Consider the following 115,343-nt stretch of genomic DNA (forward strand, 5'->3'; position numbering starts at 1 on the left):
TGACGATAATATTAAAAACAGGCAGAGTCCGAAGGTGAAAAAAGCTTTTTGCCTTCGGCTTTTTGCTTTAAGCTAACAGAAATGAAAATATTAATGGTCTGCCTGGGCAATATCTGCCGTTCGCCGCTGGCGGAGGGGATCATGCAGCACCTGGCAGATGAAAACGGATTGGGCTGGGATGTTGATTCGGCAGGTACCGGGAGCTGGCACGTAGGTGAAGCTCCTGACAGACGCTCGATTCGCGCTGCACGTAATCATGGTGTTGATATCAGCAAGCAGGTATGCCGCCAGTTTAAGCGTGCTGACTTTGATGAGTTCGACCATATTTTTGTGATGGACCGTAATAACCTGAGCGACGTACTTAACATGGCCCGCAACGAAGAACAGGCTGCAAAAGTAAAACTCCTTTTAGGCGATAAGGTAGTGCCAGATCCATACTATGACGACAACCAGTTTGAACCGGTTTTTGAATTGATTGAAAACGGGTGTAAGGATATTATAAGGGATTTGAGATAACCCGCTAAATATCACGTGTCATTGCTGTAAAGGTTAGATAATTAGGAGACATGTTAAGGGTCATGCTGAGTATTTAAATCCGTTGGACTCTGAAGGAGCAATGACATCTCCACCACGTCATTGCGAGGCACGAAGCAATCCCCGACAGGCAGGTAACGAGCTTTTTTCTATGAACTTACATCGTCGCGCTCTTGGCCGCGCGGGGCCAGATACGTTTTTCGCTATTATTCATTTTTTTAGGTGCTCAAGAAGGCTCCGCCGTTTGTCTTGACACAAAAGTATCCAAAAAGTCAAGTCAGCAGATAGGCTTCTTTGCCGCACGGGCCTTTGCCCTGCAAAACGAACAGAACCACGGGCTGCAATTATTTTGCCCTGCTGCGCTCGCGCTTTCCTAATGCTTCTGCAAAAACTTGCTATGCCCCTTCCTGCGCTCAAGACCACCATTGTTCTGCCCGTTTTCACCCGAAGCTTAGCTGCTGACGGGAACATTCTTTATTTATCATGTCATGCTGAGCTTGTCGAAGCATGGTGGGCAGGCCTTTACGCGCGAGTCTTCGACAGGCTCAGACTGACCAGCCCTCTCTTGTCATTTCACTATCAGCGTTGGCCGAATTTAAACGCAATGACATATTTTATTTTTCTATTTTAAAAAAAGGCACATCTTCCCCATACCAAAACACAATCCCCTCCCGCACAAAACCTGCTTTGATCAGCACCCTCTGTGATGCCGCGTTTTGGGGATGGGTAACGGCGCAAACCTCTTTTAAGCCAACTTTATTCAAGCCGTGGTTAACTAAAGCTTCCGCCAATTCAGTGGCAATGCCTTGTCCCCAGTATTTGAGGTGCAGGCGATAGCCCAGTTCAATTCGGCTTCGGTCGTAATCACTGGGTTTGAGGGCGCAAACACCTATAAAATCGTTATCGACAATATTAAAAATCCCCCATCTGCCCAGCCCGGTTCCGTTCTTGTATTCCTTTAGCGTATCTTTAAAAACCTGTTTACTCTCCTGCGGAGTGCGCTTTTTTACGTATTGTGTAAGGCGGTCATCAGCATCTATCAGGATAGAAAGCTCTTCGTCTTCGGCAGTAAATTCGCGGATCAGCAGGCGTGGTGTTTGAGTGATAATATTCATAGGTGTTCAAAAATAAATTTTTGAATTGATTGTGAAGGTAAGATGAGTGTCATTAAAGAGCGCTGCAAGTAAATTTTGCAGGACAAGGTGCCTCCTGTATTGAACAGGTGGTGAACCGATTAATTATTCTGGTCCTTTAACGGTAGCTGATTATGCTAAAACCCTCATTTACCGTTAAATTTTTTATACCTTGCATAATTTACTTATAAGATATAGTGACTTTCCAGGATTTTAATTTTAACGAGCAATTATTTGAAGGTGTAGAGAGTATGGGTTTCCTAAACCCTACACCCATACAGGCCATGGCCATCCCAACCATTATGGAGGGGCGCGACCTGATTGCATGCGCTCAAACCGGTACCGGTAAAACTGGTGCCTACTTGCTGCCTGTTTTAAACAGCATCAGCAAAACAAATAAACACCATACCAGTGCCCTTATACTTGCCCCAACCCGCGAGCTTGCCCAGCAAATAGATCAGCAGGTTGAAGGCCTTGCCTATTTTACAGGCATCAGCTCCATCGCTGTTTTTGGCGGCGGCGATGGCATTGTTTATGAACAGCAACGTCGTGGTATCCAGAATAATGTAAATATCATTGTGGCTACTCCCGGCAGACTTATTGCCCACCTTACATCTGGCATATTAAAACTTAATCACCTCACTCATTTGGTACTTGACGAGGCCGACAGGATGCTGGACATGGGTTTTTCGGACGATATCATGAAGATCATCAGCTATCTGCCTAAAGAAAGGCAAACGCTGTTGTTTTCGGCCACTATGCCCGGCCGTATCCGTTCATTAGCCAAGGCTATTTTGAAAGACCCTGAGCAGATCAATATCGCTATTTCGCAGCCGGCCGTTGGGATCGATCAGCAGGTTTACCGGGTGCACGATCAGCAAAAAACGCCGCTGGTGCAGCATATCCTGAGAGATTCGGCATTTACAAGTATCATCATCTTTGCCTCGCGTAAAGAGATCGTTAAAGCATTATACAAAGAACTTAAAGCCATCAAGATCGACGCGATGTCCTTCCACTCCGACCTGGAGCAGAAAGAGCGTGAGGAGATCCTGCTTAAATTCAAAAACAAGCAATTACCCGTTATCATAGGTACCGACGCCCTTTCGCGGGGTATTGATGTGGAAGGTATCGACCTGGTAATCAACTATGATGTTCCCGGCGATCCGGAGGATTATATTCACCGCATTGGTCGTACGGCCCGCGCTGCCACCACAGGTACTGCTATTACTTTTGTTAACCACCGCGACGAGCGCAAGCTTAAAAGCATTGAAAAGCTGATAGAAAAACCTATCAAGCTGATGGAGCTTCCGGATGAATTGGCTAACATACAAGCTGCTAAACCAGAATCAGCACAAGGAGGAGATGCTAAACGCAAACCCAACCGCCGCTGGGGCAAAAAGAAACCGAAACAACAGAACACCGGTAATTAAAAGATTTTCACGAATACCTTTAAGTTGAACACAATTTAATCTAATTACACAAATTTTTAATTAATTTAAGATTCGTGTAATTAGATTAATACGTAAAAATTAGTGTGAAAATTTTTCATTTATAGTTTTTATATCTGCCGTGGTTAAAAGCGATTTCTCTGTAGCTCACTATTTTAATCCTGGTAATCTTAAATTCGCGTAATTCGCTTCAATTCGAATAAATTAGTGTACCATTACTAAAACGTTTTATCAATTTTAATATCTTAGACCAAAAATCTATTTCCAATGATCATCCCTAAAAAACTGGTTTTACTGGCAGCATTAGGTGTGGCACTTACCACATCTGCGAACAAAGCATTAGCACAAGAGAAAAAGACATCCGGTAACCCGATTGTTGAAGGCTGGTATGCCGATCCTGAGGCTAAGATCTTTAACAAGCAATACTGGGTATATCCTACCTACTCGGCTAAATATAACGACCAGGTATTTATGGATGCTTTTTCATCGCCGGATCTGATCAACTGGACAAAGCACCCGCGTATCATTGATACTGCTGCTGTAAAATGGGCAAAGCGCGCGATGTGGGCTCCTGCGGTGACTGAAAAAGATGGCAAATATTATATCTTTTTCGGCGCTAACGATATCCAGAACAACAATGAAATTGGTGGAATAGGTGTTGCCGTTGGCGATAAACCCGAAGGTCCGTTTAAGGATCTGTTAGGTAAACCATTAATAGGACAGATCATTAATAAAGCTCAGCCTATCGATCAGTTTGTTTTTAAAGACGATAATGGCCAGTACTACATGATTTACGGTGGCTGGGGCCAGTGTAATATTGTAAAACTGAAAAACGATTTTACCGGCGTTGAACCATTTGATAATGGAGAAACCTATAAGCTGATCACTCCTAAAGATTATGTTGAAGGCCCGGTGATGTTTAAGCGCAAAGGCAAATACTACTTTATGTGGAGCGAAGGCGGCTGGACTGGTCCGGATTACCGCGTAGCTTATGCCATTGGCGATTCGCCTTTTGGCCCGTTTAACCGTATTGGCACCATATTAAAGCAGGATGCAAGCATAGCCACTGGGGCAGGTCACCACTCGGTGATCCAGGTACCGGGAAAGGATGAATGGTATATTGTTTACCACCGCCGCCCATTAACTGAAACAGACGGCAACCACCGCGTTACCTGCATTGATAAAATGTATTTTGACAAGGATGGTAAGATCCTGCCGGTGAAGATCACCAATGAAGGTGTAACGGCGAGGAAGATTAAGTAGCCCGACTAATTTTCTACACCCGTCATTGAGCACGAAGCAATTCCCGATTAGCAGAGCAGCTAAGCAGGTCCCTCTGTGCAGTTTGGGATTGCTTCGTTCCTCGCAATGGCGTTTTTATTACCATATATATCGTTCAATTCCCCCTAAAAGGGTGAATGTGATATTTCCTGAATTTAGTATCTTAAACCGTTTTTTGACTGACATTATTCCTTTATTATTATGACGCGATCATTTTTTCGGGCATTAGTAGTTTTAATTGCCCTCATTGGCAGCAGCCGCTGTTTCGGACAAGCCGCCGAAAACTTACCCACTGATTATTTAAGCAAAGAATTTCACGCCGGAAGACGTCAGGCCCTGCGCGACCTGATGCCGGCCAATTCGGTAACGGTGATCTTCTCCTACCCCGAGCAGGTGTTTTCGAACGATGTTAATTATGTATATCATCCTAACCCTGACCTGTATTACTTTTCGGGATATAAGGAGCCAAATTCGGTATTGTTAGTGTTTAAAGACACGCAGGCCGATGGCGACAGCAGCTATAACGAAGTTTTGTTTGTACGTCACCGCGATGCCGGTCGCGAGCAGTGGACAGGCAGGCGTTTGGGTGTTGAAGGCGCTAAATCGCAGCTTGGCTTTAAGCGGGCTTACAACAGTGAGGATTTTGCAAAATTCCCCGTTGATTTTAAAAAGTTTGCCAATGTGTATTATGATGCGCTGCCCGAAGATGTTACCGGCGATGGATCGACAGGTGAACTTAAAAAACTAATAGCTGCTTTTAAAACTAAAGCCGGTATTGCCGATGTTGACAGGCAGGCTGTAAGCGATTTGAACCTGATCGCCAATCGGGTCACAGCTCAAAACCTATCGCGTATGGTTACTTATTTTAAAGGCAAATACAATAATGACCTAAGCAAGACAAGTCCTTTGGTGCAGGAGTTATTAGCTAAGCCCGATTCGGCTACACTTGTGGCTGTTAAAGCCAAAATAGGTAATACGCTGGGCGGGAATATCGGCTTTAGCACATTTACAAATAAACTGCGCGGTGTAAAAACACCGGAGGAAATAGCTGTGTTAAGAAAAGCTGTTGAAATATCAAGCCTCGCCCATCTGGAAGTAATGAAGTCGGTAAAGCCAACTATGAGCGAGCGCGAGGTGGAAGGGATCATGACCTATGTACACAAAAGATATGGTGCAGAAGATGAAGGCTATCCGCCAATTGTAGGCGCTGGTGCAAATGGCTGTATCCTACATTATGAAGAAAACTCGGCTACAAAACTTAACAACCAGTTGCTGTTGATGGATGTTGGCGCTGAATATCATGGCTACTCTGCCGATGTTACCCGTACTGTACCTTCCAACGGTAAATTTACCGAAGAGCAAAAAGCTATTTACCAGTTGGTATACGACGCCCAGGAAGAGATCTTTAAATTATGTAAAGCAGGTGTTCCGTACGCAAGCCTTGAGCAAAAATCGGTAGAGGTATTATCAGCAGGGCTGATCAAGCTTGGTATCATCAAGGATGCAACTGAAGTACGTAAATATTATCCTCACGGCTGTTCGCACCATTTAGGGCTTGATGTGCATGACAAGGGTGGTCGCGGTAATTTGGAAGAGAACTGGGTGATCACCGTTGAGCCTGGTATTTATATTCCAGCCGGCAGTCCATGCGATAAAAAATGGTGGAACATTGGTGTACGTATTGAGGATGATGTACAGATAGGTAAAGACAAAGGTACTATCCTGTCAATAGATGCGCCACGCAAATGGCAGGATGTTGAAAAAGCTGCAACTGAGAAAAGCATTTTTGAAGCCGCTAAATTTCCGGAGCTGAAGTAAAATAAAAATTAAGCAAGATAGTGAATATATAAAAGACGTCATTGCGAGGCACGAAGCAATCCCCTATTAGCAGATCCGCCCTGTAAAGTTCGCGATTGCTTCGTACCTCGCAATGACGGTCTAATTAGAAGCCAATAAAAAAGCCCTTCGGAACTTAATCCGAAGGGCTTTTTGTATAAGAAAACTATTGTTATTTCTTAATCCTGCTTTTTAAATCAGCCAGTGGCATAGTAACCATACGGCCAATCGGTTTTTTACCGCGGTAGGTGATCACCCTCAGCATAGTAGCATCTTTAGGGGCATCTATCGGTGATGTATATTTAGGATAAAACCTGTCGGGGAACGAATTATCAAAGCTGTAATAAGTATCCAACCCGTTAACCTCGTTGGTTAATGTAATCTTCAGCGTGCTATCCGGATTTAATACAGCATCAAATGATGGGTCATAGGCGCTTGGGGCTATTTTGGTTTCGGCTTCATCAAAGCGCGGGAAATGTTTTTCAACCCTGCTGAAAAATCCGTCCCAGTTTTTAGCTCCCTTTGGCGACCATACATCCTCGGCAATAGCCATGCCGCGCGGCCAGGTCATATATTCGGCCTGGCGGATGTTGTACACCTGCTCTGTCCATAAGTTAGCCTGTCCGCCTTTAATGAGGCGTGCATCAACACTGTCAGGCACCGGCTCCCATGAATAAGTTTTATTTAGACGAAGCGTGGCGTAGATCTTGGTTTCGTTTACACGGTCGCTTTGCATGTAATCTAAATAAGCAAACGTTGTTGGGCTCATTACCACCTCATGGCCTGCTTTGGCAGCGGTGATCCCACCTTGGATTCCCCTCCAGCTCATTACGGCTGCATTAGGGCCAAGGCCGCCTTCAATGATCTCATCCCAGCCCATGAACTTTTTACCTTTTGATTCTACAATTTTTTCAAGTCGTTTTTCAAAATAAGCCTGTACCTCGTTCATATCCTTCAGGTTTTCTTTGGCCATCAGCGCTTTGATGGCATCACTTTGTTCCCAGAAATTTTTGGCGCACTCATCGCCGCCTAAATGGATATAACCGAATGGGAACAGCTGGGCAACCTCGGTTACTACCTTATCTAAAAAAGTATAAACGCTTTCGTTTGCCGGGCAAAGGGTATTATCAACGATAGCCCTGTTATGCGGACCGCTCCAGTCCATAAAGGGCTCGCCCGAGTTTACTACATACTTATCAGCACCCGGGGTACATGAAAGTTCAGGGTAAGCAACTACAGCAGCAAGGCTATGGCCCGGTACATCAATCTCAGGCAAGATATCAACGAACCTGTCTTTAGCGTATTGTACCAGCTCTCTGATATCATCCTGGGTATAAAAACCGCCATATGTGCGTGGTTCGTTAGCGGCGGGGGCTGTAAAAGTTCCAAACTGGCCAACTTTTTTCACATTGTGCGCTCCTACTTCGGTTAACCTTGGCAGGCTTTTGATCTCCACGCGCCAGCCTTCATCATCTGTAAGGTGTAAATGCAGCAGGTTGAATTTGTATTTAACCATAGCGTCGATGTATTGCTTAACCTCGGCTTTGGTGAAAAAGTGGCGTGCTACATCAAACATTAATCCTCGCCATGCAAACCTTGGGTAGTCGGTAATTTCAACGGAGGGAGCAACCCATTTTATGCCTTTGGCTACTTCCAGACCTTCAATTTCTTTAGGTAACAACTGGAAAAATGTTTGTATGCCGTAAAATAGCCCGGCAGCATCGTTGGCGCGGATCACTACTTTTTTAGGTGTTACTGATAATTTATAGCCTTCGGTTTTGAGCGTTGTATCGACTGTTTTATTTAAGATCAGCCTGATAGCTGCTGTTGGTGCAGCGGCTTTTACAGTTACAAAAGTTCCGGTAGCAGTTGAGAGTTTGCGTTTAAGATAGGCCGTAACGTTTGCCACGTCTGCCGATGATCCAGCCTCTACAACTACCGTTTTGGGTAGCACAAATTCGCCGGTGGTTTGGGTAACTTTTACCGGCTGCGGGATAAGCGCGAGGGCCGGTTTTGCTGTTTGGGCTACGGAAAGCAGGTGTGCCATACAGCCGCAAAGCAATAAGGATAATTTCTTCATAAAGAATTGTTATTTAATTGGATGTACGCAAATTAGACTTTTCAAATAATATTAAGAAGTGTTTTCTGAACCTTGTTTTTTTTGTCTGAACTCGAATTTTAAGGAATTATTGGATTTTTTGAATTTGCTGAGCATTCTGGTAATTACTTAATTCTATAAATTCGGGTTCAGACAAAAACGCCAGTATGCGGCCGTGAGGACACAGCCGCCGGGCGATAAAATCCACCTAAATCCGAAATCGAACATTCGAAATCCGACATTCCAAATCACACCCTGATATAAATTTTCCGCTTATCAAGTATATAGGCAACCAGCCAGCAGACCAGCATAAAGCTGATGGCAAACAATAATGAACCTATGGGGCCGGGAGCTATGGTTTGATAAAAAGCAGTATTGATCCAGTCGACAGCATTGGTGCCGCTTATGATGATCATGCTTACCGGAATCAGTAATATTTCAGACAGTACATAAATGGGCAGCGGATTTTTACCCATGGTGGTAAAAAAGAGTGCCCAGTTACCTTTGTTCCAGCTATTGATCTCGAGCGCGTAGATCAATGCCGACAGGATCACCAGATCAAGTCCTGTAGTAACCAGCACAAATGAGCTTGTCCAAAGTTTTTTATTGATCGGGAAAACCATGTTCCAGCACAGGGCCAAAAAGATGAACAAACAGCCGGTTAATAACAGCTTGGTGGTAGTATCATAGCCCTTTCCTTTTTGCTGGATGAATTTACCAGCATAATAGCCTACCACTACATTAACGATGGCTGGTAAGGTACTTAGCACACCTTCCGGTTCAAACGGAATCCCCTCGCCGTGATACAGGTGATCAACACCAAACAAAAATTTATCAAGATAGATGCCTGCATTGCCGGTCATGCTCAGCGGATCGGCCGGGTTGCCATAAACAAGCAGGATGATCCAGTAGATAACCAGAAATAGCCCTGATAAAATAAACACCGACCGTTTCGACAGGAAATGGATCATGAGCGATGCAAAACAGTAGCACAAAGCTATACGCTGCAGAACGCCCATAATACGGGTGTGAGCAATGGGTTTTAAATGAAAATGACCGCCACCGGTTGAAAAGAACGGAAACCAGTACATCAGATATCCTATCAAAAATATGAGCAGGGTACGCCTGAAAATCTTACTTAGCACAGCTGCATTACCCATTTCCTGGTAACGCTTCATAGAAAAGCTCATGGCGTTGCCTACTGCAAACAAAAAGGAAGGGAACACAAGATCGGTTGGGGTGAAGCCGTGCCATGCGGCGTGTTCAAGGGGCGAAAAAGCGGCTGCTCCGCTTCCCGGCGTATTTACAATGATCATGAAGCATAAAGTCATGCCACGAAATACATCCAGCGATAAAAACCGCGATGATGATTTGTCCATAAATGGGTTAAAAAAGTTTATAATCAGCTTGTTTAAAAAGCAGGGATGTTAAGGCAAGATAATAAACTTACCGGGAAACGTATTCCCCGGTAAGTTGTAAGTCGTTACAAAACGGAACGCCTCCAGTTTAATAGCTTTCGGCTTTGCGTGTTTTGCTTTTAGCTTTAATTAATGGTAGCCCGGGTTTTGTTTCAGCACCGGTGATCCGCCTTTTACACTAAGGTCAATTTCTCTTTGTGGTATAGGATAATATTCGTTTTTGCCTTTAAGGAATTTGCCATTCTTAACATCATTGGTAATAGTGCTTTGAAAGGCAACGTAAGCGTTAAGCTCGGTATCGGCAATGCCCCAGCGTACCAGGTCAAAAAAGCGGTGGCCTTCCATTGCCAGCTCTATTTTGCGCTCAAAGTATATGGCCTTCAATGCAAAATCCTTGCTTGCAAAAGCGCCGCCCGGATAAGGGCTCACTTTATAATTAGCCGCAGGCTCGTCGGTAAAGCCGCCTGTTGGATCTTCATCATCTGTGTATTTGTGTACAAAGCCGGCGGGATTAGCGGCGCGGTTACGTACCTGGTTTACATAGCTTTCGGCTTTATCCAAAGTACCAACCTGAACTTCAACTTCGGCGGCCATCAGCAGTACATCGGCATAACGGATCAGGTTGTAATTAATGCCTGAACCTGGTGCCCATGAGGTGTTATCACCATTGGTTTCCTGTTCGGCCTGTCCGTATACGTTTTTAAGCGGCGAATAAGGGCCGGCATAATCCTGGTCGCGGATCCAGTCGGCACCTGGGTGTAAGCCCCAGTCAAGATAAGGGATACCACGGCGGCCGGCAGTCCAGTCTAAACGAGGGTCGATAGTGCCTGCATCCGGTGTAAAGGCTTTTGCTGAGGCAACGTTCATGTCAGTTTTAATGGCGTGGCTGTTATAATCATCAAGATAAGGCAAGCCTGTTGTTGGGTTAGTGCGGAAGTGATTTGCCAGATCAACCGATGGCTGGTAAAAGCCACAGCAGCTGAACGGACTACTGTTACCGTAAGGAAAGTTCAGCATATCGCCGTTGTTGGCCTGCGAAGGGCCGTTAGGATCGGCATTGGCAGCAGCCTGAACTGCAAATACAGATTCGGCGCTGTTGTTGGTAGCCGTGCGGAAGTTGTCGTTAAACTTTGCATTAAGGGCATATTTTTTGCCGTTGGCAGTTACGCCCTGTGCTATCACCGCATCAAAAATTGGCTTGGCATCGGTGTATTTATGCTCAAAAAGGTATGTTTTGGCTAAGTATGCGCCTGCTGCCCATTTGTTTGCCCTGCCTGCGTCTGGTTGCGTAGTTGGCAGATTGGCGTAAGCGTATTTAAAATCATCCTCAATCTTGGCCCATATATCAACACCCGAGTTTGGCTGGTTGATATCGGTAGTAGTTTCGTCAAGGTAAGGAACGTTGTTGAACATCTTTTTCAGATCGAAATAGTAATGCGCCCTTAAAAACCTGGTTTGTGCCAACAGGTTAGTTTTATTTGCATCAGCTATTTTAGGAATGCTCATGATTGATTTTATGGTGTTATTGCAACGTGAAACACCTTCATAATCGGCTCGCCATTTACTGTCGAAAAAGCCGTTACTGCCATCCGAGTTATATTTCATGATGGGTTCTATAGGGGTTTGGTCACCCGCCACACTACCTTTTGAAGCATCGCCGCCGGCAACACCACCGTAGATCCAGTTATCTGGTGCTGCTTCCCATGCGCCGCCGCCGCCAACTGCAGCATCGCCGCCCTGCTGACCATCAAGAACTGCGTAGGCCCCTATCAGCAGCTCATTTGCGCCTGCTTCAGTTTGCAGAAACTGTGGTTCAAGAGCTCCGGTAAGTGGCTTTTCTAAATATGATTTTTTACATGCGCTAAGTGCCAAGGCTCCCAGCAGTATCGTTGTAATATGTTTTATTGCTTTCATCGTAATCCTTCTTGAATAATCTGTTATAATGAAAAGTTAACACCGAATAAAAATGTGCGCGGACTGCCATAGCTGCCCTCGTCAATACCGAACGTGCTCGTAGAGCCACTCAACTCCGGATCGACACCTTTATACCCGGTAATGGTAAACAAGTTGGTTGCCGAAGCATAGATCCTTAGTTTTTGTACACCTATTTTTTTAAGGCTGTTCAGGTTAAATGAATAGCCGATCTGCGCGTTACGCAGCCGCACATAAGTGCCATTTTCGACAAAGTAAGAGTTTGGTGTTGAGCCGCTGCTGGTTGAGGCATCAAGCTCCTGGATTGGTGCTTTTGCATTATGGTTGGTTGGTGTCCACGAGTCATACAAAGCGGTATGGCTTTTAGCGGTTTCAAACGATGAATAAAAATCTGTCCAGTATTTTACGTTGTTCCAGATCTTGCCGCCAAATGAACCATACAGGAATACACTTGCGTCGAAGTTTTTGTAGCTAACACTAAGGTTAAGCCCTGCAGTAACTTTGGGGTTCGGGTTACCGATAAAGGTGCGGTCGGCATCGGTAATTATCCCATCGCCGTTAACGTCTTTATATTTAAAACGGCCTACTTTAACGTCCGTTTGGTAAACCTCATTAGGGTCGCCGGTAATTTTTTGTGCCGATGCGTTGGCCGCATCTATTTCAGCCTGTGTATTCCAGAAACCATCTGTTTGGTAACCGTAAAATTCACCTAATGAATGGCCAACCTGGTTACGGCTTATGAAGTTGTCAAACCTGCCCGAATGATCTCCATAGAAATAATCCGCACCGGTTGATACGGTTTTAATTTTGTTATTGTAGGTAGTAAATGTTCCTGTGGTGGTAAAGCTCAGGTCGCTGTTGGCTTTGAAATTGCCGGTTACCGATATATCAAGACCATCAGTTTTCATTTTACCAACATTTATGAACGGTACCGCTCCGTTACCTGCTGTTCCTAATTGCGGTGCATTAAATAACAGGTCGCGGATGTCTTTACGATAGTAGTCAGCAGTAACAGAAAGTTCTCCGTTAAACAATGTGGCATCAAAGCCAAAGTTGGTGTTGATATCTTTTTCCCATTTAGCATTAGGATTAGCTATCTGGGCCTGGAAGAAACCGGGAACAATATTCGGACCGCCATTTATAGGATAATAAGACTGGCCTATGGCAGTATTAAACGTTGTGAAAGCGTTTTCAGGGTTGATATTGATCTGGTTACCCATGATACCCCAACCACCCCTGAATTTCAGGTCGGTGATCCACTTGGTGTCTTTCAGGAAGCTTTCCTGCGAGATACGCCAGCCTGCACTAAATGACGGGAAATAACCGTATTTGTTGTTTTCTGAAAACTCAGATGCTCCATCCCGGCGAATTGTTGAGTTGAACAAGTACTTGTCATCATAGGCATAATCAAAGCGTGCAAACTCTGAAAAAAGTGAGTGCGAGCTTTTATTACTATAGTTACTACCAGGAGTGCCGGTTGAAAGGTTTACATAGTTAGGATCAAACGAGTAATAGTTTTTACTGTTTGCGCCAAGGCTGGAGTTATAATATGAAACAGCCTCAGTACCTACCAGGGCTTTTATACTATGCTTCCCGAATTCGCGCTGATAGGTCAGCGTATTTGTCCACAGGTAATTGTAATTGCTGTATGAATCTTCGCTGTAGCTGTTTGTTAACGAGTTTTCAACGTTTTCATAAGTGGGATAAGAAAAAGCATGATCATGCCCGTTGGCAATATCGCCGCCAAAGCTTGTACGTAAAGTAAGGCCTTTGATGATATCCGCCTCAGCAAAAATATTACCCAATATGCGGTAATCAATAGCACCGTTAACAGCACTGCGGTTTTGGATAGCAACAGGGTTGTTGGCGTCGCCTAAGCCTGCACCATAACTACCGGCGTAATTGCCTTTAATGTCATAAACAGGAATAATGGGCTGCTCACGGATGGCCATCGTGATCACACCATCCGGGTCGTTGGTACTTACCTTAGGGTTTTTGGTGATGGTATAAGCCAGGTTTTCACCTACGCGAATGTGTTTGGTTAAGTTGAAGGTTGTATTTGAACGCAGGCTGTACCGTTTTTGATAAGTATCAATCAAAGTACCCTGCTGGTTAAAATAATTTAAGGAGAATAAGTAGCTGGCCTGATCAGTACTGCCGCTAACCGAAAGGTTATGGCTTGTTATCGGGGCGTTCTTAAAAAGAGCATGATACCAGTCGGTACCCGCTTTGTTTGCCTTAGTTATGCGATAGAAGCTGTTATAATCGTCGGGCGATGTGAAGTTGGGGTTCACATAATATAGGGATGGATTAACAGACGGATCGCCTTCTTTTGCACCGGCCGGTGTAATATAATCAGGCAGGGTGTAGGTTGAACTGGTGCCCTCCGGGTTGTATTGTGCATCTGTGAAATCGGTAATGCCCGAGTTTTTCTGCGCGGTCATTTTCAGGGTGGCCATATCTTTCGGACTTAAAATATTCCAAACATTGCCGCCTTTAGGTTTTTGCGTACCATAGTAAGCATCGTACTGGATGTTTACTTTGCCTTTACCTTTTTTGGTGGTAATGATAATAACACCGTTGGCAGCCCTCGAACCATAAATAGATGCGGAGCTGGCATCTTTCAATACCTGGAACGATTCAACATCATTAGGGTTGATAGTGCTTACGTCGGTTGTTTCCACACCATCAACTACATATAAAGGTGTGTTGATGCCAAAGGTATTAAAGCCGCGGATGTGGATCTGCGGATCTTCGCCCGGTTGGCCTGAACCGGTAACCGTAACGCCTGATGCCTGGCCCTGTAGCTGGTTGATAACTGATGATGAAGCCTGTTTGTTAAGATCTTTAACATTAACTACGGAAACAGCGCCGGTGAGGTCTTTCTTTTTCTGTGTAGTGTAACCAACCACAACCACCTCGTTCAGTGCTTTTGACTCTTCAAGCAGGGTTACATTAATGGTTGTTTGCCCGTTTACCGGTACGGCTTGCGCGGTAAAACCTAAAAAGCCGAATTCGAGCGTACCTTTGCCATCGGGCATGGTAAGGGTATATTTACCATTGATGTCGGTAACTGTTCCCAAATTACTGCCCCGAAGTTTTACACTTACCCCCGGTAAGGGCTGACCGCCGATGTCTTTAACCACACCTGTTACGGTTAAAGTGACAATAGGTTTTTCATCGGCCGGTTTTATGATGATGATATCATCAACCACCTGGAAAGTTAAGGGCTGTTTTTGCAGCACCTTCTGCATCACGGTTTCAATAGGCGCATCCTGCACGTCCACGTTTATTTTCTTGTCAACATCAACCTGGTCAAGCCTGTAAAAAACAGTGTATTTACTGCTTTTTTCAATCTGCTTAAACATTTGCTTAACAGAAATATTGTTTACACTAAAGTTGTAAACGTTTTGTGAATAAGCGGCAGCGTGTATTTGCATAATGCCCGTTAAGAGCAGAACGGTTACCAGCTTCATAATTTTGATCGTTTTTTGCCACGGGCCGGCGGCCAGAATGGACTTTCTGTAAAAATTAATCATAAATTTGTTTGTTAATCAGTTAATACGATGCTTCCCCAAGCGTAGGGTATTAGCTTTGATTGCTTTAGCCCGGGCGTGTTGGTAGCACATCCGGGTTTTTTATGTAAAAGAGAATGTTAGTGTTTCATCATAGTTTCCTTTTTTGGTTTTAGTTAGTTGTTAATCATTATTGTTGTTTCGTGTAATGTTTACTGTATTGCCGTTTACCGAATAATCGATAGCGGTATTGGCCTTTATGATAGCCAGCACCTTTTCAATACTCGGGATGTTTTTGAAGCTGCCCGAATAGCGGATGCCGCTCAATTCGGCATCGGTCATGTTTATGGTTACATTATATCTTCGTTCCAGTACTTTGGCTATTTCGCTAAGCGTGGTGCCGTCAAACACCAGCAGGTTTTCCTTCCAGCCGTCATAACGGTCAAGCTTGGCCGAGTCGATCTCTGATACCTGGATCTCGTTCAGGTTTTTGGTATCAGGAGCGGTATAGCTATAGTTTTCCTTTTTAGGGCGATAGTAGATCCTGAGCATCTGCCGCGGCTTTACATAAATGCGGCTCATTTCATGGGCGTTGTTATCCACATTTCCTTCAACCGATACCTCCCCTTTTACCACTGTAGTTTCAAAGAACGGGTCAGAAGCATATGCTTTCAGGTTAAACTTAGTGCCGATATCCCTTATCGTGTAGTTTTTTGTGTTAACAATAAAGGGGATCTCCTTTTTGCCGGGGGCGATATCAAAAAAAGCTTCGCCTTCCAGGTAAACTGTACGGGTTGTTTTGCCAAAATCGGCGGTATAATTAAGCTTGCTGCCCGCGTTAAGCCAAACCTGTGTGCCGTCGCTCAAAACAATTTTTTTAATGGCGCCGGGGTTAGCGGCTATTTGCCTTACACTTTCTACGTTTTTTGAATATCTGTTATATAAGGTGGCGGTAACCGCCGCAAGTAAAGCAATAGCGGCTGCGGCTTTACCCCAGGTGATCAGCCTTGCATAGCGCGATGGCTGCCTGGGCTCTATATCGGCCGAAAGCTTATTGTAGGCATGATCTTTATTTACAACCGCCGGCTGCAGGTAAAGCATATTATGCCAGGTTTCGTACAGTTGTGCAAAATACTGCTCGTTCTCGGGGTGCGCACTTATCCACTGTTTAACCTGCTCAAGCTCCTGTGCGGTTGCTTCGCCGGTTATATATTTTACCAACAGTAGTTTTACTTCTTCGTTATCCATTTGTAATATTATCGTTAAGACAATCGAAAAAACGGATACCCTCAAAGCAGGATGAAATATTTTTCAATTTTATTCGGCAGCGGGGAGAAATGCACTCCTCATATTGCGCGTAACTGTTTTTTTACAGAATGTTTAGGGTTAGCTTTTCATTATTTCCATATTAAATTTGATACAGAACGAAAAATTTTATAACTTGTTAAAGTTTTTTAAAAAGTATTCGGATTAATTAAATGCAGGATTAATGATCCAGGAAAACAAACCTCCTATAACCTCATTTACACAGGGTGACGCGAAAGCGTTTGAAGCCCTGTTTAGGCTATACTATACCCGGCTAACTTTGTTTTCCAACCGTTTTGTGAACGATTTAACTATTGCCGAAGAAATTACTGCTGACGTGTTTACCCACCTGTGGGAGCGTGGGCATGAGGTTAACTTTTGTGCATCAGTAAGTTCCTATCTTTTTAAAATGGTGCAAAACCGGAGCCTCAATTACCTTAAGCGCCAGAAAATAGAAAACCTTTACGTTAATTACCTCGAAAAAAATAACCTGTTTGATGAGCTGCGCAACACGCTCGAAAATGGATTGGAAGAAAAGGAGCTTGCCCTGCAGATAGAAGCCGCTATTGCCACCCTCCCCGAAAAATGCCGCGAGATTTTTGTGCTGAGCCGTTTCAGCGATATGAAGTACCGCGAAATTGCCGTACAACTCAATATCTCCCCCAAAACGGTTGAGCGCCAAATGAGCATCGCCCTTGAAAAATTACGCCAGGTGTTAAAGCATGTGACGTATATGCTTTTTTAAGGGAGGTTAGCGTAACTCCCCTAGGCGTCATTGCGAGGTACGAAGCAATCGCGAACTATACAGAGAGAATTGCATAGCCGCTCTGCCAATTGGGGACTGCTTCGTGCCTCGCAATGACATAAAGAAGAAAACTGAACGGTATATCTAATTCAAAAACACCTCATCCAAAAACACCCAGCCCGGTTTGCCTTTAGCCGGATGCCATGCCGGAACACTTTTTATAGGCTGGGCAACCAGTTTTATGCATGACACCTTTTGGGCCGATCTTAACTTACAATCCATCGGGATCAACGCAAACTGATCGGCTTGGTTAGGTATTGCTGTTTTAACCGTGCTTAATAGTTTCATATGATCCTGGTCAGCCCCGCCCCAAATTTCAACCCCGGCGGGTAAAAAGATCTGCGAGCCTATATTGCGCATTACATTAAGGCTCACCGAATGCAGGTCAATTGGGTTGTTGAACCACATAATAACTGCCAGGTCTTTTTGTGATGCCAGCCATTTACCGTTGCCAAAATTGCCCCCGCCTAATTCTTTATCAATGATGGTTTTTGCGCCATCACCCTTGTATTTATCATCAGGATATTTGATAAAGCTGATACTATCGGGTGTATAGGCACATTTGTAAACATTAAACTGTACTGTATCGCTGCCCTTCCAACCAGCTTTAAATGCTCTTGCTTTTATCACTGTACTTTGGGTAAATACAACGCCCGGTTTATAGGATGCAGTATTGATACTATCAGGTACAGAACCATCTGTGGTGTACCTGATATCGGCTCCTTTTATTGGGTTGCTAAGCTGTAAGGCATAGCTCTGCTTAAATATAACCGAAGTGTTCTTTAACTGCGGACTGGTAAGCTTCATTACCTTACCGTCATCTTTGAAGCCGGTTAACAGGTTAAGCTTAGGGTTTTGTTTTTGAAGCGATTGCAGATCGGCAGGGTTCAGGCCGCTATCCCATACCGCCAGTTCATTAAGGCTTTTTATCCCGATGAGTTGCTTTACATCGGCTACATTGAGCTTAACCCCGGCAAGCGAAACGCTTTTGAGATATTTTAAACCGGTTAATTCTTTTAGCCCCTTGCCGGTAACATCGCTGAAATTGAGGTTTAGCCTGCGCAGGTTTTCAAATTTGGCAACGGTTTTCAGGTCGGCATCCTTTACGGGCATCTTGTTCAGATCGAGCGATACTACCTGCTTTTTTATCGGATTTAATTCGTCAAGCACCTTAACATTATAAGTGCTTTTATTGTAGATATTAACCGCCAGCGCCGGCGATTCATTGGCCAGCGGATATACAGCACGGTAGTTATTATTCAGCTTTTGGATATCCTTTTCATTAGCAGCCGAAAAACCATAAACCTCTTCTTCGCTTTCTGCGGGTTTTAAACGGGTGGCGGCGATCATCCGCAATGAATCGGAAGTAGGCAGGTCGACCACTTTTTTGCTGAAACCGGCTTTGCTTTTTATCCACAGGTAAAGGAGCATTTTTTCATCATCGGTAAGCTGGGTTTTACCTGTTGGCGGCATGTGCTTCTTTTCGGTTTCAGGCAGGTGTACGCGTTGCAATAGTAAGCTCATGGCTGGGTCGCCAGCTACAAATAGTTTGCCGTTTTTACCGCCTTTCATTATTGCTGCCGAATCGGTAAGCATGAGGCCACCCTTCATTTTATCGGGATTATGGCAGCTTTGGCATTTTACCTCGAATATGGGGCGGATAACGTCGTTATAAACCAGCGCCTGGTCTATGGGTACGGCATTTTTACTTCTGTCCATCACCGGGCCCAAAACAAAATCATTGCCGTGGGTAAGGTTGCCGCCCAGATGCCCGGCAAGAATCAAACAGAAAACGGTTATCACTGCTCCTGCCTTAGCCAGCCTTACAGTATATTTTGAAGTGTGGCGGATGAGATATACACCATAGCCTGTAAATGCCACGCTTACGCCAAACCATTTATGCCATTGTAAAGTGTCGCTCTCGTATCCCGGTTCCCTCGAGAGGAACAAGCCCATGATCACCGTTATGGAGGATAGCAGTGCGCCTAAAAGCAGCAGGTAGCTTGTAAAAGTTTGATACAGTTTTTCATTAACAAACTCTTCCCGGTAACGGAAAAACTCCATCACCATGGCCAGCATCAGTATCACAATTGGAAAATGCAGGATGAGCGGGTGCATGCGGCCAACCGGTTGCAGCCAGCGCGGCACAACCAGGCTATCGCCTGCTATGAGTAGTACAATAATGAAAATATTGAGCGCAAATAGCGCCGCCTCTGCAAAACCTTTATGGCTGCTTTTCATAAACGCCGGACTGTGTTTAGTTAAACCCTGGTAAATTTATAAGGGTACACCTTGCCCGATGCCCATTGTGCCACATACAAATTCTCGTCGTTATCCACACAAACATCATGCGGGTTCAGGAAGATCTTTTCGGCCTGTGCCATAGGTTGCAGCACGCCGTCGGTATACACAGGTTCGGTGCCGCCGAGGTTTGATACTACCTTATTATTCTTATCCAATATGGTGGTGAAGCCCGTGTTTTCCTTGCCCAAATCAGGTGAGCGAAGCACAGCAGCATACAAGTGATCTCCTTTTATTACCGGGCGGCAAACGCATGCGCCTGGTAGCTTGATCACTTCCTGCAATTTGCCATCCATACTGAAACGTTTGAAGCAGTTGCGCGTACGGTCGGTAACTAATAATGTCGGTGTACTGTACCGCCTGTCTATCACGATACCATGGGCGTTATCCAAATGTTCATCCCCTTCACCTTTGCCGCCAAAGAAGCCTTTTAACTTGCCATCTTTATCATAATGGGTAACATACTGTGCACCGTAGCCGTCTGCTATAAAAATATCGCCGTTGGTGTCGATAGTGGTTTCGGTGGGAACAAATTCTTCAGCTTTTTTATATACGCCGGTTTCCAGTGGTACGTCAATGGTCATTAAGATACGGCCGTCCAGCGTAGTTTTATAAACCTGGTGTTTTACGGTATCGGTAATGAACAATACTTCGGTGCCGTTTTCATTAAACAGGGTTAGGCCATGTGCGCCAGGGAAGTCATGCCCCCAGGTGCTTAGCAGCTTGCCCGATTTATTATAGATGAGCACATTGTTCTTAGTTTCGTTGGTAAGCAGCAAAATGCGGCCTTTGGAATCCTGCACCATCTCATGGCAATCATTCACCGGGTTTATCTGTGAGTCGGCCTTGCTCCAGTTTTTATCCATGCGGTAGCGCATATTGCCATGGCCGTAAATTGGCCCGTCATCTTTGGCTAACATGTCCTTAGCTATAAAAAAGCCTGCTGATAAAACTGAAGTGTACTTAATAAATTCTCTTCTTTCCATACCGTTGATTTTTATGATTGCGTTGATCTCGCTGATATTATTTATTTTGATTCCTTGTCCATCCCGTCATTGCGAGGTACGAAGCAATCGCGAACTGTACAGGGCGGATCTGCTTAGCCGCTCTGCCTCTTGGGGATTGCTTCGTGCCTCGCAATGACGGGTTAAAATTTATGGTTTACCACGGGATACGCTGCGCTAATCCCGCGGCAGTTGTTTACGCTATTATCCCCTTCACCACATTACCGGCCACATCGGTTAACCTGTACCTCCTGCCCTGGCTTTTAAAAGTTAGTTTTTTATGGTCGATGCCCAATTGATTTAAAATGGTGGCATGAAAGTCATGTACATGCACCGGGTCTTTTACAATGTTATAGCCAAACTCATCGGTTTCGCCGTAAACTATGCCAGGTTTGATGCCACCGCCGGCCATCCAGATGCTGAAACAGCGTGGATGATGATCACGACCGTAATTGGCTTTTTCCAGTTTGCCCTGGCTGTAATTGGTGCGACCGAACTCGCCGCCCCAGATCACTAGCGTTTCGTCAAGCAGGCCGCGTTGTTTCAGGTCGGTAACTAACGCTGCCGATGCCTGGTCGACATCTTTGGCCTGACCGGCCATTTCCTGCGGCAGGTTGCTGTGCTGGTCCCAGCCCTGATGATACAGTTGTACAAAGCGAACCCCGTTTTCTGAAAGCTTACGGGCCAGTAAACAGTTTGCTGCGTAAGTGCCGGGAATAAGGCATTCCGGCCCATACATTTTTACAATATCGTCCGACTCCTTGCTTACATCCATAATTTCGGGTACGGCGGTTTGCATGCGGTAGGCCATTTCATATTGTTGTACCTTGGTATTTATCTCCGGGTCGCCAAACTCTTTATAGTTCATGTCGTTAAGCGCGGCCAGGTTGTCCAGCATTTTACGGCGCTCGTGGCGGTTCAGTCCTTCGGGATCATTTAAGTACAGGATAGGGTCTTCGCCGCTGCTAAATTGTACGCCCTGGTGAATGGAATCTAAAAAACCATTACTCCACAGTTTGGAATAAACCCCCTGTCCGTTTCCTTTTCCTTTAGAGAGCAGAACGGTAAATGCAGGCAGATTTTTGTTCTCGCTGCCGAGGCCGTAGCTTACCCACGATCCCATGCTTGGACGGTTGCCCTGCTGTGCGCCGGTCTGGAAAAAAGTAAGTGCCGGATCATGGTTAATGGCATCAGTGTTCAGGGAGCGGATGATGCAGATATCATCGGCAATTTTGCCTATGTGCGGGAACATGTCGCTGATCCAGGCGCGCGACTCGCCGTATTGTTTAAAATCATAAAATGAACCCACCAGCGGAAACGAAGCCTGTTTGGCCGTCATGCCGGTAAGGATCTGGTTGCCTCGCACAGATGCCGGCAGCTCCTGCCCCATCATTTCGCGCAGCTTGGGTTTATAATCAAATGATTCCAGTTGCGAAGGCGCACCATCCTGGAACAGGTAGATCACTCGCTTGGCTTTTGGCGCAAAGTTGGGAATGCCGGGAATAAAATCAGCTTCGGCCTCATCTCCTTTTCCGCTAAACAGATCGGGTATGAGTAATGAACCCAGGGCCACGCTGCCAATGCCCAAACTGAGCCTTGAAAGGAACCTTCGCCGGTTAATATTAAGCCTGCTCTCTAAAAAATCTTTTTCCATGTGCTCAGGTTTTTGTTATTGCTTCTTCCAAATTATACATGGTGTCAACCACTTTCATCATGGCTGCCAGGGTTACTTTATCCAGCTGATCCGGTACCGGCGACTCGCCTACGGCAAGCAGCTTTTCGGCATCGGCTTTTTTCATGGTTTTTAACTCATCGGCATAGTATGAGGTTAAAATGTCCAGCTCTTTTTGCTGCGGATGCCGGGACAGGATCAGCCGGAACGCTTTGGTGATTTTTTCTGTCGATGTGCTTTTATCCTGTAAAAGTTTTGCGGCTAAAACCCTTGCGCTTTCCAGTACAGTTGGGTCGTTAAGCATCACCAAAGCCTGTAATGGGGTATTGGTGCGCAGGCGTTTCACCTCGCACTGGTCGCGGTTGCTGGCATCAAAAATACCCAGTGACGCAGGCGGAACCGTGCGCTTAATCAGCGTGTACATACCTCTTCTATAAAGGTTAGGCCCATGTACCTGTTTATAATTTGCCAAAATCCCCCTGCCCGATGTGGCGTTTTCCCAAAGCCCCGGCGGCTGGTAAGGGTTAACACTCGGGCCTCCGATAGTTGGGTTAAGCAATCCGCTGCTGGCCAAAACCAAGTCGCGTACAAACTCTGCCGGTAAACGACCTCTTGAGCCCCGGGCCAATAAGGTATTATCAGGATCGGTTTTTAGCTTTTCGGGCGTTACTGCTGCCGATTGCCGGTAGGTGGCCGACATGACTATTTGCTTCACCAGCCGTTTGATATCCCAGCCATGATCACGGAAATCAACAGCGAGCCAATCCAGCAGTTGGGGGTGCGATGGCAGGTCGCCCTGCATCCCAAAATCGCCCGAGCTTTTTACAATGCCCTTGCCAAAAAATTCCTGCCACATCTGGTTTACAAACACACGGGCAGTAAGCGGGTTGTTTTTGTTGAACAGCCATTCGGCCAAACCTAAGCGGTTTTTAGGGTAGTTATTGGTGAATGGTAATATCGATTTGGGCGTACCGGCTTGCACTTCATCGCCATGGGCATCATAATTACCGCGTTTAAGGATATAGGTTGACCGCACCTTGTCACTATCGGTCATGATGGATACGATAAGCTTATCGGTATCGCGCTTGTTCACAAAGGTCAGAATCTTTTTAACATCCTCATTGCTGATCTGCATCATGGGGTTCTTGGCGTAGGTTTCGGGGCCGCCTACGGTTGATTGCAGCCCAACTTCCTTCACATTGTTAAAAAAGGCATAAACCTGGTAGTACTCTTTTTGCGAAAAAGGATCGTATTTGTGATCGTGACAATGGGCGCATTCAAGCGTAACGCCCAGCATGGCTTTACCAAAGGTGTTGGTACGGTCGGTTACATAACTTACACGGTATTCCTCGTCAATTACGCCGCCTTCTTCAGTTATTTTATGGTTGCGGTTAAAACCGGTAGCCAGTAATTGTTCTTTAGTGGCATTGGGAAGCTTATCGCCGGCCAGCTGCCAGGTGATAAATTTATCATAAGGCAGGTTTTCGTTATAAGCATGGATCACCCAATCGCGCCATGGCCATTGTGTACGGTAGTTGTCATCCTGGTACCCGTGCGAGTCGGCGTAGCGTGAAACGTCTAACCAGTGCAGCGCCATTTTTTCGCCGTATTGCGGGGTAGCCATGAGCTTGTCAACCATTTTTTCGTAGGCATTGGGACTTTTGTCGGTTAAAAATTCGTCCATTAATGCAAGGGATGGCGGCAGACCGGTAAGATCTAAGGATATGCGCTTCAGCAAACGTTCTTTATCGGCTTCGGGATTGGGCTCCAGGTTTGCCTGTTCCATTTTTTGCAATACGAAGTTATCGATAGCGTTTTTAGGCCATGTGGTATTTTTCACTGCCGGGACAGGATAATTTCGCGGGGTAACGAAAGCCCAGTGCTTCTCATATTTAGCACCCTGCTTTATCCATTTATGAATGAGCTCAACTTCATAGGGCGAAAGCCTTTTCAGGTTGGAGGATGCCGGGGGCATCTGCTCGGTAGTGTCTTTGGTAGAGATACGGCGATAAACCTCGGATTGCATTGGCTCACCAGGAACCAGCGCGTGCGACGACGGATTATCTTTTAACGCGTGATAAGCACTTTCAGCGATATCCAGTCTTAAATCTGCTTCGCGATGACTTGCATCTGGACCATGGCATTTGAAGCATTTATCTGAAAGGATAGGCCGGATATTAAAGTTGTAGCTGATGGTATCGGGCACCTGTTCTTCGGCCACTCCGCTGGATGAATGGCAGGAATAAAACGTGTACAGCATGCAGATGGCTATTGTAAGCCACACATAATACAACTTCCGGTACATGGGTTTATAATTGGTTAAACAGAAACTAAAGTTATGCAATTTATAGTACAATTTGCAAATACATATTTGTGTACCGCAATCGATTTATGGGCTCAATATAGTATGAAAAACTTTATGTTCATACATTTTGTACAAATGTTTTTACATATGGGTTATTGAGAGCTTTGGTAGAGAGGTATTGGGAAAATAGCGTAAGTGCAATAAATTGGGCTTAGGGGCTAACATTTAGCTTTTTTTATCGTAAAAAGGGGGTGTTAAAGCCGTAGATTTACATTTGTGCGGCTATGGAAAGATGTTTTCATTATTTCCCCCGTATTTGAAATTTATATCTGAATGAAATTTAAATTAAGGCTATTGCTGCTATTGTTATTAATAGTAACAACCGGTTTTGGTTTTTATATATACCAACGCTATTCGTTTGAGAAAAGGCACCCCTTTGTGCCCGAAAAGAAGCATAAAAATGATGCTTTAAGAGTGGGGATCATTGGCGATAGCTGGGCCACCGGGATAACCATAGATACCATTATAAGGGATGAGTTTTCAAAACGGGGCATCAGTACAGAAGTGATCTCGTTTGGGCAACCCGAAGCTAAAACCAAACAGATCTACGATAACTTATATGCTAACCCGGAACAGCCTTATTCCAGCAACGAAATTCTGCACCATAACCTTGATTACTGCATTATTTTGGCCGGTACCAGTGATGCTGAGGGTGAAATGGGCGCCAAGTTTTATGCATACTATTGCTCGCTGATCATTAGCGATCTGGCCCGTAACAACATTGAACCTGTGTTTGTAACCATGCCGGAGTTTGGCTTTAAAGAAGAAACAGACAGCCTTGATATCCTGAAGAAGGTACGCAATGAGGTTTCGTCCCTGCTGATTGATAATGGTAACACCCGGAGCTTGGATGGATATCGGAAACAGGCAAACGAAATGCTGAAAGATACCCATCTGAATGATTCGACCATTGTTGTGCCATTTAATTTAGTGTGCGACGATTACGAAAAACATAAGATATTGTACCGGAACAGCGGGCACCTTTCAACCGCTGGCAAACAAAAAATGGGCCGCCTGATCGTTGAGTATATTTTGGAAAAGGAAAAAGCCGCGAAAAGGAACCCGCTCAATACCAATATTGTCGAATCAGGGCAGGCGAAGAAAAACAAACGGGCCTGATTACTTACCTGAGGGCATTGCTTCCAGTTTTTTAATATCCCTGTAAACAATATAAAGCGGCATGATCCCGAAAATGCCAAAGCAGCAGTCGATAAACCGCCAGTAAACAGGGATGCCGCGGATAGGCCCTGCTATAAAGGCCAGCGGAAATACCATTATGCAGGCAATCATGCCAAACTCAATCACCCAAATGTTTTTAACCGGATCTTTCAGCGGACCAACAAATGCCATAGCAATAACCAGGTGACCAAAAGCCAGCCAATCAGTACCGTAGGCCAGGTAAGGATAGTTTTGGTTGGTAGTTTTTACCGCGAGATACACGTTGGTTATCCAGCTCTGCATAAATTCAGGAAATATGGCTGAATGATTTGCGAAGAAAGCAAGTTCAGTTTCGATAGGGAATGCGGTTACGCCGCTTAATATCAGCCCTATGATAAATACAATTACCCAGTTTTTTATTTTTTTGCGAAGTTCAGGTTCGGTTTTCATAACCCTGGCAAGGTAAGAAATTTATGGATTGCGGGTGTCTCGCAAAGGCGCTAGGACGCAAAGATTTTAGGTAGTGAGTGGGAAATTTAACTCGCGTCCGTTTTTAACAAGTGCGTGACTCGGGAAGGCAAAAACTATGTCATTGCGAGAACGAAACGGAAATGAGCCCGGGTGCGACGCGGCAATCGCATACTACACAGGGCGGATATGCTTCCAAGCGATTGCCACGCTACGCTCGCAATGACCCTTTTTCACCATTAAAACTGAGTAGAGGCATTTAGGAGATTAGCGTGCTGCGCAATACTTCCTGATAAAATTATCGGCTTTATCGCTGCCAATGTTGCGGATAAAAGTCCAGTCATGGCAGGCGCCTTCTTTGTCGCCTTGTTTAAATTTTTCGCTGGCCTGGCTTAGTACATCGTTTATGAAATCGTCATCGTAGCCAAGCTGTTTTTTGAGGTTGATGATGATAGCCTCTTTGGAGGTATCGGCCTTGCCTTTGTATTTATTGATGTAGTAATTGGTAACGGCATTTTCAAGTTCCTGCTGGGCTTTATAGCTGGCAATGGCGCTTTGCATATCACGGATATTTGCAGGCCCGCAACGTGCCGGGTCGGGGTCAAAGCGGATGGGTTGAACAATTGTGGTTTTAAGATTGTATCCTGCCGGGATTGCCCATTGGCCCGAGGTAAGTTTAATAACCCTCAAAGCCTCATCGTCCAGATCAATGCCGGGGCCATCCTGCACTTTAGCATCATGTACCACACCGTCTTTATCAATCATGAATGAAACATTGATACTGCCCGAAATGCAGTTTTGCCGCGAGTATTCAGGGTAGATGATCTTAGCCTTCAGAAAGTCATTAAGTGCCTGCTGTCCGCCTTTAAATGCAGGTTGCTGGGCAAATGAATTGCCTACGGTAAAAATGATCAATGCGATATGGAAGTACAGCTCTTTAAGCATAGTATAAATATCGACAATAAATTGGGGATTATGTTTGGGAATTTTATTGGGTGGGAGTACGAAAAAATCGTCATTGCGAGGTACAAAGCAATCGCGAACTGTGCAGGGCGGATTTGCGCAGCCCCTCTACATGTAGGGGATTATTAATAGTTATAATTTGTTTTTTATAGGTATTAATGAGCTCCCGTTGTTCGGTTGTCTTCGTACCTTATAATGATGTAATCGTAACGCGTTGATTATTAAATGTGTTTTCAAAGTCGATTTTCTAACGTGGGCGTTGCCTCCGGCCCGGGCTTTTCGTTACAAGTCCTCGCCTTTCCTGCCCGCATTCCCTTCACGCGCTGTGGGCTTTACACTGCAATCCCTAACGCGCCCCCTCACAAAATCCCTAAAACATATTTTACACGTCATCACAATTTTTTCCAGGGATTCCCTGATTGTTACTCGCAATGACGGGTAGAGATAAAGCTGTTGCTATATCCTTACCCCACATTCACCGCATCCGGAAACCTCAATATCAACCCCGGATCGGGGATATTCTTTTGCCAGATCTCTTTTTCTGAAAATTTGCCAACGCCGGGATAATCGCCCTTTTTACCTTCCATATCAAACATCAGCTGGAAATGCAGGTGTGGTGGCCAGTGGCCGTTTTCATTAGAATTGCCAAAAGTTGCAATCTGCTGGTTCTTAAATACGGGCTTGCCTGTAGGCATGCCTTCTAAACTTGTTCGGCTTAAATGGCCGTAAAGGCTGTACAAGGTTAGACCATCCAGATTGTGCTGTAAGATAATGGTTGGCCCGTAATCACCAATGTTGTTGTTATCGTAGTAGCTGTGCACAACGCCATCAAGCGGGGCGTATACAGGCGTGCCTGCATCGCACCAGATATCAACACCTAAATGCAGACGCCGGGGCTCATCATCAGTATCAAAATGGCTGCTGAAAGCATAAATGGTGCGGTGCTCCATGTACCCGCCAATGCCGTAACGGCAATTGTTGTTACGCAGTTTATCGCTAACCAATTGGTTAAACAGCCAGGGTTTGTTAATAACCTCTGCCGTCAACTCCTTATTGGCGGCAGTAAGGTCAAAATGATAAAGGCGGTCATGATCTGCATCAAAATCAACCACTTTGCCAATGGCTTCGGGATGATTGTTGATGTAATTAGCAAACAGCGCGTGCCGGTCCATCAGTGGGTATTAGTTTTCTTCGGTATCGGGCTGGCGTTCCTCTTTGCTGATCTTATCAAAGATCTTGTCCATACGTTCAACGTATTCGCTGGTATCATCAACAAAAAATTCTAGCTGCGGGATAATCCTTACCTGGTCTTTAATGCGCGCGCCCAGTTTATACCTGATTTCGGAAGCATGCGATTTGATGGTATGCAACGCGGTTTGCACATTGGGGTTACCTAAAAAGCTTAAAAATATACGGGCTATGGCCAAATCGGGCGTTACGCGTACCTTGGTGATAGTTATCAGGGTATTAGGCAAATAATTCATGCCTTCGCGCTGAAAAATAGTTGCAAGGTCTTCCTGTATTACTCCGGCAAATTTTTGCTGACGTTTTGATTCCATTGGTTGTTAGTTAACGCCGATAAGGCAGATGAGTATTTAATGCTTAATGCAAAAGCCTAAGTTATTGTTTTAGGCTTTTATTAACAATGGCGGCAGGGTGTTAATTACAAACGTCCTGCGGAATTTCTTTGGTTATTTTTACTACTTTTTTTACAACTATGGTGCTGTCATATTCTGACCCCATCCCTGCTTTGCCCGATTTGGCTTTGATGCCTTCAACTTCTACATAAACAGGTTCGTATGGTTTTTCGAAGTTGAGCTGTGAATACTGCAATTCAAGCTGGGCCGAACTGTCAACGGCCCAAAACTCCTGCCCGCTGTCGCAATCTTTAAATGATTTTATTTCGGGGCCGGCGCTGTATAAGCCTTTATAAAGCGTAACCTGCTCATTTTTATGGGCATCATTATTACATGCGTAAACAGTAATAACAATCAGCAGCAAAACAAAAACTTTGATATACCTCATACCCATCCGGCAAATTTACAAATCCTGTTTGATTTCATCCAATCCTTTAATACTTAAACGGGCGCTGATGCCGGCCGCTATTACCGAAATCCCTCCAACGGTCAGGAGCACGAGGCCAAAATCCTTAATTTTAAGATCGATGGGGTATGAGTCCAGTACTGTCATTTTAGCCCCCATTTTTATCCAGCCGTAATGCTGCTGCAACACACAAAAAATGGTGCCCAGTGCTATCCCAATGACACAGCCGATTGCAGTGATCATCATCCCCTCAAAAAAGAAGATCCCCTGGATCATGCTTTTATTGGCCCCCAGTCCGCTTAAGATGGCAATATCCTTGCGCTTATCGATAACCAGCATGGTTAACGAGCCAATGATATTAAATATTGCGATGATCAGTACAAAGGTAAGGATCATGTAAACGGCCCAGCTTTCGTAATTAAGTGTTTTGTACAATTCGCTGTTTTGTTCCTTACGGTTTTTTACGGTGAAATCCTTCCCTATTTTATCCTGGATCTCTTTTTGCATGGCATCGATGTTGGTGCCACGTTTAAAATTAAGCTGGAGAGAAGATACGTTTACTGGCTGGTCGAGCAGGTCACGGGCAAACTCAATTGGGGTTACGGTTATATCGTCAAACTCCTGTTGTATGGCAAATACGCCCGATGGATTAATACTGCGGACAACAAATTCGTTCAAAGGATTGGCCGAGTTCTCCGCATCGCGCCGGGGCGAGAATATCTGTATGGGCGAAAGCTCGTCATGTACATTAACGCCCAGGTTTCCCTGTATGGTGGCCCCAATTACAGCAAAATTCTGGTTCCCGCTTTTAAGCGTAAACGAGCCGCTGGCTATGGTACTATCGAGCTGCGGATTTCTTAAAAAATCATCGCTTACGCCCATTACCGTGCCTAAAAAGGGTTTATCGCCATACTTGATCAGGGCTTTTTCCTGCAGCACTTCGGTAAATGAAAATACATGGGCATCTTTATGTAATGAAGCAAAGTAAGGCGTATTGGGGTTGAAGGTTTTGCCCAGTTTGGCTTCTATCTTTATTTCGGGTGTAAAGTTGCTGTATAACGAAAGGATAACCTTTTCAAAACCATTGAACACCGAAAGAATAATGAGCAAAGCCGCGCTGCCGATAAGCACCCCCAGCATGGAAATACCCGAAATGATATTGATAGCATGCATTTTTTTACCCGAGAACAGGTACCGCTTTGCTATGTAAATGGAGGTGTTCAATTGTGTTGGGGGTTATACGTTCAGGTTTTGCTTATGCTTGATAAAACGTTGCTAAGCTTTTAACTAAGTTAAAAACGGATTGTTTTGTTTTTCGTAGCCGATGGTAGTTTCGGGGCCGTGGCCGGGATAAACGGTAACATCATCGGGCAGGGTAAACAGTTTTGTTTCGATGTTATCGATCAGCTGGGTAAAGTTACCTCCCGGCAAATCCGTACGACCAATACTTTGCCTGAACAGTACATCTCCCCCTATCAGGACCTTAGCCTCTTTATCATAAAAACACAAATGCGCAGGAGAATGGCCCGGCGCAAAGATCAGATGCAGCGTAGTATTGCCGAAATGGATAGTGCCTGTTTCTGGCAAAAACTCATCGGGCATGGGCGATACATCATAACGGAAACCCATAGAGGGCGCATAAGCAACCACAGCTGCCAGTACTTCTGACTCGCCGATGTGGAAACGGGGCTTAAGGCCGTACTGATCAAACACAAATTTATTACCCAGTACATGGTCAATGTGGCAATGGGTATTGAGCAGCATAACGGGCTTCAGGTTATTGCTTTTGATGAAATTGACAACCGTGTTTTGCTCTGGCGCTGTATACATGCCCGGGTCAATGATCATGCATTCGCCGGTTTCATCGTACAAAATATAGGTATTTTCCTGGTAAGGGTTATTTACAAATGATATAACTTTTGCCATGCGGTAAAAGTACGGAATAAATTGATTGGGTGTTTCGGAATAAGATTTAGAGATCGTCATTGCGAGGCACGAAGCAATCGCGAACTATACAGAGCGGCTCTGCCAATCGGGGATTGCTTCGTGCCTCGCAATGACGGCCTCTATAAAGGGCTTCAATAAAATAACCTAAGCCGCTGTCGCATCCTCAATCAATTCCACCTCGGCTACCGGGCTAAACAGATAAATCCTCCGCGTAGCTACTTCAGTACATTTAAACCGTTTACGCAGCTTTTCATCCTTGCGGAACACCCGTCCATCCTTTAACTTAAATAAAGCTTTAAGCGGGATCTTTTCGACTGTTAAAATTGCTTCCGATTCTTTTGGCGGATCGTATTTGCGCAGTGAGCGGTACAGGTTAAGATCTGAACAGCTTGAGGCCGCCGGGTTATCCAGGTATTTTATAATGGCCTTTTTAACATCGGCCGGAAAAATTTCCTTTTCAAAAAATGGCTGCATCATTTTTTTGAAATTGTTTTTCCACTCCGTTCCGTGGGGTTTGGCTTTTTGCTTATGCTCGTTCCATGTATGCAGGTGCGCAAACTCATGTACGGTGGTCACCAAAAAAGCATAAGGGTTAAGATCATAATTCACCGAGATGCGGTGCCCTTTGCCGCCATAAGGTGAACGATAATCGCCAAACTTACTGTTGCGGTTGCGCGAAATTTTAAATTCGCATTTGAAGTAGTCGATCCACCGGGCAATAAGCGGGGCTGCTTCTGCCGGTAAATATTTCTCTAAAACTTTTACTTTATCCAATTTTTACCTCAATACAAATATAAGGTTTTTGTAGCTTATTGTTGATAGGTCACGGATCACGTCCTCTTTTGTTATTGTTCTATGACTTAAGCAAAGTTTAAACTTCGGGTACTGCTAAAATTTTTTTGGCATGCACAGTCAACTATGACCACGCTACCTTTCCCCTTCCTTCTTCTTCACCTCCTTAGTCATCTTCAAAGTTAAAAACAACAGCAATCCTAATGAAGCTATGATCGCAACCCAAATCAATACCGTATAATCTTTTCCGGCCGGTTTAGCAGTTACGGCGTAGTCTGTGTTTTTAATAACAGCCTCGTGTTTTATAACGGGCGTATTCCCCCTGATGCTATCAGCAAAAAACTTTAGATCATATTCCGGTGCCTGTGCCAGGGAGTCTCCCACCAGGAACTGGTAGGTTTGCTTAGCCTCCAAATAACTGATCAGGTATTCGTCGGATTGCCAGGCTTTTATCTCGCCGATGCTCAGCGGTTGGTTATCGCCATTGCTTATCTCTATCAGCAGGTGGCTGGTTTTAGCAGCTATCAGCAGATCGGGGGTTTTATCTGATGACAGTTCGGCTTCACTAAGCAATTCTTTGCCGTTATTCACAAATTGATAAACCGCAACGCCGCGTTTATAGTACCTCGGCGCGCTGACGTTGAGGTGCAGCCTGTTTACCTGGTATTTATCATTCAACTTTACATCAATGTAGGTAGTTTTATTGCTGTCCGCACGGATAATGTTTACAGGCGCAATGACAATATAACTTTGGGCTGCCGATGCGTATTCGGTATAAATACCGGCCTGTAAAAATTTAACCGGGTTTTTGTTCTTGTCGTTTACCTGGATTTTAAGGTATCGGTAATTACTTGCCGGGAAGGATAGTGATTGCAGATAAGTGCCTTCACTGTTTTGTACAGCTTCCTGTAGCGGAATATCTTCCTGTATGGCAAACCACTGGTTCTGATCGTCACTGCCCAGCAGGTTCACTTTACGTTTTACAGCGGTGTTTTGCAACCTGATCCAGAGGCGGTCAAGCACCAGTCCGGTTTTATTTTCGATAATGAAAACGGTGCTGGTATCGGTTTTAGGGGCATTGGTTATCTCCGGAAAAACAACAAAGCTTTTCTGGCTTTTTTGCGGGAGACTACCTGCCTGGATGTAAGGCACAAAATTACCTTTCGCATCTGCAATGCGAATATCCGACAGATCAGGTTTGGCCTTTGCTACCAACGCCGGTTGCAAGCCAATGCGGTAAAATCCGGTGCTGTCAATTTGTTGCAGCGGGGCTTTATATTTAAAGTTTTTTTGTGCTGATGCCGGTAATATCACCCCGCAAAGCAGCAGTATAAAAAGTGTTAGCCTATTCATTTTTTTTAGCTTCATCATCGGCAATGGATTTTTTTGCTGTTCGCTGGTACATAAACGCCACAATTAGGAGCAGTACCCCCAAACAAAAGAAAGCAGCTATTTTACCCCAAACCGGGATGTTTTTGATATCGAACAAAAATAGTTTTAATAAGGTAAGCGAGAAAAGCGTTAACGATGCAACTCGCATTATCCGCAGCTTATACCGCATCCCCAGCCACATCAGTGCGAAGGAAAGCAGTCCCCATAATACAGGCAGACCGGTTTTTACATACACGGTTTCTATTTGATCAATAGGGTTTGCTTTGCTGAAGAATAGCAGGTTGCTCATCAGGCTTACCTCAAAGCTTAAAAACAAAACAACACCGGCGCTCAATAACCAGGTGAATACTTTTTTCAGGCCCTCGTCCATATTTTGCTGGCACAGGCGGATCACCCTGTAAAACAGCAAGCCCGTAAATACCGCCCCAATCCAATGTGCAATAAAATGACTTGTTGATGGTTTACCGCCCTCGAGCATTAAATGCTGCAGTGAATAGTATTGCGGTGTAAGTACCAGGTAAACAATTACACAGATGAGCAGGATGGTAAGTTTCACGCCACCGGCAAAATTGATTACCTCTATTTTAGATGATATTGTGTAATAAATAAATACAAACACAGGTGTATAAACCATTACGTATAAAATATTAAGCCCGGTATCCGGGTAATGGTTAAGGAACTGGTGGTTGATCTCCAGCAGGCCGCTTAAAAATAAAAGTACAAGTGCCGCTACCCCAAAAAGTTGTTCGGTAAAAACTTCAGTATGGTCCTGTTTGGTTGCGTCCCTTTTAACCAATACCGAAAGTAAAAATGAACTGATGGCAGCGAATACCGTGGTTATAAACCCTTTATTAGCTATTATGGTGAGGCTTTCGCTATAGTTTAAATAGGTTTGGTACAGGTCCATTGATAAACTTAGCAACATGGCTATCCATAAAAAAACGGATGTAAATTTCATCAATTGTATACCCGAGCGCAGGTATAACCAGTAAAGCAGCACCGTTTCCGACGCCCAGAAAATAGTAATGTTATTGCCGTGCAACTGAATAGGTGCAGCCAACGAAATAAAGGTTAGCGTAATACCAATAAGCAGGTACAAAATATTGGTATCCACCTTACGATTGCGGAACAGAACGAATGATAGCACCAGGTTCACTACAGCCAAACTCACGCAAAACAAGCCGCGGTATTGCTCATCATGCATCATGGTTAACAGGTACAGTCCGGCAGCAAAATACAGCCCTGTATTAATAAGCAGGATGCTGAAATCGGATGCTATGAATTTCTTGTTCTCCCGCACGTTGTTAGCTATGTTGATAACAAAATAAAGCGCGTAAAAAATGCTGGCGTAAATAAAACCGAAATGATAGGTAGCCGGTGTAAGTGTATACAGTACGGTTGAAAAAACAATTACCGTAAAACCGAACGATACTATATTGAGTATCCGCCAAGCTTTATAATAAGCAATAATGAGCAGGCCGGTATTTAATATTAGCAGGTAAATGAACAGCGCATTGTAATTGGCGCTGCCGTTACTTACCATAAAAGGACTGGCAAAGCCACCAACTAATGCAGTTACAGCTAATTCCTGCTTATCATATAATAAGGAAAGCAGCACCGCGAAAATGGTGATCACAATTAGAATGATGAACGCTGTTGTTTGATTAAACAAATGAAACTGCTGAAATGCCAGCGTTATGGTAAAGTAAAACACGGCCAAACCGCCGCCTACCAGCACTGAGCTGAATGCCTTATAACTGTTGCGGAGTGCATGTGCAACACCAATTAAAATGCCGCCGCAAACAATGCCTATACCTACGCGGCCAACCAAGCCTATCCAGTCATTATCGATAGCGTATTTTACAAAGAAACCGATGGCGAGTACCAGGATGGCTATACCTATTTTATTAATGAGGTTTTCGCCGATGAATTTCTCCAGATCGGGGTGGCGCTCAAAGAAGGATAGCCTTGGCTCAACTGGTTTTGCAGGCTCAAAATCACGGGTTTTTACTGGACGATTAATGATCGATAAATTATCCTCAATAATTTCTGGTTGCCTTTCAATTTTTGGCGGCGTAACAGGTTGCGGTTTTATTTCGGCCTCAACTGGTGGTTGCGGTTTTTCAACAGGAGGCTCAGGTATGATAGGAATAACCGGTGGCGCTGGGGTGATTGCCAGTGCAGGCTCTTCCGCTTTTTTAACGTCTTCGCTAACTATCCGGGTTATTTTTAGCTGCTCAACAAGACGCTTTAAATCGTGTATTTTAAGTTCAAGATCCCTGATCTTATTGTTTAAACTGCCCTTGTGGTTCAGCATCATTACAATGACAACCACTAATAAGACAACGGCTAATACATCCATAGTTTTAGGTTTGTAAAAAATAAAGATAATGGAATTATAAAATAATCTGCTATCGGGATAGATAACGATTAGTAAACCCTTTTAAAATGGGCCGATTTAATAGAAAGAATTTTTACACGAATTGATTTTCAAATCGGCCACAATTAATCTAATTACACGAATTTTTTATTGATGTCGATTTGAAATTCGTGTAATTAGATTAATTCGAAAAAATTCGTGTAAAAATTTCTATCTGTTTCTTCAAGAACCGAAAATAATAATCAGCCTTTAATTGTAATTTAGCTGTACAGGCAATTACTAACCACCTATAAACCGCACTATTTCATGAAGGCATTTTTTATACGCTGCGTTTTGGCATTTTTTCTTTTTACAACAGCATCCGCTTATGCGCAAACCATCAATCCGCCACTTTTAAAATACCAGTGGAAAGCATCATGGATCACCGTTCCTCAGGAACCGTTAAAAGATTACGGCGTTTATTACTTTAGAAAAAGCATCGAGCTTGCAGCTAAACCGGCCACCTTTATTGTTCATGTATCTGCCGATAACCGCTATAAACTTTATGTTAATCAAACACTGGTTTCATTAGGCCCGGCCCGCGGCGATACCTATTACTGGAATTATGAAACGGTCGATCTTGCTCCATATCTCCAGGCAGGCAAAAACCTGGTTGCAGCCGTAGTTTGGAACGATGGTGATTATCGTCCCGAAGCGCAGATCTCACTGCAAACAGGTTTCATTATGCAGGGTGACACCCCGGCCGAAGAGATCATCAACACCAATAAAACGTGGAAGTGCATCCAGGATAAATCATTTCAACCTATTACAGGTATCGGCTGGCATCCTTATTATGTTGCAGGTCCGGGTGAACGGATAGATCTGAACCAATCGGTAAAGGATTGGAATACCGCAGGGCTCGACGACAGTAGCTGGAAAAACGCTACCCGCATAGATAACGGAAACCCCAAAGGCGTAACCAACGCATTTGGCTGGATGTTGGTGCCATCATCAATACCCGCCATGGAAATGACCACACAAAGGATCCCGGTGTTAAGAAAGGCAGATGGTGTAAGTATTCCGTCTATATTCCCTGCAACTAAAACAGCTATTACTATTCCGGCCAATACCTCGGCTACGCTGTTACTTGATCAAACCTATTTAACCAACGCGTTTTTAACATTGAACTTCAGCAAGGGGAAAAATGCAGGTATCGGCATCAGTTATACCGAATCATTGTTTAAAACATTGACCGGCCCCGAAGGCACAGTTAAAGGTAACCGGAACGATGTGGATGGAAAAATCTTTGTTGGCAGGCGGGATAGTATTGTTTCCGATGGAGCCTCCGGTAATTCATTTACTACTTTAACATGGCGCACATTCAGGTATGTTGAGGTGAAAATAACCACCAAAGATGAGCCATTGGTTATTGACGATATTTACGGAACGTTCACCGGCTATCCGTTTAAAATGAATGCCAAACTGGAAACGCCCAATTCCGAAATGCAGCAGATGCTGGATATCGGCTGGCGCACCGCCCGCCTTTGCGCCGGTGAAACCTATACCGACTGCCCTTACTACGAGCAGCTACAATACGTAGGCGATACCCGCATTCAGGCACTTGTATCTTTTTATAACAGCGGCGACGACCGTCTGGTGCGCAATGCCATCAACCAGATGGATCATTCCCGCCTGGCCGAAGGGATCACGCTGAGCCGTCACCCTTCGTTCTCGCCGCAAATTATTTCCACCTTTTCATTATGGTATATCGGCATGCTGCACGATTATTGGATGTACCGGCCCGATAGTTTATTTATAAAGGATAAGCTGCCCGGCATGCGCGATGTGCTCAACTTTTTCAGCAAATACCAGCAGGCCGATGGCTCTTTAAAAGATACCCCTTACTGGACATTTGTTGACTGGGTGAACGACAAGGGCTGGGATTTTGGTCAGGCCCCTAAAAGCGCCAAAGGCACATCGGCAATATTAGACATGCAATTGATGTGGGCCTACCAGCAAGCTGCCGAAATGGAAGTAAAGATGGGGATGCCGGCATTCGCTGCAATGTATAAAGCCAAAGCCGCACAGCTAAAAATTGCCATCCAAAACAAATATTGGGATGCAGGGAAAAAGCTTTACGCCGACACAGAGGACAAACAATTGTTCTCTCAGCATACCAATTCCGTCGCGGTATTAGCAGGTATGGTGAACAGCCCGGCGGCACATGACATCAGCTTAAAACTATTGAATGATAGTACGCTCACCAAATGCACCATCTACTTTAAATATTACCTGCACCAGGCCATGGTAAAAGGCGGCCTGGGCGATGATTATTTAAACTGGCTCAATATCTGGAGGGATAATATTAAAGCGGGTTTAACCACCTGGGCCGAGATCTCCGACCTCGACCACAACCGTTCCGATTGCCATGCCTGGGGGGCAAGCCCTAATATCGAATTTTACCGCACTATATTAGGTGTGGATACTTACGCTCCGGGCTTCAGCAAAATTAAGATAGAGCCGCACCTTGGGCAGATCAAAAATATTAGCGGTGAAGTGCCGCATCCTAACGGAAAAGTTTATGCTAAATACCTGTTCGATAAAGGTAAATGGAACATCAATATTACCCTTCCAAAAAGCACATCGGGCATTTTTGTGTGGAAAGGGAAAACTTTTACGCTAAAAACAGGTAATAACAGTTTAATTATCTAAAAAATTAAGGAGGTTATTAACATTTTACCTTAATTACATTGATTTTGCCACGCATAAGTAAAATACTTTTAAAAATTGGTTTAGTAAATAAAAGCAGCGCTAACTTTACTTTTGTTGCTTAAGAGGGATAAATTGATTTTATCGCATTATTTAACAATTTGATATTATTAAAATGTGATATTTATGCGCTGGGAACTAAGGTTTTCACCAAATTGCTAACCAGCTAAATAAATTACGCTAAATGAAAAAAACACCATCCCAACTAAGGGTTCTCTCAATCGATATCGGTGGTTCACACATTAAAGCCACTATCCTGAATAAAAAAGGGGATTTAAAAATGGAGTACGATAAGATAGCGACTCCCGCTCCCGCAAATCCCGAAAATATCATAAAAGCTATCAACACACTTGTAAAGGATTTTCCGGCATATGATAAAATATCGGTTGGCTTTCCCGGGTATGTAAAAAACGGGATTGTTAAAACCGCCCCTAACCTGGGTACCGACTATTGGGCCGACGTTGATCTGAGCAAAAAACTCGAAAAAGCATTGGGCAAACCAACACAGGTAGTAAACGATGCCGATATGCAGGGCCTTGGCGTTGTTGCCGGCAAAGGCCTTGAAATGGTGATAACCCTGGGCACCGGCTTTGGTACCGCTTTGTTAATGGACGGTCATTTATTGCCCCACTTTGAGCTTGCCCACTTGCCGATAAAGGAAGGTATTACCTATGATAACTATATAGGTGAGAAGGCTTTGGAGAAAGAAGGCAAAGAGAAATGGAACAAACGCATGAAGAAGGTTTTCAAAATACTGAAAACTGTATTCAATTACGATACTTTATACATTGGCGGCGGCAATTCAGACGAGCTTACTTTTAAGCTTGATAAAAACATGAAAATAGTTACCAATGCCGATGGTATCAAAGGTGGGGCGAGGCTTTGGGTTAGCGAAGACGAAAGCAAAACCAAGCGCAAAATTGCGACCCCTACCGAATAAATTAAAAACTAACACTAATCTACAATACCTGACAAATAAAATGGAAAGCAAACAAGACATAGAAAAATTGGCGATAGATACCGTGAGGGTATTAGCTGCCGATGCCGTGCAAAAAGCAAATTCAGGCCACCCTGGTACAGCAATGGCGCTGGCGCCGATGGGCCACGTTTTATGGACCAAGTTCCTGAACTATAACCCTAAAAACCCTGATTGGGCAAACCGCGACAGGTTTATCCTTTCGGCAGGCCATGCTTGTATTTTACAGTACAACTTTTTGTATTTAACCGGCTATGATCTTTCTTTAGATGATATCAAAAAATTTCGCCAGCTGAACAGCAAAACCGCCGGTCACCCGGAATATGGTTTGGCTCCGGGCATTGAAGTAACTACCGGTCCGCTGGGGCAGGGTTTTGCCAATGCTGTAGGTTTTGCCATCGCGCAAAAACATTTAGCTGCTCGTTACAACAAGCCAGGTTTTGAGCTGTTCAACTACAATATTTACACTATTTGCAGTGATGGTGATTTGATGGAAGGTGTAACTTCTGAAGCTGCATCGTTAGCAGGTCATCTGCAATTGGGTAACCTCATCTATTTATATGATGATAACCACATTTCCATTGAAGGCAGCACAGATATTGCTTTTAATGAAGATGTAAGCGCCCGTTTCCGCGCATACGGCTGGCACGTACAGGACCTTACCGATGTTAATGATACCCATGCGCTTGAATTGGCTTTGATCAATGCTAAATCTGAAACTCAGAAGCCATCGTTTATCCGTGTTCGTTCGCTGATTGCTTATGGTAGCCCTAATAAATCGGGTACTGCAGGTTCACACGGTTCGCCGCTGGGTGGTGACGAAATTAAACTGGTAAAACAGTTCTTCGGTTTCGATCCTGATAAATCATTCAACGTATCTGACGAAGTATTGGATTACTACCATACCAAAGGTGCACGCGGGGCTGCTGTTGAAGAAAAATGGAACAAATTATTTGCCGATTATAAAGCGAAATTCCCTGAATTAGCTGCCGAATATGAACTGGCTGCCAGCGGTGAATTACCTGCAGGCTGGAAAGATAAATTGCCGGTATTTAAAGGTTCAGACCCTAAAATGGCAACCCGCCAGGCATCAGGCAAAGTATTGAACGCAATCGCTCCGGCATTGCCAAACCTGATCGGTGGCGCGGCCGATCTTGCCCCATCTACAGAAACCAACCTGAAAGAGTACGATTCATTTACATCAGAAAATCGCGCAGGCCGCAACTTCCACTTCGGTATCCGTGAGCATGCTATGGGTTCGGCTTTAAATGGTATGGCTTTAACCAAAGGTTTGTTACCTTTCGGTGCTACATTCCTGATGTTCTCGGAATATATGCGCCCGCCAATCCGTTTGGCTGCCATCATGAAAATAAACCCGATCTTCGTTTATACCCACGATAGTATCGGTTTAGGTGAGGATGGCACTACCCACCAGCCTATTGAGCAACTGGCTTCTTTACGTTCGATACCAAACTTAACCGTGATCCGCCCGGCTGATGCCAACGAAAGTGCACATGCATGGCGCGTTGCTATCGAGAAAAAAGGCGGCCCAACTGTGCTGATCTTTACCCGCCAGGGTTTACCTATCCTTGACCAGGATAAATATGGCAAAGCCGAAAACCTGGAAAAAGGTGCTTATGTGCTTTCTGAAGGCAGTAAAGGCCCTGATCTGATCCTGATCGCTACTGGTTCGGAAGTTGCATTGATCATGGATGCACAGGCTAAATTGGAAGCTGAAGGTATCTCAACCCGCGTGGTAAGTATGCCATCATGGGAGCTGTTTGAAAAACAGGATGCGGCTTACAAAGAGTCGGTATTCCCGAAAGCAAGCAAAAAACGTTTAGCTGTTGAAATGGCGTCGCCAATGGGCTGGCATAAATATATTACCGACGAAGGCGACATGCTGGGCATGACCACCTTTGGGGAATCAGCCCCTGCCGAAGACCTTTACAAACACTTCGGTTTCACTGTTGATAACGTTGTTAAAAAAGCAAAAGCATTATTATAGTGAGTAGTGAATAGTGAGCGGTGAGTAGTTGTCTATTCACCACTCACCACTCACCGCTCTCCATTCACCAAAAAATGAACTGGAACAGCAACCTGATAAATAACCTGGAGTGGGCCGATAAGATCATCAACATCGAAGGCAAACAAAAGGTAGCTGCCGAAATTGCAGCAAAAGTTAAGGATGGCGATATTATAGGTGTTGGCTCAGGTTCAACATCATACCTGGCCCTGGTGGCTATCGCCCAAAGGGTGAAAGACGAAAAACTAAATGTGAAGGCTATCCCTACTTCGGTGGAGCTTTCTATGTTTTGCGCCAAATTAGGCTTGCCGGTAACAACGCTGTATGAATATAAACCCGACTGGCTTTTTGACGGTGCAGATGAGGTTGACCCTGATAAAAGTCTGATCAAAGGGCGCGGAGGGGCCATGTTCAAAGAGAAGTTGCTCATAAGCTCAAGTGCGGTTAGTTATATCATAGTCGACGAATCAAAAATGGTTGATAAGTTAGGCTCGAAATTTCCTGTGCCTATTGAGGTTTTCCCGCAGGCCCTGCCTTATGTGGAAAAGGAGTTGAAAAGCCTGGGAGCTACCGAATTGACCATCCGTCCGGCAAAAGGTAAGGACGGCCCGATAATTTCAGAAAATGGCAACCTGGTATTGGATTGCAAATTTGATGAGATCGGTAAAAGTTTTGAAAGAGATATTAAATCGATAACAGGAGTAATTGAGAGCGGACTTTTTATTGGCTTTGATGTGAATATTATCATGGCCTCAAATAGTTAGGTTTAGCCTTAAGTTTGAAGTCTTTGGCTCGAAATCATAAAGAAAATGAGACTTTTGACTTACTACTGAAACTAAAAACGGGCATTTACTGCTAAAAACCGGGGACTTAACCAGGATATGTTAACAAAGTATGATATAAATCTTACAATTGCCGGCATTCTTATTAAGAACTTTACATAACAGACCGATTTGGTAGCAATTTTTACTACCTTCATCGCGCTTTTAACAAAATAATTAACAAACAAAAAAACAAACCCTATTATGGCAACTAATAACGTAGCGCAGATACATGGTTTTGGTCAGAGTATCTGGCTTGATTTTATTGACCGTGAGATCATTTCTTCAGGAAAACTTAAACAATTAATTGACGTTGACGGCGTACGCGGCGTTACTTCAAATCCTGCAATTTTTGAAAAAGCTATCAGCAGCAGTTCTGATTATGATGCTGATATCGCTGCACTTAAATCTGAAAGCGATAACGAAAAGCTGTTTTTTGAAATAGCTGTTAAAGATATCCAGGCTGCTGCCGACCTGTTTAAAGGTGTTTACGAAGAATCAAACAAAGTTGATGGTTATGTGAGCCTTGAAGTTTCTCCATTCCTTGCTTTAGATACCGAAGGTACTGCTAAACAAGCCGAAGAACTTTGGAAAAAAGTTGACCGTGAAAACGTAATGATCAAGATCCCTGGTACTAAACCGGGTTTGGCGGCTATTCAGCAATCAATTGCAAAAGGTATCAACATCAACGTAACCCTGCTGTTTGGTTTAGAGCGTTATGAAGAAGTAACTGAAGCCTACATTGCAGGTCTGGAAGAGCATTTAGCTGCAGGTCATAAGATTGCCCATATTGCATCAGTAGCCAGTTTCTTCCTGAGCCGTATTGATGTTGTTGTTGATCCTATTATCGAAGCAAAAGGCGAAAAAGAGCTGTATGGCGAGGTCGCAATCGCGTCAGCTAAAAAAGCTTACGAAATTTACAAAAGGGTATTCAGCGGCGAAAGGTGGCAAAAACTTGCCGACCAGGGTGCACAGCCACAGCGTTTGCTATGGGCAAGTACCGGCAGCAAAAACCCTGCATTTAAAGATACCAAATACGTTGAGGCACTGATTGGCCCGGATACCGTTGATACCGTTCCTTTGGAAACTGTTGAAGCTTTCCGTGATCACGGTGTTGCTGCTAACACTTTAGAAGCCGGTTTAGATAAAGCTACCGAGATCTTAGCTAAACTACCTTCTTTGGGTATCGACCTTGCTGCTGTAACCCAGCAATTAGAAGATGAAGGCATCGAGAAATTCAACAAGCCATTTGAAAAGCTGTTGAGCGCAATCGAAGCACAGAAAAACAAGTAATAAGTTCTGAGTCGGAAGGCTTAAGGTCTAAGTAAGGATTTTTTGTTTTTACGTAGACCTTAAGACTCCGGACTTACGACTAATCATAAAAATATACCTATGGAAGTTGCTGATCTGAAGATCCTTTTTTTTGACGTGGGCGGCATTTTGCTGTCGAACGGATGGGGCCACGAAGCCCGTGAAGAAGCGGCTAAAAGGTTTAACCTCGACTATGATGAGGTTAACGCCCTGCACAATTTTATTTTCAACGTATATGAAATTGGCAGCATCACGCTTGACGAATATCTTGATACGGTGATATTTAACCACCCGAGAGATTTTGTACGCGAAGATTTTAAGGAGTTCATCTATTCTACATCGGTTGAATTGCCTATGCTGCAATTTTTGAAGGAGTGGAAAAAAGATTGCGGCTTCCGTATTATTTCGCTTAATAATGAAGGTAAGGAGCTGAACGACTACCGGGTACGCAAGTTTAAACTGCATGAGTGTTTTGATGCATTTGTATCATCATGCGAAGTAAAAATGCGTAAACCTGATCCCGGTATTTGGCAATTAGCTATGGGTATAGCCCTGGCATCGCCGCAGCAATGCGTGTATTTTGACGACAGAAAAATGTTTGTTGATACCGCGCAAAAACTGGGCATCCGCTCGTTCCAGCATACCAGCCTCGAAAGCACAAAGAAAATTTTAGAAACTCTTAAAAAAGAAAACCTCAAAAAATGAGCGCAACAGAAAACAAATACGCTTTTGGCATGATAGGCCTGGGTGTTATGGGTCGCAGCCTGCTGCTGAACATGGCCGATCATGGCTTCGCGGTTGCCGGACACGATAAAGATACCGGTAAAGTAGATTCATTGAACCAGGAAGCTGGTGACAGGGACGCTAAAGGCTTTTCAGATGTTAAGGAATTTATTCAAAGCTTAACCACGCCAAGGGCTATCATGATGTTAGTGCCGGCCGGTAAAATTGTTGATGCTGTAATTGAGGAATTAACCCCGTTATTGGAAAAAGGCGATATCCTGATTGACGGCGGTAACTCGCACTTTACCGATACCAACCGTCGTGTTGAGGAGCTGGAGGCTAAAGGCCTGCATTTCTTCGGCATGGGTGTATCAGGCGGTGAAGAGGGTGCCCGCCGCGGCCCAAGCATGATGCCGGGTGGCGATAAGGATGCTTACGCTGTAATGAAACCTATTTTTGAAGCCATTGCTGCTAAAGTTAACGGCGAGCCTTGTGTTACTTACATTGGCCCTGGCGCATCAGGCCACTTTGTTAAAATGGTACACAACGGCATCGAGTACGGTATCATGCAGGTAATTGCCGAAACTTATGAGATCCTGAAAAAAGGCTTAAAGTTAGGTAATGACGAAATAGGCGACTTGTTCACTAAATGGAACGAAGGCCGTTTACAGTCATTCCTGTTAGATATCACCAAAGATATTTTCAAATACAAAGCTCCGGGTACCGATCATTTATTGTTAGATGATATTAAGGACGAAGCTAAGGCTAAAGGTACCGGTAAATGGACATCGCAGGTGGCTATGGACCTGGTAACTCCTATCCCAACCATCGATACATCAGTATCAATGCGCGATCTTTCAAAATACAAGTCACTGCGCGAAAAAGCTTCAACTCTTTATAATGATCCAATCGATTTGAAAGGTGATAAAGAAGAGTTATTGGTTGCTTTAGAGCAGGCGTTCTATTTTACCAGCATCGTTACTTACGCTCAGGGTATGCACCTGCTTACCAAAGCATCTGAAGAGTACAAATATGATCTTCATTTAGGCGAAATTGCCAAGATCTGGAGAGGCGGCTGTATCATCCGTTCAGAGTTTTTGAATGACATTTACAACGCTTACAGCAAAGACCAGCAATTACCGCACCTGTTGCTTGACAGCGACGTACAGGCCCTGGTTGCAGGAACTTTACCGGGTATCAGGAAAGTATTATCGGCTACTATTGCTGCCGGTGTTGCTGCTCCTGGCTACGCTTCGGCATTAAGCTATTTCGATGCCTTCCGCAGCGAAAGGATGCCTTCAAACTTAACCCAGGCTCAACGCGATTACTTTGGCGCGCATACTTACGAGCTTATTGGTAAAGAAGGTACTTTCCATACACAATGGGCTCCTGCAAACGATTAATTAACGCTATTAATTAAAACACAACAATGAGCACAATAGCTAAATCAGACCCTACCATATTTATAATTTTTGGTGGAACGGGAGATTTAAACTCCCGGAAAATTGCTCCGGCCCTGTATAATCTGTTTTTAGACGGGTGGATGCCTAAACAATTTTCCATTATTGGTACCGGTCGTACCAAGCTTACTGACGAGCAATTCAGGGAGAACCTGTATAAAGATATCAACCAGTTTTCGCGCAGCGGTAAAACCGATGATAAACAATGGGCCGAGTTTGTAAAAAACATTTATTACCAGGTATCAGATGCCAACGACTTTGAAACTTACAAAGAGTTTGGCAAACGCATTGAGAAACACAACGCCGAATGGAAAGCCAAAGCAAACGTGTTATTTTACCTTGCGGTAGCACCTAATTTCTTCCCGATCATTGCATCAAACATATCAAAAGCTAAACTGGCCGATGATAAAAAACGTGTAAGGATCATAATCGAGAAACCATTTGGTCATGACCTGGAAACAGCAAAGGACCTCAATGCGTTATTGAAAAGCATTTTTGATGAGTGTCAGATCTATCGTATTGACCATTACCTGGGTAAAGAAACGGTTCAAAATATCATGGCGTTCCGTTTTGCCAACTCCATTATGGAGCCGCTGTGGAACCGTAACCATATTGAACATGTGCAAATTTCAGTTACTGAGCAATTAGGCGTTGAAGAACGCGGCGATTACTATGATGGTTCAGGTGCTATGAGGGATATGATCCAGAACCACCTGTTGCAATTGCTTTGCCACGTTGCTATGGAACCCCCAATCAGCTTTAGCGCTGATGAAGTACGTGACCGTAAGGTTGACGTGCTGAAAGCCATGCGCAAATTTACTGCCGAGGATGTACGTAATTCCACCGTTAGGGGCCAGTACGGCAGCGGATGGATGAAAGGTAAGGAAGTACCTGGATATCGTGATGAGCCTAAGGTTAATCCGGAATCAAATACCGAAACCTTTGCTGCTATCAAGTTTTTTATTGATAACTGGCGCTGGCAGGGTGTTCCTTTCTACTTACGTACAGGTAAAAGGATGCACCAGTCGTCATCAGTTATTACCATCCAGTTTAAGGACGTTCCACACCAGATCTTCCCTGCCGAAGCAACGGAAAGCTGGCAGCAAAACAGGCTTATCATTAGCATTCAGCCTGAGATGAGCATCCGTTTGCAGGTACAGGCTAAACGCCCGGGTATTGATATGGTATTAAACGCCGTTGATATGGTGTTTGATTACAAAGGTACGTATACCAACCAGGCTCCTGAAGCATACGAAACGTTAATCCTGGACACCATGATGGGCGATCAAACCCTGTTTATGCGTGGCGACCAGGTGGAAGCTGCATGGGAACTGGTAATGCCTATCCTGAGTACTTGGCAAAGCAAAAAGAGCCTGAATTTCCCTAATTATTCGGCCGATTCATGGGGCCCCGAAGCCGCTGAAGCTTTAATTGCCCGCGATGGTTATAACTGGTTTACCTTACCCGTAAACAGTAAAAAATAAAAGCTGATGAAACTGAATATCTATAACACGGAGGGTGAGGTTTTAACCGGGCTGGCCGATCATTTTGTTACCCTGGCTACCGAAGCCATTAACAAAAATGGCAGGTTCAGTGTTGCCCTTTCGGGCGGTAGCTCACCTAAAAAATTATATGAGCTGTTAGCTTCAACAACTTATGCCGACCAGGTGAACTGGGAAAAGGTTTTCTTCTTTTTTGGCGATGAGCGTAATGTACCTCAAGATCATAAGGATAGCAATTACCTGATGGCTAAGAAAGCGCTGTTTGAGCCTTTGTTGATAAACCCGGGCAATGTATTTGCGGTTGATACCTCATTTGAGCCAGCCGAAGCTGCTGCTAAATACTGGGAGATCATCTCTGCCTTTTTTGATGATGGCGAAGCAAGCTTTGACTTGGTATTATTAGGCCTGGGCGATAACTCGCACACTGCTTCATTATTCCCTTATACGCCGGTGCTGCATGACCGTGTACCTGGCGTAAAAGAAGTATGGCTGGAAGATCAGCAGGTTTGGCGTATTACCCTTAACGCACCGCTTATTAATGACGCAGCGCAAATCGCGTTTTTAGTTTACGGGGCAGGCAAAGCCGAAGCAGTAAAACACATCCTGGAAGATGATGAGGATATTGAGCTTTATCCGGCTCAACTCATTGATTCGATATCAGGAGAAGTGGATTGGTTTTTAGATGAACCAGCTGCTGAAGCATTGGAGAATAAAGAATAATATCCATTATTTTCGATAACAAAAGGGCTTGGGTGTTATGCTTAAGCCCTTTTTGTTTTTAAAGTAGATCATTCAAGTCGACACACATTTATGCGATTTGCTGATAACAAGTTCTTAAATTCCCCTCTTGAGAGCTATCGTGTAGACACGTCTTTTTAATCATATCATTATTGATAAAAAAATGTCATTTCGACGAACCAAGGGTGGGATTTGTGCGAAAGAGTGAGGAGAAATCTTCTACGCCCTGCTTTTACAGGTATAGTTGTAGAGCCTGATGTAGAAGATTTCTCTTTCGCGCCATCACTCAACCCGCCGCTGCTCTATCGAAATGACAATTCTTTAAAAATGTGTCCACACGATAGCTCTCAAGAGGGGAATCACACAATCCAGCACTCTTTGGCAATAGCACAATGAGCTATATCTTGTAAATCAAAGATTTGCCTATTGATATTTCTTATCCGTCAACCATCCCGCAAGATCTTTATTATAATTAAAATATGATGGCGGAGGGAGCTTTCCGGCATTGAGGATGATGAGCGGTACTTTTATCTCGTAAACAGAGCCGTGACTGCGGTAGGTAGCAGGTAAATCTTCTTCTGCCTGGCTTTCCAGGTCGCCAAAAACAGTGGTCGAATCTCCAAGTACGATCAGGTCGCCAATCCTGGCTGGCGGGAGATGGTATTTTTTGGCTGCCTCAGCGCGGGTAAGCACTGTTTCAATTCCTTTAATTTTATATAGTGCTTTCTTTACGGCAGGTAGATCACTCTTTTTATTAAGGTAAACATATGATGCGCCACCAAAGCCGCGGTGATGTTTTACGTATTTGTCCTTTTCGGGGCTCAGCGCCAGCTTAATATCAACATGCTGAAGCTGCAAAGATTTCTGCACATCTACACAACGGCTTTTATGGTTCACGTCATGATCGGCAGTGATGAGTATGGCAGCATCGGGAGAGGCTTCGTTGATCTGGCCGATCAGGTTATCAATATTCGCTAAATGCCTGATCGAATTGCTATCCGCAGGCGCCCAGGTATGCATGGGATAGTCGGTAGTATGGATATAGATGCAGCGGATATCCTTTCGGTTCTTCAGCAGATAAATGCCCGCCTTCATCGACCAGTAATTTACTTCGGCGCTGTATATACTTGCAGGTGTGCCGATTTTGTTAGTCCATGAGGTGTCTGCTGTTTCCGGCGATACTACAATATCAGCACCTTCGGGTAGCAGCGTGGTGCTTTTCTTTTTGCTGGAGATTAGTGCCGACTTGATACCATATGCTTTTAATTTCTGAAATATAGTTGGGGCAAGTACAAGATGTTTATCTTCCATATATTCCTCTTCGCCCCTATCATTTAAAAAGAAGTTGCCACTGATGCCATTAACTTCGGGAAAAGTACCCGTACAGATGGAAGTGTTATTGGCATTGGTAACCGTTGGCATCAGTGCGTTAACCTGTTTAAAAAATCCTTTGGTAATTAATGCTTTTAAATGCGGCATGGGCGCGTTATTAAAATAGCTCATGCCAAAACCATCCATCATAATGATCACCACGTGCTTGCCATGGTTAAATTGTTTTTCCTGTGCCTGGCTTATCTGCACAAAAAGCAATAAAATAAAAACTCCTATAAAACGCCCGGCGTATTTCATGATGATCATTTTTCAACGAAAATAACCCGCCGGCAAATCATCTATGTTAATAAGAAATAAGTTAACCGAATGATAATTGCTCATTAACATAAAACCGCCAGTTACACGTGTATTCCATCGTCGCTTTTTTAATACCATTTCACCATTTTCTGCAATTTCACGCAGATTTCATCATTTTCGGACTCTAAAACCCATGTTAAGCCAATGTTAATTTTGACAGAAAAACAGCAATTGTAAGTCCATTTTACACTGCCCTGACCAAAATACCAATAGGGTCAAAAAATAAATTACTATTAATCAATCGATTAAATACTCATGACTTTTGGATGAAAAATCGCATCTGATTTCTGTTGTTAATTTGCTGTGTGTTTAAAACAACATATATCAAAAACACAATAATAGTTATGAAAAATTTATTCAAAGTTTCAGCATTAGCCCTTGCATTTGCAGGCTTAGCTTTCGGTGCAAAAGCACAAACATCTACACCTACTACCACTACTACAACATCAACTACAACTAAAAGCGGCATCCGTTACAGCATCGGTGTTGACGCAGGTATTCCACTTGGAGATTTCAAAGACAACTACAAATGGAATTTAGGCGGTTCGGTACAGGCTGATATCCCCGTTCTTTCAAACAAATTATTTGTTACCGTTAACGCTGGTTACAATAACATCTTTGGTAAAAATGACGTAGTTGTTGGTAACACTACCGTTAGCCCTACTGATTTTCATTTGATCCCTGTTAAAGCTGGTTTAAAATTCTTCCCTATTGATAACTTCTATGTTCAGGGCGAAGCCGGTGCAGCATTTTTGTTAAACAAATCTGACGTTGGCGCTAACAAATCAACTGCATTTGTTTACGCTCCGCAAATTGGTGTTCAATTCCCTGTAAGTGCAAGCAGCTTTATTGATGCAGGTATCCGTTACGAAGCAACTACAAAATATGCTACCGGCGTTGATGCAAGCAAAGTGAACTTCATAGGTTTACGTGTAGCGTACGGCTTTTAATATATGGCCCTACAAATACCTTAACATAAAAAAGGGGAGCTCATTCGGGCTCCCCTTTTTTATTATGTTTTTTTAGTGGATATGAACCCTTATAATTAAATAAATCGTATAAATTAGCACATTGTTTGTATTTTGACACGTAATAATACATTTACCGCACAATAATTGCTGAATATGAAGAGGATCCTCATCATTGATGATGAAGTTAATGTTGCGTTATTGCTATCGAAGTTTTTAACGCGGAATGGGTTTGACGTTGGTACCGCCTCAAGTGGTACCGGGGGTATGGAGGCGTTGAAAAACGGTGAATATCAACTTGTACTTTGCGATTTCAGGCTTGAAGATACCGATGGGCGCGAAATGCTTCGCAATATTAAAATCCAATACCCTAAAACGGGGGTTATCATCATCACCGGCTACTCGGACATAAAAATGGCCGTTGAGCTTATTAAAATGGGGGCCTATGATTATATCACCAAGCCGCTGTATCCTGATGAAATATTAAATACCATTAATAAGGCCCTCGAAACCCACCATGCCCTGGTTGAGGTTGATGAAGAGCCGCAGGCAGCCATTTTACCCGAAAAGGCCAAAGCCGTTAAAAAAACCGTTTTTGCGGCCGAATTTGTAACCGGCACCAGCCGTGCGTCAAAGGAACTTGCCCGGCAGATAGAACTGGTTGCCCCAACCAATTACAGTGTTATTATTTTGGGCGAAAGTGGTACGGGGAAAGAGTCGGTAGCGAAAAGTATCCACCTGAACAGTCCGCGGCATAACCAGCCTTTCATAGCTATGGATTGCGGCTCTTTAACCAAGGAGCTTGCAGCAAGTGAGTTCTTCGGGCACGAAAAGGGTTCATTTACCGGCGCTTTATATACCAAAATTGGACACTTTGAAATGGCTAATGGCGGTACTTTGTTTTTAGATGAAGTAGGTAACCTTTCATATGAGATCCAGGCAGCTTTGCTTCGTACCGTACAGGAACGTAAGGTTAAAAGGATAGGCAGCACCAAAGAGATCGATCTTGATGTGCGTATTATCATAGCCACCAACGAGAACCTGCAGGAGGGCATCCAGAAGGGCCGTTTCCGCGAGGATCTATATCACCGCTTTAATGAGTTCAGTATTTACATGCCGCCATTGCGTGAGCGAGGGCACGACGTTATACTGCTGGCCGAACATTTCTTAAAAATTGCCAACCAGGAGCTTGGCCGCAACGTTGAATCCTTTGCACAGGAAGTTGTGGATTGCTTTATGAACTACCGCTGGCAGGGTAATATCCGCGAGCTTAAAAATGTGATCCGCCGGGCGGCACTTTTAGCCGAAGGTAATGAGATCACACTTAAAGCGTTGCCGCTTGAAATGTCGACCTATAAATTGTCGTACGAAACGCCAAATCATTACACACAGCATCATCAACCCTCATCGCATGCAGCTGAGATACCCGAGGTTAAAGAACCCCGCCACGACCTTAAAAATGCCGCGCTCGAGGCCGAATACGAAACAATTATAAGGGTGTTAAGGGAAGTTAACTTCAACAAAACCAAAGCTGCCGAGATCCTGAATATCGATCGCAAAACCCTCTATAATAAAATGAAGGCCATTAACCTTAAGTAACATGGGGGCTAATGAGGAAAAAGACGATGCCGAGGCAATGCGTAAATTAAGGCACGATATAAAAAACCAACTATCAAACATTCACCTGGCGCTTGAGCAGTTACGGTATGAAATACCCAATCCAACATCAGACTGTTTGTTTTACATGGATACCATAGAAATAAGTTCAATCCGGATCAATACCCTGCTTAACGATACCAACTAAAAGGCGTTGCAATTAATACATGAAACGCTAAAACTTTTTGGCGTTTTTTTGTTTTAAGCAAGTATTAATCAACAGTCTACATGTCAGTTTTCAATTACAAGCAGCGCAACAATATTATCCTGGCAAGTATCATTGTACTTGGCTGCTTTTTACTTTATGCGCTCAGCAGCCTGTTTAGTTCAATTTTGGGTGCTGTAGTGCTGTTCACCATTTTTCGCCCGCTTTTCATTAACCTTTCCGAAAAAAGAGGATGGAACCGCTCGTTAGTGGCACTGCTTATTATTTTTATATCGCTTATCGTAATTGTGATCCCTTTTCTCACTTTAAGCATTATGGTTGTTGGTAAAATTTCAAGCATCAACCTTAAAGAGCTTCCTATTGACCAGTGGATCTCAAAAATTGATGCATTCGCCGGCGCTAATCTCAATCAACCTCATTTTGCCGAAGAGACATTACAAAAATTAGGCACTTTTGCCACCGGCCTTTTCCCATCTATATTGGGCAGTGCGGCCAACACTATATTAACCTTGCTGGTATTGTATTTTATACTGTATTTCATGTTTACCCAAATACGTGAATTTGAGGCCGGTTTATTAAAATATGCACCATTCCGGGAGCAGCATGCATTAAAATTTGCCAATGCCCTACGCGATTCTACCTATTCAAACGTTTTAGGACAAGGGATCATAGCGCTTACACAAGGGATACTATTGGCCAATGGGTTTTGGATATTCGGTATCCCCGACCCGATTTTCTGGGGGGTTATCGCTATCTTTATTTCGTTTTTACCGGTTGTAGGGGCACCAACGTTATGTATCCCGGCAAGTATTGTTTTGTTTGCGCAGGGGCATAACTGGCAGGGGGTGGCATTACTGGCTTACGGTTTATTGTTCATTGGCAATATTGATAACTTTTTGCGCATGATCATTAATAAGCGGGTAGCCAATACACATCCTATAATTTCAATAATTGGAGTTTTTATTGGGCTGCCGCTTTTTGGGATCCTGGGGCTGGTGTTTGGCCCGGTGCTGTTATCATATTTTATGCTGTTGCTGGAGATCTATGAAACCAATCGCCTCGCTGCCGACAGGCTTGAACGGATAAACAGTGTATAAATTATACCGTACAGCCCTGAACAGTTTTGTGAACACAGGGTAAAATTTATTTAGCACATAAAAGTTAATTTATACTTAAATAAAAATAAATGCGCCAAATGCACATATTTGGCAGGATATTTACGAGTAACTAATCAAATGTTCAACTTTAAATTATATTACAATGAATGATAACTCAAAAGTAGTTGTTGCATTGCTTGCCGGTTTAGCAGCAGGGGCAGCTTTAGGTATTTTGTTTGCACCCGATAAAGGCAATGAAACCCGCGACAAGCTAACTGAATCATTAAAAAACCTTGGCGAATCAATTAAAGATACCGCAGCGGCCGAAATTGACAACCTGGTTGGTTTAAAAGACAAAGTTGTGGAAAACATCAAGTCGAAAATTAAAGGCGCCGAAGAAGAATATCAGGACGACCTTGAGCACGCATAAGCATGTATAACACCAATCCCGGATGCGGATGAACAACCCCATCCGGGATATATAACCTTACCTATGGAAGATAAAAAAGAAACTCAACCACCATTACCGCCAATAGTTGATCAGTTAAAGGAATATGCCGAACTCCGGTTTAAGCTTTTAAAATATGAAGCTATTGAAGGTGGAACATCCATATTAGCAAGCATCATTGCCGATCTGGTAACCGTGATAAGCATGGTACTGGCATTTCTTTTTGCAAGTGTTACATTGGGCTTTTTTCTTGCCGATGTTTTCCACTCCAATTGGGAAGGTTTTGGTTGTGTTGCCGTACTTTACTTTTTGATAGCCATGTTTATCAAGATATTTAAACGCCACCTCGAAAGGCCGCTTATCAACATCTTTATTCAAAAAATATTTAAACGATAAACCATGGATCTTCATATCACCAACATCAGCGATTTGCAGGCCGAAATATTCAGGTTAAAAGCACTGGAAAAACAACAAGTGGTGGCTTTAAAAGCACGGGTCAATAGTCCGTCTGCTTTATTTTCAACCGCACTTACCCTGTTCCCCCGTTCAAATGATACCGATGGTATAAAAAATACCAGTTTTTTCCATCCGGATATTCTGAACCTCATCTCCAGGTTCGTGATTCCGCTTGCATTGAACAAAACGCTTTTTAAACACTCTAACTTTTTAGTAAAAACACTGGTTGGCCTTGTTTCGCAAAAAGCTTCGAACTATGTAAATGAGGATACCGTTGGCGGCATCTGGGATAAGGCAAAAGCCCTATTCGCAAAATTCACGAAAAAGAAAGAAGATACAGAATACAAACCTGCACCATATGTTAAGCCTGCGGGCGGAGCGGTAGTATGATTGACACGAATTATTCGAATTACACAAATTCGCTTCGTCAGTATCTATTCAAAACATTCGTGCAATTCGTTTAATTGCTCATCAATAAACAAATCAATTCGTGTTAAAAATTTCTACACGAATTTTGCTAATTATTCGAATTTCTCAAAGGCACCTGACTATTTCGTGTAATTCGATTTAATTGCTCTACAGCACGCAAATCATTCGTGTTAAAATAATTTCAATATTTTTGCACTTTATTTTAAAAACGTAAAGTGGGAAAAGATAAGTTAAGGCGTTTTGCCGAAATTGAAACCTTCAGTAATGTACTGCAATTAGATGCCGGCAAACCTTTCAAAGGCCAATGGAGCCGCGAGCTTTTTAAGAACGATAACCCGGTAGTGCTTGAACTGGCCTGCGGCAAAGGCGAATATACCGTGAACCTTGCCCGCATGTTTCCTGATAAAAATTTCGTTGGTATCGACTATAAAGGCAATCGCATCTGGCGCGGCGCCAAAACCGCTATTGAAGACGGCGTACCCAACGTTGCTTTCCTTCGTATCCAGATCGAGAATCTGCTTGATTATTTTGCCCCCGGCGAAGTAGATGAGATCTGGATCACTTTCCCAGATCCGCAACCGCAATTGAGCCGCGAGAAAAAGCGATTGACCTCCCCACGTTTCCTGGATAAATATATCGTCATCTTAAAGCCTGGTGGCTGTGTTAACCTCAAAACGGATAACGATGGTCTGCACGCCTACACTGCCGAAAAGATAGACGAACTGAAGCTAAATCTGCACATTAAAACAGAAGACCTCTACCATTCGGAATACGCCGATGAGGTGCTATCCATCAAAACCTACTACGAGAAAAAATACTTACAGCATAACAAAAACATTAACTACCTTAAGTTTTCATTTACCGAAAACGCTTAATGGAGGACATTAATTTTTTTGAAAAGGTTTACCAAGTTGCCCGGTTGATACCAACCGGACGGGTAACATCATACGGCGCTATAGCGGCTTATCTTGGCACCAAAGGTTCATCGCGCATGGTGGGCTGGGCCATGCAGGCGGCAGGTAATGCTAAGCCACCTGTTCCTGCGCATAGAGTGGTGAACCGGGTTGGTTTACTAACAGCCAAAGCCAGCTTTGGCGGCAACCGAATGGCCGATATGCTGGAAAGCGAAGGAGTAAAAGTAGTTGATGATCAGATCCAGGATTTTAAATCACATTTCTGGGATCCGATGGTGGAGCTGGCGTTGTAGGCTCTCAACTTTAATCAAAAACGCGCCACCGCTCGGCTCCGGCCGAGTGTCTGCGAAGAAAAATAAACAAAAACCACGTCATTGCGAGCGCAGCAACCGCACGGAAGCATAGCCGCCCTGTAGAGCATGCGATTGCTCGTCGTTCCTCCTCAATGACATGATTTTTTATCGCACAGGCGACTTTATAAATTATTACTCCGTAAACTGCAATAACTCCATCCTGTTCCCAAACGGATCAATAAACGAAAACCGGATTCTGCCGGGAATCACCGGTTCTTCCCAAAATTCAACACCAAAACCTTCTAAATGCCGCCGGGCTTCTGCAATATCGGTAACCTCAAAGGCAGTATGCCTGGATGTGCGAGGCAAAGCATCTTCGGTACTCAAATGCAGCTGGATATCGGCTATCTGAAACCAATACCCTTTCGAATTAAATGCAGGGCGTTCTATCCGCTCCAATCCTACAACATCTGTATAAAAAATCCTTGCCTCTTCCAGTCGTTCTAACGGAACACAAACCTGGATATGGTCGGCGCGTTTAAAGTTGATCATATTGTAAAAGATCGTCATTGTTGTGAGGGGCCTATCCCTGGCATAAACTATTTTGTCATGTTGAGCGATAGCGAAACATCTTCTGCAACAAGCATAGTGAACTTGCCGGGCGAAGAAGATCCTTCGTTCCTCAGGATGACAAAACTATCATTGAGTGAGCACCTCGCAATGACGTATTTTTTGTTAATTTATTCGTGCTCGGCAAAAGTAAGCACATAGCCATTATTATCCTTTATCGAAAATTCTGTTGCACCATAAAAGGTAGTTTCAAGGCCTTTTAGTACGGCAACCTTATCTTTTATTTCCTCAAAAAAAGCGCGGATATTTTTAAGATTGATATATAACAGCAATGAGCCCCCATCAACGCGGCTTATTTCCGGCAGGTCATCGGCCAGGCTGCTAAAAGTTTGAAACATCATGGTGACGCTGCCATTGGTCATCATGGCCCAAACAAGATCGGTCCCGGCTTCGGGTACGCTCATTGCAACTTTGAAGCCCAGCAGCTCATAAAAGCCGATGGTTTGGTTGATGTCATTTACAAAAATGTTAGGTGATAAACTTTCCATAATCAGTGCGTAAAAAATTTGGTTAACGGCCATAAAAATAACAATCCATTCTTTTAAATGCTAAATATTTTAGCTTAATTAGCCTAAATATTTTATTAATAAACATACGTACCGTGGGAAAACTTGTAGAAGAATTTGACGCCTATCGTTCTAAGATGAACGACAGGATCATGGAAACAGCCAATACCAATATTAAACGCTTTTTTGCGCTTGATACAACCAGCTATGCTGAAGGTGCACTTGATGTAAAAACCAAAGAGATGCTTGGCCTGGTAGCCAGCATGGTTTTACGCTGCGACGACTGTATCAAGTACCACCTGGGCAAATGCCACGAAGCCGGTGTTAACCATGATGAAATGAACGAGATCTTTATGATAGCCAATTTGGTTGGTGGTTCGATCGTTATTCCGCATTACAGACGCGCCGTTGAATACTGGGATGAGTTGAACGAAATGAAATAAACCAATCATTTTCTCCTCGTCATTGCGAGGTACGAAGCAATCCCAAACCATACAGGGCGGATTTGCATTTCTTCTCTGCCAATTGGTGATTGCTTCGTGCCTCGCAATGACGTGATGTTATAACCCTATAAACTTTAAAAACATGCCGACTTCGAACTTAGAACTTAAGACTTCCGACTTAACCCGTTGCCACTGGCCGGGTACCGACGATTTATACATCAAATATCATGATAATGAATGGGGCAAAGAGGTTCATGACGATCATACCTTTTTCGAGTTCATGATCCTTGAATCAGCACAGGCCGGGTTAAGCTGGATCACTATTTTACGCCGGCGCGAAGGCTACCGAAAAGCATTCGCCAATTTTGATGTACAGAAGGTTGCTTCATTTAATGAGGAAGATGTTGAACGTCTGATGCAAGACGAGGGTATCATCCGCAACCGCCTTAAAATTAAAACGACTATCAGCAATGCTCAGTTGTTTATCGGCCTGCAAAAAGAGTTTGGCTCCTTTGATAAATACCTGTACAGTTTTATGCCGGATGGTAAAGCGATCATGAACCATTCCAACTCAACGCCTGCCACCAGTCCGGAATCTGACGCTATTGCCAAAGACATGAAAAAACGCGGCTTTAAGTTTTTTGGCACAACCATTTGTTACGCTTTTATGCAGGCCACCGGCATGGTAAATGACCATATTCCGGCCTGTAGTTTCAAGTAGTTTGGGATTTAACCGGTTTGATTTTTAAATTGAAAGGAAAAGGGAAATCGCTTTTAAAATCAATAGTAAGCACGGGGCACCTAACGGAGCCTTAAAGTTTCCATTTGTTTCCTATAAACACGATACTCCTCCGGAGTTTTAAGCAATTGATAAGACACTCCGGAGGAGTATCGTGTTTATAGACATTTTGTCCCCAATATATTGGCTCCGTTAGGTGCCACGTGTTTTGAAAGCGATTTCCCTATTGGAAGGGATGATTATTCGTCAACATTAATTGTATTTTTGAAACGGAAAAATCGCATTGATCATTTAATTTATCGGTGCATCATAATGCAATCAATTACTATCGCTCATTTTAAAATCTGTGAAATCATAAATCAATCGGTGAAATCCCAGAAAATAAAAATCAGTGAAATCATAAAAAGATGAAAAAACTATTTCTTTTGGATGGCATGGCCCTTATTTACCGGGCGCATTTTGCTTTAAGTAAAACACCACGGTTTACATCAAATGGGTTAAACACCTCGGCAATGATGGGTTTTACCAATACCCTGCTTGATGTTTTAAAAAAAGAGGCCCCCACCCACATGGCTGTAGTATTTGATACCGAAGCACCAACCGAACGCCATACCGATTTTGAAGGTTACAAAGCACACCGTGAAGCCATGCCCGAAGATTTGGCAAAAGCTTTACCCTATGTAATAAACATCATATTAGGCTTTAACATTCCTGTTATTACTTCGGATGGTTATGAGGCTGACGATATTATAGGGACACTCGCCAAAAAAGCCGAACAAAAAGGCTACCAGGTATATTGCATGACTCCCGATAAAGATTTTGGCCAGTTGGTATCAGAAAACATCCGCATTTACAAGCCTGCCCGCATGGGTAACGAGATGGAAATACAGGGTGTTAAAGAGATCCTGGCTAAATGGGAAATTGAGCGTGTTGACCAAGTTATAGATATTTTAGGTTTATGGGGTGATGCTGTTGACGGTATCCCGGGTATTCCCGGCATCGGCGAAAAAACCGCCAAAGCGCTCATTAAGCAATACGGCTCAATGGAAAACATCTTTGAGCATAGCCACGAACTTAAAGGCAAACAGCGCGAAAACGTTGAGCAGTTTAAAGCGCAGGGGCTGATGTCAAAAAAACTGGCGACTATATTACTAAATGTTCCGGTTGAATTAGATGAAGAAGGTCTTGAAGTTTGTGCGCCAAGCAAAGAGCTATTAGAGCCGCTTTTTGCCGAATTAGAGTTTCGCACTTTAGGCAGACGCGTGTTTGGCGATGATTTCAGCATAACCGAGTTAAAGCCTGCCGGTACCCAGATTGACCTGTTTGGCAACCCGACGGCCACCGGTCGTACCACCATGACGGTTGATGTGGAAGACATTCATGAGGAGCTTACCCTTGCCGCCAAAAACATTAACAATACACCACACGAGTATCACCTGGCCGATACCGTTGAAAAGCGCGCCGAACTCATCAAAATATTAGCCGGGCAACCAACTTTTTGCTTTGATACCGAAACCACCGGCACCGACCCTAATTATTGCGAACTGGTAGGCCTTTCATTTTCTGTTAAGCCGGGCGAAGGCTGGTATGTACCGGTTCCTGCTGATCAGGTTGCTGCACAAAGTATAGTTACTGAGTTTAAAGAGATCCTGGAAAACGAGAACATCGGCAAAATAGGGCAGAACATTAAGTTTGATATCCTGATGCTGAAATGGTACAACATTGAAGTAAAAGGCACCCTGTTTGATACCATGCTGGCCCACTATATCATCGATCCGGATACCCGCCATAATATGGATATCCTGTCGGAAAATTACCTCGGCTACAAACCTGTTTCTATAACCGAGCTTATTGGAGCCAAAGGCAAAAACCAGGGCAATATGCGCGATGTAGAATTTGAAAAAATAAAAGAATACGCCGCAGAGGATGCCGATATCACCCTGCAGCTTAAACATGTTTTTGAGCCTAAACTAAAAGAGGTTGAAGGCGAAAAACTGGTGAACGAGATAGAGCACCCACTGATATATGTGCTGGCCGATATGGAGTACGAGGGCGTAAAAATAGACCATGATACCTTGCGCGATTTCAGCAAAACGCTGGAAACGGATATTGCCCAGTATGAGAAAATTGTTTACGAAAAAGCAGGCGTAAAATTCAATATCGCATCGCCAAAACAACTGGGCGAAGTGCTGTTCGAGAAACTGATGCTCGACCCTAAAGCCAAAAAAACCAAAACCGGTCAATATCAAACCGGCGAGGACGTATTGCTTTCATTAGCAGCCAAGAGCGATATTGTACGTGATATCCTGGATTTTCGCCAGCTTCAAAAATTAAAATCAACCTATGTTGATGCATTGCCGCAAATGGTAAATCCTAAAACCGGGCGCGTACATACCTCATACAACCAGGCTGTTGCTGCAACAGGCAGGTTAAGCAGTGTTAACCCCAACCTGCAAAATATCCCTATCCGTACCGAACGTGGCCGCGAAGTTAGGAAAGCTTTTATCCCAAGGGATAGTGGCCATACCATTGTATCTGCCGATTATTCGCAAATAGAACTGCGTATTATAGCCGAGATCAGCAAGGATCCCAATATGATGCAGGCATTCGTTAATAACCTTGATATCCATACGGCCACTGCTGCCAATGTTTACGGCATCGGTCTTGATGAGGTAACGAGCGATCAGCGCCGCAACGCCAAGGCGGTTAACTTCGGCATTATTTATGGGCAATCGGCTTTTGGTTTATCGCAAAGCCTGGGCATACCACGTAAGGAAGCCGCCGAAATTATTGAACAATACTTTATCCAGTTTGCCGGTATTAAACAATATATGAGCGATACTATGAACTTCGCCCGCGAAAATGGCTATGTGTGCACGCTGATGGGGCGCCGCAGGTACTTGCGCGATATCAATTCGGCCAATGCAACCGTTCGCGGTTTTGCCGAGCGAAATGCCATCAATGCCCCAATACAAGGTTCGGCTGCTGACATGATCAAAATAGCCATGATCAATATTCACCGCGAACTGAAAGCCCAAAAGCTGGATACGAGAATGACCATGCAGGTACATGACGAGTTGGTGTTTGACGTACCGCATCACGAAGTGGAAATTGTAAAACCAATCATTATGCACAACATGAAAACCGCCATCAAAACCGAGGTGCCTATCATGGTGGAGATTGGAACAGGCTTAAACTGGCTGGAGGCGCATTAAGCTCTGCTATAAAATGTCATTGCGAGGAGGAACGGCGAAGCAATCGCATGCTATACAGGGCGGATCTGTATAGTGTGCAATTGCCACGCTCCGCTCAGCAATGACATGTTTTTTACTCTTGCGCTCGTTTGCAACAATCGCCGAGGAGGGTGCAGCCCTCCCTGCCGCCGCAATTTCCAACATCCCCCCTCCCGAGGGAGGAAATAGAAAAAAGTGTTTCTATCTCATTCTTTATGGAAAAGCAAAATATTCCTTATCGAAACCCCAACCAGTTTTTTAAGCAGTTTCTATCTGCCGAGGCTGCTCCGCTGCTTTCTAAAGCGGCACAATCACCAGATGGCGTTTATCCTGCGCATAATATTTTTGCCATTATGCGGATCGAAGAATTTGTACAGCACATTAAATTCCCCATCAACCCTGCCCGTAGTACTGTTTATGAATTTTGCTGGTTAAAAAAAGGGAAAATGACACGTACCGATGCCTTGCAGCGCTATGTTATAACTGCCGATATGATCTGCTTTTATGCCACGGGCAGTATTAAAGCTATCGAAGCATGCAGTGAGGACGCCGAAGGATATTATTGCATTTTCGATAAGGATTTTATCCTCCAGTTTTTAAAAAACCAAGGCACGCTTGATGAGCTTCCATTTTTCCAGGCCGACTGCAACCCACTCATCAAACTATCAGAACAGGAAAGCGCCGAACTGGCGCAACTGTTGATAAAAATAGAGCAGGAACACCTGAACGACCTGCCCGATAAGCAACGGATGATAGGTGTTTTATTATGCCAGCTACTCATCCAAATGAAACGGCAGTATTCGTCGTTGCCAAACGTAAAATTGCACTCAGCTCCCGAAACAATAACAAACGCGTTTTTGCAGCAGGTTAAGCTAAACTCCAGGCAACAAAAATCGGTAGCTTTTTATGCCGGCCAGCAAAATATAACGGCCAATCACCTTAACAAATGTGTTAAAGAATGTACAGGCAAACCGGTAAGCGCGCATATTACCGATATGCTTATTTTAGAGGCCAAAGTATTGCTGAAGCAAAGCAGTCATAATATATCAGAAATAGCCATGTTGCTCGGTTTTCAAAACTTTGCCTATTTTGCACGGGTGTTTAAAAAGCACACCCAGTTTACTCCCAAAAGCTATCGCGAAAAATTCATATATCCTGTTATTGAATGATTTGTACTAACAATTGCCGGATTACGCCTGACAGGAAACAAAATCTGCCGCTACTTTTGCCTCAAAATATTTCCTGTATATGAAGCAAATACAACAAACATATCCCGCAAAAAAATCCCATTATCAATCCCCGCCAATTATTGTTAAAGTGGCCATTACATGTATCTTCATGTTTATTATTTGCATTTCGGCATCGGCCCAAACCGCAAAAATTAAGGGTACGGTAACAAGCGGCTTATCAAACATCCCCATAGCCGGGGTTACCGTTAAGCTGATCAACCAATCTATTGGCACCACTACCGATTCGCTTGGCAATTACGTTATCGAACTAAAGCCCGGCAATTTCGGTCTCCAGTTTTCAAAAATCGGCTTTAAAAGCAAATCCTCGTTAGATATTCAAGTAAATAACGTTAAGGCCACTATTGTGGATATAGCACTTGATGAGGACGTAGCCAGCCTTAACGAGGTGAAAATTACGGCAAGCAGCCGCCTCAACAAAACGCTGGAAAGCCCGGTATCATTACGTAGCATCGGCGTATCCGAAATTAAGCGAAACCCTGGCGGCAATCGCGATATTTCGAAAGTGATCCAATCGTTACCCGGTGTTTCGGCCCCGGTAAGTTTTCGTAACGATATCATTATCAGGGGCGGCGCACCTAACGAAAACAGGTTTTACCTGGATGGTATTGAGATCCCCAATATCAACCACTTTGCCACGCAGGGCTCATCCGGCGGACCGGTTGGCCTCATCAACGTAGATTTTGTAAAAGAGGTTAATTTTTATTCGGGAGCTTTTCCCTCAAACCGGGGCAATGCTTTGAGCTCGGTATTTGAGTTCAACCAAAAAAATGGCCGGTCGGATAGGATGGGAGCCACGCTTACCATCGGCTCGAGCGATTTTGGTGCTACCATTGAAGGTCCGTTGGGTTCAAAAACCACTTACCTGGCATCGTACCGTTACTCATACCTGCAAGGTTTATTTAAATTACTTAAACTGCCTTTCCTACCATCCTACCAGGATTTTCAGTTTAAGGTTAAAACCAAATTTGACAACAAAAACGAGCTTACACTCATCGGCCTCGGCGCGCTCGATAAGTTTAAGCTCAACTTCGGCACCGATCCTACCGAAGAAAACCAGTACTTTTTAGCAACCATCCCAACCAACGATCAAAAAAACTATTCGGTTGGCGCAGTTTATAAACACTTTGGGCAACGTGGCTTTTCGCAGGTGGTGATCAGTCGCAGTTATTTGGATAACGGGTCGCAAAAGTTTAGGGATAATGACGAAAGTTTGGGCCAAACGCTCAATTACCGGTCGGCCGAGACAGAGAACAAATTCAGGTTTGAGCATACCGAACAGGCTGGCAGTTATCGCGTAAACTTCGGCACCGGCGAAGAAACGGCATCTTATAGCACCAACACGTTTAACCTGCTGCCCTTCGGCAACCATATTTATCAATCAAAAATTAACTTTTTTAAGTATAACCTGTTCGGGCAAATCAGCCGAACGTTTTTTGACAATAAACTATCCCTCTCATTCGGTGCCAGGGCCGATGCCAATAACTATTCAAGCCGGATGAATAACCTGCTGAAAACGTTTTCGCCGCGCTTTTCTGCCTCCTATAACTTTACCGATCAGTTTAGCATCAACTTTAATACAGGCATTTACTACCAGTTGCCGGCCTATACCGTTATGGGCTATCGCGATAGCACCAATCGTTTGGTAAACCGGAACGTAAATTATATTGAAAACAAACAGCTGGTATTAGGCTTTGAGTATAATACGCTTAAAAACACCCGTTTTACGGTTGAAGGTTTTTATAAATATTACAAGCATTACCCTGTTATTCGCCAATTGAATGATTCCATCCCGCTGGCTAACCTCGGTGCCGATTTTGGTGTTATTGGTAACGATGCGGTTGTTGGCGAAAGCAATGGCCGTAGTTATGGCGTTGAGTTTTTCGCGCAGCAAAAGCTAAACAAAGGTTTTTATGGCATTTTCGCGCTTACGCTTTTCAAAAGCGAGTTTCAGAACAAAAATGGCAGCTATGTGCAATCATCCTGGAATAGTCGTTATATTTTGAGCATGACGGCCGGCAAAATCCTTAAACGCAACTGGGAAATAGGTGCTAAATTCAGGTTTACAGGCGGCAGTCCGTACACGCCTTATGATCAGCAGTTATCATCGCTTAAAACAAATTACAGCACCTATCCGCAGGGAATTTTCAATTACACGCAATTGAACGGCCAGGTTTTAGATCCTTTTTACCAGCTTGATGCCCGGGTTGATAAAAAGTACTACTTTAAACATTACTCGTTCAACTTTTACTTCGACATTCAAAATTTAACCGCCCATACCTATAAGGAACAACCAGTTGTAGTTCCGGTGAAAGATGCTTCAGGAGGCCTTCAAGATCAGCCGGGTGATCCTTCGCGCATTCAAACCAAATTGCTTAACCGCAAAGGCGGGAATGTGCAGCCAACACTTGGGGTTATTTTTGAGTTTTGATCGATTAAAAAGCTCCCCTACTGAGAGCAGGCGCGCAGGAAAGAGCGAAAGCAGGGGTGTGTCTCTGCGTTGAGAGAATACAGCAAATACACCCCCCTCCACCCCTCTCAAGAGGGGAATCGCACTTCCCTCCCTTTTTACATTAGTTCCCGACTAACAACTTTAAGGAGTGTAAGCAACCCCAAACTGTACAAAGAAACTTGCATAGCTGCTCTGTAAACAGGGGATTGCTTCATGCCTCGCAATGACGTGGGGAGATAATGGGATTCTCAATCCCCCCTTTTCCCTATCATTTTTATAACTATAACATCTTAACGATAATAAAATTTCAGTGCTTTTTAACTAATTTTTCCAAAACTATATTAATTCTCATAGGTTTCTCTTTTGGTAATCTTTGCTTAAATTGAGCCAATAAAACCTGAATGAAAATATACCATTTGAGTGCCGAGTGCTATCCCGTTGCCAAAGTTGGCGGGCTTGCCGATGTTGTTGGCGCATTGCCTAAGTACCAGAATCTTGCAGGTTTGCAGGCTGCTGTTGTTATGCCTTTTTACGACCGTAAGTTTACCCAGGAAAACGACTTCGAAATTGTTTTTGCTGCCGCAACCCTGCTTGGCAACCGCCGCCTTTTCTTCGAGATCCTGAAAGAGAAAACCAACAAACTCGGTTTTGAGCTTTATTTAGTAAAGATTCCGGGCCTGCTCGACAGGGAAAATATTTACAGCTACCCTGATGAACGCGACCAGTTCATGGCCTTTCAACTGGCTTTTTTAGATTGGATCAGCTATTCACAGCAAACACCCGATCTGATCCATTGCCATGACCACCATGCCGGTTTAGTACCTTTCCTGCTTTATCATTCAAAACTATATACAAGGCTGGCTAATACGCCAACCGTATTTACCATACACAACGGCCAGTATCACGGCGCTTTCGGCTGGGACAGGCTATCCTTACTACCGGAGATTGACCTGACCAAAACAGGTTTGCTTGACTGGGCCGGCGGTATCAATCCCTTAGCATCGGCAGTTAAATGCAGCTGGCGTTATACCACAGTATCTCCAACTTACCTGGAAGAGCTAACCTACAACTCAAACGGGCTGGAGTACCTGTTTTACATTGAACGGGCAAAGGGTTATGGTGTCATGAACGGCATCGACACCGAGGTTTGGAACCCACAAACCGACCCAATGATCCCAACTAAATTCTCGGCTAAAACATTAGCGAAAGGTAAAAGAGCCAACAAAGAAGCCATTTGCAAACGCTTTGAGCTTGATCCCGAAAAACCTTTATTCACCTTTATCGGTCGCCTTGTGGTTGAAAAAGGTGCCGACCTGCTGCCTGCCGCCATTGAGCGCAGCCTGCTCGAAAACGAAGGTGAAGTAAACTTTGTAATATTGGGTGCAGGTGATAAGGAAAATGAACTGGCCCTGCTTCAGCTTAAAAATAAATACCCCGAGCATTGCAATGTATTTATTGGCTACGACGAGTCGTTAGCGCACCTGATCTATGCCGGGGCCGATTTCCTGTTGATGCCATCACGCGTAGAACCTTGTGGCCTTAACCAGCTATATGCGCTGCGATACGGCACGATGCCTATTGTACGTACCACCGGAGGGCTGAAAGATTCTGTTATTGACTTTGGCGATGAAGGAGGCTACGGCATCCGCTTTGTGCAAGCCAGTGTGCAGGATATCTGTCACTCGGTATTCAGGGCTAAACAACTTTATCAGGATACCGCAAAAATGCAGCAGCTCCGCAAGCAAATGATGGCGCTTGATTTTTCATGGACACGCTCAACACAACAATACACCGAACTATACGAAAGCTTAAAACCAACTATATGACATCCAAAGTAATTTCCATTGTGCTCGGTGGCGGCCAGGGCAGCCGCTTATCACCGCTTACTGCAACGCGGTCAAAACCGGCAGTACCAATTGCGGGTAAATACCGGCTGGTTGATATCCCCATTTCAAACTGCCTGCACTCGGGTATTACGCGCATTTATGTATTAACGCAGTTTAACTCGGCATCGTTAAACAAACACATCAAAAACACTTATCACTTCAGTAGTTTTAGTGATGCTTTTGTTGATATCCTTGCGGCAGAGCAAACACCATCAAGCGTGGCCTGGTTCCAGGGTACGGCCGATGCGGTTAGGCAAAGCTTACACCATTTAGCGGTACATGAGTTTGAATATGTACTGATCCTCTCGGGCGATCAGTTATACCAAATGGATTTTGAAGATATGATCAACCATCATATCGAAACCAATGCCGAAATTTCCATAGCAACCATACCTGTTGATGCGGCTGATGTTCCGGGCTTTGGAATCCTGAAAACAGATGAGAACAACATGATCACTTCGTTCGTCGAAAAGCCAAAAAGCAATTTCGAAAGCTGGGCGTCAGAGGTTAGTCCGGAGATGCAGGCAGAAGGTCGTGTTTATCTGGCATCAATGGGGATCTACATTTTTAACCGCAAGTTGCTTTATGAATTACTTGAAGGTAACGAGCGCACCGATTTTGGCAAAGAGATCATTCCGCAATCAATTGAAGGGCACCGTGTAGCCAGCTATCAATACGAAGGCTACTGGACAGATATCGGTACTATTCCTTCGTTTTTTGAAGCTAACCTGGGCTTAACCGACAATATCCCTAAGTTTAACCTGTTCGATAAAAACCCGATCTACACTCGTGCACGCATGTTGCCGCCATCAAAAATATCAGGCACACTGATGGAGAAATCCATAGTTGCGGATGGTTGTATCATCAACGCAAAGCAGATTACACATTCGATAATCGGGATCCGTACCCGTATTGGTGTAAATACCATTATCGAAAACTGTTATGTGATGGGCAGCGACAATTATCAAACCCTTGAGGAGATTGCCGAATCAAAAGTAAGCAGTTCCCCAATCATGGGTATAGGCGATAATTGCCACATCTTAAATGCCATCATTGATAAAAATACTTACATAGGCGATAACGTAACTATTAACTGCGGCGAAAAGCTTGAAGACGGCGATTACGGAACTCATACCGTGCAAGACGGCATTGTTGTAGTTAAGAAACGTGCTATAATACCAAGTGGCACCGTTATTTAATTAAAAAATAAAAAAAACAAACCATAGTTAATTTGTTATAGATAATACTAACCATCTAAAACATAATCAACTATGAAAAAGGCACTATGTATGATCGCTTTAGCAGCGATCTCTTTCAGCAGCGTTTTCGCTCATGGCACATTAGTTAGCCCGTCAAAAGGCGTTATGCAAACTGATACTACCAAGAAGAAAACCAAGCCTAAAAAAATGAAAAAAGATACCATCATGAAAAAAGACACCATGAAGATGAGGAAGAAATAAGTCTTTAAGTCTGAAGCCGGAAGTTTTAAGTCCGGTGGTATCAAAACAATAAAAGGCCCGGTATTACCGGGCCTTTTATTGTTTTGAGTATCTCCCGTCATTGCGAGGCACGAAGCAATCGCGAACTTTACAGGGCGGACCTGCTCATAGGGGATTGCTTCATGCATTACAGCAATGACGGGTATTTGACTCTATCCTTTTACAACTCAATAGTCTCACCAATCGCCGGTAACTTCAAATTCAAACCGGCTTTAATAAACTTCTCAGCTACTTCATCCTTATCAATTTCAATAACCGGGAATGAATCATAGTGAACACCGATAATGTTTTTACAGTTGATGAACGCAGCTGCTTTAATGGCATCATCTGCCCCCATGGTGTAATTATCGCCGATAGGCAGAAATGCCCAGTCGAGATTGTCATCCTCCAGCAGTTTCATATCATAAGTAAGTGCAGTATCGCCTGCAAAGTAAACTGCTTTTCCTTCGGCATAAATAACAAAGCCGGCAGGATTACCGCCCGGTGAACCATCAGGCAAAGTACTTGAATGCACGGCGTTTACCATTTTAACACGGCCGAAATCAAAATTAAAGCCGCCGCCAATGTTCATCCCGTGTACATTTTCAATGCCTTTAGTACCAAGCCATCCGGCAATTTCAGCAATACAAATCACCTTTGCCCCGCTGCTTTTAGCAATTTCCAACAGATCGGCTACGTGGTCGCCATGCCCGTGTGATACCAGGATATAATCGGGCTTTAAGCTGTGAATATCAATATCCTTTGCCAGCGGATTAGGGCTTATAAACGGATCGAAAAGTAATTTCTTTCCGCCAGTTACAATCTCAAGTGCCGATTGGCCATAATAAGTAGTTTTCATAGAAATGTTATTTTATGATCAGATCAAAAGTAAACACTTAATAATAGCGATTTGATTTGATGGCAGAAAAGTTACAAATATGTGTTTGAACAAACAGCGCTATAAAGCCCTCAAAATGTAAAAGGCCTATGAAGAGAAAAACGTCATTGCGAGGTACGAAGCAATCGCGAACTTTACAGGGCGGACCTGCTAATCGGGGATTATTAATAATTATAATTTGATTTTTATAGTTATTAATGAACTCCCTTCAGTCGGTTGTCTTTGTACCTCGCAAAGACGCTTTGTTATTTTTTGAAAAGGATCTAAAAGCTTGATTACTTACCAAACATATTACCCAAACCGCCCAAGCCACCAAACATACTTTGGGTCATGGCAGCCATTTCGCTTTGGCTGATGTTTTCGGCTTGTTCAAGGGCTTTATTTACTGCAACAACCAGTAGTTCTTCCAGTTCTTCTTTATCCGCACCGGCCAAAAAATCAGGTTCAATCTGTACCGACTGGATCACTTTATTGGCATTAGCGTTCACAATAATTTTACCGCCCTCGGCCGAGCCTGATACGCTGATGGCATCAAGGCGTTTTTTCATTTCGCCAGCCTTTTGCTGGGCTTCCATTAATTTATCAAACATTTTATTTAGTTTTTTAGTGAGTGGTTGATTGGGTGAGTGGTTGATTAAGTTGCAAATTTAACCATTCACCTAATCAACCATTCTCCAATCCGTTAATCATCACTGGTGTCACCATTTCCGTTATATGCACTTTTACGCACAACAGGCATGCCAACTGTTTTAAACAGGTCATCGAGCTTAAGCAAGCTGCCATTGGCCAGATTGGTAAGTAATACAACGGTAATATCGTTCTTCATATCGCGCAGGTAGATATGCCTGAAGCCATGCCACCAGCCGGTATGGTAAATCACTTCCTGGCCTGGTGCGGTAAACGTACGCCAACCGTAACCATAGCTAAAATGTCCATGTAACATCGGGTTGCGTGGCACATAGGCCGAATCAAGCGTAGCGGGCTTTAACAACAGTCCTGCACGTAAGGCACGGTCAAAAAGGAACAAGTCGCCAACCGTGCTGTAAATGCCTTTGTCACCTACAGGGCCATCCAAAAAGTTTTGTGCCACCGAGTAGCGCCACTGGCCGCGGTCGTGCCCAACAACATCAACAGGTATTTTATCATATACCGCTTTTGAGTAAACATGGGTATGCGCCATGCTGGCAGGCTTAAACACATTCTCCTGCATAAATTGGGCATAGCTCATCCCGCTTACTTTTTCGATGATGGAGCCCAGCACCATAAAGTTGGAGTTGTTATACAGGAACCGCTTATTAGGCTCATTGAAACGGGTAGGCTTGTTGTCAGCAATCATTTTCATGGCTTCGGCGTTGGTAAGGCCTTTGCGCTGGTTCAGATGATTTTTGCGATAGATGTCGTCGATAAAATATACGTAATTCATCATTCCTGAACGATGCGTGAGCAGCAAGCGAATAGTTACGCCATCATACGGGAAATCGGGAAAAAACTTTTTAACATCATCGTCAAGCTTCAATTTGCCGCGTTCCATGAGCAGGAGTATCCCGGTTGATGTCATGGTTTTAGTAACCGAAGCCAGTTCAAACTGCGAGCCGATCTTCAGGCTGTCGCGATGCAGGTAGTCGGCCCAGCCAATAGCTTTTTCATAAACTATTTTACCTTTTTTAGCCACGAGCACATTGCCGTTAAAGCCACGGGTACGATGCAGCTCCTGCATTACGGCATCGATCTTTTTATCGGCATTTTTAGGATTATAGGCCAACAGCGCTGTGGTATCGAGCGGCTTCGCTGCAACCTGCGACTGCGATTGGTCTTTATTTTTATTTTTGGATGAACAGGCTAACAGTAACAGGGGGGCAGTAAATACTACCAGGCTTTTGTACACTAATCTCATAAAGCAATTTATCTCACACTAAACGAATGCGAAAATTAGAAATTATACAGCAGGTATTAATTAAAGTTTTAAATTTTTCTGTTAGTTAGCGCACTTTAGTATGTTTAAGTATGATTTTGTTGAAAAAATGTTTGCTTGTTATCAGTTTCCTCCTCACCGCAGGGTTGGTGCAGGCTCAAAATACAGATGTAAATAGTACAATAAAAGAAGGAATCAGGCTTAACGCCGAAAAAAATTATCTGGCGGCAATTGAAAAATATAAAGAAGCCCTGGCCTCCGAGCCCGATAATGCTCAGGCTAATTACCAATTAGCATTCAGTCTCAATGCTTCGGGTAAGGGTACCGAAGCAATACCTTACCTTAATAAGGTAATCCAAACCGGTGGAGATCTTACCGGCCCTGCGTACGAGCTAACGGGAAGCATTTATGATGCTGCCCACCAACCGCAACAGGCCATTGATGCTTACCAGCAAGGGATTAAATTAAAGCCCGGTTATCAGCCATTATATTTTAATTTAGGGATAGCCTATTTTCGTGCGCAAAAATACGCTGATGCCGAGCTGGCGGCAATTGAAGCTATTAAGCTTGACCCAAAACATGCCAACAGCCAGCGTCTTTATGGATTGGTAACTTTCCACCAAAACAAAAGGGTGCCGGCATTGATGGGCCTGTGCAGTTTCCTTTTGCTCGACCCGGATGGGCCACGTGCAGACGAAGCTTATACCAACCTGCAAAGTTTACTGAAAGGAGGTGACTTAAAAGCAGGAAAAGCAGATGCCGAAACCCTGCTGCTTAATAAAACATTAAGCACAGCAATTGCTGCATCGGGTGGCCAGTTGGAAAACCAGCTGAAAAATATTTTTACTGCTGTTGGCAAGCTTGGCGAAAAAGCAGGTAAGCAAACTTTCTTCTGGAATTATTATGCCGCTTTCTTTTACAAGCTGTCGCAATCACCGCACTTTTCAACAGCTGTTAAGCTTATCAGTCTTAGTGCTGATAAAACAGCCGGTGCCCAATGGCTGCAAAACAACGCAGATCAACGTAAGTCACTGGACAATTGGATGGCATCGGTCGATAGGAAATTTTAAGCAAATGTGTAAACAGCTTTAACAATTACAAATTTATCGCCAATAAATCATTATTATGCCATATAGGAAATGGTGAATTTATATTTTACATATCCATAATTGCGAAAACCAAAGTTTTACTATTTTTGAGCACACAAAATTTAACGACATGAATTTTCCAGCTGAATTAAAATACACCAAAGACCACGAGTGGATTAAGGTTGAAGGCAATGTAGCTACCGTAGGCATCACCGAATTTGCTCAGAGCGAGCTGGGCGATATTGTTTATGTTGATGTTACTTCATTAGGTAAAGAAGTTGCTAAAGACGAAGTTTTTGGCACTGTTGAAGCCGTAAAAACTGTATCTGATCTGTTTATGCCTGTAACCGGTACTGTAACCGAGGTTAACCCGGCACTAAACAACCAACCCGACCTGGTTAACACCGACTCGTATGGCGAAGGCTGGATGGTAAAGATCACCGTAGCTGACGTTGCTGATGTTGACTCACTTTTATCTGCCGACGATTACAAAGCGGTTATCGGCGTATAAGATGAAGCTATTTTTAAAATATCATGGGCCCGCTATTTTGTGGGCCTTATTTGTTTTAATCATTTGCTCGGTGCATCTCGATTCTGTTGATAAATCGCCTCTGTTTTTTGAAGGTTTTGATAAGCTAACCCATTGCGGTTTATTTTTCACGCTTATTGTGCTGGTTTGTTTTGGCGTTATCAGGCAACAAAAGCCCAGGCGACTTACGTATACAGAAATATTTATTATATGGGCTATCAGCATATTTTTTGGCGGGCTCATAGAGGTGTTGCAGACCTCCGTTTTCACCTGGCGAACCGGCGATTGGAACGATCTTTTTTGCGATGTGCTTGGGGCTTGTATGGGTGTTTTTAGTGTTATGCTGACTATTGAGGCGATTGGAAAAAATGAAAAAAAATAAACTGGTTATTTTATTAGGTGCGTTGTTATTAACTGTGGCCTCATCATGCGGTATTTTCCATAAAGGCTGCGGCTGCCCGCATTTTGGGAAAATCAAATCGACACATTCCAAATTTGCGTATGTGAAAATGATGGCTTAACGTGTAGGAATATATCAGGCAAAGCGAAAATTACTGTTTATTTTGCGGGTGTTCAACTTTTAAAAGTGTAAACACTTGCGATTTTTTCCAAAACAAACACCGCTGATAATCAGCGTCTTAATTTCAGTAGCTATCAGCAAATTATCAAGCATGAACAAATCATTGCTGATAATCAAAGACTTGCATTTTTTAGAAATTAAAGGCTGAACACCCGTTTTTAAAAACTGAACACTGACAGTATCTTGTCAGTAAAAAAGCAGAAAAAGCAAAATCAATGGCATCAAAAAGTCATTTGCACATTTGAAATATGCACATCTGGAATCCCTCGCATTTGCATCCAAATTTCACATTAAAGTCATTTGCACATCTGCACATTTAAAATCTGCACATCACATCATATCTTATTTGGATTTAATATAAATAAGCTTACATTTGCTACGTTTTATATTATAAATGATGAGGCTATCACAACTGGAAGTAGGCGAAATTGGTATCGTAAAGGAATTTACTGATCTTGAAATGTCGGTAAAGTTGATGGAGATGGGCTGTTTACCGGGCGAAGAAGTTCGCATTTCGCGCATTGCACCACTTGGCGACCCTATTGCCATCAGCGTATCCGGCTACCAGCTTAGCTTACGCAGGTTTGAAGCATCCACCATCATTTTGCAGTAGTTTGTAAGCATTGAAAGCCGATATAAGAGTTGCACTTGTAGGAAATCCCAACACCGGTAAATCAACTCTGTTTAATATACTCACCGGGTTAAATCAAAAGATCGGAAATTTTCCGGGGGTTACTGTTGATAAAAAAACAGGCTTTTCCCAGCTCCCCGATGGCCGCACAGCCGAGATAATTGACCTTCCGGGCACGTATAGCATCTACCCCAAAAGTAAAGACGAATCCATTGTGTTTTCGGTACTGGCTGATAAATCAAAAGGCTTGGTACCCGATCTGGTAGTGGTGATCCTTGACGCATCCAACTTAAAACGAAACCTGCTGCTTTATACCCAGGTAGCCGATCTGAAGATTCCCGTAGTGGTGGCGCTTAACATGATCGATGTATCAGAAAAAGCGGGTATTAAAATCAATATCGATCTTTTTGCTAAAAAGCTTGGCGTGCCGGTGGTACCTATCTCCGCCAGGAAAAATACCGGGATTGATAAACTTAAAAATGCTATCGCTTTTGCCAACAGCGTTCCACTGCAGCAGGATACCATAGATATTGAAAGCATAGCCCCGGGCATAATAGCCCAGATAAAAGGGGAGATGCAGGTTGAAAACCCTTACGTAGCTTTGCAGCTCGCTCATCAGCATGAAACGCTCAACTACCTTTCAACAACAGAAAGCGACCGTATTGAGCAGATGGAGCAGGAACATGCGTTCCATTCGCAAAAAGCACAGGCTACCGAAACTATTGCCCGCTATAACTTCATTAACGACCTGCTTTACGATACCGTTAAAAAGTCCGAAACGGCTCATGACGAAACCATAAGCAACAAGATAGATAAAGTACTTACCCACAAAGTATTTGGCTTTGTGATCTTTTTCGCCATTTTACTGTTCATATTCCAGGCTATTTTTTCATGGTCGGCCTACCCCATGTCGCTCATTGAGGATCTGTTCATTTGGCTTCAGGCCGGTGCTGCTAAAATCCTGCCTGCCGGTCCGCTGAGCAGCCTGGTTATTGATGGTGTGCTTGCCGGCTTAAGCGGGGTGCTTGTGTTCATACCGCAAATAGCCATCCTGTTTGCACTGATCTCCATTTTGGAGGATACAGGCTATATGTCGCGCGTTACGTTTATGATGGATAAAGTGATGCGTAAGGTAGGGCTTAACGGTAAATCGGTAGTGCCACTTATCGGCGGTTTTGCCTGTGCGGTACCTTCTATTATGAGCACCCGCACTATCGAAAACTGGAAGGACAGGATGATCACCATCATGGTTACCCCATTGGTGGCCTGCTCAGCCCGTTTACCGGTTTATACCCTGCTAATAGCGTTGGTTGTACCCAACCGCAACGTTTGGTGGATCTTTAACCTGCAGGGCCTGGCGCTAACAGCTATGTATGTGCTCAGTATTTTTTCGGCAGTTATTGTGGCCTTTGTAATGAAGCATATCCTCAAGGCCCGTGAGCGCGGTTACTTTATCATGGAGTTGCCTGTTTACCGCATGCCAAGGTGGAAGAATGTGATCTTCACCATGTATGACCGTTCAAAAACTTTCGTATTCCAGGCCGGTAAGGTGATCATTGCCGTTTCGGTAATCCTGTGGGTAATGAAATCATATGGCCCCGGCGATAGGTTTGCCCGCATAGATAAACAATACGCCCAGCCGCAATACACCAAAACCATGACACCGGATAGCCTCACCAAAGTTATCGCTTCCGAAAAACTGGAAAACTCATACGCCGGTGTATTCGGCCATGTTATTGAACCTGTTATTAAGCCTCTTGGCTTCGATTGGAAGATAGGTATAGCACTCATTAGCTCCTTTGCTGCCCGGGAAGTATTTGTGGGCACCATGGCCACCATTTACAGCGTGGAGGGCGATGCCGACAAGCTGCAATCGGTACAGGAAAAGATGCACGAAGCTAAAAACCCCGAAACCGGTCAGCCCGTGTTTACGCTGGCTGTAGCTTTCTCGCTCATGATGTTTTACGCCTTTGCCATGCAATGTGCCAGCACCGTGGCGGTGGTATATCGCGAAACCAAAGACTGGCGATGGCCGGCAGCCCAGTTTGCCTATATGACCGCGCTGGCGTACACAGCATCATTTATTGTGTATCACTGGCTGAAGTAAGGCGTAGTTTAGGAATAATAGCTGATAGTTTATAGCTTGTTTATCCGCGTTAACAAAATTGTTGTTCTCCGTACATGAATTTAAATTCATGTAGTTTGGAACTATAGGAAATCACTATAAGTTTTAATTCAAAAATCTACAAATCACCCACATGATAATCCGTTGCATAACTTGCAATACCTTGTGCCAGCGCTAATGCCGAACGTTTGCGGTAGGCGTTCCTGGGCCAGGCGATCGTTGCTTCCCGTGTCATCCCTGCTCCAATGATCTTGATAGCTTTGAGACCGGGATGGTTAAAAGCCGAAGAGCCCATGAGCACAGTAGCCCACCTACCCGTGTCAACCAGTTGCAGGAGCATATGAATGTCATTAACTTCCATTTTTACATTGGGTGTTACCTGCTGTTTTTGCAATACGCTATCGAGGTAATTACGGATACTGTAACCCGCTGATGGTAATAACAGGGGGATTTCGCTGAGTTGCCTGAGATTTACCTGTTTCTTTTGAGCCAACGGGTGATCTGAATGAACGATAAGCGCGAGACAAGATGAAAAGATCCTTTCCGATTGGATGGTAGCCGATTGTTGCTCAGGCATAAATGACAACATCATATCCAGTTTACCCTGTTCCAGCTTCGTCAGGAGATCCTGCGTTGTACCGAAACCGATCTGCAATTTGATATTGGGGTATTTGGCGCTAAAATCCAACACTGCCTTGGTAAGCAAATTAGTAAGCCCATAAGTAGTACCAACGGTAAGGGTGCCACTTTGCAAGTTCATCAGGTCTTTAAGCATATCGCGGCCATCTTCAGCATCTCTCACCGTTTTTTGGGCGTAGGGCAGAAAGAACCTGCCCGCTTCTGTGAGGCGTATGCGCTTGGCAACACGATCAAACAAAGGCACCTGCAATTCATCTTCCAGCTGCTTAATTTGTTGCGATAGTGTACTTTGAGTAATAAATACTGCCGACGCCGCATCTGTAAAATTCTGCAATTCAGCAGCCTTTATAAAGTATTTTAGTTGGCGAAGTTCCATGATCTAAGATATGCAATTGATTTTTTATAATCGCTTTTATCAATGAACTATATCTAAAAAATGAGTTTAGACGATTAAGTTTTATCCCTGAACTTTGATTTAACAAATTAAAACAACAAAATCATGGAAATTCAACAAACTCCCGAAAACGCTTTATCTCACTCTGTAGTAACAGCTACCATCAACGCACCCATTGAAAAAGTAAACATTGCCGACTGGCTCTTCAACCTCCCCGATGCAGAATATCAAAAATGCTCGGTTAATCACATTGCGGCCGGCTTTACCCGTACCTATGATGGTCAGCCGATGTCTATTAATGTAGAAATGATAGGCGATGCTATGGTCATACAGCATTATGTGGCAACAGAATATCGCCCGGATTATTGCCGTATGCTATCAGTGTCTGACGTGTTTGGTAAAAGCGGCCGCAGCACCGTACAAGTACTTTGGGAGCTTAAAGCTACCGCGATAGATGCAGATACCTGCGAATATACCAACGAGATTCATGCCACTGGCACACCCGAATTTTTAGCTTTTATTAAAGAACATGGCGTTACACTGGCGCAGGCCGCTGCCAGCCGCCAGGCCGCTTCAGATCTCCACAACCATGAAGAAACACCGCTTTTCGCCAAAAGCATCGAACTAAAAGCGCTCACCGGAAAATATGGCATCTAATGAACAGCAAATTGATCAGGTTGGCTTCCCTGCCGGTAGGAATGCCGCAGGTGGCCAACTTTCATTTCGGTTTTGAAGAGCTGCGCGCTATTAAAACGGGAGAGCTACTACTCAAAACTTTGTACATCTCTGTTGACCCCTATCTTCGGGCTAAAATGGCAGGAGGGCATAAGCCGCCGCTTGTTGCCGGTGACATGATGTATTCACGCGCGGTGGCGGAGGTTGTAGACTCTGCCCGCCCAGAATTTAAACCGGGTGATAAAGTGCTTGGTTTCATGGAATGGCGCGATCACCTGATCCACAATGGTGAAGGGCTGACACTATTAAACGCGAGCGGCCTTCCTTTAAGCAGTTATCTCAGCATCCTGGGCTCAACAGGCCTTTCAGCCTATTTCGCGTTAACGGATATCGGCAAACCTAAACCCGGCGAAACATTAGTGGTTTCTGGTGCTGCCGGGGCAGTGGGTAGCATTACAGGGCAAATAGGTAAATTAATGGGCTGCCGGGTAATCGGCATTGCCGGAAGTGACAAAAAAGTTGAATGGATGAAATCGCAGTTGGGTTTCGACGAAGGGGTTAACTATAAAACCACTCCCGATATTGAGGCCGCAATAGCCCGCCTTTGCCCCGGTGGCATAGATATCTATTTTGATAATGTAGGCGGCATTATTTCAGATGCTGTGATCAACCGGATGAATGATTATGGGCGTGTAGTGGTTTGTGGTTCCATAACCAGTTATAATGATACGGCACCCGATACCGGCCCCCGTTTGCTGCCGTTGGTGGTGTACAAAAAACTGTTAATACAAGGTTTTCTTATTGCTGATTATAAAACCCGCTTTGCCGAAGGTATTGGCAGGTTGCAACAATGGGTAGCAGCGGGTCAATTACAATACACCGAAACAATTATGGATGGCTTTGACAAACTTCCCGAAGCTTTTATTGGTTTATTCCGGGGCAAAAACGAAGGGAAAATGATTGTGCGGGTATAAAACCCATCTACCCATGACAAGTAGCAGAGCAAGACTTACGAAGTTTTTAAAACTTCGTAAGTCTTCACCAGCTTATGGTTCTCCAAAAGGTTATTCGCAATGAGATTTGATGTGTTTGAAGCCCCTACCCTCTTATACTCAAAATATCATGCACCGCATGCTCAGCTTTTTCATACTGAAATTTAAACCCGCTATCCAATAAACGTTTTGGCATCACCCAGCGGCTTTTCAATATCAGTTCGGTTTCGGTGCCGATTACCATAGCGCCAATTTCCAGCAGCCATTGTGGGGCTGGCAAGCCGAAAGGCGCACCATAAGCCTCACGGATTAGGTGCATCATATCGGTATTTTTTGCACTTTGGGGAGCAGTGCAGTTAAATATGCCGTTTAGTTCAGGATGATCAAGCAGCCATTGGGTGCTGCGGGCTACATCATGTTCGTGTACCCAGGCCATATATTGCTGGCCATCGCCCTGTTTACCGCCAAGACCAAACTTAACCAGGTTAAGCAACCGCGGAAAAACGCTGTCGCTTCGGCCAAGCACAATGCCCATGCGCAAGGCAATTTTGCGGGTGTGGGGCGTATCTGTCTTAAAGAAAGTACTTTCCCAGATCTGGCAAACATCGATAGAAAAGCCATAACCAATTTCGCCCGTTTCCTCATCCTGCGGATGATCTTCGGCATGGCGGTAAATGGTGGCAGAGGTTACGTTGATCCAAACTTTTGGCGGGTTAACCATTTTATTGATCACCCTGCCCAATAGTTCGGTAGGTACCACCCTTGAACGGATGATCTCCCTTTTGTTTTTTTCGGTATAACGGCAGTTTACATTTTTACCGCACAGGTTTATCAGCATATCGGCACCGGCAAGGTGTACTGTCCATCCTGCTTCAGTTTCTCCATCCCAAACAGCGGTATGCACATTGCCGTTTACCGGTTTTTGTTTGCGGGCAAGGATGATCACTTCATCTGCCAGGTCGTGGTAATAATTAGCCAGCACCGTACCGAGGTAACCGTTACCGCCGGCCAATACAATTTTTTTATAGGGTTTCATGATCAGTTGAGGTTTAAAATAAGCAACAATAAAACTATGCGGTAGGTTACCCAGGTAACAGTAAGCACCCAGCCCAGCCCCAGCAATTTTGTACGCCGGATGTGTTCCAGAAACATTAAGCCCGCAACTGCCATAAAATATAAAGTATAAACCGCGGGGCCGAATTGAAAGAAGTGGCTCACAGCCAAACCTATCAGCAACAATAAACTACCGGCGAAAGAGATGGTCATCATGTTGCCGAGGTAGGTCCACAGGTTACGGCGATCAAAGCTGCATATTGCAGCTCCCTGAAAAAGAATCTGCCCGCCGCAGATCAGGTATTCGCGGTAGGGGTTACCCAGCGGTACAAGGCCCACAAGCAGGTGTGCGTAAGCGGTAAGGATAAAGCCGGTACAAAACCAGGTAAACAGCAAATACAGTAAACGGTAATGAAGTTTAAAAGTAGGCTGATACTCAAAGCCGGTTTTGGCAGCGGGGATAATAACCCGCCTGTTGTATGATATAAAAGCATAAGCTTTGCTCATGAGCCAGATGAAGGGCTTAAAGGCAAATAAGGGAGCAAATACCGGCCAGGTATTGGCAATGATCTTGAACAGGCTTTTAACGCCATAGGTGACCTCCCCGCTTTCCAGGTTGATCAAAGCTATTTCATTAACTGCCCGTTGCCTGTCATAAACCGGGCAGGTACCTGCATGTGCTTCTTCCTGGTATGAAGAGCGACCATTATGGTCAAGCATCCCGGTTTTTACAAAAGCGTGGGTATAAACACGGCACATGGGGCACTCGGCATCAAACAGGATCATGTGGTTCTTGAGCGTTTTCATAACTTTCAGTGTTTTCTGAAACAAATATACGATATATTTTAAACTTTCAATAAATACTGAAAATTAAAGTTAAATAAGCCCCTATTACTGCAGCGCCTGGAGAGTGCTTTTAAAACGAATTTGTCATTTCGACAGAGCAAGGGCGGGTTGAGCAATGGGGCGAAGGAGAAATCTTGTATGCCATGCTCTAAACCTTGGATGAGGCTCTACTGCGCATATAAGATTTCTCCTCACCCCAACCACACAGCCTCCGCTGGTTCGTTCGAAATGACATGGCGGTTTAATTATTAAAAGGTAGTAAACTATTAATTGCTTACTAAAAAAATTTCCTCTCCCTCTTGCAAAATCAAATCTTATATATAACTTTGAACAACAAAGTACTTTTAATGAAAGACAAAGACATTCACGCAGAGTTAAGTTCCATCCGCGACCTGATGGAGCGTTCGGCCAAGTTTATATCGCTTAGCGGCCTTTCAGGCGTACTGGCCGGTATCTACGCTCTTGTTGGCGCAGGCATTGGCTATAGCTTGCTGCAAGGCGAGTATACCACACTCCGGGAGCGCCATACTTATAACGAAGAATTACTGATCATTAAATTATTTATCGTAGCAGTAGCGGTGCTTGTGCTTTCCATTGGCACTGGGATCTGGCTCTCGGTACGCAAGGCTAAAAGGACAAGCCAGCCCTTTTGGAACGCCGGAAGTAAACGTCTGCTCATTAATATGGCTATTCCCCTTGTGAGCGGAGGTTTATTTACCCTTATACTTGTTTATCGTGGCTATTATGGTGTTGTAGCCCCTACTACCATGATATTTTATGGCATGTCGTTAGTTGCGGGCAGTCATTATACATATTCGGGCATTAGAAGCTTGGGGATATTGGAGATTTTATTAGGTTTGCTTTGTGCTGTGATGCCGGGCTACGGCTTAATTTTCTGGAGCATTGGTTTTGGCTTGCTCCACGTTATTTATGGTACAGTAATGCATTTTAGATACGATAAGTGAAGATATCATTAGATCAGTTTGACAAAGCCTTTGAAAACCGCATCCGCCTGCAAATCATGAGCGTACTGGTTGCCAACGAAAGCTACGACTTTAACTCGCTTAAAGAACTGCTTGACCTGACCGACGGCAACCTGGCATCGCACCTGAAAGCGCTGGAAAAGGAAGAATACATCCAGGTGCAGAAAACTTTCATAGGCCGAAAACCCAATACCCGGTACCTGGCCTCAGAAAAAGGCCGTGCCGCCTTCAGGCTGCACCTCCTTGCCCTTGAAAATTTGATCAGACAACAAAAACTGTAATTTTTTTTATCTATAAACTTTGAATTACAAAGTACTTTTAAAATATAAAACATGAAAAACCTTAAAGCAATTTTATTTGAAGACAGTATTCTTAAACTTGGCCTAATCCTAATCACTATATCCGCCGGTCTCTTCTTTATTGAAGAGTCCGGTCTTTTTGAACTTTCCGAGGGAACTGCTTTCGGCACCTTTTGCTTCAATTACTCGGCCTCCCTGGTGTTTTTCTTTGTGGTGATATTTAAAGGGTTCAGGCGGTTACATTACTGGGTACTCCTACTGGTACTTTGGTTCATTAGTGCATTTGCGCTTAATCTGAGCTTCAGCGTTTTCAATACTTCCGTTACCTGGCTCTCTGTTGTTATTTGTATCTCCACTATCGCCATTATAATCTCGGTGTTTATAAACAAGCTCAGTTCAGGGATGAAACACGTTTTAGTGTTTTTCCTGGGGATAGCTTTCCTGCTTTTCATTTACTACAGCGTATACCTTACCTCCATGTACCTCATCGGCATTTTTGCAGCCATTGCGCTGGGCTTGTCATTACATGTTTTTGTACCGATGGGTTTAGCCATAGCTACGTTTATCACTATCAAAAAAGCAGTAAAGGGCAGCAAGTCTTTAAAAAGGGCATTGGGGGCAGGTCTATTGGTTCCAATTGTAGCATGCAGCATTTTCATATGGCAATGGAAAAGCATTAATAACCGGGTTAATCTTGCTATCAATCACAATACACTATCCGAAGGCAAACTGCCAACCTGGGTGGTGATCAGTCAAAATATTCCTAAAAACGCCATAGCACAACGGATCATTAAAGCTAGTATCGTATACAAAACAGCCAACCTTAGCGACAACTGGTTTTGGGGCAACTGGAATAAGGCCTCATTTGACGAGCCCATGCAACACGATCCTTTTATCGTGATAGCAAGCCTGTTTGGCGGCGACTTAAACCTTGACGAAAAGGAACGGATAAAAATACTGGAAGCTATGTACGATTCGCGCCACCAGGCACAGGAACGGCTTTGGAGCGGCGATAAGCTAAAAACGGCAAACGTGATCACGAATGTGAAGATCTTCCCGGAATACCGCTTAGCCTATACTGAAAAAACACTGACCGTGCATAACACTGAAAACCGGGGAGTACGGGCCTGGCTTGGCAAACAAGAAGCTATTTACACATTTCATGTTCCGGAGGGTTCGGTTGTTAGTTCGTTATCATTATGGATAGATGGCAAAGAACAAAAATCAAGATTAACCAGCAAAGCCAAAGCCGATTCGGCATACCATCAGATCGTTGGCGTTGAACAGCATGACCCGTCGGTAATTCACTGGCAGGAGGGCAATACGGTAACAGTACGGATTTTTCCATGTACACCCGAAGAAAACCGCAAATTCAGAGTGGGCATTACCAGTCCGCTGCGTAAGCAAGGCGATATGCTTACTTATGAAAGCAGCTATTTCGATGGCCCCTCACCCGAGGATGCTGCCGAAGCCGTCCAGGTATCTTTTTCGAAGAAGCCCGAAGGCCTCAACATGCCAAATTTTGATGAGATCAGCGCGGGTGTATACACTGCCGACCGGCTTTATCAGCCCGATGAGCAGATCTCGTTTAAAGCCCCGCCGCTTGCCAATATGCCATTCGCATTTGCAGGTAAAAGCTATCAGCTAAAAGATTATCTGCCGCAAACCACAAGCTTTAATCCGGAAGCCATTTACCTCGATCTGAACGCCAGCTGGACAACGAACGAACTTGACGAGCTTTGGCCGGCCATCAAAACCAAAAAAGTATACTATTACGATGGTAAGCTGGAAACATTGACGGAAGAGAACCGCGGGAATGTTTACAGCAGAATGAGCAAACTCAATTTCAGCATGTTCCCGGTTAATGAGATCAAACATCCCGAAAGTTCATTACTCATTACCAAATGTGCCGAAACCTCCCCTAACCTGCGCGATCTTGACGAATCGGAGTTTGGCAAAGCACTAACCAACTATCTGCCCAATGCCAAATCATTGCAGTTATATAACATCGACACAAACCTAACGCCATATTTAAAAGCGCTAAAAGAGATGCGGGTATTTATTTATAATGAAGGTGATGTAGCCACACTGCAAAGCAGGCTTGCGAAACATGAATTTATTCACTCGCAGGAGGACTCAACTCATGTAGTGCTCGCTCAGTCGGGTTTAGTTATTGAGCAAACTGCCGATACCTTAAAAACCGGCAATGCGCCAGATCACCTGTTACGCCTGTTTGCCTATAACGATATTATGAAAAAGGTTGGTCCGCATTATTTTGATAAAACCTATGTGCAGCCGCATATTATTGAAGAGGCTAACCAGGCTTTTATAGCATCACCGGTTTCGAGCCTTATTGTATTGGAAACTCAAAAAGATTACGAACGTTTCGGGATCGATGAAAATAAGAACAGCCTTCAAAATGCTTCCGCAAAATCATCGGGTGCAGTACCCGAACCCGGCGAGTGGTTGCTGATCCTGGTTGTAATAGGGGTTATAAATTTCTTAGTATACAGAAATAAGCATGTTCAGCCGGAGCTATAATTTGCAGGAGTATCTCCCATTTAAATTAACCGGCAGCAGGTTAATCATCAACAGCTGCTGGTTAATATATATTGGCATTACAGCGCGGCTATGCATCACTTATTTAAAATGGGATGCCGATATGCTGCTTGGCCTGGCACTCGTGCCTTATATCTGCAAGGTAAAACGTGGCGGCTTCTCTTTACGATACCTGGTTCCTGCCCTTATTTTTGCGACAATAGCTCTTTATTTTCCAGTTAAAACAAACTTGTTCCTCGCCTTACTGTTTGCAGCACTGCTCTTTTTTGAAAATCTGAAAGGGAAAACAAGCCCGGTATTGTTCTTGTTGCTCTTGCTGATCTCTCCGGCTTTTGAATATATCAGTAATACATTTAGTTTCCCCTTGAGGATTTGGCTCAGCGGGGTTGCCGCCTCGCTATTGGCAACAACAGGAATGACTGCCAGCGCCGCGGGCAACGTCATCCAGTTTAAAGGTTCCGAATTTTCTGTGGATCAGGCATGTGCCGGTCTGCATATGTTGGCTACCTCATTCATGATCTGCCTGTTCATGATAGCTCATTACCAGCAGCAAGCGGCAAAGCAACTGCACCTGATGTGGATCTTGTTTTTGTTGGTGTTTACTTTTGCGTTAAACATCTTGTGCAACCTTTGCCGCATCCTGCTGCTGGTATTTTTTAAAATACCGGCAGGCACTATGATGCACGACCTTACCGGGATCATCTGTCTGCTCATTTACGTGGTATTGCCATTGTTGTGCCTTTCTTCTTTCGTATTAAAACGGACGGAAAAGCCGTACATCGATCCCCGGTTTTACAAAACCATCAGGCTGGCGCCGGATGAACTACGCTTTCCGTTGATACACCTTGCATTGGCAGCCATGCTGGTTGTGATAACCCTCAACATCAAATCAATGGATGACCTGAATGACAAAAATGTAAGCAGCGTATCCCTAACGGGTTATAAAAAAGCGGTACTGGAAAGCGGTGTGATCAAGTTTGAAAAAGCCGGTGCATTGGTTTATGTTAAACCATCCCCGTTTTACTGCCCCGAGCACGACCCTATGATCTGTTGGCAGGGGAGCGGTTATGTTTTCAGTAAGATAAAAAAAGAGTTGATTGACGGTCGCCAGGTTTATTGGGGAGTACTTACCAAAGCGAAAGATAAAATTTACGCCGCATGGTGGTTTGATAACGGGAGCACAAAATCTGTTAATGAGTTTGAATGGCGATGGGCGGCTGCAAAAGGGGCTAAGCTGTTTTACCTGGTGAATGTTAATGCTGCTTCGGAGGCAGCGTTATTGGAAGCGGTGAAGAGTTTGCCAGCAATTAAACAATAATACTTTGCGCCTTAGCGTCTTTGCGAGAAAACATAAAACAACTTCCATAATTTTCTTATTACTTTTACGGAAACCAATAGGTTATTCATGAGTAATACCTTTAACCGACCAATCCGTGTTTTAGTTGCCAAAGTAGGGCTCGACGGGCATGACCGGGGCGCGCGCATTATTGCCACTTCGCTGCGCGATGCGGGCATGGAAGTGATTTATACCGGGTTGCGCCAAACGCCCGAAATGGTGGTGAATACAGCCTTGCAGGAGGATGTTGACGCCATTGGTATTTCGATACTTTCGGGTGCGCACATGACGGTATTTCCGCGGATCATCAATCTCATTAAAGAGAAAAAAATGGATGATGTTTTGGTTACCGGTGGTGGTATTATTCCGCATGAGGATATGCTGGAGCTACAGAAACTTGGCGTAGGCGAACTTTTTCCGCCCGGAACAAGCACGCAGGATATTGTTAAATACATAACCGGTTGGGTGCACGAACACCGTAATTTTTAATCCCTATGGAATTTCAAAACTTGCTGATAACAAACAAGGGCCGCATTCAATACATCACCATTAACCGCGAAAGCAAACTGAACGCCCTTAATAAAGATACACTTGCCGAACTGCATAGTGCATTCACCGAAGCTTTTCAAAACCCGGAAGTTGGTGGTATCATCATCACCGGCGCGGGCCCAAAAGCATTTGTTGCCGGGGCTGATATCAGCGAATTTGCTGCACTTGACGCCGGTGGTGGCACACAGCTATCGCGTACAGGCCATACCGAAGTTTTTGATTTGATAGCCAACGGCAGCAAGCCGGTAATAGCCGCTGTAAATGGTTTTGCATTAGGCGGCGGACTTGAACTGGCTATGGCCTGCCACATCCGCATAGCATCTGATAATGCCAAAATGGGTCTGCCCGAAGTTACACTGGGCCTGATCCCCGGCTATGGCGGCACACAGCGCCTTGCCCAGCTGGTTGGTAAAGGCAAAGCCCTGGAAATGATCCTGACGGCCGATATGATCACCGCGGCCGATGCCCTGCAATATGGACTGGTTACCCATGTAGTTAGCCCCGAAGAGCTATTAGCGAAAGCTGAAGAGATCCTGAACAAAATTTTAACCCGTGCCCCTCTGGCGCTTGCCGCGGCCATCCGCAGTATCAACGCCGCTTATACCGATGGTGTTAATGGCTATGAAACCGAAGTAGCCGAGTTTGGCAAATGCTTCGGTACAAAAGATTTTAAGGAGGGTGTTGCTGCGTTTATGGAGAAACGTAAGGCTGAATTTAAGGGAGAGTAGAAGCTAAAGGCAGAATGCTTAAAGCTAAAGGCTATGCCTTTGTTGCCATTACAGGTATCCGGAACACAAAAAAACATGTCATCGCGAGGAGGAACGACGAAGCAATCGCATGCTGTACAGGGCGGATATGCTTCCGTGCGATTGCCACGCTGCGCTCGCAATGACATGTTTTTTTAAGGAGTCGATAACTTATTTTTTACCCCAGCCGTCCTTCAATGTAACGGTGCGGTTAAACACCAGCTTATCTTCAGTTGAGTTTTTATCTAAAGTAAAATAGCCTTTGCGCATAAACTGAACCGGTTTCCCTAATTCAGCATTAACCAAATCTGGCTCTATGTATACGGTTGATAATACCTGCAGGCTGTTAGGATTGATATAATCCTTGAAATCGCCATCTTCGTTTGATGGATCTTCTACCTGGAATAAACGATCATATAATCTTACTTCGGCAGTTTTAGCGTGTTCAACACTTACCCAGTGGATGGTGCCTTTTACGTTGATACCGCTGGTATCATTGCCTGATTTTGATTCGGGCAGGTAGCTGCAATGAATTTCGGTGATGTTGCCGTCGGCATCTTTAACAATGCTTTCGCCTTTAATGATATAGGCGTTTTTAAGACGTACCATCAGCCCGATACCTAAGCGGAAGAATTTTTTAGGAGCAACCTCCATAAAGTCTTCACGCTCTATCCACAACTCACGACCGAATGGAAACTCTCTGCTGCCATCGCCGCCTTCAACTTCGGGGTTATTTTCGCCGTGCATCACTTCAGTTTGGCCTTCAGGATAGTTATCCAGGATCAGCTTAACCGGATCAAGTACAGCCATACGACGCCATGCGGTTTTGTTCAGGTCCTCACGGATACAGAACTCCAGCAGACCAACATCTATCATGTTTTCGCGTTTGGCTACACCGATACGTTCGCAAAACTCGCGGATAGAAGCCGGTGTATAACCACGGCGGCGTAAACCGCTGATAGTAGGCATACGCGGATCGTCCCAGCCGTCAACATGCCCTTCTGTAACCAGTTGCAGCAATTTGCGCTTGCTCATCACCGTATAGTTAAGGTTTAAGCGGGCAAACTCGTATTGTTTTGATGGGAAAATATCTAACTTCTCGATGAACCAGTCGTACAGCGGGCGGTGGGGAACAAACTCCAGCGTACAGATAGAATGGGTGATCTCCTCGATAGCATCCGACTGTCCATGTGCGAAATCATACATCGGGTAAATGCACCATTTATCGCCTGTGCGGTGGTGATGCGCATGTTTAATGCGGTACATCAACGGGTCGCGCAGGTGCATGTTAGGTGATGCAAGATCGAGCTTAGCGCGTAGTACTTTGGCACCGTCAGGATATTTGCCGTCTTTCATGTCGGCAAACAATTGCAGGTTTTCTTCAACTGAGCGACTACGATATTGGTTAGGCGTACCGGGTTCGGTAGGGGTACCTTTTTTGGCGGCAATTTCTTCGGCTGTGCTGTCATCAACATACGCCAGGTTATTTTTGATCAGCTCGACAGCAAAGTTATATAGCTGATCGAAATAATCGGAAGCGTAAAGCTCATTGGCCCAATCAAAGCCAAGCCATTTTACATCTTCCTTAATGCTGTCAACATATTCAACATCTTCTTTAACGGGATTAGTATCGTCAAAACGGAGGTTGGTAAGGCCATTATATTTTTTTGCCAAACCAAAGTTAAGGCAGATTGACTTGGCATGGCCAATATGCAGGTAACCATTAGGTTCGGGCGGGAAACGGGTAAGTACACGGTTGTCGTTTTTACCGGCAGCCAAATCTTCTTCAACAATTTCCTCTATAAAGTTCAGTGATCTTTCTTCGCTCATAAATAAGTATAGCAATATGGGCAAAAGTAACAAAATTTTGTGCGGCTGTCAGCATTATCATCAGGATATTCGGTTGTATTGGGATGGTGAAATCAAAAACGAGGTCATGCCGAATTTATTTCGGCACCCCACATGCTAAGTACGATATGCATGGCGACGGCTTGTCTGATGAGATCCTGAAACAAGTTCAGGATGACGCTTTTTAGATATGTGCAAGTATTAACTCCGCCACTTCCTCACCCACCAAACTTCCCATAGCCACACCCATACCATTACACCGCACTGCACAGAAAATGCCGGGCTGCACTTGTTTTACTATGGGGCTGATCTCCTGTCCAAAGCCCATGATGCCGCTCCACCAGTAATCAATTTCTACGTTTTGTCCGGGCAGAATAACTTCGTTCAAGTAGGTTATCAATTGCTGTTTTACCTCGTCAGTATGGCCGAAATCCCAGGTTTCTTCGGCTTTGTAATTGAGGTTACGGCCGCCGCCAAACAATACCCGGTTATCAATATTGCGGAAATAGTAATAGCCCTGGTTAAAATGATAAGTGCCATTTAGCTTTAACCCGGGGACCGGTTTGGTAACCATTACCTGTCCGCGGCCGGGTACTACATCCAGCTCAGGATATAACTGGCTTGCAAAGGCATTGGTAGCTAAAATTACTTTGCCGGCTTTAAACACACCTTGCGATGTGTTTAACCTTATAGCGTTATCTTCCTGCTCAATAGCTGAGATACTGCAATTGTTAAGTACCAATACGCCCAGCTCATATATTTTATATAACAACGCCCGCATCATTTTGCCGGTATGGATCTGCCCTTCCAGCGGATTGTATATGATATGCTTCACTTTACTGAAGCCAAATGCTGCAATTTTTTCATCAGCAACTGAATAAATGTCAGCCCGGCCGATAGTTTGCTGCAATAATTTATTGAGATGATCTATCTGGTCAATACAACTGCGGGCATGGTTTTCTTCATGATCCATAAACAGTTCATGACCGCCGTATTGGTGATAGTCTATTGCTGCATCCCCCAGGTTTTGCCTTAAACGTTGCAGGCCTTTCCACTTGTATGCCACTAAACGCATGGCCTCTTCTTCAGAAGACTGATTTATTACCTCAATTTGCTCAGAAACTGTACCAAAACACGCGAAACCGGCGTTTTTAGTACTGGCGCCCGATGGTAAAAAGCCCCGCTCCAGCACCAAAACTTTTAGCGATGGCTGCTGTTTTTTTAAGTGCAGGGCAGCGCTTAAGCCAACAATGCCGCTGCCTATGATAATTACATCTGCATTATCGGTAAATGCGGTGCGTTCCCAGTATGAAAATGATGGCTCCATTGTTGTCAAAAGTAAAGAATCGGGTTGCAAAAAGGGAATTGTTTAAATAAAGCGGAATAATTTTTGAATAGGTACTGTAACGTTTACAGTGTTTTAAACTACTTAATTTAAAATATATTTTTATCAATCATATGAATCACATTTCACTAATTATGGGATACATAGCGCCAAACTCGGCCTGGTTCCTGATGATTATTGTTGCCCTGGTAAGCTTTATTGTACAATGGCGGTTCAGGAGTAAATTTAAGCAGTATTCTGAAATTGGCTTAATGTCTGGCTTATCGGGCCAGGAAGTGGCCGTGAAAATGCTGCGCGCCCATGGTATATTTGATGTACAGGTAATTTGCGTTGAAGGCCAGCTTACAGACCATTATAACCCCGAAACAAAAACAGTTAACCTGAGCACCGATGTTTTTTACAGCCGCAGCATTGCCGCCGCAGCAGTTGCCGCGCACGAATGCGGCCACGCTGTACAACATGCCGAAGCTTATGGCTGGTTAAGTTTCCGGTCGGCAATGGTGCYCGCTATTAATGTAGCATCAACCATTACCCAATGGACTTTGTTTATCGGTATTATGCTGCTGTTCTTTTCGGGAAGTCCTTATGTTTTAGCAGTTGGTGTTGCTGCCCTGGCGCTGGTTACATTTTTTAGCTTTATAACCCTGCCGGTTGAGTTTGATGCAAGTCGCCGTGCATTAGCCTGGTTGGATAACAATTATGCTGTAGTGCAAACCGGTCAGGAACATGAAATGGCTAAAGATGCCCTTTGGTGGGCCGCCATGACTTATGTGGTTGCCGCGCTGAGCGCCTTGGCTACGCTGGTTTATTACGCTTCGTTTTTGTTTAATAACAGGAGGAATTAAGATTCAAGAAGCAAGAAAGAAAAAAAGAAGCAGGATGTCAAGAGTCAGGAAACAAGGCTTATTTTAGGTTGATATCCAGAAAAGCCCTAATAGATTACACAATTAGGGCTTTTCTATTTTCAAAACTTTCTTTCTGTCTTGCTTCTTGAATCTTACTGTCTTGATTTCTTTTTCCTGTCTCTTGAATCTTACTGTCTTGATTTCTTTTTCTTGCCTCTTGAATCTTGCTGTCTTGCTTCTTTTTCCTGGCTATCTTGTTGTCTCTAACTTCATGATCTGTTCATTTAACCGGCCGAAACTTAATGTGATATTCATGTTACACGGGTAGGTTTGAATAAAATCATAGATTATGAAAAAAATAGCAAGCGTATTTATGGTGCTTTTGATAATGTCAGCAGCATCAGTTAAAACCTATGCACAAGTCAGTATAGGGATCTCTGTAAATATAGCACCACCTGTACTACCAACTTATACACAGCCGGCCTGCCCTGTCGATGGGTATTTATGGACGCCGGGCTATTGGGCTTATGATCAGGATGGTGGATATTACTGGGTGCCGGGTGTATGGGTGAGCCCTCCGCAGGTTGGTTATTTATGGACGCCGGGTTACTGGGGTTATAACGGCGCCGTTTATGTTTACCATGAAGGATATTGGGGCCATCATATCGGATTTTATGGAGGCGTAAATTATGGCTACGGTTATGCAGGTAGCGGCTACGTTGGTGGTCGATGGGCTGGTAACTCATTTCAGTATAACACTGCTGTTGTAAATGTTAACAATACCGTTGTACATAATACCTATATCAATAAAACGGTGGTTAATAATGTTACCGTTAATAACAATAGCTTTAACGGACCGGGTGGCGTAACTGCTAAACCAGGGCCACAGGAGCGCGCCGCCGAAAAGGAAGAACATGTACAGCCAACTTCAGATCAAATTAGTCACCGCCAGGTTGCGGTCAAAGACCAAAGCCAGTTTGCAAGAAATAATAACGGGCACCCGGCTACCGCAGCCATGAACAAGGTTAACGGAAGCCGTTTTACACCGGAAGGAAGCCGGTCGCAAGCACCAGTAAGGTCGAATGCTGCAAATAACCCGGCTCATAACGGTAACGCCGCTTCTTCTGCCGACAATTCTGGTAACAGCCACTCTCCCGCCAGGAGGACAAATGTTGCTGCTGCAAATAATGGAGGTGCAAGGCCAGTGGTGGAACATAGTAATAGGGCCCCCCGTCGGCAAGCTGCTGCCCCTCGCGAAGAGAAGCCGCACAGGGAAAGACAACGCTAAGCTTAATCTTGACAGCCATATAAAAAAAGGAAGGCCCTAATCGATCACTCGGTTAGGGCCTTTATATTTTTGAAGTTTTCTTTTCTTGGTGATACTTGCTCCTGTCGTCTTGGCTCTTAAATCTTGCTGTCTTGAATCTCAATTCAACCTGTACGGTGCTATCAAATAAAACTCTGGGATCTGTACATTGAAATTGGCGTTGTCCAACAGGCGAAGCATATGGTATTCGCCTTTCATGTTGCCCATATCGGTTTTAAGGTTACAGCCCGATACGTATTCGTGGGTATGGCCAGGCTCAATAACAGGCTGCTGGCCTACTACGCCCTCGCCTTCCACTTCGCGCTTTGCACCGTTTGAGTCAAATATATACCAGTGACGGCTCATCAACCTGATGGCGTAGTTGGTCATGTTTTCGATGCTTACTTTGTAAGCAAACATAAAATGATCGTTTGCCGGGTTTGAATACTCCGGCTGATATATGGTTTCTATGGAAACCTTAACACCCTCAGTTATAGTGGTAACCATGTGACAAGTAATCGTTTATTTCAAATATATGGAAAGGGAGCAAATATTAAGCCATTTCAATGGCATATTTTTCTTCAATTTCGGCCAGGATCTGGTTAACCGATTCAAGATCAGGGGCAGTAACAAACCGCATCCTGAACTCTTTGAAATGATCTATCCCTTTAAAGTAATTAGAATAATGCCTGCGCATCTCAAAAATGCCTGTTTTAGGGCCTTTCCACTCAATTGACTTGTATAAATGAGCCCGGCAGGCTCCAACACGCTCGGCAATTGTTGGCTTATCCAGGTATTCGCCAGTTTTAAAGTAGTGCTTTATTTCGCGAAAAATCCACGGATAACCGATAGCTGCACGACCGATCATCATGCCATCAACTTCATATTCCATGCGCCATGCGGCTGCCTTCTCGGGGGAATCGATGTCTCCATTGCCGAAAATGGGGATTTTTATACGCGGATTTTTTTTGATATCCCTGATCAGTGCCCAATCGGCCACACCCTTATACATCTGTGCACGGGTACGGCCATGTATGGTAAGCGCCTTGATGCCAACATCCTGTAAGCGTTCGGCAACTTCGTACACATTTTTAGTGTTATCGTCCCAGCCTAAACGAGTTTTAACGGTAACCGGTAAATGCGTTGCCTCAACAACCGCTTTGGTCATGGCCACCATTTTATCAATATCTTGCAAAAGGCTTGCACCGGCACCGCGGCAGGCTACCTGTTTTACAGGGCAGCCATAGTTGATATCCATCAGGTCGGGGCCAGCCAATGAAGCTATCTCGGTAGCTTCACGCATATGGTCGATATCGCTCCCGAAGATCTGGATGCCGATAGGCCTCTCGTATTCAAAAATATCAAGCTTTTGCCTGCTTTTTGCCGCATCGCGGATCAGACCTTCGCTTGAGATAAACTCTGTATACATCATGTCCGCGCCGTTTTGCTTGCAAACATAACGGAAGGGCGGATCGCTCACATCCTCCATCGGCGCCAGCAACAGCGGGAACTCCCCTAAATCAATATTTCCTATTTGTACAGACATCCTTATCTTTAGCCTGCAAAAATACGAATTTTACATCGAATGATAAAAGCCCCATCTCAATCCCCTCAGCCACAGGGAAGTCAAATAACACCGTTTTTACAATTTATAATACTTATTGCGCTAACCATAGGGCTGTTGATTGTGTGCGGTTTAATAGCTGCCGGTATTATCGGTGTGGTATTCGGCGCTAAAACTCTTGGTGACGCGTTGAGTTTTAATTCCCAAAATCCGCATGCAGGCGCGGCCTTATGGACATTGCAGATCATCAGCACCACTTTACCCCTGTATCTTGCCCCTGTAATTTTTGCCCGTTTTATAGTAAGGGAGCCTGCAGACTATCTAAAAATCACTCCCAGCTTTCCGCCTGTGTTACTGCTGCTGATCTTATCTATCATGATCTGTTCATCGCCGGTTATGGAAGTGCTGGTAAACGTTAATCAAAAGCTGGCATTGCCTGCCCCTTTGAAAGCTCTTGAGGATGTTTTGCGCGCTATGGAAGCCCAGGCACAAAAGGCCACCGATACTATGCTGCAAATGAAAACCGTATGGGACATGCTTTTTGCTGTGCTTGTTGTTGGTTTATTAACTGCCATTGCCGAGGAGTTTTTATTCAGGGGGGCGCTTCAAACCACTATGATCCGGTGGACAGGAAATCCCCACGCGGCTATCTGGATTACGGCCATCCTGTTTAGTGCCTTCCATATGGAGTTTTTTACCTTTTTGCCGCGCGTGGCGTTAGGCGTATTTTTTGGGTATTTTGTAATGTGGAGCGGGAGTATCTGGACAAGTGTTTGGGCGCATTTTTTAAATAATGCCACCCAGGTAGTGATCCTGTACTTATATCAACAGAAAAGAATAACACTTGATCCTAACGATCAGCACGTATTTAATTACCAGAGCTATGCGTTAAGCCTGATAATTATTTTAATTTTGCTTTTTATGTACAGAAATACAGCTAAAGGAAAAAGCCCGCTGCTTAGTTAAATGGAAAAGAACTGGGTCAAAATTTTTACTTCAACTAATTTTTACCAATCAGAAATTGTTAAGCAAATGCTTACCGGGAATCATATTGATACCGTTTTGCTTAACAAGCAGGATTCTTCACATCGCACCTTTGGCGAGATAGAGGTTTACATTCACCAGGAGGATTTTAGTAAAGCTATTGAGATCATGATCCTCAATCAAATTAATATATGAAACAACGCGCCATCACTGGCTTATTTTTTATTATCGTAATGATTGGGTCTAATTTGTTAGGCCCTTATGTATTTAGTGTATTTTACCTGGTGTTGAGCCTGTTTTGCCTGCTGGAGTTTTATAAGCTGGTTAAACAGGGCGGCATGCAGCCCGAGCGTTTTACAGGCGTACTTGCAGGGGGAATCCTGTTTTTCTTTTTTGCAGCCAACTGCTATTTTCCGGCATATAAATATATTATCCTGCTACCCATACTGCTTAGCTTTATTCCGATAGGTGAGTTGTATAAAAAATCTACCGCGCCATTCACCAATATCGGTTTTACTTACCTGGGCTTGTTAATGGCTATTGTGCCGTTCATGTTTTTCCATGCTATGGCCTTTACCCGCGGCGACGGAGTTTTTAACTTTCATGTGCCGCTTGGCTTTTTAATTATGCTGTGGAGCAATGATACCGGGGCTTACCTGGTGGGCAGCAAATTTGGTCGTAATAAGTTATTTGAGAGGCATTCGCCTAAAAAATCATGGGAAGGCTTTATTGGCGGTATCTTGATCTGCGCGTTTGCGGCATATATTTTGAGCCGTTTTTATACAGAGTACAACTGTTTTGATTGGATTATCATGTCGCTCATTATATCAAACTTTGGCACCATGGGCGATCTGGTTGAATCCATGTTCAAGCGTAGCCTCAACGTAAAAGACTCAGGTGGCATATTACCAGGCCACGGCGGCCTGCTCGACAGGTTTGACGGACTGCTGATGGCCGCACCAATTGTATATGCATACCTGTACTTAATTTCAAATTAGTAGTTTTGTATTAAACCCTATAAATAATGACCATACATAAAGAAGGCTATACCTCACTCGCTATTACTATCCTGTTCATTTTTGTGCTGAATGCGGCCATTCATTTTTATCTGCCAACAGCGCATACTTTAAAATGGATAGTTTACATATTTTCGGGTGCCTTATTTTTGATCATACTGCAGTTTTTCCGCAGTCCGTTCTTTGATATTGAAACAGCCGAGAATACTATCCTGTGCCCTGCCGATGGCAAAGTTGTGGTGATAGAAGAAACTGAAGAAACAGAGTTTTTAAAAGACAAACGCATCCAGCTTTCGGTTTTCATGTCGCCGGTTAATGTGCATGTTAACCGTAATCCCATTGCGGGCGTAGTAAGCTATTTTAAATACCATAAAGGCAAATACCTGGTAGCCTGGCACCCCAAGTCATCAACAGAGAACGAACGTACAACCATCGCTATTGAAAATAGTAAAGGTGTAACTGTATTGTTCAGACAGATTGCCGGTGCATTGGCCCGTCGTATTGTATGGTATGTAAAAGAAGGTGATATTGTTGACCAGGGCCAGCAGTTTGGCTTTATTAAGTTTGGATCAAGGGTAGATGTTTTCCTGCCGCTGGGTACTAAGATATTGGTGAATATTGGCGATGTGGTAAAAGGCGGTCGTACCGTTTTGGCCGAGCTGGTTGATCCGGAGCCTGTAAAAGCAGCTAAGAAACCGGCTGCGATTGTTACTCCCGAGCCTGCTCCTGTTGAGCCGGCTGTTCTGGTGGAAGAAACGCCAACGCTGAACAGCATTACGCCGGCTCCATCGCTGGTGGTTGATCAGCCTGAAGCGGCCGAAACGACTGCCGTTGAAGAGAATCTTACAGAAGAAGCAGCTACAAAGAAAGTCTCTGCACCAAGAGCTAAAAAGGCTAAGACTGACGAGGCGAAGGAAGAAGATAGTAAATAATCAGAACGTATAGTTATAAAAAAGCAGATAGGGAACCCATCTGCTTTTTTTGTGCTCTATCGAAAAGTTATTTTTAATAAAAAGAATTATAGAGGCATCATTGCGAGGCACGAAGCAATCCCAAATTAGCAGAGACGCTATGCGGGTTCGCCTGTAAAGTCGGGGATTGCTTCGTGCCTGGCAATGACGTGGTTTTTTAGTACTGTCGCGGGTTTAGCGATAGCGTAACCCGTGATCCTGCATTGTTGAAGCTTTCAGCTTCAAAGCTGTTTTTTCGTTCTTAAGCTGAAAGCTTAAGTCATGGTTACAACGGGTTACAAACCCGCGGCAGCTATTCAGTTATTGTGTTGGGAAAAGCGTCATTATTGCTTCATGTCAACAATAGTAATTGTCGGTGAAAGGTTTTTTGAAAGAGATATGTATCTTGATCTTTGAAAATCAATAAATTACGTAACAGTAATCTCAAAAACCATCGTATAGCAAAAGGCCTTACCGAAATTACTTCAGAAAGGCCTTTTAATATTTTATATACCGCTAAGCGGTTGGGTAAATTAAACGCGTTTTGATTTGATACGAGCTGCTTTACCGGTAAGGGCACGCAGGTAGTACAATTTAGAACGACGAACTTTACCAACGCTGTTAACCTCGATCTTATCGATGTTTGGAGAGTTAACAGGGAAGATACGCTCAACGCCGATGCCATTTGATACTTTACGCACAGTAAAAGTTTCGCTTACACCAACGCTGTTACGCTGAATAACAACACCTTGGTAAACCTGAACGCGTTCTTTATTTCCTTCTCTGATTTTATAGTGAACACTTACAGTATCACCAGCTTTGAAGGATGGAAGCTGCTTTTTTTCTACTGATTGCTCTTCAACAAATTTTACTAAATCCATGATTTTAAGCTCTTAATGCGATTTTTAGCCCGTAAAAATCGGATTGCAAGTATAGGGATTATTTTCAATAAATGAAAGCCAAATTTAAAAATTTCCACATTTAGTTTTTTATTAACAACGGGTTGTGGTTTTGAGGAATGGCAAGCTGAGGTTTACGGCCTGACAAAACTTTTTTAAAAAAGTACTTGACTCTAACCTTAGGTCATACCATAGCTTTGTGATCAATCATTTTATGCAGATGAAAACATATTCTGTTAAGCAAATAGCGCAGTTGGCTGGGGTAAGCGTACGTACATTGCACTTGTACGATAAAATAGGTTTGCTGAAGCCGGGTAAGCGTACGCAGGCCGGGTACCGGCAATATAGCGAAGATGAATTATTACGCCTGCAGCAGGTGTTGTTTTACCGTGAGCTGGATTTTTCGCTTAAAGAAATAAAAGAGATCATGAATGATCCTGCTTTTGATGTGGGTAAGGCGCTCATCGGGCATAAAGCATCTTTACTTATAAGACGCGAGAGGCTCAACATCTTACTAAATACCATCGATAAAACAATCAATAACCTAAATAATAAACAAATGACCAAGATTGAAGAACTATATGAAGGCATGCCTAAGGAACAGGCTGCTGCCTGGCGAAAAGAAGCCTCAGATAAATGGGGCGAAGATGTAGTTACCCGCTCTGAAAAGGCACTGCTTGAAATTGGAAAGCTTGATATTGAACGGCTGAAGGCGGAGCAAAAAGATATTGCCCGGCGGCTTCAATTGTTAAAACACTATCCACCCGAAAGCAAGGAGGTGCAGGAGCAAATTGCCCGGCATTATATTAATATCCGTAGCTTTTGGGGTGTTACTGATCCTACCGACCTGAAGGCCGAAACCTACAAAGGATTAGCTGAGCTATATATAACTGATGAAAGATATACAGCTGGCAATGATAGCCCTGACCCGGAATTTGCGACTTTTATGCGCAAGAGTATGTTGTATTTTGCTGATACAAAGTTGAAGTAGGGATTATCGTCCTGTAGACCATAAGAGTTTGGATGATTATTTATTCCCTCCCAGGGGAGGGGTGTGTTGATAATGCGTGGTGGCAGGGAGGGGGTTATTCGCCTTACTAACGAATAAGCTTGGCGATTAAACCCCTCCCTACACCCTCCCAAGGGAGGGAATCGCACAATCCGCCGTTTTTTTTTCTTTCGAACAGCTATTGTCTTGCCTGGGATCAAAGCCGGGGTTCATTTTTGGCAATCTCCGGCGCCGGCTTTTTCTCGGTAAAGTAGGCGATCAGCGTATATACCAACCCGATCAAAAGCAGGTTGAATACAAAATTGATGAGCGTATCACTTACCGAATGAGAGCGTTTATCGATATCGACAAAAGTAAAAACGGCATAGGCAAACGCCATTGCAAATATAACCCAGCCAATGATGGATACAGGCAGGTAGATGATCCCTTTGCGGGTAAACCAGTTTAATTTCATGGTGATTAATTTTTAATGGATATGTTTTCTGTCATGGCGAAATTGATGAACGCCATCATGATGACAAGGCTAATAAGGATCAGCACAATATTCCACAGTTTTAACCTGATGCTGATGTTTATCTCCCGTACTTTACGCTTGTCGGGATCCAGTTGCCTAACCTGTACATGAATAATGGAAAGCAGGTTAATAATTAAGCAAACCATAGGCAATATGAACAATACCAGCGGACCGATATAATCAATATAAGGTACTTTTTCAAGCTGTACCATGGTGCTAAACATAGCGCTAAACCAGTTTGCATTAAGGTGAAACTGATAGTATATGAACACGCATAGCAGGAAATAGCAGGGCACTATCACTAGCCACAAACCCAAAGCCGCCGAACGCCCGGCATTCATGATGGCCATTTTTACCATATGCTGGTGTTGGGATGGGTTTACATCGGGTACTTCTAAATTTTCCATTTGCTTTAAAAATTCGTCTTGATCTTTCATGTTAATTACCCTTATAATGCGTTAATTGGTTTTGGTTGCAGCGGCTAAAGCATATTTCTTAATTTTTCCAGTCCGCGCGAAAGCAATGATTTTACCGTGCCTTCATTTTTGTCCAGGATCTCGCTGATCTCGGTATTGGTTTTTTGCTCAAAATATCTTAAGGAAATTACCTCCTGGTATTTGATATCAAGCTTAAGCAGGTTTTCGCGGATGCGGTTATAATCGTCAAAAGCTTTTAACTCTTGTTCCATTATTTCGCGCTCATTGCCGGCATCGTCATGCAGCAGTTTTTCCATCTGCGGGTTTTCCAGCAATTGCTGTAACGACTCGGGTCTGTATTTACTACCGCGGTAATATTGATTAAGCTCATTAGTGGCTATGCGGTAAAGCCATGATGACAGGCCTATGCCCTTCCATTTAAATGGGCCGATCTTCAAAAAGGCTTTCAGAAAAGTTTCAGCCGCTATATCCCTGGCCAGGTCGTAATCGCCGCAGCGGCGCATGATGTACCCAAACACAGGTTTATACCAACGGTCAAACACCTGCCCAAAAGCAGCCGGATTAGTTCGGCATTGTTCAATAAGCTGGGCTTCGGTGTGGTTAGGGTTCATAGCTGCAACGCTACTATAATGCAGTAAGCATTAATTGGTTGCAATCTAATTTAAGGGTTTTGGTTGTGATTAAGTGAGTGGAGAATAGTTGATTAGGTGAGTGGTTGCCGTTTGGTGAGTGGAGAATAGTTGATTGGGTGAATAGTTGCCTTTTGATTAGTATAAATTATTGATTGAGCCAGTGGTTAGCGTATTGGGCAATCATTGTAATCTCTCCTAATCAAGCACTCACCGGAAAAAAACAACCACTCACTTAATCCAACTTAATCAACCACTCACTATACAATCAACTACTCACCTCTATTCAACAAATCAGGCCGGCGTGCCTTTGTACGCTCTAATGCCTGCTCGTGGCGCCATTTTTCAATTTCGGGGGTATTGCCACCTAAAAGGATCTCGGGTACCTTGTGCCCGTTCCAGTCGGCCGGACGGGTATAAACAGGGGCATCCAGCAGGTCGTCCTGGAAGGAATCGGACAGGGCCGAGGTTTCATCGCTCAATACACCGGGGATGAGCCTTACTACAGCGTCCACCAGTACGGCTGCGGGCAGCTCTCCGCCCGAAAGTACGTAATCACCTATTGAGATCTCGCGGGTAACATAAATGTCCCTGATGCGCTGATCGATGCCTTTATAGTGACCGCAAAGAATAATGATGTTTTTTTTGATGGAGAGCTGGTTGGCGATGGCCTGGTTCAGCGTTTCTCCATCGGGTGACATGAAAATGATCTCGTCATAGTCACGTTCCGATTTTAGTTTTTCGATACAGGCCGCAAACGGGGGAATGGTCATCACCATACCGCTGCCACCGCCATAAGGGTAATCATCTACACTTTTTTGTTTACTGGTGGAATAGTCCCTGAGATTATGTACAACAATTTCAGAAATTCCTTTTTTCTGCGCACGCTGCAAAATAGAATGAGCAAAAGGGCTTTCAAGCAAACCGGGCAAAACAGAGATGATATCAAAACGCATATTTTCTTCAGACTCAGGATAAAAGAATCAGGATGCAAGATTACTGAAAAATGTGCTGTCCCCGAAATTGTCCGGGCTCCAGACTATCCGCGATGCTGATAGATTCCCCATAAATTACCCGCTGGGTCAGTAAAATGTGCCGTGATCTCCGGGAAATCTTTGCCTATGGGTTGAACGATCTCCCCGCCGTTGGTTTCTATGAGTTTAAGCGTTGCTTCGGCATCGTCAACCATAATGGAGATGAGCAATCCGGCTTTGCCCATCGGCTCGCGACCGGTTACCCACATACCGCTTACTTCGCCCACACCATCATCAAATGAGGCAAAGCCATGATTATCGGTTCGGATATGCCAGCCGAAAACCGTTTCGAAAAACTTTGATGATAAGCTGATATCGATGGCCGGGATCTCGATATAGCATATTTTGCCGTTGCCGTAGGTAGGTTGCTTTGCCATGATAAACGAATTGTATTTTTTTATAACTTTTATTACACTGAGTGTGAAATGACAAAAGGGGGCCTGTCAGTCTGAGCCTGTCGAAGACTCGCGCGGAGAGGCCCGCCCGCCATACTTCGACGGGCTCAGTATGACACCCATTTTAAGTTGTCATGCTGAGGCACGAAGCATCTTCTTCGCCCTGTATAGCCACTAAGCCTCGCGAAGAAGATCCTTCACTATGTTCAGGATGACAATATACCTTGAATCATATCGCCTTTTCAATCATCCATCGATGCCCAAACGGATCAACAAAATCTCCCTGGCGGTAACCATAATCCCAATCCGTTACTTCAGAAGCTATTTTGGCACCTGCTTGTTTGGCCTGTTCCATTACCGCATGTACATCATCAACAAAAAGACCGATGGTTACACTGGTGGCCTCTACGGTATCGGGACAAAGTACAGCGGTTCTTTCCGTTTCCTCATGCAGGTGGAAAATAGTTCCATCTATCGATAGTTCGGACACATGGATGCTGCCATCGTCATTACTAAAACGCCTGAGCTCGACCGCGCCCAAAGCTTTAATATAAAAGCTGATATCGGTTACTCCATGCGGAATGGCTAACTGCGGCGCGAAAGTTGGTTTTGTTGCCATGGTTATATTGGTTTGGTTAGTCCTCGTTGTCTAACGAAAAAATATCTTCAACAGGTTTGCCAAATACGCGGGCTATTTTTAAAGCCAGCACTGTAGACGGTACATACCGGTTACTCTCAATAGTATTGATGGTTTGCCGCGATACCCCGATAAGCTCTGCCAGCTCGGCCTGGGTGATGTTCTTGATAGCGCGTTCAACCCGGATATTATTTTTCATGCCTGCCCCTCTTCCTTATTGATGAGGCGGTTGTTCTGGAAAATCTTCCACCTGAAACGAACGATGAAAAACACAAGCGGTACCAATAAATTTAAAAACAAAATATGTTCGGTGTCTTTACTTAATATTAAACTCACCACCAAAAGTATGTAATTTACATAAATAGCCCATTGCAGGGAATCAAGGCGGAGTTTAAAGATCTGTTCGTCCTCAATGCGTTCTTTAGCGAAGGCGACGAAGAACAGGCCTATAGCCATGAGCAGCGTAGTGGTCATGAAAAAGATATGATGGCTGTTGAACAGGTCGTTGCTTACGGGTTCATCGTGCATGCTAAAGCCCATTTCTTTTTTAAACATCACAATGGGGATATGGATCAGGAATAGCGCCAGCCCCAGGTATCTGAACCAGAGCGGGAATAAAAAACGTGATTTCATGATTGCGTTGCTCCTTTAACTTCTGTTGTTAAGCCTCTGTTTAATAAAAACATCTTCCACCTGAAACGGACGATAAAAAACACCAGTAGGGTTAGTACATTATACATAGTGAGCCACAAGAAAGTAATGCTGTAAGAAGCAAAGATCAATACAGCGAAAACAACATAATTAATGTAAACCGCCCACTGCAAAGAATCGGACCGGAGTTGAACAATATGTTCATCCTCCATCTTCTCTTTCGAAAATGCCAATAAAATCAGACCGGATAACACCATAAATAGTTGTAATTCATCGTCAAAACTTTCATCATGTGCGAGGGTAACCTCTCGCATCCACGGCGACAGGTTATGCCATACAAAAATCTCCCTGGTACTATTCGCCGAATAAATAAAAAACGCAAGGCCACTTAAAAATAAGAGTAATCCTAAAAAGCGGGCTTTTGCCGGAAATAAAAATCGTGATTTCATAATTGTAAAGTTTGGCTTACCAAAAGTAAAACAAACTTTACAAATGTCAAATATATTTGACAAAATATTTTTGAGGACCTAAAAGTATTAAGAAATGTATAGCTCGATGGTTCCTGAACATGATTAAAATGGCTGTAATACTAAGTCATCAGATGAAAAAACTTATTGACTGGTGATAGTGGCAAATATTACTTAACTTAAAAGGCTAAACCCAAGCCTCTTTTTTATGCCTAATATCTATTTAAACTTACTCAAAGAATTTGAGCAAACAGGTCTTTCAACACGAAAATCAATATCCCCTTTTATGGAAAAGAATTTTACAAGGCCAACTTCCATTGAACCCATAGAGTGGAGTGCACAAAATAATCTTGCTGAGTTGTTTATTGCAGATGTTAAGAAAACAGGGCATTTTGATTTTGATAGTAAAGAAGAAGAGCACGTTAAATTTGATTATTTAAAAAAGACAGGCCGGTGGTATGATGTAGTTAACATTTATGCAAGAATTACTATTGAGGGGCTCGCATATTTAGAAAATCAAAAGACTAACGAAACTATAAAGCGTAACTCGGTCTATCAAACAATAGCAATAGGCCTAACTGTATTTTTTACCTTAATTACAGTTATTTATACTATTCTTAGTTATACTTCGGGAATGTCAAAGGAGCAATTACTGAAACAGCTACAAATGCAAACACAACAGATACACACGCTACAAATACAATTATCTCAATCAATAAGCAACTCTCAAAAAGACCACGATATGAAAGTAGTGTCAAAAAAAAATTAATTTTTCTATTCATATTTAATTTATAGTTGCTGATTTTCTTGACAAAATAATTTTTGAAATCATTCCAAATGAAAAATGCCCGTGGGGACACGGGCATTGGGGGATCTTATTTCTTTATGCTAAATTCTTGTATCTAAAATAACTATCCTTCCAGGTAGATGTCCAGTAGTCCTTCCGGCAGATCGATATAAATCTCGCCACCTTCAACATCAATACCTTTAATGATTTCTAAGTTGAGCGGGAAAAGTACCTCTTTGTTTTTGTATTGCACGGTAGCAATCAATTGCTGAGGATATTCCTGTACGGTTATGATCTCGCCCAGTTCGCCGTGGGTTTCATCTATCGCGATAAAGCCTTCTACATCATTCAACGTAAATTCAGCTTTTTTCTTTTTAGGTTTTAGCTTATTAGGCAGATAGATATCACGTTTAACCAGTACCGATGCTTTTTCAATGGTGTCCACATCTTCCAGGTTAAGGTAGGCGTTGTTTTTTTGCAGGTATTTGATAGATGATACAAAGTAAGGGATCATCTTCCCGGCGATATCGATAAATAGGGCATTGAACTTAATATCTTCAATACCATCAAAATCAACGTAGATCTGCAATTCGCCTTTCAGGCCTTTGGTTTTTAAAACTGTACCTATCCTGAAATGATCTTCAGCTTTCATATAAAATGAGTTAAACAATAATGGCGAAGCTGTTTGCCTCGCCATTATTCGGATTTAAGAAATCAAACGTAAAGATTCAAGATAAAATGTTTTCTTGCGTTCTGTACGCTTAATCAAATAATTATTCTGCGCTTTCAGCTTCTTCAGTTGCTGCATCTTCTGCAGGAGCTTCAGTTTCTTCGGCAACAGGAGCGTTTTTAGCAGCAATAGCAGCAGCTTTTTCTTCGCTCTTTTTAGCTTCAGCAGCTAAAGCAGCTTTGCGGGCTTCGTCTTTAGCAACGTTAAGGCTGGTTTTTTTACCGGTGATTTTGCTGTCTTTTTGGTCAAGCCATTCAGCAAATTTAGTTTCCAGTTGCTCTTCGGTTAAAGCACCTTTTTTAACACCACCTTGTAAGTGTTTTTTGTAAAGCACACCTTTGTATGAAAGGATAGCACGACAAGTATCTGTAGGCTGGGCACCGTTGTTAACCCAATCTAAAGTTTTGTCGAAATTGATGTCAATAGTTGCTGGATTTGTGTTTGGGTTGTATGAACCTAAACGCTCAATGAAGCGTCCATCACGTGGAGCGCGTGAGTCTGCTACCACGATGTAATAAAAAGGTTTACCTTTTTTACCGTGTCTTTGTAGTCTGATCTTAGTTGCCATTGTAAATTTTTATGTATTCAACATTATCCCCGGAGTTCTTTCTGCGGGGATGCAAAGGTATTAATTTTTATTGCAATTTAAAATAGCTGATAATTAATTATTTATCTTTTGAGTGAGTGGTTGATTGGCTTGATTAAGTGAGTGGTTGTTTTTGTGTAATTAATTATCGGTTTCAGGTGCTTTTTTAAAACTTAACATTGCAGTAATTTAAAAAAATCGGAACTTACCTGCCATGAGCATCAACAGAAAAATACGGATAGCTATTGATATGGATGAAGTTATTGCCGATACTATTGGCAAATTCATCAGCATGTATCAAGAAAGGCATAATGAAGAAATAAGCATGGGCAATATGGAAGGCAAAGAGTTCAGGGAGATCTTGCCGCCGCACCTGAGCGAAACCCTGCGGGTTTATATCAACGAACGCGGCTTTTTCAGGGATATCCCCGTAATGCCCGATGCACAGGAAGTGGTAAAGGCCCTCCATGAAAAATATGATGTATACATAGCATCGGCAGCTATGGAGTTTAAATATTCATTAGAAGATAAACAGGAATGGCTTGAAGAGCATTTTCCTTTCATCTCGTGGACAAACATTGTTTTTTGCGGGCACAAGATCCTGGATGTGGATATCATGATTGACGACCGGATTAAAAATTTCGCCACATTTAACGGCCGGAAAATTCTTTACACTTCGCCCCATAACATGCTGCTTACGGATTATGAGCGGGTAAACACCTGGCAGGATGTTGCTGCTAAATTATTGTAGTTATTTGTTTATCATATAAATAGCTATACCTTTAAGTACTCACTGCTTGTTACATGTTTAACCCAAACCCGGCTGCAAACGGAAATTGTACCATTGTTTTTGATATTGATGAACAGAAATACCTGTTTGTAACCGAAAGCTTTTATAGTCTTTTTGATGTGGGGATTGATCATCTTCATCAAAATGTTGATTTTTTGAAAGGGCTGGTAAAGCCTGAAATTCTTGCCGATGTAAATCAGCTTACTGCAGAGCTTGCCTTGAACAAGCCTGTTCAAATCACCTATCACCTTGAGGCCGGCCAGAAACAGCTAACTGAAAACAGGACACTTGCTATTGATGGGCTTACCGGCCATAAAATCATATTATGTAATATCAGCGCTGCCCCGGCTGTTGTTTCGGCCCCTGCCCCCTTTGAGAAACCCGGGCCGCGCGAACAGTTTCTCAATTCGCTTATTGGCTCGCAAACCAATTTCCTGATCAGGATAGATATCAATGGTAAATTTAGCTTTGTTAACCGCCGGTTTTTAAAAACCTTTGGTTATAACGAGGCAGAAATAATAGGGTATCATTTTTCAAAAACCACTATCCCGCAGGAGGCACATCTTTGTGAGGAGGCTTTTATAAACTGCATTAATAATCCGGGCAAGATCATCAGGCTTGTTCATAAAAAGCCTGCTAAGGATGGGAGCCTTCATGATACCGAATGGGAATTTGTATCCGTAACTGACGATAATGGATCGGTAGTTGAAGTACAGGGTATAGGCAGGGATATTACACCTCAAATGCAAATGCGCGAAGAAGCTTTGCAAATAAAAGACAGCCTTGAGGCATTGATCAATAATACCCGGGACCATATCTGGTCGGTTGACCGGAAACTTCGATATATGTATATGAACCAGGCTTACGTTGAGCAAGTAACTTATTTAACAGGTGTAATGCCTTGTAAAGGGCAGTCCTCCTATGAAGATAGCGGTTTTAGCAAGCAAATAATTGACGACTGGACTGTTTATTACAATCGCGCACTAAACGGCGAACGTTATTCGATTGTCAGTGAAAGCATCGATCCGCTGAATGGGCGCAGTTTATATTTTGAAGTTAGCTTTAACCCTATTTATACAGCAACCGGCGATATTATAGGTGCAGGCTGTTTTGGTCATAATATTACCGACAGGCTTAAAACACAAAAGGAGCTTGTTGACCAAAACGAGCGTTTAAAAAACATAGCTTCTTTAAGCTCGCATGAATTGCGCCGGCCGGTGGCAAGTATGCTGGGGCTTATCAGTTTAATGGACCATGAGGATTTTTATAATCCCGAAAATGAGGAGATCATAGCGCACCTGTTTACCGTAAGTGCCGAGATTGACGCAGCCATAAGGCTTGTTGTTGACAGTACTATGCCAAATAAAACAGCCCGCACTAATAATTAGTACGGGCTGTTTTATTTATCGTTTTAGCCGAAATTACATAGAAAGCATTTCAACAAGCTTGATCATGTTTGGATCAATGCCCTGATGGTGTTTAATGGCATGCTCAAACGGAGTATAAGCAATTTCGCCATTGATAAGGCCTATCATTTCGTTACGGTGCCCATCTCTTAAAGCTTCAACAGCGGCAGCGCCAACGCGGCTTGCCAGTACCCTGTCCATGCAGCTTGGTGCACCGCCACGTTGTATGTGGCCTAAAATAGAAATACGGGTGTCATAGTTAGGGTACTTTTCCTGTACCAAGCGACCAACCTCAAAAGCTCCGCCCGCAGTATCGTCACCTTCGGCAACAATCACAATACGTGAGGTTTTATCTTTACGGCCAAACTCAAGGCGGTTAAATAAACCTTCAAGCCCGGTTTTGCTTTCGGGGATCAGGATAGCTTCGGCTCCGGTTGCGATACCGGTACGTAAAGCGATCAGGCCTGAGTCGCGGCCCATTACTTCTACAATAAATAAACGGTCGTGTGATTCGGCAGTATCTCTGATCTTATCAACAGCATCAACAACAGTGTTAATAGCGGTATCATAACCAATGGTAAAGTCGGTACCCACAAGGTCATTATCAATTGTACCTGGCAGGCCAACAACCGGGATGTCATATTCGCTGCCAAAAACTTTAGCGCCGGTAAAAGTACCATCGCCGCCAATGGCTACCAATGCATCAACCTTGTTATTTACCAGTTGTTCATAAGCAATTTTACGACCTTCGGGTGTTCTGAAATCATCGCACCTTGCGGTTTTAAGGATAGTACCGCCACGTTGTATAATATTTGAAACCGATTTACGGTTCATAGGAACAAATTCGCCTTTGCCCATACCATCGTAACCACGACGGATGCCCGTAACCTCAATTCCGTAATACATAGCGGCACGTACAACCGCCCTTATGGCAGCATTCATCCCTGGTGCATCACCACCTGAAGTAAAAACGCCGATATTTTTGATCTGAGTCATTTTTTTGTTTTGGTTATAAACAGGCTAACCTATTCATAACTAATTAGGGTTGTAAATATTGTTATCAATTTAAACCCCGCTAACCAATAAAACGCGGAATTTGAATTTTGCGCGAATTTACACTTATTTTTTTAACCCGGTCTCTATTTTTTGTAAGCAGCTATGCCACTGTCTAAAAATTTAAGGTAGCTGGCTATGTCATAATTAGCCGGCGATGTTGGTATTTCGGCACCCGAAGCATCTTTGAGCAAATTGCCATCGCTGTCAAGCATCACATATAATGGCTGCGAGTTGGAGTTGAATCGTTGTGCCTCCAAATTGCTCCATTTACCGCCAAGAGTGGTGATCTTTTTACCGCTGTAATCTGATACAAAATGTTCTGCAACAGGTAGCTCTGCTTTGTCATCAACAACCAGTTGCAGCAGCACAAAATCATTTTTAATTCGGCTAAACACCTGCGGATCTGACCATACGTTTGCTTCCATTTTACGGCAGTTAACACAGTTAAAGCCGGTAAAATCAATTAGTATAGGTTTATGCAGGGCTTTTGAAACCTGAAGCGCCTGATCATAATCATACCATGCGTCCAGTCCCTTGGTTTTAATGCGGGTATAGTTCGCTGCATATTTACGTTCGCCGATACTTGCCGGTATAGCTGCCGACGGAGCTGCTGCTGCTGATCCAGAACCATCCGGAATACTTGAAAGGTTAAAATCCTGTGTAGCTTCAGGAGGTAAAAACGCGCTGATTGATTTTAAAGGCGCTCCCCATAAGCCCGGGATCATGTAAATAACAAATGCAAATACAACTATAGCCAGGAAGGTTCGTGGGATGGTAAGGTATTTTACATCACTGTCGTGCGAAAACTTGATCTTGCCGATCAGGTAAAGCCCGATCATCAAACCAATGGCTATCCATAGTGATAAAAAGATCTCACGATCGAACCAGTTCCAGTGGTAAGCCAGATCCACATTTGATAAAAATTTCAATGCAAAGGCAAGCTCAAGGAAACCCAATACAACTTTAACACTATTAAGCCACCCGCCCGATTTTGGCAGGGTTTTCAGTGCCGAAGGAAATAAAGCGAATATCGTAAATGGTAAAGCCAGGGCCAGCGAAAAACCGAACATGCCCATTGCCGGGCCAAGGCGGTCGCCTTTTGATGCAGCATCTACCAGCAGTGTACCTATAATTGGACCGGTACAAGAGAATGAAACCACAACAAGTGTTGCCGCCATAAAAAATATGCCCGCAAGGCCACCTTTATCTGAATTTTCATCCAGCTTATTGGCCAGTTTGCTTGGCAGCACAATTTCAAAGGCACCCAAAAAGGAAATACCAAACACAACGAGCAGTAAAAAGAAGAAAATATTAAATATGCCGTTTGTGGCCAGTTCGTTAAGCGCATCTGATCCAAAAATGATAGAGATGAGTAAGCCTAACGTAACATAAATTACGATGATCGATACGCCGTAGATAAGGGATTGCATAACAGCCTTGCTCTTGCTCCCGCTTTTTTTGGTAAAAAAGCTCACTGTTAAAGGCAGCAATGGATAGATACAAGGCAAAATTACCGCGGTGAAGCCGCCTAACAAACCTTCAATAAAGATCTGCCAAAGTGATTTAGGCTTTTCTGCTGTTTTTGAAGCACTGGCAGTTGTTTTGGTAACCTTAGCCGCTTCTGCCTTTTTTACCGAATCGGCTTGCTTTTTCCTGATGGCTAAGCTATCAGCAGCAGTAGGGATCTCTGTAAATGTAACATCGGCTGTTGATACTGTAGTATCGGCAGCTTTTTTTTGCACAGCAAAAGCAGTATTTGCTCCGGCTATGTTAAGGATGATCAGCGTAATTAATGTGATAAGCCCGGCGCGCAGGGAAGCACCTTTATTTAATAGTTTCATGACTGTTAAGGGGTGCTGAATTATTTACCTAAGGGGATAGTGAAATCAACATCTTCTGGAGGCAGGCATTTCATATCGTTACAGGTCATATAGGTTAATTTACCTGTAACTGCTGTTGCTTTGGGCGATTTTAAACTGATCTTTTGGCTAAAAACAACTTCCTTTTCAAAATAGCTTACATTCATGCTGAATGATTTTTCGTATTTGGTTACCGGAGTAGGCTCGGTAGTTTTGCCAACAGCAGCATATAATTTTGACGGGGTAAAATCAAATGAGGTTTTTATTGGGCCACCGTCTTTTACGGTTTGTGAATAAATGTGCCAGCCGCTTTGTATGGTCGCTTTTAAAAATACCACAGCTTCTTTGTCATTTACCTTTTTTGCCGCATACGACCACCTTACTGGCGATTCGATCTGGGCGTAAGCGCCGGCGCTGATAATAAGCGCGGTTACCAATACCAATAGTTTCTTCATTTGTGTTTTGTAGTTATTTATTTGTTTAAAAATTTCAATTCTTTAAGGTTAAACTCCAGTTGCCTGCCATTAGTATCTTCAATTACCAGCAGGCCATTTGGCAGCACGTTTTTTACAGTGCCATTGAAAACTCCATCGTTTGACTCAAAGTTTTTAACCTCGTTTAACCAGTATAGTCGGCTTAAGTAAGCCTTCCTTACAAAATCAATTTGCCCTGCCTTTAATTTAAGGTAGTATACCTCAATGTATTTGCAAATTTCCGATAATAACAGGGTTAAATCATAATCCTTTTGTAAGATTTGTTTGACAGAAGTGGCATTTGATGCCCCGGATGGAAAATTTTCCTGGTTTATGTTCAATCCTATGCCAATAACCGAGTCTTTGAGCTGCCCGCCCTGTATCGTATTTTCAATGAGCATGCCGCCAAGTTTCCTGTCACTATAGTAAATATCATTAGGCCATTTAATTTTTAACTGATCGCCCAAAATGGGTTTCAAGGCATCATATACGCCCAAGCTTGCTGCGCGGTTCAAATCAAACTGATCGCCAACGGATAAAAAATGAGGCTTTAATAATAGGCTGAAAGTAAGGTTTTTTCCGGGTTCGCTATGCCAGGTGTTTTGTTGCTGGCCACGACCGGCATATTGCTCTTCTGCCATAATGACCGTACCTTCGGGTACTGGCTTGGAATTTGACAATAGATTTTTAAGAAAACTATTTGTTGAGTCAACTTGTTTAATTGTTACCAAATTTTGACCGACAAATAATCCTGAAAATATGTTATTTTGCAAGGTGTAATAATTTTATACTCAAAAACGTTCAAAACTAATTCTTTTTGATGGTAAAAAACAAAGTGTTAAGTGAATCTGCCTATATTTCGGAGCTGGCAATACATGGTATCCAGGAGAAAAAAGGCAATGATATTATAAGGTTAGACCTTCGTAATATATTCAGTTCGGTATCAGATTATTTCGTGATCTGCCATGCTGATTCGTCGACACAGGTAAAAGCTATAGCAAATAGCATTGAGGATGAAATTTTCAAAGCCACCCAAACCGAGCCCTGGCGCAAAGAGGGTCTTGAGTATGGCGAGTGGATACTGCTTGATTATGTGGATGTTGTGATCCATGTTTTCAGGACCGATAAACGTGAGTTTTATGGAGTGGAGGATTTGTGGGGCGATGCCGATATTAAATATTATAAAAGTGCATAAACAACCGTCACAAAAAGGCTCAACGCATAGTCTTACTGTTACCGCGTAAAATTTAAATTATAGATTGTAAGTTTGAGCTCGTTAAAAGAAATGAAAGATATTAAAGATTCTAAATCAGAAAATCCAAGACCTATCCGAAAAATTGTGAACAAGAAGCCCTCACCAAAGCCGCCTAAATTCAATATCATGTGGCTATATGGTATTGTTATTCTGGCTTTTTTACTGATTCCGGCCTTGTTGAACGGCGGATCAGGCAAACCGGTTACTTTCCAGGAGTTTGAGGCAAACATGCTTCGTACCAATGATGTTCAAAAAATCGTAGCTTATAAAAGCGGCGATCTGGTAATGGCAGATGTTTACATCAAACAACAAAGCTTGTCGAAGCCATACTTTGCCAGTAACGTATCTAAAGACAAAAACTTTTTTAATACAAGTACCAACAGCGGCCCGCAGTTTACTTTTACAGATGCCTCTTACGAGAGCCTGAAAAAATCAATTGCTGATGCGCAGAAAGATGTACCTGATGATCAAAAAGTATCATTGCAGTTTGAGCAGGGCCATGAAAGCCTGTTATCAAACTGGCTGGTACAAGGCATTATCATGGTAATATTGTTTGCCGGTGTATGGATCTTTATCATGCGCCGTATGAGCGGTGGTTCGGGCGGTGGTCCGGGCGGCCAGATCTTTAACATTGGTAAATCAAAAGCAACCCTGTTTGATAAAGAAGCCCAGGTAACCGTTACATTTAATGACGTTGCCGGTTTGGAAGAAGCCAAGCAGGAGGTAATGGAGATTGTGGATTTCCTTAAAAATCCTAAGAAATATACCAACCTGGGTGGTAAAATTCCTAAAGGCGCGCTGCTTGTAGGCTCACCAGGTACTGGTAAAACCTTGCTTGCCAAAGCTGTTGCCGGTGAAGCGCAAGTGCCTTTCTTCTCGTTGTCAGGATCTGACTTTGTGGAGATGTTTGTAGGTGTGGGTGCTTCGCGTGTACGTGATCTGTTCCGCCAGGCTAAAGACAAAGCACCATGTATTATCTTTATTGATGAGATTGATGCTATTGGTCGTGCCCGTGGTAAAAACAATATAGTAGGTGGTAACGATGAGCGTGAAAACACCCTGAACCAGTTATTGGTCGAGATGGATGGTTTCGGTACCGATTCGGGTATCATCATCTTGGCTGCAACTAACCGCCCTGATGTACTGGATTCAGCGTTATTGCGTCCGGGACGTTTCGACAGGCAGGTATCTATCGATAAACCGGATTTGATCGGTCGTGAGCAGATCTTTAAAGTTCACTTGAAACCTATCAAATTATCTGACGGTGTTGATGCTAAAAAATTATCGGCACAAACTCCGGGTTTTGCAGGTGCCGAAATTGCTAATGTTTGTAATGAGGCCGCGCTGATTGCTGCCCGTAAAAATAAAGAGTCGGTTGATATGACCGATTTCCAGGATGCTATCGATCGTGTTATCGGAGGTCTGGAAAAGAAAAACAAGATCATCTCTCCCGAAGAAAAACGCATTGTTGCTTACCACGAAGCTGGTCACGCTATTGCAGGCTGGTTCCTGGAACATGCCGATCCATTGGTTAAGGTATCTATCGTTCCTCGTGGTGTTGCCGCGTTGGGTTATGCTCAATATCTGCCAAAAGAGCAGTTTTTGTATACCACCGAACAATTGCTTGATGAAATGAGCGTATCAATGGGTGGCCGTGTTGCTGAAGATATTGTTTTCGGTAAGATCTCTACCGGTGCATTGAGCGATTTGGAGCGCATTACCAAACTTGCTTACGCCATGACGAAAATTTATGGTATGAACGGTAATGTAGGTAACGTATCATTCTATGATCCGCAGGGCGAGTATCAGTTTAACAAACCATACTCTGACACCACAGCCGAAATGATAGATAACGAAGTACGTAAGCTGGTTGATGAGGTTTATCAAAAAACCAAAGACCTGCTTAACTTAAAGCGCGAAGGCCTGGAAAGCATTGCTCAAAAATTGTTGGAAAAAGAAGTTCTTTTCCAAAGCGATCTTGAGGAGATATTGGGCAAGCGTCCGTTTGATGAACGCACTACTTATGATAAGTTTGTAAACGGAGAGGCCGCGTTAAACCCGGATGTGGATAACAATGCCATTCCTGAAACGCTGACTAATCCTGAACTTTCAAGAGTAGACAGCGAAGATCCGAAACTTTAATTTTCAAATTATAATATAAAGCCACCGGCCAAGCTGGTGGCTTTTCTTTTTTAGCCATGAGGGATATCAC

At 43.7% G+C, this 115,343-nt stretch carries 106 protein-coding genes and 1 pseudogene (1 of these 107 only partly in view); 58 read left to right on the forward strand and 49 right to left on the reverse strand.

Going from position 1 to position 115,343, the window contains the following annotated elements; all coding sequences use genetic code 11:
* The first annotated feature begins 81 nt into the window (after positions 1-81).
* Positions 82-516 carry a low molecular weight protein-tyrosine-phosphatase gene (locus AC1DUD_RS18340; protein ID WP_477376958.1) on the forward strand — a complete coding sequence of 145 codons (435 nt, stop codon included), beginning with the start codon at positions 82-84 and terminating at the stop codon, positions 514-516.
* A gap of 632 nt (positions 517-1,148) precedes the next feature.
* Here AC1DUD_RS18340 and AC1DUD_RS18345 read toward each other — a convergent pair.
* A complete protein-coding gene (locus tag AC1DUD_RS18345) occupies positions 1,149-1,649 on the reverse strand; it encodes a GNAT family N-acetyltransferase (protein WP_477376960.1) in 501 nt (166 codons plus the stop codon).
* Positions 1,650-1,864: 215 nt separating this feature from the next.
* Between AC1DUD_RS18345 and AC1DUD_RS18350 the strand changes: the two genes are divergently transcribed.
* The 3 genes from AC1DUD_RS18350 to AC1DUD_RS18360 all read left to right on the forward strand — a co-directional run bounded on the left by AC1DUD_RS18350 (position 1,865) and on the right by AC1DUD_RS18360 (position 6,214).
* Positions 1,865-3,097 (forward strand): DEAD/DEAH box helicase, encoded by a 1,233-nt coding sequence (locus AC1DUD_RS18350; protein ID WP_477376962.1) that lies wholly within the window; start codon positions 1,865-1,867, stop codon positions 3,095-3,097.
* 285 nt (positions 3,098-3,382) lie between these two features.
* Positions 3,383-4,378 carry a glycoside hydrolase family 43 protein gene (locus tag AC1DUD_RS18355; protein WP_477376965.1) on the forward strand — a complete coding sequence of 332 codons (996 nt, stop codon included), beginning with the start codon at positions 3,383-3,385 and terminating at the stop codon, positions 4,376-4,378.
* 219 nt (positions 4,379-4,597) lie between these two features.
* Positions 4,598-6,214, forward strand: a complete 1,617-nt coding sequence (locus AC1DUD_RS18360; RefSeq protein ID WP_477376967.1) for an aminopeptidase P N-terminal domain-containing protein — start codon at positions 4,598-4,600, stop codon at positions 6,212-6,214.
* A gap of 190 nt (positions 6,215-6,404) precedes the next feature.
* On the opposite strand, the gene AC1DUD_RS18365 is transcribed toward AC1DUD_RS18360, so the two are convergent.
* The 5 genes from AC1DUD_RS18365 to AC1DUD_RS18385 form a co-directional block, all read right to left on the reverse strand.
* On the reverse strand, positions 6,405-8,312 hold the full coding sequence (locus AC1DUD_RS18365) for a beta-N-acetylhexosaminidase (protein WP_477376969.1): 1,908 nt from the start codon (positions 8,310-8,312) through the stop codon (positions 6,405-6,407).
* Between the two features lie 266 nt (positions 8,313-8,578).
* Positions 8,579-9,709: an acyltransferase family protein gene (locus AC1DUD_RS18370; RefSeq protein ID WP_477376971.1), complete on the reverse strand. Its 1,131-nt coding sequence runs from the start codon at positions 9,707-9,709 to the stop codon at positions 8,579-8,581.
* A gap of 168 nt (positions 9,710-9,877) precedes the next feature.
* A complete protein-coding gene (locus AC1DUD_RS18375) occupies positions 9,878-11,662 on the reverse strand; it encodes a RagB/SusD family nutrient uptake outer membrane protein (RefSeq protein ID WP_477376974.1) in 1,785 nt (594 codons plus the stop codon).
* A 23-nt stretch (positions 11,663-11,685) separates the two neighbouring features.
* A complete protein-coding gene (locus AC1DUD_RS18380; protein WP_477376976.1) occupies positions 11,686-15,156 on the reverse strand; it encodes a TonB-dependent receptor in 3,471 nt (1,156 codons plus the stop codon).
* 222 nt (positions 15,157-15,378) lie between these two features.
* Positions 15,379-16,443, reverse strand: coding sequence for a FecR family protein (locus tag AC1DUD_RS18385; protein WP_477376978.1), 1,065 nt, complete (start codon positions 16,441-16,443; stop codon positions 15,379-15,381).
* 241 nt (positions 16,444-16,684) lie between these two features.
* Between AC1DUD_RS18385 and AC1DUD_RS18390 the strand changes: the two genes are divergently transcribed.
* Positions 16,685-17,245, forward strand: coding sequence for an RNA polymerase sigma-70 factor (locus AC1DUD_RS18390; RefSeq protein WP_477376980.1), 561 nt, complete (start codon positions 16,685-16,687; stop codon positions 17,243-17,245).
* Positions 17,246-17,389: 144 nt separating this feature from the next.
* Here AC1DUD_RS18390 and AC1DUD_RS18395 read toward each other — a convergent pair whose 3' ends face one another.
* From AC1DUD_RS18395 to AC1DUD_RS18410, 4 genes are all read right to left on the reverse strand, one after another.
* Positions 17,390-19,546, reverse strand: a complete 2,157-nt coding sequence (locus AC1DUD_RS18395) for a c-type cytochrome domain-containing protein (protein ID WP_477376982.1) — start codon at positions 19,544-19,546, stop codon at positions 17,390-17,392.
* Positions 19,547-19,566: 20 nt separating this feature from the next.
* A complete protein-coding gene (locus AC1DUD_RS18400) occupies positions 19,567-20,592 on the reverse strand; it encodes an NHL repeat-containing protein (RefSeq protein ID WP_477376984.1) in 1,026 nt (341 codons plus the stop codon).
* Positions 20,593-20,806: 214 nt separating this feature from the next.
* Positions 20,807-22,264: a DUF1501 domain-containing protein gene (locus tag AC1DUD_RS18405; protein ID WP_477376986.1), complete on the reverse strand. Its 1,458-nt coding sequence runs from the start codon at positions 22,262-22,264 to the stop codon at positions 20,807-20,809.
* A gap of 4 nt (positions 22,265-22,268) precedes the next feature.
* The gene (locus AC1DUD_RS18410) at positions 22,269-24,587 is read right to left on the reverse strand and encodes a PSD1 and planctomycete cytochrome C domain-containing protein (protein WP_477376988.1); all 2,319 of its coding nucleotides are present in this window, start codon (positions 24,585-24,587) and stop codon (positions 22,269-22,271) included.
* A 333-nt stretch (positions 24,588-24,920) separates the two neighbouring features.
* Between AC1DUD_RS18410 and AC1DUD_RS18415 the strand changes: the two genes are divergently transcribed.
* Positions 24,921-25,766: a hypothetical protein gene (locus AC1DUD_RS18415; RefSeq protein ID WP_477376990.1), complete on the forward strand. Its 846-nt coding sequence runs from the start codon at positions 24,921-24,923 to the stop codon at positions 25,764-25,766.
* On the opposite strand, the gene AC1DUD_RS18420 is transcribed toward AC1DUD_RS18415, so the two are convergent.
* The 10 genes from AC1DUD_RS18420 to AC1DUD_RS18465 form a co-directional block, all read right to left on the reverse strand.
* On the reverse strand, positions 25,767-26,255 hold the full coding sequence (locus AC1DUD_RS18420) for a hypothetical protein (RefSeq protein WP_477376992.1): 489 nt from the start codon (positions 26,253-26,255) through the stop codon (positions 25,767-25,769).
* Between the two features lie 285 nt (positions 26,256-26,540).
* On the reverse strand, positions 26,541-27,218 hold the full coding sequence (locus AC1DUD_RS18425; protein WP_477376994.1) for an energy transducer TonB: 678 nt from the start codon (positions 27,216-27,218) through the stop codon (positions 26,541-26,543).
* Positions 27,219-27,700: 482 nt separating this feature from the next.
* Positions 27,701-28,408, reverse strand: coding sequence for a peptidoglycan DD-metalloendopeptidase family protein (locus tag AC1DUD_RS18430; RefSeq protein WP_477376996.1), 708 nt, complete (start codon positions 28,406-28,408; stop codon positions 27,701-27,703).
* 9 nt (positions 28,409-28,417) lie between these two features.
* Positions 28,418-28,795, reverse strand: a complete 378-nt coding sequence (rbfA, locus tag AC1DUD_RS18435; protein ID WP_091210067.1) for a 30S ribosome-binding factor RbfA — start codon at positions 28,793-28,795, stop codon at positions 28,418-28,420.
* A 100-nt stretch (positions 28,796-28,895) separates the two neighbouring features.
* Entirely contained in the window at positions 28,896-29,261 is a 366-nt protein-coding gene (locus tag AC1DUD_RS18440) for a hypothetical protein (RefSeq protein ID WP_477376999.1), read from the reverse strand.
* Positions 29,262-29,276: 15 nt separating this feature from the next.
* Entirely contained in the window at positions 29,277-30,503 is a 1,227-nt protein-coding gene (locus AC1DUD_RS18445) for an FtsX-like permease family protein (protein ID WP_477377000.1), read from the reverse strand.
* 63 nt (positions 30,504-30,566) lie between these two features.
* Positions 30,567-31,205 carry an MBL fold metallo-hydrolase gene (locus tag AC1DUD_RS18450; RefSeq protein WP_477377002.1) on the reverse strand — a complete coding sequence of 213 codons (639 nt, stop codon included), beginning with the start codon at positions 31,203-31,205 and terminating at the stop codon, positions 30,567-30,569.
* Between the two features lie 165 nt (positions 31,206-31,370).
* Entirely contained in the window at positions 31,371-32,000 is a 630-nt protein-coding gene (locus AC1DUD_RS18455) for a SprT-like domain-containing protein (protein ID WP_477377004.1), read from the reverse strand.
* A 153-nt stretch (positions 32,001-32,153) separates the two neighbouring features.
* Entirely contained in the window at positions 32,154-33,371 is a 1,218-nt protein-coding gene (locus AC1DUD_RS18460; protein WP_477377006.1) for a hypothetical protein, read from the reverse strand.
* Positions 33,364-35,772: a DUF2339 domain-containing protein gene (locus AC1DUD_RS18465; RefSeq protein WP_477377008.1), complete on the reverse strand. Its 2,409-nt coding sequence runs from the start codon at positions 35,770-35,772 to the stop codon at positions 33,364-33,366. Before AC1DUD_RS18465 ends, AC1DUD_RS18460 begins: the two co-directional genes overlap by 8 nt.
* A 324-nt stretch (positions 35,773-36,096) precedes the next feature.
* On the opposite strand from AC1DUD_RS18465, the gene AC1DUD_RS18470 reads away from it, so the two are divergent.
* From AC1DUD_RS18470 to pgl, 9 genes are all read left to right on the forward strand, one after another.
* Entirely contained in the window at positions 36,097-38,481 is a 2,385-nt protein-coding gene (locus tag AC1DUD_RS18470; protein WP_477377010.1) for an alpha-L-rhamnosidase-related protein, read from the forward strand.
* Between the two features lie 241 nt (positions 38,482-38,722).
* Entirely contained in the window at positions 38,723-39,478 is a 756-nt protein-coding gene (locus tag AC1DUD_RS18475) for an ROK family protein (RefSeq protein WP_477377012.1), read from the forward strand.
* 40 nt (positions 39,479-39,518) lie between these two features.
* Positions 39,519-41,522: a transketolase gene (gene tkt / locus AC1DUD_RS18480; RefSeq protein ID WP_477377014.1), complete on the forward strand. Its 2,004-nt coding sequence runs from the start codon at positions 39,519-39,521 to the stop codon at positions 41,520-41,522.
* Positions 41,523-41,596: 74 nt separating this feature from the next.
* Positions 41,597-42,304, forward strand: a complete 708-nt coding sequence (gene rpiA, locus AC1DUD_RS18485) for a ribose 5-phosphate isomerase A (RefSeq protein WP_477377016.1) — start codon at positions 41,597-41,599, stop codon at positions 42,302-42,304.
* A 261-nt stretch (positions 42,305-42,565) separates the two neighbouring features.
* Positions 42,566-43,654, forward strand: a complete 1,089-nt coding sequence (tal, locus tag AC1DUD_RS18490; protein ID WP_477377018.1) for a transaldolase — start codon at positions 42,566-42,568, stop codon at positions 43,652-43,654.
* Positions 43,655-43,753: 99 nt separating this feature from the next.
* Entirely contained in the window at positions 43,754-44,377 is a 624-nt protein-coding gene (locus tag AC1DUD_RS18495; RefSeq protein ID WP_330861885.1) for an HAD family hydrolase, read from the forward strand.
* Positions 44,374-45,798 carry an NADP-dependent phosphogluconate dehydrogenase gene (gene gndA, locus AC1DUD_RS18500; RefSeq protein WP_477377021.1) on the forward strand — a complete coding sequence of 475 codons (1,425 nt, stop codon included), beginning with the start codon at positions 44,374-44,376 and terminating at the stop codon, positions 45,796-45,798. The genes AC1DUD_RS18495 and gndA overlap by 4 nt, the downstream gene beginning before the upstream one ends.
* A gap of 26 nt (positions 45,799-45,824) precedes the next feature.
* Positions 45,825-47,339 (forward strand): glucose-6-phosphate dehydrogenase, encoded by a 1,515-nt coding sequence (gene zwf, locus AC1DUD_RS18505; RefSeq protein ID WP_477377023.1) that lies wholly within the window; start codon positions 45,825-45,827, stop codon positions 47,337-47,339.
* A 6-nt stretch (positions 47,340-47,345) separates the two neighbouring features.
* Entirely contained in the window at positions 47,346-48,077 is a 732-nt protein-coding gene (gene pgl / locus AC1DUD_RS18510) for a 6-phosphogluconolactonase (protein WP_477377025.1), read from the forward strand.
* Positions 48,078-48,518: 441 nt separating this feature from the next.
* Here pgl and AC1DUD_RS18515 read toward each other — a convergent pair whose 3' ends face one another.
* The gene (locus AC1DUD_RS18515; protein ID WP_477377028.1) at positions 48,519-49,724 is read right to left on the reverse strand and encodes an alkaline phosphatase family protein; all 1,206 of its coding nucleotides are present in this window, start codon (positions 49,722-49,724) and stop codon (positions 48,519-48,521) included.
* A gap of 404 nt (positions 49,725-50,128) precedes the next feature.
* Between AC1DUD_RS18515 and AC1DUD_RS18520 the strand changes: the two genes are divergently transcribed.
* The 9 genes from AC1DUD_RS18520 (at position 50,129) to AC1DUD_RS18560 (ending at position 56,211) form a co-directional block, all read left to right on the forward strand.
* Positions 50,129-50,734, forward strand: a complete 606-nt coding sequence (locus AC1DUD_RS18520) for an outer membrane beta-barrel protein (RefSeq protein ID WP_477377030.1) — start codon at positions 50,129-50,131, stop codon at positions 50,732-50,734.
* Between the two features lie 174 nt (positions 50,735-50,908).
* Entirely contained in the window at positions 50,909-52,351 is a 1,443-nt protein-coding gene (locus AC1DUD_RS18525; protein ID WP_477377032.1) for a sigma-54-dependent transcriptional regulator, read from the forward strand.
* Position 52,352: 1 nt separating this feature from the next.
* Entirely contained in the window at positions 52,353-52,556 is a 204-nt protein-coding gene (locus AC1DUD_RS18530) for a hypothetical protein (protein ID WP_121232361.1), read from the forward strand.
* Between the two features lie 80 nt (positions 52,557-52,636).
* Positions 52,637-53,671 (forward strand): AI-2E family transporter, encoded by a 1,035-nt coding sequence (locus tag AC1DUD_RS18535; protein ID WP_477377034.1) that lies wholly within the window; start codon positions 52,637-52,639, stop codon positions 53,669-53,671.
* 163 nt (positions 53,672-53,834) lie between these two features.
* On the forward strand, positions 53,835-54,101 hold the full coding sequence (locus tag AC1DUD_RS18540) for a YtxH domain-containing protein (protein WP_090532345.1): 267 nt from the start codon (positions 53,835-53,837) through the stop codon (positions 54,099-54,101).
* Positions 54,102-54,164: 63 nt separating this feature from the next.
* Positions 54,165-54,515 carry a phage holin family protein gene (locus AC1DUD_RS18545; protein WP_477377037.1) on the forward strand — a complete coding sequence of 117 codons (351 nt, stop codon included), beginning with the start codon at positions 54,165-54,167 and terminating at the stop codon, positions 54,513-54,515.
* 3 nt (positions 54,516-54,518) lie between these two features.
* A complete protein-coding gene (locus tag AC1DUD_RS18550; protein WP_477377039.1) occupies positions 54,519-54,965 on the forward strand; it encodes a hypothetical protein in 447 nt (148 codons plus the stop codon).
* A gap of 254 nt (positions 54,966-55,219) precedes the next feature.
* Positions 55,220-55,879 carry a tRNA (guanosine(46)-N7)-methyltransferase TrmB gene (gene trmB / locus AC1DUD_RS18555; protein WP_477377041.1) on the forward strand — a complete coding sequence of 220 codons (660 nt, stop codon included), beginning with the start codon at positions 55,220-55,222 and terminating at the stop codon, positions 55,877-55,879.
* Positions 55,879-56,211: an MGMT family protein gene (locus AC1DUD_RS18560; protein ID WP_477377043.1), complete on the forward strand. Its 333-nt coding sequence runs from the start codon at positions 55,879-55,881 to the stop codon at positions 56,209-56,211. The genes trmB and AC1DUD_RS18560 overlap by 1 nt, the downstream gene beginning before the upstream one ends.
* A gap of 192 nt (positions 56,212-56,403) precedes the next feature.
* Here AC1DUD_RS18560 and AC1DUD_RS18565 read toward each other — a convergent pair whose 3' ends face one another.
* Together AC1DUD_RS18565 and AC1DUD_RS18570 are read right to left on the reverse strand one after the other, a co-directional pair.
* The gene (locus AC1DUD_RS18565) at positions 56,404-56,763 is read right to left on the reverse strand and encodes a VOC family protein (protein ID WP_477377045.1); all 360 of its coding nucleotides are present in this window, start codon (positions 56,761-56,763) and stop codon (positions 56,404-56,406) included.
* Between the two features lie 188 nt (positions 56,764-56,951).
* Positions 56,952-57,329 (reverse strand): VOC family protein, encoded by a 378-nt coding sequence (locus AC1DUD_RS18570; protein ID WP_477377047.1) that lies wholly within the window; start codon positions 57,327-57,329, stop codon positions 56,952-56,954.
* Positions 57,330-57,442: 113 nt separating this feature from the next.
* Here AC1DUD_RS18570 and AC1DUD_RS18575 point away from each other — a divergent pair, with 113 nt between their 5' ends.
* The 8 genes from AC1DUD_RS18575 (at position 57,443) to AC1DUD_RS18610 (ending at position 68,807) form a co-directional block, all read left to right on the forward strand.
* On the forward strand, positions 57,443-57,790 hold the full coding sequence (locus tag AC1DUD_RS18575; RefSeq protein ID WP_477377049.1) for a carboxymuconolactone decarboxylase family protein: 348 nt from the start codon (positions 57,443-57,445) through the stop codon (positions 57,788-57,790).
* Between the two features lie 142 nt (positions 57,791-57,932).
* Positions 57,933-58,511 (forward strand): DNA-3-methyladenine glycosylase I, encoded by a 579-nt coding sequence (locus AC1DUD_RS18580; protein WP_477377051.1) that lies wholly within the window; start codon positions 57,933-57,935, stop codon positions 58,509-58,511.
* A 425-nt stretch (positions 58,512-58,936) separates the two neighbouring features.
* Positions 58,937-61,744 carry a DNA polymerase I gene (gene polA / locus AC1DUD_RS18585; protein WP_477377053.1) on the forward strand — a complete coding sequence of 936 codons (2,808 nt, stop codon included), beginning with the start codon at positions 58,937-58,939 and terminating at the stop codon, positions 61,742-61,744.
* Positions 61,745-61,977: 233 nt separating this feature from the next.
* A complete protein-coding gene (locus AC1DUD_RS18590) occupies positions 61,978-62,931 on the forward strand; it encodes an AraC family transcriptional regulator (RefSeq protein ID WP_477377055.1) in 954 nt (317 codons plus the stop codon).
* Positions 62,932-63,010: 79 nt separating this feature from the next.
* Positions 63,011-65,440, forward strand: a complete 2,430-nt coding sequence (locus tag AC1DUD_RS18595) for a TonB-dependent receptor (protein WP_477377057.1) — start codon at positions 63,011-63,013, stop codon at positions 65,438-65,440.
* Between the two features lie 422 nt (positions 65,441-65,862).
* Positions 65,863-67,287: a glycogen synthase gene (locus AC1DUD_RS18600; protein ID WP_477377059.1), complete on the forward strand. Its 1,425-nt coding sequence runs from the start codon at positions 65,863-65,865 to the stop codon at positions 67,285-67,287.
* The gene (locus tag AC1DUD_RS18605) at positions 67,284-68,546 is read left to right on the forward strand and encodes a glucose-1-phosphate adenylyltransferase (RefSeq protein ID WP_477377061.1); all 1,263 of its coding nucleotides are present in this window, start codon (positions 67,284-67,286) and stop codon (positions 68,544-68,546) included. The genes AC1DUD_RS18600 and AC1DUD_RS18605 overlap by 4 nt, the downstream gene beginning before the upstream one ends.
* Before the next feature lie 72 nt (positions 68,547-68,618).
* Positions 68,619-68,807, forward strand: coding sequence for a hypothetical protein (locus tag AC1DUD_RS18610; protein ID WP_477377063.1), 189 nt, complete (start codon positions 68,619-68,621; stop codon positions 68,805-68,807).
* Positions 68,808-69,006: 199 nt separating this feature from the next.
* On the opposite strand, the gene AC1DUD_RS18615 is transcribed toward AC1DUD_RS18610, so the two are convergent.
* From AC1DUD_RS18615 to AC1DUD_RS18625, 3 genes are all read right to left on the reverse strand, one after another.
* Entirely contained in the window at positions 69,007-69,684 is a 678-nt protein-coding gene (locus AC1DUD_RS18615; RefSeq protein WP_110586282.1) for a metal-dependent hydrolase, read from the reverse strand.
* 314 nt (positions 69,685-69,998) lie between these two features.
* On the reverse strand, positions 69,999-70,313 hold the full coding sequence (locus tag AC1DUD_RS18620) for a YbaB/EbfC family nucleoid-associated protein (protein WP_477377066.1): 315 nt from the start codon (positions 70,311-70,313) through the stop codon (positions 69,999-70,001).
* Between the two features lie 92 nt (positions 70,314-70,405).
* Positions 70,406-71,617, reverse strand: a complete 1,212-nt coding sequence (locus tag AC1DUD_RS18625; RefSeq protein WP_477377068.1) for a serine hydrolase domain-containing protein — start codon at positions 71,615-71,617, stop codon at positions 70,406-70,408.
* Positions 71,618-71,727: 110 nt separating this feature from the next.
* Between AC1DUD_RS18625 and AC1DUD_RS18630 the strand changes: the two genes are divergently transcribed.
* The 5 genes from AC1DUD_RS18630 (at position 71,728) to feoB (ending at position 76,570) form a co-directional block, all read left to right on the forward strand.
* Positions 71,728-72,705 (forward strand): tetratricopeptide repeat protein, encoded by a 978-nt coding sequence (locus AC1DUD_RS18630; RefSeq protein ID WP_477377070.1) that lies wholly within the window; start codon positions 71,728-71,730, stop codon positions 72,703-72,705.
* A gap of 148 nt (positions 72,706-72,853) precedes the next feature.
* A complete protein-coding gene (gcvH, locus tag AC1DUD_RS18635) occupies positions 72,854-73,234 on the forward strand; it encodes a glycine cleavage system protein GcvH (RefSeq protein WP_477377072.1) in 381 nt (126 codons plus the stop codon).
* Position 73,235: 1 nt separating this feature from the next.
* A complete protein-coding gene (locus AC1DUD_RS18640; protein WP_477377074.1) occupies positions 73,236-73,634 on the forward strand; it encodes a VanZ family protein in 399 nt (132 codons plus the stop codon).
* A gap of 595 nt (positions 73,635-74,229) precedes the next feature.
* Complete coding sequence (locus tag AC1DUD_RS18645) at positions 74,230-74,445, forward strand: FeoA family protein (protein ID WP_321560051.1); 216 nt, start codon at positions 74,230-74,232, stop codon at positions 74,443-74,445.
* Positions 74,446-74,455: 10 nt separating this feature from the next.
* Entirely contained in the window at positions 74,456-76,570 is a 2,115-nt protein-coding gene (gene feoB / locus AC1DUD_RS18650; RefSeq protein WP_477377076.1) for a ferrous iron transport protein B, read from the forward strand.
* 136 nt (positions 76,571-76,706) lie between these two features.
* Here feoB and AC1DUD_RS18655 read toward each other — a convergent pair whose 3' ends face one another.
* Complete coding sequence (locus AC1DUD_RS18655; protein WP_477377078.1) at positions 76,707-77,603, reverse strand: LysR substrate-binding domain-containing protein; 897 nt, start codon at positions 77,601-77,603, stop codon at positions 76,707-76,709.
* 123 nt (positions 77,604-77,726) lie between these two features.
* Here AC1DUD_RS18655 and AC1DUD_RS18660 point away from each other — a divergent pair, with 123 nt between their 5' ends.
* Positions 77,727-78,278: a hypothetical protein gene (locus tag AC1DUD_RS18660; protein WP_477377080.1), complete on the forward strand. Its 552-nt coding sequence runs from the start codon at positions 77,727-77,729 to the stop codon at positions 78,276-78,278.
* A complete protein-coding gene (locus AC1DUD_RS18665; RefSeq protein ID WP_477377082.1) occupies positions 78,278-79,270 on the forward strand; it encodes an NADP-dependent oxidoreductase in 993 nt (330 codons plus the stop codon). The genes AC1DUD_RS18660 and AC1DUD_RS18665 overlap by 1 nt, the downstream gene beginning before the upstream one ends.
* A 124-nt stretch (positions 79,271-79,394) precedes the next feature.
* Here AC1DUD_RS18665 and AC1DUD_RS18670 read toward each other — a convergent pair whose 3' ends face one another.
* Together AC1DUD_RS18670 and AC1DUD_RS18675 are read right to left on the reverse strand one after the other, a co-directional pair.
* Positions 79,395-80,324, reverse strand: coding sequence for a TIGR01777 family oxidoreductase (locus AC1DUD_RS18670; protein ID WP_477377084.1), 930 nt, complete (start codon positions 80,322-80,324; stop codon positions 79,395-79,397).
* A 2-nt stretch (positions 80,325-80,326) separates the two neighbouring features.
* The gene (locus AC1DUD_RS18675; RefSeq protein WP_477377086.1) at positions 80,327-81,148 is read right to left on the reverse strand and encodes a DCC1-like thiol-disulfide oxidoreductase family protein; all 822 of its coding nucleotides are present in this window, start codon (positions 81,146-81,148) and stop codon (positions 80,327-80,329) included.
* 386 nt (positions 81,149-81,534) lie between these two features.
* On the opposite strand from AC1DUD_RS18675, the gene AC1DUD_RS18680 reads away from it, so the two are divergent.
* The 6 genes from AC1DUD_RS18680 (at position 81,535) to AC1DUD_RS18705 (ending at position 87,641) form a co-directional block, all read left to right on the forward strand.
* Positions 81,535-82,152 carry a hypothetical protein gene (locus AC1DUD_RS18680; RefSeq protein ID WP_477377088.1) on the forward strand — a complete coding sequence of 206 codons (618 nt, stop codon included), beginning with the start codon at positions 81,535-81,537 and terminating at the stop codon, positions 82,150-82,152.
* Positions 82,149-82,451 (forward strand): winged helix-turn-helix domain-containing protein, encoded by a 303-nt coding sequence (locus tag AC1DUD_RS18685; RefSeq protein ID WP_330860610.1) that lies wholly within the window; start codon positions 82,149-82,151, stop codon positions 82,449-82,451. Before AC1DUD_RS18680 ends, AC1DUD_RS18685 begins: the two co-directional genes overlap by 4 nt.
* A 51-nt stretch (positions 82,452-82,502) precedes the next feature.
* A complete protein-coding gene (locus AC1DUD_RS18690) occupies positions 82,503-85,010 on the forward strand; it encodes an XrtN system VIT domain-containing protein (protein WP_477377091.1) in 2,508 nt (835 codons plus the stop codon).
* Entirely contained in the window at positions 84,991-86,346 is a 1,356-nt protein-coding gene (xrtN, locus tag AC1DUD_RS18695) for an exosortase N (RefSeq protein WP_477377093.1), read from the forward strand. Before AC1DUD_RS18690 ends, xrtN begins: the two co-directional genes overlap by 20 nt.
* A gap of 87 nt (positions 86,347-86,433) precedes the next feature.
* On the forward strand, positions 86,434-86,853 hold the full coding sequence (locus tag AC1DUD_RS18700) for a cobalamin B12-binding domain-containing protein (protein WP_091166978.1): 420 nt from the start codon (positions 86,434-86,436) through the stop codon (positions 86,851-86,853).
* A gap of 5 nt (positions 86,854-86,858) precedes the next feature.
* Positions 86,859-87,641 carry an enoyl-CoA hydratase/isomerase family protein gene (locus tag AC1DUD_RS18705; protein ID WP_477377095.1) on the forward strand — a complete coding sequence of 261 codons (783 nt, stop codon included), beginning with the start codon at positions 86,859-86,861 and terminating at the stop codon, positions 87,639-87,641.
* 189 nt (positions 87,642-87,830) lie between these two features.
* Here AC1DUD_RS18705 and AC1DUD_RS18710 read toward each other — a convergent pair whose 3' ends face one another.
* Positions 87,831-89,489 (reverse strand): glutamine--tRNA ligase/YqeY domain fusion protein, encoded by a 1,659-nt coding sequence (locus AC1DUD_RS18710; protein WP_477377097.1) that lies wholly within the window; start codon positions 89,487-89,489, stop codon positions 87,831-87,833.
* A 202-nt stretch (positions 89,490-89,691) separates the two neighbouring features.
* Positions 89,692-90,834 carry an NAD(P)/FAD-dependent oxidoreductase gene (locus AC1DUD_RS18715; RefSeq protein ID WP_477377099.1) on the reverse strand — a complete coding sequence of 381 codons (1,143 nt, stop codon included), beginning with the start codon at positions 90,832-90,834 and terminating at the stop codon, positions 89,692-89,694.
* A gap of 131 nt (positions 90,835-90,965) precedes the next feature.
* Between AC1DUD_RS18715 and AC1DUD_RS18720 the strand changes: the two genes are divergently transcribed.
* Positions 90,966-91,697, forward strand: a complete 732-nt coding sequence (locus AC1DUD_RS18720) for a zinc metallopeptidase (protein ID WP_477377101.1) — start codon at positions 90,966-90,968, stop codon at positions 91,695-91,697.
* 349 nt (positions 91,698-92,046) lie between these two features.
* Positions 92,047-92,985, forward strand: coding sequence for a YXWGXW repeat-containing protein (locus AC1DUD_RS18725; RefSeq protein WP_477377103.1), 939 nt, complete (start codon positions 92,047-92,049; stop codon positions 92,983-92,985).
* A gap of 138 nt (positions 92,986-93,123) precedes the next feature.
* Here AC1DUD_RS18725 and apaG read toward each other — a convergent pair whose 3' ends face one another.
* Both apaG and dusB read right to left on the reverse strand, forming a co-directional pair.
* Complete coding sequence (apaG, locus tag AC1DUD_RS18730; protein ID WP_121232413.1) at positions 93,124-93,510, reverse strand: Co2+/Mg2+ efflux protein ApaG; 387 nt, start codon at positions 93,508-93,510, stop codon at positions 93,124-93,126.
* A gap of 46 nt (positions 93,511-93,556) precedes the next feature.
* Positions 93,557-94,549: a tRNA dihydrouridine synthase DusB gene (gene dusB / locus AC1DUD_RS18735; protein ID WP_477377105.1), complete on the reverse strand. Its 993-nt coding sequence runs from the start codon at positions 94,547-94,549 to the stop codon at positions 93,557-93,559.
* Between the two features lie 141 nt (positions 94,550-94,690).
* Between dusB and AC1DUD_RS18740 the strand changes: the two genes are divergently transcribed.
* The 4 genes and pseudogenes from AC1DUD_RS18740 to AC1DUD_RS18755 all read left to right on the forward strand — a co-directional run.
* Positions 94,691-95,533, forward strand: coding sequence for a lysostaphin resistance A-like protein (locus tag AC1DUD_RS18740; RefSeq protein ID WP_477377107.1), 843 nt, complete (start codon positions 94,691-94,693; stop codon positions 95,531-95,533).
* On the forward strand, positions 95,534-95,746 hold the full coding sequence (locus AC1DUD_RS18745; RefSeq protein ID WP_110586323.1) for a putative signal transducing protein: 213 nt from the start codon (positions 95,534-95,536) through the stop codon (positions 95,744-95,746). It begins immediately after the preceding gene.
* A complete protein-coding gene (locus AC1DUD_RS18750) occupies positions 95,743-96,549 on the forward strand; it encodes a phosphatidate cytidylyltransferase (RefSeq protein ID WP_477377110.1) in 807 nt (268 codons plus the stop codon). The genes AC1DUD_RS18745 and AC1DUD_RS18750 overlap by 4 nt, the downstream gene beginning before the upstream one ends.
* Positions 96,550-96,575: 26 nt before the next feature.
* Positions 96,576-97,229, forward strand: a pseudogene (locus AC1DUD_RS18755) (phosphatidylserine decarboxylase family protein); the annotation flags it as partial.
* Between the two features lie 821 nt (positions 97,230-98,050).
* On the opposite strand, the gene rplS reads toward AC1DUD_RS18755, so the two are convergent.
* Positions 98,051-98,398 (reverse strand): 50S ribosomal protein L19, encoded by a 348-nt coding sequence (gene rplS / locus AC1DUD_RS18760; RefSeq protein ID WP_090532282.1) that lies wholly within the window; start codon positions 98,396-98,398, stop codon positions 98,051-98,053.
* 238 nt (positions 98,399-98,636) lie between these two features.
* Here rplS and AC1DUD_RS18765 point away from each other — a divergent pair, with 238 nt between their 5' ends.
* The gene (locus AC1DUD_RS18765; RefSeq protein ID WP_477377112.1) at positions 98,637-99,407 is read left to right on the forward strand and encodes a MerR family transcriptional regulator; all 771 of its coding nucleotides are present in this window, start codon (positions 98,637-98,639) and stop codon (positions 99,405-99,407) included.
* Positions 99,408-99,621: 214 nt separating this feature from the next.
* Here the strand turns inward: AC1DUD_RS18765 and AC1DUD_RS18770 are convergent, their stop codons facing one another.
* The 9 genes from AC1DUD_RS18770 to AC1DUD_RS18810 all read right to left on the reverse strand — a co-directional run bounded on the left by AC1DUD_RS18770 (position 99,622) and on the right by AC1DUD_RS18810 (position 104,171).
* Positions 99,622-99,879: a hypothetical protein gene (locus tag AC1DUD_RS18770; RefSeq protein WP_477377114.1), complete on the reverse strand. Its 258-nt coding sequence runs from the start codon at positions 99,877-99,879 to the stop codon at positions 99,622-99,624.
* A 5-nt stretch (positions 99,880-99,884) separates the two neighbouring features.
* Positions 99,885-100,376 (reverse strand): hypothetical protein, encoded by a 492-nt coding sequence (locus AC1DUD_RS18775; RefSeq protein WP_477377116.1) that lies wholly within the window; start codon positions 100,374-100,376, stop codon positions 99,885-99,887.
* A 44-nt stretch (positions 100,377-100,420) separates the two neighbouring features.
* Positions 100,421-100,987, reverse strand: coding sequence for an RNA polymerase sigma factor (locus AC1DUD_RS18780; protein ID WP_477377118.1), 567 nt, complete (start codon positions 100,985-100,987; stop codon positions 100,421-100,423).
* Positions 100,988-101,277: 290 nt separating this feature from the next.
* Positions 101,278-101,961, reverse strand: a complete 684-nt coding sequence (gene trmD / locus AC1DUD_RS18785) for a tRNA (guanosine(37)-N1)-methyltransferase TrmD (RefSeq protein WP_477377120.1) — start codon at positions 101,959-101,961, stop codon at positions 101,278-101,280.
* An 83-nt stretch (positions 101,962-102,044) separates the two neighbouring features.
* Complete coding sequence (locus tag AC1DUD_RS18790; RefSeq protein ID WP_477377122.1) at positions 102,045-102,416, reverse strand: VOC family protein; 372 nt, start codon at positions 102,414-102,416, stop codon at positions 102,045-102,047.
* 247 nt (positions 102,417-102,663) lie between these two features.
* Positions 102,664-103,053 (reverse strand): VOC family protein, encoded by a 390-nt coding sequence (locus AC1DUD_RS18795; protein ID WP_477377124.1) that lies wholly within the window; start codon positions 103,051-103,053, stop codon positions 102,664-102,666.
* Between the two features lie 16 nt (positions 103,054-103,069).
* Complete coding sequence (locus AC1DUD_RS18800; protein ID WP_330863486.1) at positions 103,070-103,270, reverse strand: helix-turn-helix transcriptional regulator; 201 nt, start codon at positions 103,268-103,270, stop codon at positions 103,070-103,072.
* Positions 103,267-103,704 (reverse strand): hypothetical protein, encoded by a 438-nt coding sequence (locus AC1DUD_RS18805; protein ID WP_477377127.1) that lies wholly within the window; start codon positions 103,702-103,704, stop codon positions 103,267-103,269. Before AC1DUD_RS18805 ends, AC1DUD_RS18800 begins: the two co-directional genes overlap by 4 nt.
* Positions 103,701-104,171 carry a hypothetical protein gene (locus tag AC1DUD_RS18810; RefSeq protein ID WP_477377129.1) on the reverse strand — a complete coding sequence of 157 codons (471 nt, stop codon included), beginning with the start codon at positions 104,169-104,171 and terminating at the stop codon, positions 103,701-103,703. The genes AC1DUD_RS18805 and AC1DUD_RS18810 overlap by 4 nt, the downstream gene beginning before the upstream one ends.
* 226 nt (positions 104,172-104,397) lie before the next feature.
* On the opposite strand from AC1DUD_RS18810, the gene AC1DUD_RS18815 reads away from it, so the two are divergent.
* Positions 104,398-104,958, forward strand: a complete 561-nt coding sequence (locus AC1DUD_RS18815; protein ID WP_477377131.1) for a hypothetical protein — start codon at positions 104,398-104,400, stop codon at positions 104,956-104,958.
* Between the two features lie 142 nt (positions 104,959-105,100).
* Here the strand turns inward: AC1DUD_RS18815 and rimM are convergent, their stop codons facing one another.
* Together rimM and AC1DUD_RS18825 are read right to left on the reverse strand one after the other, a co-directional pair.
* On the reverse strand, positions 105,101-105,673 hold the full coding sequence (gene rimM / locus AC1DUD_RS18820) for a ribosome maturation factor RimM (RefSeq protein ID WP_477377133.1): 573 nt from the start codon (positions 105,671-105,673) through the stop codon (positions 105,101-105,103).
* Positions 105,674-105,749: 76 nt separating this feature from the next.
* Positions 105,750-106,274, reverse strand: a complete 525-nt coding sequence (locus AC1DUD_RS18825) for a 30S ribosomal protein S16 (protein WP_121232439.1) — start codon at positions 106,272-106,274, stop codon at positions 105,750-105,752.
* Between the two features lie 232 nt (positions 106,275-106,506).
* Between AC1DUD_RS18825 and AC1DUD_RS18830 the strand changes: the two genes are divergently transcribed.
* Positions 106,507-107,043: a 5' nucleotidase, NT5C type gene (locus AC1DUD_RS18830; RefSeq protein ID WP_477377136.1), complete on the forward strand. Its 537-nt coding sequence runs from the start codon at positions 106,507-106,509 to the stop codon at positions 107,041-107,043.
* 53 nt (positions 107,044-107,096) lie between these two features.
* Positions 107,097-108,470, forward strand: a complete 1,374-nt coding sequence (locus AC1DUD_RS18835) for a PAS domain S-box protein (RefSeq protein ID WP_477377138.1) — start codon at positions 107,097-107,099, stop codon at positions 108,468-108,470.
* Between the two features lie 33 nt (positions 108,471-108,503).
* On the opposite strand, the gene pfkA is transcribed toward AC1DUD_RS18835, so the two are convergent.
* The 4 genes from pfkA to AC1DUD_RS18855 all read right to left on the reverse strand — a co-directional run bounded on the left by pfkA (position 108,504) and on the right by AC1DUD_RS18855 (position 112,649).
* The gene (gene pfkA, locus AC1DUD_RS18840) at positions 108,504-109,484 is read right to left on the reverse strand and encodes a 6-phosphofructokinase (protein ID WP_477377140.1); all 981 of its coding nucleotides are present in this window, start codon (positions 109,482-109,484) and stop codon (positions 108,504-108,506) included.
* 143 nt (positions 109,485-109,627) lie between these two features.
* Positions 109,628-111,385 (reverse strand): protein-disulfide reductase DsbD family protein, encoded by a 1,758-nt coding sequence (locus AC1DUD_RS18845; protein WP_477377142.1) that lies wholly within the window; start codon positions 111,383-111,385, stop codon positions 109,628-109,630.
* 20 nt (positions 111,386-111,405) lie between these two features.
* Positions 111,406-111,858 carry a protein-disulfide reductase DsbD domain-containing protein gene (locus AC1DUD_RS18850; protein ID WP_321556635.1) on the reverse strand — a complete coding sequence of 151 codons (453 nt, stop codon included), beginning with the start codon at positions 111,856-111,858 and terminating at the stop codon, positions 111,406-111,408.
* Between the two features lie 17 nt (positions 111,859-111,875).
* Positions 111,876-112,649, reverse strand: a complete 774-nt coding sequence (locus AC1DUD_RS18855) for a biotin--[acetyl-CoA-carboxylase] ligase (protein ID WP_477377145.1) — start codon at positions 112,647-112,649, stop codon at positions 111,876-111,878.
* Positions 112,650-112,696: 47 nt separating this feature from the next.
* Between AC1DUD_RS18855 and rsfS the strand changes: the two genes are divergently transcribed.
* The 3 genes from rsfS to AC1DUD_RS18870 form a co-directional block, all read left to right on the forward strand.
* Positions 112,697-113,071 (forward strand): ribosome silencing factor, encoded by a 375-nt coding sequence (rsfS, locus tag AC1DUD_RS18860; protein ID WP_110586341.1) that lies wholly within the window; start codon positions 112,697-112,699, stop codon positions 113,069-113,071.
* A gap of 90 nt (positions 113,072-113,161) precedes the next feature.
* Positions 113,162-115,273: an ATP-dependent zinc metalloprotease FtsH gene (gene ftsH, locus AC1DUD_RS18865; RefSeq protein WP_477377147.1), complete on the forward strand. Its 2,112-nt coding sequence runs from the start codon at positions 113,162-113,164 to the stop codon at positions 115,271-115,273.
* Between the two features lie 56 nt (positions 115,274-115,329).
* Positions 115,330-115,343 carry the start of a LutC/YkgG family protein gene (locus AC1DUD_RS18870; protein WP_477377149.1) on the forward strand. 625 nt of this gene lie beyond the right edge of the window, so only the first 14 of its 639 coding nucleotides appear in the window; it begins with the start codon at positions 115,330-115,332; the stop codon falls past the right edge of the window.

The organism is Mucilaginibacter sp. P4_A11 (assembly GCF_056402535.1).

What these genes read in the sequence shown, in the direction of transcription:
- AC1DUD_RS18340 (WP_477376958.1), top strand. Translation starts at nt 82, where the DNA reads ATGAAAATATTAATGGTCTGCCTGGGCAATATCTGCCGTTCGCCGCTG.
- AC1DUD_RS18345 (WP_477376960.1), bottom strand. Translation starts at nt 1,649, where the DNA reads ATGAATATTATCACTCAAACACCACGCCTGCTGATCCGCGAATTTACT.
- AC1DUD_RS18355 (WP_477376965.1), top strand. Translation starts at nt 3,383, where the DNA reads ATGATCATCCCTAAAAAACTGGTTTTACTGGCAGCATTAGGTGTGGCA.
- AC1DUD_RS18360 (WP_477376967.1), top strand. Translation starts at nt 4,598, where the DNA reads ATGACGCGATCATTTTTTCGGGCATTAGTAGTTTTAATTGCCCTCATT.
- AC1DUD_RS18365 (WP_477376969.1), bottom strand. Translation starts at nt 8,312, where the DNA reads ATGAAGAAATTATCCTTATTGCTTTGCGGCTGTATGGCACACCTGCTT.
- AC1DUD_RS18370 (WP_477376971.1), bottom strand. Translation starts at nt 9,709, where the DNA reads ATGGACAAATCATCATCGCGGTTTTTATCGCTGGATGTATTTCGTGGC.
- AC1DUD_RS18375 (WP_477376974.1), bottom strand. Translation starts at nt 11,662, where the DNA reads ATGAAAGCAATAAAACATATTACAACGATACTGCTGGGAGCCTTGGCA.
- AC1DUD_RS18380 (WP_477376976.1), bottom strand. Translation starts at nt 15,156, where the DNA reads ATGAAGCTGGTAACCGTTCTGCTCTTAACGGGCATTATGCAAATACAC.
- AC1DUD_RS18385 (WP_477376978.1), bottom strand. Translation starts at nt 16,443, where the DNA reads ATGGATAACGAAGAAGTAAAACTACTGTTGGTAAAATATATAACCGGC.
- AC1DUD_RS18390 (WP_477376980.1), top strand. Translation starts at nt 16,685, where the DNA reads ATGATCCAGGAAAACAAACCTCCTATAACCTCATTTACACAGGGTGAC.
- AC1DUD_RS18395 (WP_477376982.1), bottom strand. Translation starts at nt 19,546, where the DNA reads ATGAAAAGCAGCCATAAAGGTTTTGCAGAGGCGGCGCTATTTGCGCTC.
- AC1DUD_RS18400 (WP_477376984.1), bottom strand. Translation starts at nt 20,592, where the DNA reads ATGGAAAGAAGAGAATTTATTAAGTACACTTCAGTTTTATCAGCAGGC.
- AC1DUD_RS18405 (WP_477376986.1), bottom strand. Translation starts at nt 22,264, where the DNA reads ATGGAAAAAGATTTTTTAGAGAGCAGGCTTAATATTAACCGGCGAAGG.
- AC1DUD_RS18410 (WP_477376988.1), bottom strand. Translation starts at nt 24,587, where the DNA reads ATGTACCGGAAGTTGTATTATGTGTGGCTTACAATAGCCATCTGCATG.
- AC1DUD_RS18415 (WP_477376990.1), top strand. Translation starts at nt 24,921, where the DNA reads ATGAAATTTAAATTAAGGCTATTGCTGCTATTGTTATTAATAGTAACA.
- AC1DUD_RS18420 (WP_477376992.1), bottom strand. Translation starts at nt 26,255, where the DNA reads ATGAAAACCGAACCTGAACTTCGCAAAAAAATAAAAAACTGGGTAATT.
- AC1DUD_RS18425 (WP_477376994.1), bottom strand. Translation starts at nt 27,218, where the DNA reads ATGCTTAAAGAGCTGTACTTCCATATCGCATTGATCATTTTTACCGTA.
- AC1DUD_RS18430 (WP_477376996.1), bottom strand. Translation starts at nt 28,408, where the DNA reads ATGGACCGGCACGCGCTGTTTGCTAATTACATCAACAATCATCCCGAA.
- rbfA (WP_091210067.1), bottom strand. Translation starts at nt 28,795, where the DNA reads ATGGAATCAAAACGTCAGCAAAAATTTGCCGGAGTAATACAGGAAGAC.
- AC1DUD_RS18440 (WP_477376999.1), bottom strand. Translation starts at nt 29,261, where the DNA reads ATGAGGTATATCAAAGTTTTTGTTTTGCTGCTGATTGTTATTACTGTT.
- AC1DUD_RS18450 (WP_477377002.1), bottom strand. Translation starts at nt 31,205, where the DNA reads ATGGCAAAAGTTATATCATTTGTAAATAACCCTTACCAGGAAAATACC.
- AC1DUD_RS18460 (WP_477377006.1), bottom strand. Translation starts at nt 33,371, where the DNA reads ATGAATAGGCTAACACTTTTTATACTGCTGCTTTGCGGGGTGATATTA.
- AC1DUD_RS18465 (WP_477377008.1), bottom strand. Translation starts at nt 35,772, where the DNA reads ATGGATGTATTAGCCGTTGTCTTATTAGTGGTTGTCATTGTAATGATG.
- AC1DUD_RS18470 (WP_477377010.1), top strand. Translation starts at nt 36,097, where the DNA reads ATGAAGGCATTTTTTATACGCTGCGTTTTGGCATTTTTTCTTTTTACA.
- AC1DUD_RS18475 (WP_477377012.1), top strand. Translation starts at nt 38,723, where the DNA reads ATGAAAAAAACACCATCCCAACTAAGGGTTCTCTCAATCGATATCGGT.
- tkt (WP_477377014.1), top strand. Translation starts at nt 39,519, where the DNA reads ATGGAAAGCAAACAAGACATAGAAAAATTGGCGATAGATACCGTGAGG.
- rpiA (WP_477377016.1), top strand. Translation starts at nt 41,597, where the DNA reads ATGAACTGGAACAGCAACCTGATAAATAACCTGGAGTGGGCCGATAAG.
- tal (WP_477377018.1), top strand. Translation starts at nt 42,566, where the DNA reads ATGGCAACTAATAACGTAGCGCAGATACATGGTTTTGGTCAGAGTATC.
- AC1DUD_RS18495 (WP_330861885.1), top strand. Translation starts at nt 43,754, where the DNA reads ATGGAAGTTGCTGATCTGAAGATCCTTTTTTTTGACGTGGGCGGCATT.
- gndA (WP_477377021.1), top strand. Translation starts at nt 44,374, where the DNA reads ATGAGCGCAACAGAAAACAAATACGCTTTTGGCATGATAGGCCTGGGT.
- zwf (WP_477377023.1), top strand. Translation starts at nt 45,825, where the DNA reads ATGAGCACAATAGCTAAATCAGACCCTACCATATTTATAATTTTTGGT.
- pgl (WP_477377025.1), top strand. Translation starts at nt 47,346, where the DNA reads ATGAAACTGAATATCTATAACACGGAGGGTGAGGTTTTAACCGGGCTG.
- AC1DUD_RS18515 (WP_477377028.1), bottom strand. Translation starts at nt 49,724, where the DNA reads ATGAAATACGCCGGGCGTTTTATAGGAGTTTTTATTTTATTGCTTTTT.
- AC1DUD_RS18520 (WP_477377030.1), top strand. Translation starts at nt 50,129, where the DNA reads ATGAAAAATTTATTCAAAGTTTCAGCATTAGCCCTTGCATTTGCAGGC.
- AC1DUD_RS18525 (WP_477377032.1), top strand. Translation starts at nt 50,909, where the DNA reads ATGAAGAGGATCCTCATCATTGATGATGAAGTTAATGTTGCGTTATTG.
- AC1DUD_RS18530 (WP_121232361.1), top strand. Translation starts at nt 52,353, where the DNA reads ATGGGGGCTAATGAGGAAAAAGACGATGCCGAGGCAATGCGTAAATTA.
- AC1DUD_RS18535 (WP_477377034.1), top strand. Translation starts at nt 52,637, where the DNA reads ATGTCAGTTTTCAATTACAAGCAGCGCAACAATATTATCCTGGCAAGT.
- AC1DUD_RS18540 (WP_090532345.1), top strand. Translation starts at nt 53,835, where the DNA reads ATGAATGATAACTCAAAAGTAGTTGTTGCATTGCTTGCCGGTTTAGCA.
- AC1DUD_RS18545 (WP_477377037.1), top strand. Translation starts at nt 54,165, where the DNA reads ATGGAAGATAAAAAAGAAACTCAACCACCATTACCGCCAATAGTTGAT.
- AC1DUD_RS18550 (WP_477377039.1), top strand. Translation starts at nt 54,519, where the DNA reads ATGGATCTTCATATCACCAACATCAGCGATTTGCAGGCCGAAATATTC.
- AC1DUD_RS18560 (WP_477377043.1), top strand. Translation starts at nt 55,879, where the DNA reads ATGGAGGACATTAATTTTTTTGAAAAGGTTTACCAAGTTGCCCGGTTG.
- AC1DUD_RS18565 (WP_477377045.1), bottom strand. Translation starts at nt 56,763, where the DNA reads ATGATCAACTTTAAACGCGCCGACCATATCCAGGTTTGTGTTCCGTTA.
- AC1DUD_RS18570 (WP_477377047.1), bottom strand. Translation starts at nt 57,329, where the DNA reads ATGGAAAGTTTATCACCTAACATTTTTGTAAATGACATCAACCAAACC.
- AC1DUD_RS18580 (WP_477377051.1), top strand. Translation starts at nt 57,933, where the DNA reads ATGCCGACTTCGAACTTAGAACTTAAGACTTCCGACTTAACCCGTTGC.
- polA (WP_477377053.1), top strand. Translation starts at nt 58,937, where the DNA reads ATGAAAAAACTATTTCTTTTGGATGGCATGGCCCTTATTTACCGGGCG.
- AC1DUD_RS18590 (WP_477377055.1), top strand. Translation starts at nt 61,978, where the DNA reads ATGGAAAAGCAAAATATTCCTTATCGAAACCCCAACCAGTTTTTTAAG.
- AC1DUD_RS18595 (WP_477377057.1), top strand. Translation starts at nt 63,011, where the DNA reads ATGAAGCAAATACAACAAACATATCCCGCAAAAAAATCCCATTATCAA.
- AC1DUD_RS18600 (WP_477377059.1), top strand. Translation starts at nt 65,863, where the DNA reads ATGAAAATATACCATTTGAGTGCCGAGTGCTATCCCGTTGCCAAAGTT.
- AC1DUD_RS18605 (WP_477377061.1), top strand. Translation starts at nt 67,284, where the DNA reads ATGACATCCAAAGTAATTTCCATTGTGCTCGGTGGCGGCCAGGGCAGC.
- AC1DUD_RS18610 (WP_477377063.1), top strand. Translation starts at nt 68,619, where the DNA reads ATGAAAAAGGCACTATGTATGATCGCTTTAGCAGCGATCTCTTTCAGC.
- AC1DUD_RS18615 (WP_110586282.1), bottom strand. Translation starts at nt 69,684, where the DNA reads ATGAAAACTACTTATTATGGCCAATCGGCACTTGAGATTGTAACTGGC.
- AC1DUD_RS18620 (WP_477377066.1), bottom strand. Translation starts at nt 70,313, where the DNA reads ATGTTTGATAAATTAATGGAAGCCCAGCAAAAGGCTGGCGAAATGAAA.
- AC1DUD_RS18625 (WP_477377068.1), bottom strand. Translation starts at nt 71,617, where the DNA reads ATGAGATTAGTGTACAAAAGCCTGGTAGTATTTACTGCCCCCCTGTTA.
- AC1DUD_RS18630 (WP_477377070.1), top strand. Translation starts at nt 71,728, where the DNA reads ATGATTTTGTTGAAAAAATGTTTGCTTGTTATCAGTTTCCTCCTCACC.
- gcvH (WP_477377072.1), top strand. Translation starts at nt 72,854, where the DNA reads ATGAATTTTCCAGCTGAATTAAAATACACCAAAGACCACGAGTGGATT.
- AC1DUD_RS18640 (WP_477377074.1), top strand. Translation starts at nt 73,236, where the DNA reads ATGAAGCTATTTTTAAAATATCATGGGCCCGCTATTTTGTGGGCCTTA.
- AC1DUD_RS18645 (WP_321560051.1), top strand. Translation starts at nt 74,230, where the DNA reads ATGAGGCTATCACAACTGGAAGTAGGCGAAATTGGTATCGTAAAGGAA.
- AC1DUD_RS18655 (WP_477377078.1), bottom strand. Translation starts at nt 77,603, where the DNA reads ATGGAACTTCGCCAACTAAAATACTTTATAAAGGCTGCTGAATTGCAG.
- AC1DUD_RS18660 (WP_477377080.1), top strand. Translation starts at nt 77,727, where the DNA reads ATGGAAATTCAACAAACTCCCGAAAACGCTTTATCTCACTCTGTAGTA.
- AC1DUD_RS18665 (WP_477377082.1), top strand. Translation starts at nt 78,278, where the DNA reads ATGAACAGCAAATTGATCAGGTTGGCTTCCCTGCCGGTAGGAATGCCG.
- AC1DUD_RS18670 (WP_477377084.1), bottom strand. Translation starts at nt 80,324, where the DNA reads ATGAAACCCTATAAAAAAATTGTATTGGCCGGCGGTAACGGTTACCTC.
- AC1DUD_RS18675 (WP_477377086.1), bottom strand. Translation starts at nt 81,148, where the DNA reads ATGAAAACGCTCAAGAACCACATGATCCTGTTTGATGCCGAGTGCCCC.
- AC1DUD_RS18680 (WP_477377088.1), top strand. Translation starts at nt 81,535, where the DNA reads ATGAAAGACAAAGACATTCACGCAGAGTTAAGTTCCATCCGCGACCTG.
- AC1DUD_RS18690 (WP_477377091.1), top strand. Translation starts at nt 82,503, where the DNA reads ATGAAAAACCTTAAAGCAATTTTATTTGAAGACAGTATTCTTAAACTT.
- xrtN (WP_477377093.1), top strand. Translation starts at nt 84,991, where the DNA reads ATGTTCAGCCGGAGCTATAATTTGCAGGAGTATCTCCCATTTAAATTA.
- AC1DUD_RS18700 (WP_091166978.1), top strand. Translation starts at nt 86,434, where the DNA reads ATGAGTAATACCTTTAACCGACCAATCCGTGTTTTAGTTGCCAAAGTA.
- AC1DUD_RS18705 (WP_477377095.1), top strand. Translation starts at nt 86,859, where the DNA reads ATGGAATTTCAAAACTTGCTGATAACAAACAAGGGCCGCATTCAATAC.
- AC1DUD_RS18710 (WP_477377097.1), bottom strand. Translation starts at nt 89,489, where the DNA reads ATGAGCGAAGAAAGATCACTGAACTTTATAGAGGAAATTGTTGAAGAA.
- AC1DUD_RS18715 (WP_477377099.1), bottom strand. Translation starts at nt 90,834, where the DNA reads ATGGAGCCATCATTTTCATACTGGGAACGCACCGCATTTACCGATAAT.
- AC1DUD_RS18725 (WP_477377103.1), top strand. Translation starts at nt 92,047, where the DNA reads ATGAAAAAAATAGCAAGCGTATTTATGGTGCTTTTGATAATGTCAGCA.
- apaG (WP_121232413.1), bottom strand. Translation starts at nt 93,510, where the DNA reads ATGGTTACCACTATAACTGAGGGTGTTAAGGTTTCCATAGAAACCATA.
- dusB (WP_477377105.1), bottom strand. Translation starts at nt 94,549, where the DNA reads ATGTCTGTACAAATAGGAAATATTGATTTAGGGGAGTTCCCGCTGTTG.
- AC1DUD_RS18745 (WP_110586323.1), top strand. Translation starts at nt 95,534, where the DNA reads ATGGAAAAGAACTGGGTCAAAATTTTTACTTCAACTAATTTTTACCAA.
- AC1DUD_RS18750 (WP_477377110.1), top strand. Translation starts at nt 95,743, where the DNA reads ATGAAACAACGCGCCATCACTGGCTTATTTTTTATTATCGTAATGATT.
- rplS (WP_090532282.1), bottom strand. Translation starts at nt 98,398, where the DNA reads ATGGATTTAGTAAAATTTGTTGAAGAGCAATCAGTAGAAAAAAAGCAG.
- AC1DUD_RS18765 (WP_477377112.1), top strand. Translation starts at nt 98,637, where the DNA reads ATGAAAACATATTCTGTTAAGCAAATAGCGCAGTTGGCTGGGGTAAGC.
- AC1DUD_RS18770 (WP_477377114.1), bottom strand. Translation starts at nt 99,879, where the DNA reads ATGAAATTAAACTGGTTTACCCGCAAAGGGATCATCTACCTGCCTGTA.
- AC1DUD_RS18775 (WP_477377116.1), bottom strand. Translation starts at nt 100,376, where the DNA reads ATGAAAGATCAAGACGAATTTTTAAAGCAAATGGAAAATTTAGAAGTA.
- AC1DUD_RS18780 (WP_477377118.1), bottom strand. Translation starts at nt 100,987, where the DNA reads ATGAACCCTAACCACACCGAAGCCCAGCTTATTGAACAATGCCGAACT.
- trmD (WP_477377120.1), bottom strand. Translation starts at nt 101,961, where the DNA reads ATGCGTTTTGATATCATCTCTGTTTTGCCCGGTTTGCTTGAAAGCCCT.
- AC1DUD_RS18790 (WP_477377122.1), bottom strand. Translation starts at nt 102,416, where the DNA reads ATGGCAAAGCAACCTACCTACGGCAACGGCAAAATATGCTATATCGAG.
- AC1DUD_RS18795 (WP_477377124.1), bottom strand. Translation starts at nt 103,053, where the DNA reads ATGGCAACAAAACCAACTTTCGCGCCGCAGTTAGCCATTCCGCATGGA.
- AC1DUD_RS18800 (WP_330863486.1), bottom strand. Translation starts at nt 103,270, where the DNA reads ATGAAAAATAATATCCGGGTTGAACGCGCTATCAAGAACATCACCCAG.
- AC1DUD_RS18805 (WP_477377127.1), bottom strand. Translation starts at nt 103,704, where the DNA reads ATGAAATCACGTTTTTTATTCCCGCTCTGGTTCAGATACCTGGGGCTG.
- AC1DUD_RS18810 (WP_477377129.1), bottom strand. Translation starts at nt 104,171, where the DNA reads ATGAAATCACGATTTTTATTTCCGGCAAAAGCCCGCTTTTTAGGATTA.
- AC1DUD_RS18815 (WP_477377131.1), top strand. Translation starts at nt 104,398, where the DNA reads ATGCCTAATATCTATTTAAACTTACTCAAAGAATTTGAGCAAACAGGT.
- rimM (WP_477377133.1), bottom strand. Translation starts at nt 105,673, where the DNA reads ATGGCGAGGCAAACAGCTTCGCCATTATTGTTTAACTCATTTTATATG.
- AC1DUD_RS18825 (WP_121232439.1), bottom strand. Translation starts at nt 106,274, where the DNA reads ATGGCAACTAAGATCAGACTACAAAGACACGGTAAAAAAGGTAAACCT.
- AC1DUD_RS18830 (WP_477377136.1), top strand. Translation starts at nt 106,507, where the DNA reads ATGAGCATCAACAGAAAAATACGGATAGCTATTGATATGGATGAAGTT.
- AC1DUD_RS18835 (WP_477377138.1), top strand. Translation starts at nt 107,097, where the DNA reads ATGTTTAACCCAAACCCGGCTGCAAACGGAAATTGTACCATTGTTTTT.
- pfkA (WP_477377140.1), bottom strand. Translation starts at nt 109,484, where the DNA reads ATGACTCAGATCAAAAATATCGGCGTTTTTACTTCAGGTGGTGATGCA.
- AC1DUD_RS18845 (WP_477377142.1), bottom strand. Translation starts at nt 111,385, where the DNA reads ATGAAACTATTAAATAAAGGTGCTTCCCTGCGCGCCGGGCTTATCACA.
- AC1DUD_RS18850 (WP_321556635.1), bottom strand. Translation starts at nt 111,858, where the DNA reads ATGAAGAAACTATTGGTATTGGTAACCGCGCTTATTATCAGCGCCGGC.
- rsfS (WP_110586341.1), top strand. Translation starts at nt 112,697, where the DNA reads ATGGTAAAAAACAAAGTGTTAAGTGAATCTGCCTATATTTCGGAGCTG.
- ftsH (WP_477377147.1), top strand. Translation starts at nt 113,162, where the DNA reads ATGAAAGATATTAAAGATTCTAAATCAGAAAATCCAAGACCTATCCGA.